This window comes from Bacillus sp. T-10(2022), assembly GCF_056502895.1.
On the sequence record NZ_CP113518.1, the window covers coordinates 2719005 to 2834347 of the forward strand.

General features: G+C 38.2%; 108 protein-coding genes, 1 other RNA gene, 4 pseudogenes and 1 riboswitch (2 of these 114 cut by a window edge). Of the genes and pseudogenes, 79 read left to right on the forward strand and 34 right to left on the reverse strand.

Annotated elements, in window-relative coordinates:
* Nucleotides 1-666, forward strand: partial view of a pyridoxamine kinase gene (locus OSJ91_RS13325; RefSeq protein ID WP_485891782.1) — the 3' portion only. Its footprint begins 183 nt before the window's first position; only the last 666 of its 849 coding nucleotides appear in the window; the start codon falls outside the window, past its left edge; it ends in the stop codon at nucleotides 664-666.
* A 616-nt stretch (nucleotides 667-1282) separates the two neighbouring features.
* Here the strand turns inward: OSJ91_RS13325 and OSJ91_RS13330 are convergent.
* The gene (locus OSJ91_RS13330; RefSeq protein ID WP_485891783.1) at nucleotides 1283-2344 is read right to left on the reverse strand and encodes a DUF3900 domain-containing protein; all 1062 of its coding nucleotides are present in this window, start codon (nucleotides 2342-2344) and stop codon (nucleotides 1283-1285) included.
* A gap of 501 nt (nucleotides 2345-2845) precedes the next feature.
* On the opposite strand from OSJ91_RS13330, the gene bcaP reads away from it, so the two are divergent.
* From bcaP to OSJ91_RS13345, 3 genes and pseudogenes are all read left to right on the forward strand, one after another.
* Nucleotides 2846-4258 (forward strand): branched-chain amino acid transporter BcaP, encoded by a 1413-nt coding sequence (bcaP, locus tag OSJ91_RS13335; protein ID WP_485891784.1) that lies wholly within the window; start codon nucleotides 2846-2848, stop codon nucleotides 4256-4258.
* 201 nt (nucleotides 4259-4459) lie between these two features.
* Nucleotides 4460-4951 (forward strand): annotated as a pseudogene (locus OSJ91_RS13340) (protoglobin domain-containing protein); the annotation flags it as partial.
* A gap of 288 nt (nucleotides 4952-5239) precedes the next feature.
* Nucleotides 5240-5710: pseudogene (locus OSJ91_RS13345) on the forward strand (methyl-accepting chemotaxis protein); the annotation flags it as partial.
* Between the two features lie 334 nt (nucleotides 5711-6044).
* Here OSJ91_RS13345 and tatA read toward each other — a convergent pair.
* Nucleotides 6045-6251 carry a twin-arginine translocase TatA/TatE family subunit gene (tatA, locus tag OSJ91_RS13350; RefSeq protein ID WP_101222064.1) on the reverse strand — a complete coding sequence of 69 codons (207 nt, stop codon included), beginning with the start codon at nucleotides 6249-6251 and terminating at the stop codon, nucleotides 6045-6047.
* Between the two features lie 372 nt (nucleotides 6252-6623).
* Between tatA and ssrS the strand changes: the two genes are divergently transcribed.
* The 7 genes from ssrS to OSJ91_RS13385 all read left to right on the forward strand — a co-directional run bounded on the left by ssrS (nucleotide 6624) and on the right by OSJ91_RS13385 (nucleotide 10526).
* Nucleotides 6624-6811, forward strand: a non-coding RNA gene (gene ssrS / locus OSJ91_RS13355) — 6S RNA.
* A gap of 285 nt (nucleotides 6812-7096) precedes the next feature.
* Complete coding sequence (locus tag OSJ91_RS13360; RefSeq protein ID WP_485891785.1) at nucleotides 7097-8464, forward strand: MFS transporter; 1368 nt, start codon at nucleotides 7097-7099, stop codon at nucleotides 8462-8464.
* 302 nt (nucleotides 8465-8766) lie between these two features.
* Nucleotides 8767-8955 (forward strand): hypothetical protein, encoded by a 189-nt coding sequence (locus OSJ91_RS13365; RefSeq protein ID WP_063233876.1) that lies wholly within the window; start codon nucleotides 8767-8769, stop codon nucleotides 8953-8955.
* A 233-nt stretch (nucleotides 8956-9188) separates the two neighbouring features.
* Nucleotides 9189-9329, forward strand: a complete 141-nt coding sequence (locus tag OSJ91_RS13370) for a hypothetical protein (protein WP_485891786.1) — start codon at nucleotides 9189-9191, stop codon at nucleotides 9327-9329.
* Entirely contained in the window at nucleotides 9329-9760 is a 432-nt protein-coding gene (locus OSJ91_RS13375; RefSeq protein WP_485891895.1) for an MFS transporter, read from the forward strand. Before OSJ91_RS13370 ends, OSJ91_RS13375 begins: the two co-directional genes overlap by 1 nt.
* Nucleotides 9744-10265 carry an MFS transporter gene (locus tag OSJ91_RS13380; RefSeq protein WP_485891896.1) on the forward strand — a complete coding sequence of 174 codons (522 nt, stop codon included), beginning with the start codon at nucleotides 9744-9746 and terminating at the stop codon, nucleotides 10263-10265. The genes OSJ91_RS13375 and OSJ91_RS13380 overlap by 17 nt, the downstream gene beginning before the upstream one ends.
* Complete coding sequence (locus tag OSJ91_RS13385) at nucleotides 10266-10526, forward strand: MFS transporter (protein WP_485891897.1); 261 nt, start codon at nucleotides 10266-10268, stop codon at nucleotides 10524-10526.
* 82 nt (nucleotides 10527-10608) lie between these two features.
* Here the strand turns inward: OSJ91_RS13385 and OSJ91_RS13390 are convergent, their stop codons facing one another.
* Entirely contained in the window at nucleotides 10609-10935 is a 327-nt protein-coding gene (locus OSJ91_RS13390) for a YnfA family protein (RefSeq protein ID WP_101222067.1), read from the reverse strand.
* 284 nt (nucleotides 10936-11219) lie between these two features.
* Between OSJ91_RS13390 and OSJ91_RS13395 the strand changes: the two genes are divergently transcribed.
* A complete protein-coding gene (locus OSJ91_RS13395; RefSeq protein ID WP_485891787.1) occupies nucleotides 11220-12167 on the forward strand; it encodes a DMT family transporter in 948 nt (315 codons plus the stop codon).
* A 361-nt stretch (nucleotides 12168-12528) separates the two neighbouring features.
* On the opposite strand, the gene OSJ91_RS13400 is transcribed toward OSJ91_RS13395, so the two are convergent.
* Nucleotides 12529-13614: an MBL fold metallo-hydrolase gene (locus tag OSJ91_RS13400; protein ID WP_485891788.1), complete on the reverse strand. Its 1086-nt coding sequence runs from the start codon at nucleotides 13612-13614 to the stop codon at nucleotides 12529-12531.
* Nucleotides 13615-13936: 322 nt separating this feature from the next.
* Here OSJ91_RS13400 and OSJ91_RS13405 point away from each other — a divergent pair, with 322 nt between their 5' ends.
* Together OSJ91_RS13405 and OSJ91_RS13410 are read left to right on the forward strand one after the other, a co-directional pair.
* A complete protein-coding gene (locus OSJ91_RS13405) occupies nucleotides 13937-14683 on the forward strand; it encodes a type II toxin-antitoxin system SpoIISA family toxin (protein WP_485891898.1) in 747 nt (248 codons plus the stop codon).
* Entirely contained in the window at nucleotides 14680-14859 is a 180-nt protein-coding gene (locus tag OSJ91_RS13410) for a hypothetical protein (protein WP_076369116.1), read from the forward strand. The genes OSJ91_RS13405 and OSJ91_RS13410 overlap by 4 nt, the downstream gene beginning before the upstream one ends.
* 277 nt (nucleotides 14860-15136) lie before the next feature.
* Here the strand turns inward: OSJ91_RS13410 and OSJ91_RS13415 are convergent, their stop codons facing one another.
* On the reverse strand, nucleotides 15137-16096 hold the full coding sequence (locus OSJ91_RS13415) for a sensor domain-containing diguanylate cyclase (protein ID WP_485891789.1): 960 nt from the start codon (nucleotides 16094-16096) through the stop codon (nucleotides 15137-15139).
* 563 nt (nucleotides 16097-16659) lie between these two features.
* Between OSJ91_RS13415 and OSJ91_RS13420 the strand changes: the two genes are divergently transcribed.
* The gene (locus tag OSJ91_RS13420; RefSeq protein ID WP_413017679.1) at nucleotides 16660-19230 is read left to right on the forward strand and encodes a DEAD/DEAH box helicase; all 2571 of its coding nucleotides are present in this window, start codon (nucleotides 16660-16662) and stop codon (nucleotides 19228-19230) included.
* 76 nt (nucleotides 19231-19306) lie between these two features.
* On the opposite strand, the gene OSJ91_RS13425 is transcribed toward OSJ91_RS13420, so the two are convergent.
* Nucleotides 19307-19516: a YqaE/Pmp3 family membrane protein gene (locus OSJ91_RS13425; protein ID WP_350302867.1), complete on the reverse strand. Its 210-nt coding sequence runs from the start codon at nucleotides 19514-19516 to the stop codon at nucleotides 19307-19309.
* A gap of 287 nt (nucleotides 19517-19803) precedes the next feature.
* Here OSJ91_RS13425 and OSJ91_RS13430 point away from each other — a divergent pair, with 287 nt between their 5' ends.
* Nucleotides 19804-20475, forward strand: a complete 672-nt coding sequence (locus OSJ91_RS13430; protein WP_485891790.1) for a hypothetical protein — start codon at nucleotides 19804-19806, stop codon at nucleotides 20473-20475.
* A 112-nt stretch (nucleotides 20476-20587) separates the two neighbouring features.
* Here OSJ91_RS13430 and OSJ91_RS13435 read toward each other — a convergent pair whose 3' ends face one another.
* Nucleotides 20588-20899, reverse strand: coding sequence for a hypothetical protein (locus OSJ91_RS13435; RefSeq protein WP_350302618.1), 312 nt, complete (start codon nucleotides 20897-20899; stop codon nucleotides 20588-20590).
* A gap of 230 nt (nucleotides 20900-21129) precedes the next feature.
* Entirely contained in the window at nucleotides 21130-21459 is a 330-nt protein-coding gene (locus tag OSJ91_RS13440; RefSeq protein WP_350302619.1) for a four-helix bundle copper-binding protein, read from the reverse strand.
* Nucleotides 21460-21611: 152 nt separating this feature from the next.
* On the opposite strand from OSJ91_RS13440, the gene OSJ91_RS13445 reads away from it, so the two are divergent.
* Both OSJ91_RS13445 and OSJ91_RS13450 read left to right on the forward strand, forming a co-directional pair.
* A complete protein-coding gene (locus tag OSJ91_RS13445) occupies nucleotides 21612-22001 on the forward strand; it encodes a DUF948 domain-containing protein (protein WP_137024467.1) in 390 nt (129 codons plus the stop codon).
* A gap of 92 nt (nucleotides 22002-22093) precedes the next feature.
* Entirely contained in the window at nucleotides 22094-22459 is a 366-nt protein-coding gene (locus tag OSJ91_RS13450) for a DUF948 domain-containing protein (protein ID WP_350302621.1), read from the forward strand.
* 209 nt (nucleotides 22460-22668) lie between these two features.
* Here the strand turns inward: OSJ91_RS13450 and OSJ91_RS13455 are convergent, their stop codons facing one another.
* Nucleotides 22669-22860: a DUF3934 family protein gene (locus OSJ91_RS13455; RefSeq protein ID WP_137016732.1), complete on the reverse strand. Its 192-nt coding sequence runs from the start codon at nucleotides 22858-22860 to the stop codon at nucleotides 22669-22671.
* Between the two features lie 171 nt (nucleotides 22861-23031).
* Nucleotides 23032-24363 carry an oligosaccharide flippase family protein gene (locus OSJ91_RS13460; RefSeq protein WP_350302622.1) on the reverse strand — a complete coding sequence of 444 codons (1332 nt, stop codon included), beginning with the start codon at nucleotides 24361-24363 and terminating at the stop codon, nucleotides 23032-23034.
* Nucleotides 24364-24752: 389 nt separating this feature from the next.
* On the opposite strand from OSJ91_RS13460, the gene OSJ91_RS13465 reads away from it, so the two are divergent.
* Nucleotides 24753-25031 (forward strand): hypothetical protein, encoded by a 279-nt coding sequence (locus OSJ91_RS13465; RefSeq protein ID WP_350302623.1) that lies wholly within the window; start codon nucleotides 24753-24755, stop codon nucleotides 25029-25031.
* Nucleotides 25032-25324: 293 nt separating this feature from the next.
* Here the strand turns inward: OSJ91_RS13465 and OSJ91_RS13470 are convergent, their stop codons facing one another.
* On the reverse strand, nucleotides 25325-26761 hold the full coding sequence (locus tag OSJ91_RS13470; RefSeq protein ID WP_350302624.1) for an amino acid permease: 1437 nt from the start codon (nucleotides 26759-26761) through the stop codon (nucleotides 25325-25327).
* Nucleotides 26762-27130: 369 nt separating this feature from the next.
* A complete protein-coding gene (gene rocF, locus OSJ91_RS13475; protein ID WP_350302625.1) occupies nucleotides 27131-28081 on the reverse strand; it encodes an arginase in 951 nt (316 codons plus the stop codon).
* Nucleotides 28082-28562: 481 nt separating this feature from the next.
* Here rocF and OSJ91_RS13480 point away from each other — a divergent pair, with 481 nt between their 5' ends.
* From OSJ91_RS13480 to OSJ91_RS13525, 10 genes are all read left to right on the forward strand, one after another.
* Nucleotides 28563-30629 (forward strand): helix-turn-helix domain-containing protein, encoded by a 2067-nt coding sequence (locus tag OSJ91_RS13480; protein WP_485891791.1) that lies wholly within the window; start codon nucleotides 28563-28565, stop codon nucleotides 30627-30629.
* Nucleotides 30630-30937: 308 nt separating this feature from the next.
* A complete protein-coding gene (locus OSJ91_RS13485) occupies nucleotides 30938-33121 on the forward strand; it encodes an acetate--CoA ligase family protein (protein ID WP_485891792.1) in 2184 nt (727 codons plus the stop codon).
* Between the two features lie 6 nt (nucleotides 33122-33127).
* On the forward strand, nucleotides 33128-33586 hold the full coding sequence (locus tag OSJ91_RS13490) for a MaoC family dehydratase N-terminal domain-containing protein (RefSeq protein WP_350302628.1): 459 nt from the start codon (nucleotides 33128-33130) through the stop codon (nucleotides 33584-33586).
* Between the two features lie 76 nt (nucleotides 33587-33662).
* Nucleotides 33663-34079, forward strand: a complete 417-nt coding sequence (locus tag OSJ91_RS13495; RefSeq protein WP_350302629.1) for a MaoC/PaaZ C-terminal domain-containing protein — start codon at nucleotides 33663-33665, stop codon at nucleotides 34077-34079.
* A gap of 32 nt (nucleotides 34080-34111) precedes the next feature.
* Complete coding sequence (locus tag OSJ91_RS13500; RefSeq protein ID WP_350302630.1) at nucleotides 34112-35275, forward strand: thiolase C-terminal domain-containing protein; 1164 nt, start codon at nucleotides 34112-34114, stop codon at nucleotides 35273-35275.
* An 11-nt stretch (nucleotides 35276-35286) separates the two neighbouring features.
* Nucleotides 35287-35703, forward strand: coding sequence for a Zn-ribbon domain-containing OB-fold protein (locus OSJ91_RS13505; RefSeq protein WP_485891793.1), 417 nt, complete (start codon nucleotides 35287-35289; stop codon nucleotides 35701-35703).
* A 37-nt stretch (nucleotides 35704-35740) separates the two neighbouring features.
* Nucleotides 35741-36937 (forward strand): acyl-CoA dehydrogenase family protein, encoded by a 1197-nt coding sequence (locus OSJ91_RS13510; protein WP_413017700.1) that lies wholly within the window; start codon nucleotides 35741-35743, stop codon nucleotides 36935-36937.
* Between the two features lie 21 nt (nucleotides 36938-36958).
* On the forward strand, nucleotides 36959-38095 hold the full coding sequence (locus OSJ91_RS13515) for an acyl-CoA dehydrogenase family protein (protein WP_350302633.1): 1137 nt from the start codon (nucleotides 36959-36961) through the stop codon (nucleotides 38093-38095).
* A gap of 55 nt (nucleotides 38096-38150) precedes the next feature.
* Nucleotides 38151-39626 (forward strand): aldehyde dehydrogenase family protein, encoded by a 1476-nt coding sequence (locus OSJ91_RS13520; RefSeq protein WP_350302634.1) that lies wholly within the window; start codon nucleotides 38151-38153, stop codon nucleotides 39624-39626.
* 56 nt (nucleotides 39627-39682) lie between these two features.
* Nucleotides 39683-40960 (forward strand): MFS transporter, encoded by a 1278-nt coding sequence (locus tag OSJ91_RS13525; protein ID WP_413017706.1) that lies wholly within the window; start codon nucleotides 39683-39685, stop codon nucleotides 40958-40960.
* A 95-nt stretch (nucleotides 40961-41055) separates the two neighbouring features.
* On the opposite strand, the gene OSJ91_RS13530 is transcribed toward OSJ91_RS13525, so the two are convergent.
* A complete protein-coding gene (locus tag OSJ91_RS13530; protein ID WP_485891794.1) occupies nucleotides 41056-41691 on the reverse strand; it encodes a hypothetical protein in 636 nt (211 codons plus the stop codon).
* 261 nt (nucleotides 41692-41952) lie between these two features.
* Between OSJ91_RS13530 and OSJ91_RS13535 the strand changes: the two genes are divergently transcribed.
* From OSJ91_RS13535 to OSJ91_RS13580, 10 genes are all read left to right on the forward strand, one after another.
* Nucleotides 41953-42837 carry a hypothetical protein gene (locus tag OSJ91_RS13535; RefSeq protein ID WP_485891795.1) on the forward strand — a complete coding sequence of 295 codons (885 nt, stop codon included), beginning with the start codon at nucleotides 41953-41955 and terminating at the stop codon, nucleotides 42835-42837.
* A gap of 307 nt (nucleotides 42838-43144) precedes the next feature.
* Nucleotides 43145-44764, forward strand: a complete 1620-nt coding sequence (locus tag OSJ91_RS13540; RefSeq protein ID WP_485891796.1) for an amidohydrolase — start codon at nucleotides 43145-43147, stop codon at nucleotides 44762-44764.
* Nucleotides 44765-44869: 105 nt separating this feature from the next.
* Nucleotides 44870-46102, forward strand: coding sequence for an allantoate amidohydrolase (locus OSJ91_RS13545; RefSeq protein WP_485891797.1), 1233 nt, complete (start codon nucleotides 44870-44872; stop codon nucleotides 46100-46102).
* Between the two features lie 136 nt (nucleotides 46103-46238).
* Nucleotides 46239-46439 (forward strand): DUF3311 domain-containing protein, encoded by a 201-nt coding sequence (locus tag OSJ91_RS13550; protein ID WP_485891798.1) that lies wholly within the window; start codon nucleotides 46239-46241, stop codon nucleotides 46437-46439.
* Complete coding sequence (locus tag OSJ91_RS13555; protein ID WP_485891799.1) at nucleotides 46436-47920, forward strand: sodium:solute symporter family protein; 1485 nt, start codon at nucleotides 46436-46438, stop codon at nucleotides 47918-47920. The genes OSJ91_RS13550 and OSJ91_RS13555 overlap by 4 nt, the downstream gene beginning before the upstream one ends.
* A 70-nt stretch (nucleotides 47921-47990) precedes the next feature.
* Nucleotides 47991-48857 (forward strand): carbon-nitrogen hydrolase family protein, encoded by an 867-nt coding sequence (locus OSJ91_RS13560; RefSeq protein ID WP_485891800.1) that lies wholly within the window; start codon nucleotides 47991-47993, stop codon nucleotides 48855-48857.
* Between the two features lie 869 nt (nucleotides 48858-49726).
* Nucleotides 49727-50044: a DUF3870 domain-containing protein gene (locus OSJ91_RS13565; RefSeq protein ID WP_485891801.1), complete on the forward strand. Its 318-nt coding sequence runs from the start codon at nucleotides 49727-49729 to the stop codon at nucleotides 50042-50044.
* Between the two features lie 161 nt (nucleotides 50045-50205).
* Nucleotides 50206-51366, forward strand: a complete 1161-nt coding sequence (locus OSJ91_RS13570; RefSeq protein WP_485891802.1) for a DUF819 family protein — start codon at nucleotides 50206-50208, stop codon at nucleotides 51364-51366.
* A 15-nt stretch (nucleotides 51367-51381) separates the two neighbouring features.
* Nucleotides 51382-52464 carry a dipeptide epimerase gene (locus OSJ91_RS13575; protein WP_485891803.1) on the forward strand — a complete coding sequence of 361 codons (1083 nt, stop codon included), beginning with the start codon at nucleotides 51382-51384 and terminating at the stop codon, nucleotides 52462-52464.
* A 25-nt stretch (nucleotides 52465-52489) separates the two neighbouring features.
* The gene (locus OSJ91_RS13580) at nucleotides 52490-53491 is read left to right on the forward strand and encodes a C40 family peptidase (RefSeq protein ID WP_485891804.1); all 1002 of its coding nucleotides are present in this window, start codon (nucleotides 52490-52492) and stop codon (nucleotides 53489-53491) included.
* Between the two features lie 367 nt (nucleotides 53492-53858).
* Here the strand turns inward: OSJ91_RS13580 and OSJ91_RS13585 are convergent, their stop codons facing one another.
* Complete coding sequence (locus OSJ91_RS13585; RefSeq protein WP_350302645.1) at nucleotides 53859-54233, reverse strand: Na-translocating system protein MpsC family protein; 375 nt, start codon at nucleotides 54231-54233, stop codon at nucleotides 53859-53861.
* A 244-nt stretch (nucleotides 54234-54477) separates the two neighbouring features.
* Nucleotides 54478-54619: riboswitch (cyclic di-AMP (ydaO/yuaA leader) on the forward strand.
* Nucleotides 54620-55236: 617 nt separating this feature from the next.
* Between OSJ91_RS13585 and kdpA the strand changes: the two genes are divergently transcribed.
* From kdpA to OSJ91_RS13610, 5 genes are all read left to right on the forward strand, one after another.
* Nucleotides 55237-56910 carry a potassium-transporting ATPase subunit KdpA gene (gene kdpA, locus OSJ91_RS13590; protein WP_485891805.1) on the forward strand — a complete coding sequence of 558 codons (1674 nt, stop codon included), beginning with the start codon at nucleotides 55237-55239 and terminating at the stop codon, nucleotides 56908-56910.
* Nucleotides 56911-56932: 22 nt separating this feature from the next.
* Nucleotides 56933-58972, forward strand: coding sequence for a potassium-transporting ATPase subunit KdpB (gene kdpB / locus OSJ91_RS13595; RefSeq protein ID WP_485891806.1), 2040 nt, complete (start codon nucleotides 56933-56935; stop codon nucleotides 58970-58972).
* Nucleotides 58973-59001: 29 nt separating this feature from the next.
* Nucleotides 59002-59559, forward strand: a complete 558-nt coding sequence (gene kdpC / locus OSJ91_RS13600) for a potassium-transporting ATPase subunit KdpC (protein WP_485891807.1) — start codon at nucleotides 59002-59004, stop codon at nucleotides 59557-59559.
* A 57-nt stretch (nucleotides 59560-59616) separates the two neighbouring features.
* Nucleotides 59617-61932: a histidine kinase gene (locus tag OSJ91_RS13605; protein WP_485891808.1), complete on the forward strand. Its 2316-nt coding sequence runs from the start codon at nucleotides 59617-59619 to the stop codon at nucleotides 61930-61932.
* A 118-nt stretch (nucleotides 61933-62050) separates the two neighbouring features.
* A complete protein-coding gene (locus tag OSJ91_RS13610; protein WP_350302870.1) occupies nucleotides 62051-63850 on the forward strand; it encodes a S9 family peptidase in 1800 nt (599 codons plus the stop codon).
* Nucleotides 63851-64012: 162 nt separating this feature from the next.
* Here the strand turns inward: OSJ91_RS13610 and OSJ91_RS13615 are convergent.
* Nucleotides 64013-64261 (reverse strand): annotated as a pseudogene (locus OSJ91_RS13615) (SUMF1/EgtB/PvdO family nonheme iron enzyme); the annotation flags it as partial.
* A 292-nt stretch (nucleotides 64262-64553) separates the two neighbouring features.
* Here OSJ91_RS13615 and OSJ91_RS13620 point away from each other — a divergent pair.
* From OSJ91_RS13620 to OSJ91_RS13640, 5 genes are all read left to right on the forward strand, one after another.
* On the forward strand, nucleotides 64554-65351 hold the full coding sequence (locus tag OSJ91_RS13620; RefSeq protein ID WP_485891809.1) for a DUF2935 domain-containing protein: 798 nt from the start codon (nucleotides 64554-64556) through the stop codon (nucleotides 65349-65351).
* A gap of 255 nt (nucleotides 65352-65606) precedes the next feature.
* Nucleotides 65607-66257, forward strand: a complete 651-nt coding sequence (locus OSJ91_RS13625; protein ID WP_350302652.1) for a GntR family transcriptional regulator — start codon at nucleotides 65607-65609, stop codon at nucleotides 66255-66257.
* Between the two features lie 113 nt (nucleotides 66258-66370).
* On the forward strand, nucleotides 66371-67159 hold the full coding sequence (locus OSJ91_RS13630; RefSeq protein WP_485891810.1) for an SDR family NAD(P)-dependent oxidoreductase: 789 nt from the start codon (nucleotides 66371-66373) through the stop codon (nucleotides 67157-67159).
* Nucleotides 67160-67193: 34 nt separating this feature from the next.
* Complete coding sequence (locus OSJ91_RS13635; protein WP_485891811.1) at nucleotides 67194-67946, forward strand: SDR family NAD(P)-dependent oxidoreductase; 753 nt, start codon at nucleotides 67194-67196, stop codon at nucleotides 67944-67946.
* Nucleotides 67947-67998: 52 nt separating this feature from the next.
* Entirely contained in the window at nucleotides 67999-68784 is a 786-nt protein-coding gene (locus tag OSJ91_RS13640) for a glucose 1-dehydrogenase (RefSeq protein WP_485891812.1), read from the forward strand.
* 219 nt (nucleotides 68785-69003) lie between these two features.
* Here the strand turns inward: OSJ91_RS13640 and OSJ91_RS13645 are convergent, their stop codons facing one another.
* Nucleotides 69004-69159 carry a DUF4021 domain-containing protein gene (locus tag OSJ91_RS13645; protein ID WP_082609346.1) on the reverse strand — a complete coding sequence of 52 codons (156 nt, stop codon included), beginning with the start codon at nucleotides 69157-69159 and terminating at the stop codon, nucleotides 69004-69006.
* A 230-nt stretch (nucleotides 69160-69389) separates the two neighbouring features.
* On the opposite strand from OSJ91_RS13645, the gene OSJ91_RS13650 reads away from it, so the two are divergent.
* Nucleotides 69390-70040: a lysozyme family protein gene (locus OSJ91_RS13650; protein ID WP_485891813.1), complete on the forward strand. Its 651-nt coding sequence runs from the start codon at nucleotides 69390-69392 to the stop codon at nucleotides 70038-70040.
* A gap of 73 nt (nucleotides 70041-70113) precedes the next feature.
* Here the strand turns inward: OSJ91_RS13650 and OSJ91_RS13655 are convergent, their stop codons facing one another.
* The 4 genes from OSJ91_RS13655 to OSJ91_RS13670 all read right to left on the reverse strand — a co-directional run bounded on the left by OSJ91_RS13655 (nucleotide 70114) and on the right by OSJ91_RS13670 (nucleotide 72592).
* The gene (locus OSJ91_RS13655) at nucleotides 70114-70665 is read right to left on the reverse strand and encodes a DUF402 domain-containing protein (RefSeq protein WP_485891814.1); all 552 of its coding nucleotides are present in this window, start codon (nucleotides 70663-70665) and stop codon (nucleotides 70114-70116) included.
* Nucleotides 70666-70900: 235 nt separating this feature from the next.
* Complete coding sequence (locus tag OSJ91_RS13660; protein ID WP_402902278.1) at nucleotides 70901-71401, reverse strand: VOC family protein; 501 nt, start codon at nucleotides 71399-71401, stop codon at nucleotides 70901-70903.
* Nucleotides 71402-71648: 247 nt separating this feature from the next.
* The gene (locus OSJ91_RS13665; RefSeq protein ID WP_485891815.1) at nucleotides 71649-72062 is read right to left on the reverse strand and encodes a VOC family protein; all 414 of its coding nucleotides are present in this window, start codon (nucleotides 72060-72062) and stop codon (nucleotides 71649-71651) included.
* Between the two features lie 62 nt (nucleotides 72063-72124).
* Complete coding sequence (locus OSJ91_RS13670; protein WP_485891816.1) at nucleotides 72125-72592, reverse strand: DinB family protein; 468 nt, start codon at nucleotides 72590-72592, stop codon at nucleotides 72125-72127.
* Nucleotides 72593-72735: 143 nt separating this feature from the next.
* On the opposite strand from OSJ91_RS13670, the gene OSJ91_RS13675 reads away from it, so the two are divergent.
* Nucleotides 72736-73044 carry a hypothetical protein gene (locus OSJ91_RS13675; RefSeq protein WP_485891817.1) on the forward strand — a complete coding sequence of 103 codons (309 nt, stop codon included), beginning with the start codon at nucleotides 72736-72738 and terminating at the stop codon, nucleotides 73042-73044.
* A gap of 338 nt (nucleotides 73045-73382) precedes the next feature.
* Nucleotides 73383-73763, forward strand: coding sequence for a VOC family protein (locus tag OSJ91_RS13680; protein WP_309518964.1), 381 nt, complete (start codon nucleotides 73383-73385; stop codon nucleotides 73761-73763).
* Nucleotides 73764-73844: 81 nt separating this feature from the next.
* Here OSJ91_RS13680 and OSJ91_RS13685 read toward each other — a convergent pair whose 3' ends face one another.
* A complete protein-coding gene (locus tag OSJ91_RS13685) occupies nucleotides 73845-74165 on the reverse strand; it encodes a 2Fe-2S iron-sulfur cluster-binding protein (protein WP_350302663.1) in 321 nt (106 codons plus the stop codon).
* A 275-nt stretch (nucleotides 74166-74440) separates the two neighbouring features.
* Between OSJ91_RS13685 and cdaS the strand changes: the two genes are divergently transcribed.
* The 11 genes and pseudogenes from cdaS to OSJ91_RS13740 all read left to right on the forward strand — a co-directional run bounded on the left by cdaS (nucleotide 74441) and on the right by OSJ91_RS13740 (nucleotide 86833).
* A complete protein-coding gene (gene cdaS / locus OSJ91_RS13690) occupies nucleotides 74441-75061 on the forward strand; it encodes a sporulation-specific diadenylate cyclase CdaS (protein WP_350302664.1) in 621 nt (206 codons plus the stop codon).
* Nucleotides 75062-75315: 254 nt separating this feature from the next.
* On the forward strand, nucleotides 75316-76062 hold the full coding sequence (map, locus tag OSJ91_RS13695; RefSeq protein WP_101222117.1) for a type I methionyl aminopeptidase: 747 nt from the start codon (nucleotides 75316-75318) through the stop codon (nucleotides 76060-76062).
* A gap of 244 nt (nucleotides 76063-76306) precedes the next feature.
* Entirely contained in the window at nucleotides 76307-77059 is a 753-nt protein-coding gene (locus OSJ91_RS13700) for a PadR family transcriptional regulator (RefSeq protein WP_350302665.1), read from the forward strand.
* A gap of 116 nt (nucleotides 77060-77175) precedes the next feature.
* Nucleotides 77176-78423, forward strand: coding sequence for a GTPase family protein (locus OSJ91_RS13705; RefSeq protein WP_485891818.1), 1248 nt, complete (start codon nucleotides 77176-77178; stop codon nucleotides 78421-78423).
* A 117-nt stretch (nucleotides 78424-78540) separates the two neighbouring features.
* Nucleotides 78541-79683, forward strand: coding sequence for an acyl-CoA dehydrogenase family protein (locus OSJ91_RS13710; RefSeq protein ID WP_485891819.1), 1143 nt, complete (start codon nucleotides 78541-78543; stop codon nucleotides 79681-79683).
* A 648-nt stretch (nucleotides 79684-80331) separates the two neighbouring features.
* Nucleotides 80332-81006 (forward strand): C40 family peptidase, encoded by a 675-nt coding sequence (locus OSJ91_RS13715; RefSeq protein WP_485891820.1) that lies wholly within the window; start codon nucleotides 80332-80334, stop codon nucleotides 81004-81006.
* 184 nt (nucleotides 81007-81190) lie between these two features.
* The gene (locus tag OSJ91_RS13720; RefSeq protein WP_350302871.1) at nucleotides 81191-81277 is read left to right on the forward strand and encodes a cation transporter; all 87 of its coding nucleotides are present in this window, start codon (nucleotides 81191-81193) and stop codon (nucleotides 81275-81277) included.
* Between the two features lie 363 nt (nucleotides 81278-81640).
* Nucleotides 81641-81973 (forward strand): (2Fe-2S) ferredoxin domain-containing protein, encoded by a 333-nt coding sequence (locus OSJ91_RS13725; protein ID WP_350302669.1) that lies wholly within the window; start codon nucleotides 81641-81643, stop codon nucleotides 81971-81973.
* Between the two features lie 417 nt (nucleotides 81974-82390).
* The gene (locus tag OSJ91_RS13730) at nucleotides 82391-83662 is read left to right on the forward strand and encodes an ATP-binding protein (RefSeq protein ID WP_413017755.1); all 1272 of its coding nucleotides are present in this window, start codon (nucleotides 82391-82393) and stop codon (nucleotides 83660-83662) included.
* Between the two features lie 73 nt (nucleotides 83663-83735).
* Nucleotides 83736-85757, forward strand: coding sequence for an acetoacetate--CoA ligase (locus tag OSJ91_RS13735; protein WP_485891821.1), 2022 nt, complete (start codon nucleotides 83736-83738; stop codon nucleotides 85755-85757).
* Between the two features lie 115 nt (nucleotides 85758-85872).
* Nucleotides 85873-86833 (forward strand): annotated as a pseudogene (locus tag OSJ91_RS13740) (IS1595 family transposase).
* A gap of 115 nt (nucleotides 86834-86948) precedes the next feature.
* Here the strand turns inward: OSJ91_RS13740 and OSJ91_RS13745 are convergent.
* The gene (locus tag OSJ91_RS13745; RefSeq protein WP_485891822.1) at nucleotides 86949-87983 is read right to left on the reverse strand and encodes a serine hydrolase domain-containing protein; all 1035 of its coding nucleotides are present in this window, start codon (nucleotides 87981-87983) and stop codon (nucleotides 86949-86951) included.
* Between the two features lie 517 nt (nucleotides 87984-88500).
* Between OSJ91_RS13745 and OSJ91_RS13750 the strand changes: the two genes are divergently transcribed.
* The 15 genes from OSJ91_RS13750 (at nucleotide 88501) to OSJ91_RS13820 (ending at nucleotide 103985) form a co-directional block, all read left to right on the forward strand.
* Nucleotides 88501-89094 (forward strand): TetR/AcrR family transcriptional regulator, encoded by a 594-nt coding sequence (locus OSJ91_RS13750; RefSeq protein ID WP_413017761.1) that lies wholly within the window; start codon nucleotides 88501-88503, stop codon nucleotides 89092-89094.
* Between the two features lie 108 nt (nucleotides 89095-89202).
* Entirely contained in the window at nucleotides 89203-89526 is a 324-nt protein-coding gene (locus OSJ91_RS13755) for an antibiotic biosynthesis monooxygenase family protein (protein ID WP_413017763.1), read from the forward strand.
* An 87-nt stretch (nucleotides 89527-89613) separates the two neighbouring features.
* Nucleotides 89614-90141 carry an NADPH-dependent FMN reductase gene (locus OSJ91_RS13760; RefSeq protein ID WP_434547793.1) on the forward strand — a complete coding sequence of 176 codons (528 nt, stop codon included), beginning with the start codon at nucleotides 89614-89616 and terminating at the stop codon, nucleotides 90139-90141.
* A 325-nt stretch (nucleotides 90142-90466) separates the two neighbouring features.
* Nucleotides 90467-91459, forward strand: coding sequence for a thiamine pyrophosphate-dependent dehydrogenase E1 component subunit alpha (locus OSJ91_RS13765; RefSeq protein ID WP_241591712.1), 993 nt, complete (start codon nucleotides 90467-90469; stop codon nucleotides 91457-91459).
* A gap of 21 nt (nucleotides 91460-91480) precedes the next feature.
* Nucleotides 91481-92515 (forward strand): alpha-ketoacid dehydrogenase subunit beta, encoded by a 1035-nt coding sequence (locus OSJ91_RS13770; protein WP_485891823.1) that lies wholly within the window; start codon nucleotides 91481-91483, stop codon nucleotides 92513-92515.
* Between the two features lie 105 nt (nucleotides 92516-92620).
* Entirely contained in the window at nucleotides 92621-93844 is a 1224-nt protein-coding gene (locus OSJ91_RS13775; RefSeq protein WP_485891824.1) for a dihydrolipoamide acetyltransferase family protein, read from the forward strand.
* A gap of 17 nt (nucleotides 93845-93861) precedes the next feature.
* Entirely contained in the window at nucleotides 93862-95244 is a 1383-nt protein-coding gene (gene lpdA, locus OSJ91_RS13780) for a dihydrolipoyl dehydrogenase (protein ID WP_485891825.1), read from the forward strand.
* A 19-nt stretch (nucleotides 95245-95263) separates the two neighbouring features.
* Nucleotides 95264-96040: an acetoin reductase gene (locus OSJ91_RS13785; protein ID WP_485891826.1), complete on the forward strand. Its 777-nt coding sequence runs from the start codon at nucleotides 95264-95266 to the stop codon at nucleotides 96038-96040.
* Between the two features lie 205 nt (nucleotides 96041-96245).
* Nucleotides 96246-98132 carry a sigma-54-dependent Fis family transcriptional regulator gene (locus tag OSJ91_RS13790; protein ID WP_350302680.1) on the forward strand — a complete coding sequence of 629 codons (1887 nt, stop codon included), beginning with the start codon at nucleotides 96246-96248 and terminating at the stop codon, nucleotides 98130-98132.
* Nucleotides 98133-98204: 72 nt separating this feature from the next.
* Nucleotides 98205-99182 (forward strand): NAD(P)H-dependent flavin oxidoreductase, encoded by a 978-nt coding sequence (locus OSJ91_RS13795; RefSeq protein ID WP_350302681.1) that lies wholly within the window; start codon nucleotides 98205-98207, stop codon nucleotides 99180-99182.
* Nucleotides 99183-100091: 909 nt separating this feature from the next.
* Nucleotides 100092-100442, forward strand: coding sequence for a hypothetical protein (locus tag OSJ91_RS13800; protein ID WP_485889833.1), 351 nt, complete (start codon nucleotides 100092-100094; stop codon nucleotides 100440-100442).
* Nucleotides 100443-100582: 140 nt separating this feature from the next.
* Nucleotides 100583-101278 carry a response regulator transcription factor gene (locus tag OSJ91_RS13805; RefSeq protein ID WP_485889834.1) on the forward strand — a complete coding sequence of 232 codons (696 nt, stop codon included), beginning with the start codon at nucleotides 100583-100585 and terminating at the stop codon, nucleotides 101276-101278.
* Nucleotides 101279-101281: 3 nt separating this feature from the next.
* Complete coding sequence (locus OSJ91_RS13810; protein WP_485889835.1) at nucleotides 101282-102217, forward strand: sensor histidine kinase; 936 nt, start codon at nucleotides 101282-101284, stop codon at nucleotides 102215-102217.
* Nucleotides 102218-102385: 168 nt separating this feature from the next.
* A complete protein-coding gene (locus OSJ91_RS13815; protein ID WP_485891899.1) occupies nucleotides 102386-103309 on the forward strand; it encodes an ABC transporter ATP-binding protein in 924 nt (307 codons plus the stop codon).
* Nucleotides 103293-103985 carry an ABC transporter permease gene (locus OSJ91_RS13820; RefSeq protein ID WP_485889836.1) on the forward strand — a complete coding sequence of 231 codons (693 nt, stop codon included), beginning with the start codon at nucleotides 103293-103295 and terminating at the stop codon, nucleotides 103983-103985. Before OSJ91_RS13815 ends, OSJ91_RS13820 begins: the two co-directional genes overlap by 17 nt.
* A gap of 724 nt (nucleotides 103986-104709) precedes the next feature.
* On the opposite strand, the gene OSJ91_RS13825 is transcribed toward OSJ91_RS13820, so the two are convergent.
* From OSJ91_RS13825 to OSJ91_RS13850, 6 genes are all read right to left on the reverse strand, one after another.
* A complete protein-coding gene (locus OSJ91_RS13825; RefSeq protein ID WP_328175988.1) occupies nucleotides 104710-105312 on the reverse strand; it encodes a transglutaminase-like domain-containing protein in 603 nt (200 codons plus the stop codon).
* Nucleotides 105313-105478: 166 nt separating this feature from the next.
* Nucleotides 105479-105994 carry an AAA family ATPase gene (locus tag OSJ91_RS13830; RefSeq protein ID WP_323603851.1) on the reverse strand — a complete coding sequence of 172 codons (516 nt, stop codon included), beginning with the start codon at nucleotides 105992-105994 and terminating at the stop codon, nucleotides 105479-105481.
* A 207-nt stretch (nucleotides 105995-106201) separates the two neighbouring features.
* On the reverse strand, nucleotides 106202-106711 hold the full coding sequence (locus tag OSJ91_RS13835; protein WP_350302687.1) for a MepB family protein: 510 nt from the start codon (nucleotides 106709-106711) through the stop codon (nucleotides 106202-106204).
* Nucleotides 106712-106874: 163 nt separating this feature from the next.
* Entirely contained in the window at nucleotides 106875-107264 is a 390-nt protein-coding gene (locus tag OSJ91_RS13840) for a VOC family protein (protein ID WP_485889837.1), read from the reverse strand.
* Nucleotides 107265-107473: 209 nt separating this feature from the next.
* Nucleotides 107474-108337: a metallophosphoesterase gene (locus OSJ91_RS13845; RefSeq protein ID WP_485889838.1), complete on the reverse strand. Its 864-nt coding sequence runs from the start codon at nucleotides 108335-108337 to the stop codon at nucleotides 107474-107476.
* A 247-nt stretch (nucleotides 108338-108584) separates the two neighbouring features.
* Entirely contained in the window at nucleotides 108585-109127 is a 543-nt protein-coding gene (locus tag OSJ91_RS13850; RefSeq protein WP_485889839.1) for a GNAT family N-acetyltransferase, read from the reverse strand.
* A 212-nt stretch (nucleotides 109128-109339) separates the two neighbouring features.
* Here OSJ91_RS13850 and OSJ91_RS13855 point away from each other — a divergent pair, with 212 nt between their 5' ends.
* Nucleotides 109340-109537: a hypothetical protein gene (locus tag OSJ91_RS13855; protein ID WP_413017787.1), complete on the forward strand. Its 198-nt coding sequence runs from the start codon at nucleotides 109340-109342 to the stop codon at nucleotides 109535-109537.
* Between the two features lie 39 nt (nucleotides 109538-109576).
* On the opposite strand, the gene OSJ91_RS13860 is transcribed toward OSJ91_RS13855, so the two are convergent.
* From OSJ91_RS13860 to OSJ91_RS13885, 6 genes are all read right to left on the reverse strand, one after another.
* Nucleotides 109577-111001 (reverse strand): HAMP domain-containing sensor histidine kinase, encoded by a 1425-nt coding sequence (locus OSJ91_RS13860; protein WP_485889840.1) that lies wholly within the window; start codon nucleotides 110999-111001, stop codon nucleotides 109577-109579.
* Complete coding sequence (locus tag OSJ91_RS13865; RefSeq protein WP_061462520.1) at nucleotides 111001-111681, reverse strand: response regulator transcription factor; 681 nt, start codon at nucleotides 111679-111681, stop codon at nucleotides 111001-111003. The genes OSJ91_RS13860 and OSJ91_RS13865 overlap by 1 nt, the downstream gene beginning before the upstream one ends.
* Nucleotides 111682-111769: 88 nt before the next feature.
* Nucleotides 111770-113611: an FtsX-like permease family protein gene (locus OSJ91_RS13870; RefSeq protein WP_485889841.1), complete on the reverse strand. Its 1842-nt coding sequence runs from the start codon at nucleotides 113609-113611 to the stop codon at nucleotides 111770-111772.
* A complete protein-coding gene (locus OSJ91_RS13875; protein ID WP_350302695.1) occupies nucleotides 113583-114362 on the reverse strand; it encodes an ABC transporter ATP-binding protein in 780 nt (259 codons plus the stop codon). Before OSJ91_RS13875 ends, OSJ91_RS13870 begins: the two co-directional genes overlap by 29 nt.
* Before the next feature lie 24 nt (nucleotides 114363-114386).
* Complete coding sequence (locus tag OSJ91_RS13880) at nucleotides 114387-115148, reverse strand: ABC transporter permease (RefSeq protein WP_350302696.1); 762 nt, start codon at nucleotides 115146-115148, stop codon at nucleotides 114387-114389.
* 17 nt (nucleotides 115149-115165) lie between these two features.
* Nucleotides 115166-115343, reverse strand: the 3' portion of a protein-coding gene (locus OSJ91_RS13885; protein WP_413017796.1) for an ABC transporter permease. The gene runs 653 nt beyond the window's last position; the window shows 178 of its 831 coding nt (coding positions 654-831); its start codon lies beyond the right edge, outside the window — the gene reads right to left on this strand; its stop codon occupies nucleotides 115166-115168.

A 115343-nucleotide genomic window follows, 5' to 3' on the forward strand; every position in this document is an offset into this window, starting at 1 on the left:
ATAGAAGAATGGAGCAAGCTTAATGTAACCTTTGATGGAATCTATACCGGCTTCGTTACTGGTGAAGAGCAAATTAATAATATTTTCCATTTTTTAGATAAATTTTATACAAAAGAAACCATTTTACTTGTTGATCCAGTAATGGGGGATATAGGAGAAGTCTATAAACTTTTTACCGATGAATTACTGGTACTTATGAGGGAACTGGTGAAGCGTGCAGATGTCATTACACCAAATGTTACAGAGTGCTGTTTATTAACCGGATTGTCTTATGAAAAGCTGCATAGCTATTCAAACGAAGAGGACTATATTAAAGCGATAGAAGAAGCAGGGAATATGTTGCAGCAAAAAACGGGAGCTCAGGTTATCATCACTGGAATGAATCCACCGTCAGCAGATTCAGAGAAGCAGTTTATCGGAAATATGTATTTGGACGGAAGTAGAACCTTTTATAGTGCGACGCAGTATAACGGCGAAAGCTATTCAGGTACTGGTGATTTATTTGCATCTGTGATTATGGGAAGCATGATGCGTGGAGAGAACCTAGAAAAATCCGTACAGCTCGCAGTGGCATTCCTGACAGAGGCTATCAATGATTCCTCCTTGGAGCAAATTCCTAAAGTAGAAGGAGTTAACTTCGAAAAATATTTACGAATGTTATTATGAATGCTTTAAAAAATGGAAAAAATAGAGTAACAAAAGCTCGGCTTTTTGACTAACCGAGCTTTTTGTATAAATCAAATAGTACTTATATTTTGCCGAGTATTGTAAAAAATCACTTAAATAATAAGGAAACTTTCTATTTACCTCACAACAGCCAGTATTTATGTTCGTTAAAGTTTGAAAATATTTAACTTCCATAGACCTTTACAAAGATGAAGAAAAATTACTTGAAGAAAAAACAATTTTATCTACAATCGAGGAATTAGAAGCTCTATTTCCTGATAAGGATAGATCAGAAATAATAAAGAAAATGCATCAAACAAATTCGAAAATATCTCAGTTTTCGATGAAGCAGATGACTACATGGATTACAGTTCAATGTTTTTATAAAAACATTGCGATCTCGTAACATTTAAAAGTAGGAGAAAAGATGAAAAGTTAGGACTCCATTCTAAACGAGTGGGGTTTTTATAATTTACAGAGAAAAAATAAACGCTTGCTTAAAATGAGAAAAAAATAAAACTACTAACGTAAGTTAGTAGCTAGATATAAGAGTATTAATAGTATTTTAAGGTCGAAAATTGATCACATAACTGCTCACATTTTTGCTCACAAATCATCAACTTTTATTTATGATTTTTTCAATTAGAACTTGCAAATCATCCGGCCTATGAAATTCAATCGGCGAAACGCCTTTATCGAACTCTATTGTATTGGATTCTATCATCAATACATACTTCCCATTAATTTTTCCTAAATGGATGCTTTCGCCAAAATCGGCTAACAGTCCTTTGATGGATGTACTGCCTAGCTTCATTCGCAGTTCGGCTTCAGGTGTATGCTCGACAATCTGGGCTGTGGCTTCGACGACCTGATGGGTTTCAAGACGTTCCTGGATTTCCCGCTTTTCACTCGTTTCCCAGATTTCCAGGTCCTGTTCGAATTTGTGCAGTTCGTCACTGTTATCTTCGAATTGTGCGGATACATGTTCATGGACCATGTGGATGACCTGATTTTTCATGATTTCCGGCATCGATTCGCCATATTCGACGAATTTCAAGAAGTCCTCGAAGTAGCGGGCATGTGAGGCCTGATGGATTTTCAGTTCGCCTTCTTCGACCATTCCTTCTTCGGGCATGTATGGGTATTGAATGGATTTCATATTTTTAGTGGTGATTGCCATTTCAACGTGCCTAATCAAGGTACGTTCATCAGAAATGGAAGCAACTTTCGGCTCGAAATCACATTTTAATAAGAAAACGAATGGTTCATCAAGATATTTCGTTAATTTTGCCGATGCGATTATGAAGACACCGCCACGGACGGCACTTGTATCAATATAAGACCGCGTAAATTGTTCATTTTCCTCTTGGAATTCTTGTTTTGTTTTTGCATATCGAACACGGTTAAAAACATTGTAATTAGGGTTGGAATCAAGTGCATGTCCTTCTTCGACAATAAAAGAACCGATTTTCGTCGGTATTTGTTCAGTTTTTGGATGACGGTCGACTTTCCGTTTGGAAATCTTCATCAATTCCCCATCCAAAAAATCCTTTAGAGGACTTTCTTCGTATTCTTCAGTATCAAGAGTTTGGAAATGTTTAAAACGCTTATCAGCCTGATCGCCTTTGCCTTCGACTTGGATTAAATAAAAAGACAGATAGGTAATCTCAAAATCCATCAATGTCACCTTCTTCAATTATTAAGCATGATTCCCGTACTTTTTTTAAGACTTAATAAGTATAGTGATGTACTTTGATTCCGTCAAACTATTGGTGCATGAATGATTAGAATAATTTTGGTGTATTATTTCATAATAATACATAGAGAAAAATAAATAATGATTCTTTATAGAATTAAAAATATTAGAATTTTTACAAGATAAATTAATGGAATACTTCAGTAGCTCGCTTTATCAATATTAAAATAATGAATTGTTAATTATATATTGTTAATAATGTATAATTCTGTTGGATAATAAAGCTTTCGTTCTGAAAAATATTAAAAAAACAGAATTTTACAATAATAAGTCATTGACGATAATAAGGTTAATACGTATAATTTAAAAGTCAGATAATTCAGGAATTGCAGAAATTTGTCGAAATTTTTCCGATATAAATGGTAAGTGAAATTATTTGTCTATAGTTTTCAGAATAGTTTATAAAATTATGGAGGAGAGAACATGAGTATTTTTAGAAAGAAGTCCATTGAGGACTTGTTGAAAAACGCAGGTTCCGGCGGTAGGGGATTGAAACGGGAACTGGGAGCATGGGATTTAACGATGCTAGGAATTGGAGCGATTATTGGGACAGGCATTTTTGTTCTAACAGGCACTGGTGCAGTAAATGCTGGTCCTGCACTTTCAATATCGTTCGTCATTGCTGGTCTTGCCTGTTTATTCGCTGCACTTTCTTATGCAGAATTTGCAGCTTCCGTGCCGGTATCCGGTTCGACTTATACGTATGCTTATGCAACTTTAGGTGAATTCGCCGCTTGGATAATCGGCTGGGATTTAATCCTTGAATACTTATTGGCTGTCAGTGCCGTATCGGCGGGGTGGTCGGGCTATTTCCAATCATTTTTAAGTGGATTCGGAATTAACTTTCCGAAAGTATTGACGGCAGCACCGGGTTCGGTCGAAGGTATTACGACTTATATGAACTTACCAGCCTTTTTGATAGTCATGGCGATTACCTTTTTGATATCCATAGGTACGAAACAAACGACTAGAATCAATAATATAATGGTCGTTATTAAAGTGTTGGTAGTCTTGTTGTTCATCGTTTCTTCTATATATTATGTGAAACCGGAAAACTGGCAGCCATTCATGCCATTTGGAATCGATGGGGTATTTTCAACTGCCGCATTAATGTTCTTTGCCTTCATCGGCTTTGATGCAGTTGCATCAGCGGCTGAAGAAACAAGAAATCCAGGTAGGAATTTACCACGGGGAATTCTCGGTTCATTATTCATTTGTGTAGTGCTATATATGGCGGTAAGTTTGATCATGACAGGTGTGGTACCGTATGCACAATTCAGTAAGGCTCTTGACCACCCGATTTCTTTGGTCTTGCAAAGCGCAGGACAAAATTGGGTTGCAGGTATCATCGATCTAGGTGCCTTCCTCGGAATGACAACGGTAATCTTGGTTATGTTGTATGGACAAACCCGAATCATGTTTGCGATGTCACGAGATGGGCTGATGCCTAAATCCTTATCAAAACTTCATAAAAAATATAAAACACCATATGCGGCTTCATGGATATTCGGTTTGATAGCGGCCTTATTGGGGGCATTCATACCGCTTGGTGAATTGGCTGAGCTGGTCAACATTGGAACATTGACTGCGTTTACGATGATTTCCATTGCGGTCATCGTGTTACGGAAAACAAGACCTGATATGAAACGTGCTTTTTATTGTCCGGCTGTACCGCTCGTTCCAGGTCTGGCAATCGTTTTTTGCGTATTCTTGATGGTTCAGCTAGGGAGTCATACATGGATAAGGTTTTTGATCTGGATGGCTATCGGAGTAGTCATTTACTTCACTTATTCCCGTAAGCACTCGAATCTTAACCAGCAGGAAAATGAACATTGAAAAAGACACTCTTTGGAGTGTCTTTTTTTATTTGGACATAAATAGTTCATAAGTCTTGTGTTTAAGAAGAAAATTTATCAAAGTGAATTAAGATTAACAGACTTTATGTCGAAATAGTATATATGGGTAGAAAAAATTGGAGGCAATTCAATCATGAAAAGAATATGGAGAAGTAAACAAAAGATAGATTCGATAGACTATATGCAATATAAGGAGCACGTCGGTATCAATATCAGCGAATATCCGAGCGTATTGAATCAAGTGGAAATGATTCATTTGACGATGGGGGATTTGTGCATAATTCGTTCTTTACAGGAAGAAGTGAAGAAACATTTGACCCAAATAGTAGGGAATTTCTATAAAAATCTAGAAAATGAACCCTCATTAATGAAAATCATATCAGACAATAGTTCTGTTGATAGGTTGAAAAAGACACTGCATCGTCATATGTACGAAATGTTTAGCGGGAACATTGATGATACGTATATTAAACAACGTTATATTATCGCACAAGTACATGTGCGAATTGGATTGCAGCCAAAATGGTATATGAGTGCTTTTCAGGATTTATTGCAGTCATTAATCATTCATGTAATTTCCAATATAAAGAATATAGAGCAATATCAAGAAAACATTCTGGCTGTCACTAAAATTTTTAATCTGGAGCAGCAAATAGTTTTAGAGGCATATGAACTTGAAAATGAGAAGATTCGCCAAAATAACTTAGCAGAAAAAGAAACGATCAAACTGCAGGTCAATCATAATGCAGAGGAATTGGCAGCAATCAGTGAAGAGACTAGTTCAGCAACTCAATTAATGGCAAATAAGGTAGTCGAAATTCACGATTTCACTCAAAAGGGCTCAGAGATTGCGATACATGCAGAGGGAAAATCAAAAGAGGGAGTCGAACTGTTACAGGGATTAGAGAAAAGATTGGTAAAAACGCAGGAGCAAATGACGATCATCTCAAAAGATATGGAACAGCTATCCAATACTTCAAAGGAAATTGAACGAATTGTCACAATCATCACTTCAATTGCAGAGCAAACGAATTTGTTGGCATTGAACGCAGCGATTGAAGCGGCAAGAGCTGGTGAAAATGGTAAAGGATTTGCGGTTGTGGCTGGTGAGGTAAGGAAGCTGTCGGAAAATACCAAGGACTCAGTTTCGGAAGTAGTGAAACTGGTTAATGGAATTGCTCATTTTACCAATGTCATGAACACGTCAATTTCCATGGTTAGCGGGGAAATTACTAAAGGAACGAAACAAGGAAAAGAAACTGGCATATTTTTTACTGATATAGCAAAGGCCATGCTTTCTGTTAAAGAGCAGAATATTAAGATCACCAAGGAAATGACAGAGCTGAATGATATATTCGACGAAATTAATGAAGCATTCAATCAAGTGGCCGTTTCCTCGGATCAATTGACTCAAATGACGATGAACTTGTAATGAAGTTCAACATTTTTGTAAGAACGGCTTTATGGGGCTTATTCGTATTTTAATAAACAACTCGATAGAATATTTCTGAATAAACCCCCAAGCGGTTTATAGAATAAGAACATACTTTGAAAAAATGAAAAAATGAAAATCAATTCCAAGGGATGCCGTTAACAGACTGCTCAATAAATCACTTGATATAAAATAAGTTTAATGTTATATTAATAAAGCGATGAGCTAATTTGTGTAAGTCGAAGAACATGCTTTTAGCTAAACGTCGGGATGTGGCCTGACGGTTCTGCGCCACAAACGCATCAAAGACGCCTGCTGCGTGCAGGCGTCTTTTTCATTTTATCGATTCTTTTCTTGCAGCTTGTACGTCATCCTTGAATTCCTCTTGTATTTCTTCTGTTATTCCCTTGGTTGCATCCTTAAACTCCCTAAGCGAAGTGCCGACTGCCCGTCCGATTTGAGGTAGCTTGTTCGGTCCAAAAACAATTAAAGCTAAAAGAAGGATTAAAATTAAACCGGGAAAACCAATGTTTGAAAGCATAACTAGTCACTCCAATCAATTCTATTAGTTAATATTATAGACTCCTTCCATGTATTTGCAAATGTTATTTAGGATATATTATAGAGTTCAGCAACCGATGATTCTTACAAGAAACAAGACAAACACTTTCAATCCCGTCCAATTTTATCTTGCACATTTTATCTAAAAATATTACTTACCCGAGTATGCTATTACTTAATAAGATATCAATGAAAGTGGGGGACGGCAACAGAGATCAGAGTGCAGCAGTTAATTTTGACGTTTGGGCATGAATAATTTGGCTTCACCTGCTTAATGTGTAACATGAAATTTTTTTTATTGTCCGGGAATGATTAAACTTGCATGATTGAAGATATTTCGGTATTATAACTATACAAGCTGCGTTGTTCGTAATGATAATTAAGTTTTAACCTTTAAGCTGTAATAGGGAGTTTTATATCGAAACAGGAATGTTATGCCTCGTCACTGACTTGGACAACAGGATTGCTTCTGCAAACACCCACTTTGAGGAGTGGTGGTTTAAAACTTTCTTACTTGAATACGGCAATGGCGGCTTCCTACTTTACTAATTAGAAACCAGTTCCGATAAGGGACTGGTTTTTTGTTGTTTTTACGCATGTTCAAAACTTGTAATTAACGATAGCATCAGAAAACATATTAAGACTTTATGATAAATATGTGAAAGTTTTTATTGAAATATCAGATAATTAGCATTTATAATAACAATTAGATAACTCAGTTCACTATTTGTATAAAAATATGTGAGTCGAATATTTTTTAAATGATTACGTAAGCGCTATCATTTGGATGGAATTACTGCAGTCACCTAGAGAGGAGAAAATTTTATGGCTAAAATTAATACGACCGAGGTAATTAGCAACAGTAAATTTAACCGCTTTCATTTTGGATTGCTGGCATGGTGTTTTATCATTATCCTTTTTGACGGCTATGACCTTGTCGTTTACGGTACGGTCGTCCCGTTATTGACGGAGGAATGGAACCTTACTTCCGTGGAAGCGGGGGCTATGGGCAGCTACGGTCTATTTGGAATGTTGTTCGGGGCGATCTTCTTTGGTACATTAGCAGATCGGATTGGCAGAAAAAACGTAATCGCGATTACACTCATTTTATTTAGTTTATTTACGCTTTTATGTGGATTTGCGGATACGCCTACGATGTTTTCAACTTTCCGATTTCTAGCGGGATTAGGGCTTGGGGGCATCATGCCGAACGTCATTGCCTTATTGACGGATTATGCACCGAAAACGATGCGGAGCATGGTCGTTTCAATCGTATTATGCGGTTACTCATTCGGAGGGATGCTTGCTCCGATACTGGGTATCCTGGTTATGCCGACACTAGGTTGGGAATCAATATTCTGGTTTGCAGGAATACCATTGTTATTTTTACCCTTCATGATGAAGCGTTTACCAGAGGCTTCGACGCATCTGATCAGAATTAACAAAAAGGAAGAACTGATCAGAATATTATCCAAGGTAAGTCCGGAAAGTAAATTCGACATCAAGGACGAACTTGTGGAAGTGAAAAAAACAGAAGCCAATATGCCGATTGTTGGATTGTTTAAGAATTCCCGTGCTCTAAGCACATTGATGTTCTGGATCGCCTTTTTCATGTGCCTTTTGATGGTATATGGATTGAATACATGGCTTCCAAAGCTAATGATCGAGGCAGGGTATGCGCTGAATTCAAGCTTAGGTTTCTTGATCGTTCTTCAAGGGGGAGCTATCGTAGGCACGCTTATCATCGCTAAACTTTGTGATCGTTATGGATCCAAGAAAATGCTTGTGCCGATGTATGCGCTTGGGGCTGTCAGTCTGACGCTCTTGGGAATGGGCGGAAGCTCTTTTGTCATTTACACATTGGTAGCGATTGCAGGAGCCTGTACCATTGGTGCCCAAAACCTTGTACAAGCCTATGTTTCCCAGTACTATCCACCAAATATTAGATCGACTGCACTAGGGGTGGCATCTGGAATCGGAAGGATTGGAGGTATGCTCGGTCCCATACTCGGCGGATTTTTATTATCCATCTCGCTACCCATCCAATTGAATTTCATAGCCTTCGCCATTCCGGGTCTCATTGCTGCGGTTGCCTTATCATTCGTTCCAGTGAAAATGGCTTATTATAAACATGATCATTCCGAACCAACTGAAGAAATGGCAGTAGAATCCAATAAAATGAACGTCTTGTAAGATTAAATGCATGAAATGCAGTGCTGGGATACCCTCGCTGTCATTTCATGCCTATTTGTTTTATTGGCCTTTTTTGTCATAGTAATGAAATTGCAAATTGACAAGAGATAGCGTAAAGATTTTCCGGGACTTGTTTGGCTTGACCTACTCTTGAGAAAAGTTGCTTAAATGTTCATAATTTCGCAATACGAGTCACTCTTAATATAAAGAATAAATGTTAGAATGATGATATGGATAATTAATTCCTCCTTGAAGTGGAGCGAACTATAAATTAATCTCATCTTTTGTGAGGAGTCATTACTTTGAAAATTTTAAAACATGTAATTTTTTGGTTAAGCATTATAGGGACATTATTCTCTATGATTTATTTCTTTGTAGCGGACATTCCGTTATATGTTAAATTGTTAGGCGGAGCCATCATCCTTTATCTCGGTTATGATCTTATAACGGAATCAAGGAAAAGAAAGCGTAAAGAAGCCTTGGACGCTTAATCTTATATTCATTAAAAGCCCTCTTTAATTAAGAGGGTTTTTTTGTTGATTAAAACGGCTAATCGACTTTGAATATTGACAATATTCTAAAAACTAAGTTAATATATAGTGAACTGAGTTCTATATATGTATAATTAGTATTTGTGATCTGTTGTCATTAAATGTTAGCTCGAACAAAAAAAGAGAAATCCTTAAGACTATGTCAAAAGGAATAGCAGAAAGAGGGGAAGGAAATGCGCACGATCCAAGTGTCTGAAATGATGGATGAACAAAAATTTAACCGTTTTCATTTACAGATTTTATTATGCTGTATCTTTATCATCATCTGTGACGGGTATGATATGTTCATGCTTGGGACAATCCTGCCATCTTGATGGCGGAGTGGAGGGTAACTGCTGTAGAGGCAGGGTTATTCAGCAGCTATGCTTTGTTTGGAATGATGATAGGAGCGTTGGTCTTTGGACCGCTTGCCGATAAATCCGGCAGAAAGAAAGTCATATTGATTTGTACGATCATTTTTTCCGTATTTACATTTACTTCAGGTTTCGCCGATAATCCAACATCTTTTGGAATACAGCGTTTTATTGCAGGACTAGGCTTGGGAGGAGTCATGCCTAATCTAATTGCAATCATTACTGAATATGCCCCTAAAAAACTTAGAAGTACCCTGGTAGCAATAATGTTCAGCGGGCATGCTCTAGGGGGAGTTGTCGCATCACTGGGAGCGATGTATTCCGAACTTTGGTTGGCGGGCAGTGGTTTGGCTAGGTGCTCTCCCATTAATATTCATGCCAATATTATATAAATTGTTGCCAGAGTCAATAAATTTTTTCATGATAAATAATAAAAAAAGCAAATTGGTGGACGTTCTGAATCAAGTGAATGTAGACGGGCAATACACGATGAAAGATCATTATGTCCTTCAGGAGCAACTCAAAAGTGAAATGAAAGGGTTTTCAGTTAAACATTTATTCAAAAATGGGAGGACTTTAAGCACTCTCATGTTCTGGATCGCATTTTTCATGTGTTTGTTCGTAATGTATGGCTTGAGTACATGGCTACCAAAGATCATGGGTGGGGCAGGATATGAATTAGGTTCAAGCCTGACATTCTTAGTCGTGTTGAACCTCGGAGCGGTTTTTGGGGCGATCGTTGGAGGGAAGCTTTCAGACAGATATGGTTCCAAGAGGATTCTGGTTACTTTCTTGGTCATTGGTTTCATTACCCTCACGATGCTGAGCTTCAAGCCAAGCATGATCATGCTTTATATACTGATTGCCATTGCAGGAGGTACGACAACAGGTACATAAATTGTAACGAATGCATATGTATCTCAGTATTATCCGAATGAAATCCGTTCTACAGGAGTCGGCTGGGCATTGGGTATCGGCAGAATTGGCGGAATACTCGCTCCTACTTTCTGTGGGGTTCTGCTAGATATGAAGTTGTCATTGCAAATCAATTTTTTAGCTTTTGCCATACCATGCATCATTGCAGCAATGGCGATTTGGTTCATACAGAATAACTTCAGCAATATGACGGCAAACAGGCAGGAAAAGAAATTGATATAATGTAAATGTTCAAATGAAGACCCCAAACAAAAAGTTGAGATCTTGGTAAAAGAAATAAAGGGCCTTATGCCCTTTATTTCTTTTACTGTCTTGGGCCCCATATAATGACTGAAACCCCGACCAAGCAGATTAAAGCTCCAATCCAATCATATAAATCAGGGGTTTTCTTATCTATGCCCCATCCCCATAAAACTGATAAAACGATGAAAACTCCGCCATATGCAGCATATACACGTCCAAAGGTAGGGAACGTTTGGAAAGTTGCAATGATGCCGTATAACACCAACCCAAAACCTCCGGCTAAACCTAGATAAATGGATTTACCTTCTCTTAACCAAAGCCAAATAAGGTAACCGCCGCCAATTTCAGCTAGACCAGCCATAAGGAATATTACGGTAGTAACTAACATATATGTATACCTCTCTTCCTGGTTGAAATTTTATCATATAAGAAACTGTAAATGACATACTTTACAGAGTTCTTACTTATTGAAAGTTAACTGGAGCATCACCGTTAAGGCATGAAAATGATCTTTAAAAAGTTATTTTTAAAAGGTTGTTTGTGCTGATAGTTGAACAGTTTAGCTTAAAAAATGCCAAATTTATTTTTTGACTCTAACTTGGATTGCAATACAGATGCAAAGGGTACTATACCTAAATAGGAATATAGTAATTTAGTTGAGGAGTTGCAGCCATGAAAACCCGAACATTTGCATACATGTTAGCGCTATTTCATTCAAGTATTGTCGGCCTATCTTTCTTATTCACGAAAATGGCGATTGCAGAATCGAATCCGCTGGATACTTTGGCGTTCCGATTTTCCGTTTCTTTCGTCATCATTTTATTCCTGGTTGCCGTTAAAGTCATTAAGGTGAATTATTCCTGGGAGTCGGTTAAACATCTTGTTCCGTTATCTTTGTTATTCCCAACTCTTTTCTTTGCCTTTCAAACTTTCGGACTTAAGTATTCACAATCCACTGATGCTGGAATTCTGTCTGCCGTCACCCCGATTCTAACATTGATGATAGCTGGATATTTCCTTAAGGAAAAAACATCTTTATATCAAAAACTTTCGATTGTCTTGTCGGTAGTTGGGGTCATATTTATTTTTGTGATGAAAGGGAGTACAATCAATTTTTCCGACATGCTAGGGATGTTGTTGATCCTGCTATCCTGTATTGCAACTGCATGTTATACCACGATGACCCGTTCCCTTGCCAATGACTATACACCAGGTGAAATGACCTTTTTCATGATGGGAACAGGCTTTGTCATTTTTAACGTGGCTGCGCTCTTCACCCACTTAAAACAAGGAACGATGCCGGAATTCTTTACACCATGGTCGAGCATTGAATTCATCAGCTCCATTTTGTATTTGGGAATATTGGCTTCATTGGTCACTTCGTTATTATCCAATACGATCTTATCAAAAATCAAAGCGTCCCAAATGAGTGTGTTTGCAAATCTTTCCACTATAGTAACGATTGCAGCAGGAGCTCTCATACTAAATGAAAAGATTACAATCTACGATATATTGGGTTCGATACTAATCATTTTAGGTGTGGTAGGCACGAATTATTTTGGAGTGAAGAAAGAGCATTCAATAAAAGTGAATCTTGAGTATAATGAAGGGAAAATGTGAATGTATGAAAATGGTCCATCCCATTAGGAATGGACCATTTTGTTAAACTGAAATGAGTTGTCTACAGTTTTTTAATGGCTGTACAATTTAGCCGTTGATTTCCGCTCCAGGCACTCGCTTTCTGCGGTCGGGGAGCCTCCTCGGCTTTCACCTGCGGGGTCTCCCTTGGACGCGCTTTTTCCGCAGGAGTCTCGCACCTTCCTCTCCAATCAACTTAGATATAACATTTAGATAGCAACCATTCCTGAGGAAAGGTATGGTTTTGGGTCAGTTGGTTAGGGAACATTATTTGAAAAGATACGTTTTCCGCACCCTTTTTTTCTACAAACGGAATGGTCCATCCCATTTGGGATGGACCATTTCATTTCCACCATCTTGTTTGAGGGAAATCCGTTGAACCTATCACTACAGGTTCGCCTATTTGAGGTGTGCAGATCTGGACGCCAAGATCATTGGCCGCTTTTGTTACCCGTTCTATCGGATCTGTCCAGTCATGAAAAGACAATGTGAAACCAGCCCAATGAATGGGGAGCATCCGTTTTCCTTGTACATCGATATGTGCTTGAACAGTTTCTTCAGGAATCATATGGATGGTTGACCAGCGTTCATCATATTGGCCGCATTCCATTAATGTCATATCAAAAGGCCCGAGCTTTTCGCCGATTTCTTTAAAATGGCTGCCATATCCACTATCTCCGCTGAAAAATACCTTTTCTTTTTTGCCTTTAATTACCCAAGAACACCAAAGTGTCGTATTGCCATCTCGTAAACTTCTTCCAGAAAAATGCCTTGCAGGCGTACAGACAAATTGCAAATCCATGAATGAAACCTCATCCCACCAATTATGTTCCTGAATCAGATCTTGTTTAACGCCCCATCTTTCTAGGTGTCCGCCGACACCTAGTGGGACAATGAACTGACTGACCTTATCTTTTAATTTCTTTATCGAGTAATAATCCAAATGATCGTAGTGATCATGTGAGAGCAGGACGGCATCGATAGGAGGCAGCATATCCATATCAATAGGCAGCTCCCCGCTAAAACGCTTGTTCCCGAACCATGGAAAGGGAGTGGGTGCTTTGCCAAACATGGGATCCACTAAAATGGTTTTCCCATCTAACTCCAACAGTAATGCAGAATGACCAAACCAGGTGATTTTATTGGAATTCATTGATCCAGGTTCTTTTGTTCCAATTACGATTGGCTGGTCTGGCCTCCTTTTTGGATTAGGTTTTATGAAATCACGTAAAATCGAACCAGTATGCTTAAGACTCATCGCTTGACTGGCTGGAATCTGATTTTGGAATTTACCCTTGGAAAAATTTTCTTTTGTAGTGAAACTTCTCACTTTTTCTTTGTTTGTCCGTCTTCCAAGTGGAGGATAGAGGTTTAGGAAAAGTAATAATATTATAAAAGAAGAAATGAGGATCTTAATAATTTTCATCATGATAGCTTCCTCCCATATTAATCATGCCTTTTTGTTAGAACATATCATATCACAGAATATATAAAGTTATTTACTATGATGTCCCACAAGAAAAATGATTAAAATATACCCTTCTGAAAAAAAGGGCAATGGATGCTGAAACATATGATTCATTTACTGTAAACCCACATTGGGAGGAGTGTTTTTCAGCTAGTGAAAACTTCTGGCAAGTGTTTAAGTTTCCCCCGTCTTAGGCAGGGAATAGAGGTATATATAATGAATAATATAGAGAGCGGGATATGGAATGTAGCAGCTGAAGGGTAGGGTGATAAATCGATTGTTAATGTTTTTCAGAGTCTTTGTATGGGTAGTATTTATTGCTTTATTAGCTTATGTCATACTTTCTTGGAAATATAAGGACAAGGTAAGTAAAAGGATTGAAGCGATTCGAAAAACCTGGTATATCATTTTTATACTGGGAGCATTGATTTATTGGAATTTCTATCCGATGAGCATTTTTAGTGAGTGGAAAAATTTCTTGATTATGGCTATCGTATTCATCCTGATTGATATGTTTGTGTTCTTGAGCATGTATATATCGAAGATTGGCGATAACGAGCTGTCCTATGCAACAAAAGCGGTTGCGGAAAGTGACAAACTTTTAACGGATAATAGGGAAAAGGTCAAAAATATGTTTCATCTCCTAAAGAAAGAAGGAATACCTGAGTATTATCAATCAAATAAGGAATACTTGGCTTATTTGAGCATTCTCCTTCAAGCGTATGCAGCTAAGGAAGGGATGAACGTGAAAATCCTTCCTTTCAAAACGGAACAGGACAAGCAATTGGTGATAAATGGGCATCCGAACTTGAATGGCAGTACCATCCGTGCTACATTGGAAAGAGAAGATACGTATTATAATGATGAAGAAAAAATGGCTTTGCAGCCTGTAAGCATTTTGATGGAACCCTATATCCTTGACGTTAAATCGGAAAGCTTCGTTTCAGAAGTCGATTGTTTATTAATAGCATTATTAATCATGATGTTCGATATGGTCATAAAACAAAAACCAGGTGGTGAGGATAAATGAGCATTTATGATAAAGCCGGCAATGATGTGTCAGTTGCCGTAATTAAACCACAGGTAAAAATACCTGATGTAGGTTTAAGTCCCCACACTAAAAAAGTGATGAAACAGAACGAACGCATTATCCTGAAACAAAAAGAAAAAGCTGCACGCTTCAGCCGGTTGAAAAATGTTTTATAAGAGGGAAGGGATTTTTCCTTTCCTTATGATATTTAATGGAAAACCCGCATATACTATTCAAAATCAAAGTATAGGAAGGGTCTTTCAGAAAATGAACAAAAAACCCGAGAGAGTTAACATCCCGAACCCCTCCGCTTCACCATCCGAAAAACGGATACATAAGGGAAATGCTGATCTGCTCAAGCTTTTGCAAAGGCTGAAAGCTAAACGTTGGATTTTTTTAAGGTAAAAGAAAGCCAGTCTCTAAGGAGAACTGGTTTTTTTATTTTCAAGATAATCACTGCGGGTGGAAGTATTGAATATTCTTACGGCCGGATTTCTTAGCCATATACATGGAACGGTCCGCTTTTTTCAAAAGTGAGTCCATTTCCGTACCATGATGAGGATAAAAGCTTATCCCTATGCTAGCTGATACAAAATGATCAATTCCATTAATGGTAATCGGCATGGTGGATAAACGGTTCAATATTAATTCCGCGTTTTGCTGAGTGCTTTTCATTAAATCCTCACAATGCGCTGTATGTAACAATACAATGAATTCATCACCACCAATTCGAGCCACATGACTGCCTTCGGGAACGGTTTGCAAAAAACATTCGGCTGCCTTTTTAATAACGTCATCACCAGTATCATGACCATAGGAATCATTAAAAATTTTAAAATGATCAAGATCGATGTAAAGAAGGGCCATTTCATCGTTTGATTTATCTTTATGATAATCAAAATAATTATAAATGAAGTTCCGATTATAAAGACCTGACAAAGGATCCCTGATAATCCCTTTTTCAAGATTGATGGTATGACTAATCAAAGCTGCCAAAGACTTAATGAGGATCAGATCATATTCTTTAAATTCATGAGGTTTAATGTCGAATGCACATAATGTTCCAATGATTTCACCCTCATTAATAAGGGGAGCTCCCATAAAACACCCATTCCCTATAAACTTCGTTGCGGGGTGGACACTAGTCAATTCATGTTCCACTAAATTAGGAATAACGAGTGGTTCCAATCCATTCTCAGCAACTAATTTGCAATAAACCATATTATAAGGGAGGATGTCACCTTCACAAATTAACTTTGCATTTCTATTGAAGGATTTGATCATGAAACTATGTATGGGATTCAATATAGAAACGAAGAATGTATTGACCTCAATGGTTTGACCTAATAGAGCTAATACTTCTTTAGCGATGGAATCGAAATTCTTATAATAGTTGATATCTTGCTGAATCATTCTCAGGCTCCTCATTTATTAATAGTCTTTTTAGATTTCCGGATGTAATTCTCATATTGAACGCCTAGGACACAAAAGCGGAATCTCAATACCGTGACAGTTGTCCGAATTTCCACTAAACTTAATTTAGGGGATGGATTCGTTTTATGGATGAATAATGTTATCGAGAAAGTTTAAAAATTGACCTTTACTTTATTTTCGGCTTTTTTTTAATATCATTAAATTTTTATTTGCCTGATTACAAAATAGCTAAACCTATGTATCCATTTCTGGATTACCGGGATGGGCATAAACCATAAAGTCCAAGTCAATGATCAGTCTATTCTTGATGGATTATACTGTAAATGAAATGGTAAGAGTAACTCTCGATGTACATATTTGATAGCTTTTTCATATTTACCTTGGAAGTAAAGCATCTTGGCATTTCTTCACCTTCCATGATAACAGAGCACTTGAATTTAAATAGATAAAACGAATGTACCCGCGCTCATTTTAAACAAAAATTTGGGGAGGATAAAAGGAAGTAATAAAGTACATATTGGATAATTCAAAAGGGGATCATTATGGGAAAATTAGAAAGTATATATCCTATTGCGATTGAGAATACAAAGGAAAAAATAATCCAGGATATGGATTTTTATTTAGAGAATCAAGAGACAATGCCTTCTTATTCAGCATATATATCAGACAGGACGACCTTTATTGAGCAAATTTGGATAAATGTTTGGATAAATAAAGCGTCAAATGATGTGCCCAGAAAGGAAAAAAAGGCGTTTTTAAGCGAAAGGGGTTTTGTAACGGAAGGTTCAGATCATAAGCTGATCAATAGCATGTTCCGGAACGAATTAAAGAAGTATCGCCCGTTTGATGGCTTAACATGGATTAAAAAAACCTTTGCTGACAATCAAGAAGAGTGGGAAAAGAGATATAAAAATGCAAGGGAAAAATTCTTTAGGCGACAAGAAGAACAGCGGCTTGCCAAGCAGCGTTGGAAGATACGCGCGAGGCTTCAAGAAGAGGCCAATACATTTTTCGAAAATAACTCCCTTTTATTATATTTACATGTCAGGTATTATATTGCCGGTATATTGACAAAAGATCTTAAGAATAAGCCTAAATTCCAATATGTCGATCCATACTTACTTGAAGAACAATTGGTGGAAGAGGGGGGCTTTCAAGCTGCCGAATACCTAATGGTCACTGATTTTTTTGAAGAGCTTACAGGCGATATTCACTCGTTAGTCGGTTGGGGAAGGAACCGTTATGAATATGAAAATTACTTCTTCAGGTATGAAAGATTAGTTTCGGATTTCATAATGAAATTAGCCCCTGACAAATACTTGAACCATCTATCTGCTGCACTGCATCATGATTTTTTGGAGTCATATGGGGAAAGGCTGACGGTTGATGCCCTTCAAAGTATACTAAGCGATGAATTGGCCGATTTGTCTCAGTCCTGTTTTGATGAACTTCAGGAAGAATACCTTTCTGATTTACTGAAGCTTGAAGGAATTCCTTTTAATGAAACATTGCACGAAGAAATATACGAAAAAGACGTGGAGAACAGAGAGAGAAGAAAAGCTGAAGTATTGGCAGAGCAAGCCAGGAAGCGGGCAGAAGAGCAAAGGATGATCGATGATATCATCGGTAAGGCGTATACTCCATCATTAGGGAAAAAAGTTCGATATGTTTTGCATATAGGAGAGACAAATACCGGGAAAACGCATAAGGCCCTGGAAAAAATGAAAGAAGCGGAAAGCGGTTTGTATCTAGCTCCCCTTAGACTGCTGGCCCTTGAAGTGTTTGATAAATTAAATGCTGACGGTGTACCTTGCTCATTAAAAACCGGTGAAGAAGAAAAGGCAGTGGTGGGTGCTAAACATGTCTCCAGCACCGTTGAAATGTTTCATGAAAAAGACTACCATGAAGTAATCGTCATAGATGAAGCCCAAATGATTGCCGATAAAGATCGAGGCTTTTCATGGTTTAGGGCAATCACGCAAGCTAATGCGAAAGAAGTACACATAATCGGGAGCAATAATATCAAAATGATGCTTCTGAACCTTCTGAATGAAGCTGATTTGGAACTCCACGAATACAGACGGGAAATACCGCTTGAGGTAGAACAAAAGGAGTTTGGACTGAAGTATACGAAAAAAGGGGATGCGCTTATTTGTTTTTCGAGAAGGCAGGTACTCGAAACCGCTTCCCGGCTAAAAGAGAGTGGACATAATGTCAGCATGATATACGGAAGCATGCCTCCTGAAAATAGGAAACGGCAAATAGAGCTATTCAATCGCGGTGAAACATCAGTTGTCGTTGCCACCGATGCAATTGGAATGGGATTGAACTTGCCAATACGCCGTATCGTCTTTCTTGAAAATGAAAAATTCGACGGGACACGAAGAAGAAGGTTGACTTCTCAAGAAATCAAACAAATCGCAGGCCGAGCGGGTAGAAAGGGTATTTATGACACTGGAAAGGTAGCATTTACAGCAGATATCAAAATCATGAATAAGTTGCTCGAACAAGTAGATGAGCCAGTTCAAACCTTCACAATTGCCCCAACCTCTGCTGTATTTGAACGTTTTCAAAAATATTACCGGAACCTAGGGACATTTTTCGAAATGTGGGAGAGGTTTGAGCCCCCTAAAGGCACGAAAAAGGCATCGCTATCCGAAGAAAGGGAGCTTTACGAACTAATACGGGATACTGAAATCGAAGCGCGTTTTTCTTTAATGGATTTATATGGTTTCCTGCATATTCCTTTTTCGGCAAAAGAACCAAGTCTTATCAGACAGTGGCTGGAAACGGTCGAAGCTATTGCCGAGAACAGTGACCTTCCTGAACCGGTCATCAAGACAAGGAATCTGGAGGAATTGGAGTTATCTTATAAAGCGATAGGTCTTCATCTATTATTTTTATATCGGATGGGTAAACGGACCGAAGCTGTTTATTGGGAGCGTATCCGTGAAGAAATCAGTGATGGCGTTCATGATCAGTTAAAAGACGAAATGTTGAATTATCAAAAAAAATGCAAGCGCTGTGGAAAAAGGCTGCCGGATGACTCGCGTTTTCAAATATGTGACGCTTGTTATCATAGAGGGCTTAGGAAGACGCACAGATTCAATTAAACGAATTCTTTCGATAGTAATAACCCGAATAAAATGCGCCTTGGTGCTTCATTCGGGTTATTAGTGGTTGTCTAAATCACTTAGTCGTTTGTTTCGATTTAGAAATAATTGCTGTTTGCTGCTTCATTCGTTTATCAGCTTTCTTATCATGCACCACTAAGAGTGCATGAATTAAACCAGGGACATAAAAAAATAGTGTGAGGACCAAATTAAGCACAGACTGAACGGGTTTACCGGCTAATAATACGGCTAATGGAGGGAAAATAATCGCAATTAAATAAAGAATGGTGAACACTCTCCAATATATTGATTTTTATCTACTATTACGGTTTGACTTTTATTCTAAAACAAATGCTTGTTTTACTGATGATACCTCTTGCTATCGCCTTGATAAATATATGCTTGAAAGCCGGATTCATACCAACTGAGCCTTCCTCAAAGAAGCAGTCTTTTACCCCTCATAATGGCAGGAGAGGGCTATGGCTAATGATCGTTTTTCCCTGCAGCGGTCAATGTACCGCCACTTTTTGTGTTAGAATAATCAGAATACTAACTGATGAAGGCGGGAGATTTATGAAAAAAAAGATAGGCTGTTTGCATGCTCACTATACAAATATAGAATACATAGAAGCCGCATTCTCGAAATACGATATTGAATGGCTTCATTTTGTTGATCCGGGATTGATGCATCGGGTGTCATCTGATGCAACTTTTAACAATTCGGATGCTCAAAAAAGGGTAAAAGAACAGGTCGAATGGATTGCCGAATGTAAAGTGGATGCCATTCTGATAACTTGTACAAACTACATCGCCTTTTTAAACGAAGAACAACTATCCTTACCTATGCCTATCATTAAAATCGATGAACCATATTTTGAGCAAATTTGCCAATTACAGCAACCGCAAATGATTTTATTCACGAACCCAGCAACTGTTGAAGGAACAGTCAAACGATTAAAAGCCCATGCTGAAAAATATGGGGCTGTGGATTATGAAGTTATCATTATCGATAATGCCTTTGAATTGATTATGCAGGGATTGGGAGAGAGATATAACCAGGAAATCATGAACTGCCTATACCAGTTTAATAACGAAGAAAGACCGCTGTCGGTGGCTCAATTATCAATGGTCGAAGCAACTATGAGATATGAGCTTGAGACAGGAAAGACAGTTTTAAATCCATTGCATGCATTAGTGGATTACATGATCGATCAACTGGAACTAAGGCCATTGAAAGTTGAATAAAGGATTTCTGGTATCACATATAACGTAAATTCAAAAATATGTGTTTGTATATAATAGGAAAGAAAAATTCCCTGCATGATCAGGTTAAATCCCGATGCAGGGATTTTTTTTATTATGCCTTTGTACGGATTTGTTCACGGATGTTTTCAAGCTCTTCAAGGGATAGATCCGTCAGGGAATTTTTTATTTCTTCTTCGACCCGTTTTCGATCAAGCTCCCTATATTCGCTCCACCAATCCCGAAGCCCTTCGGTGTTTTCGAGAAGATACTCTATATCAATTTCTTCTTGCTCATCATCTGATAAATATCGCATGACCGCACCTAATAATCGATTGAGTTTGTCTATTTCGCTTTCCTTATCAGGTGAAGCCGGGGTATCTTTCACTTCTAAATCATCTTTAGCAGGAACATTCCGAGGTGTCATAATATCCTCCTGTTTTTAATACTAGTGTGCCTAAAAAAAGGGGTTTCAATATATGCTTTTGGTATTTTAAAAATTTTATCTTTTAAAATATTTATTGCCATTAAAAAATTTCAACATATACCTCGCTAGAATATATTTAATATATCATCATCCCTTAATAGATTTAATAGAAGAATGGGTAGGTAAGAGGGAAGATTAATCAAAGGAATAGCTTATTGCTATTCCCTACATCAAGCGACTAATTTTCTGCATTCTTCTGCGCATCTCAAGCATGCCTCAGCACATTTTTGACAATGTTCATGATCGTGTTTTTTACATTCGTTTCCGCAGCTTTCACAAATCTTGGCACACACTTCAGCCAACTCTGAAATAAACGGTGTTCCTCTTGCTATCGCCTGTTCTAAATAAGAGCAAATATCCGCACATTCCCGATCCAAGCGAATGCATTCCACCATCATGTTTACATGATCTTCTTTTAAGCATGCGTCGTAGCAATGATTACACGCGGACATACAATCATTTAAAGTTTGGATAACAGATGAATAATTCTCATGTGGCATGAACAAATTCCCTCCTAAATATGGTCTCTCCCTTACTATTAACCTTTAAACTTCTAGGAAAAAGGTTCTTTAAAACCGACCGGACAGAGTGATGTACTTTAGGGAATGATTGGAAGGGACAGTGCATAAATTTAAATGAAGGGAGTGGATATATGAAAATGTTTATTAAATTAAGTGTGGCCAGTGTCTCCGGAGCTGTCGTGTATTTGATATATAATGTCAACCAAACGCTGCGTAAAGGAATGGGAACACTTGAAGAAACAAATAAAACACTGGAAGAGGTAAGGAATGCAGTACATGGATTGACGCAAGAGTCCAAACAATTGATCCACTCTGCCAATCAAATTACTGCGGATGTAAAAGGGAAGATGGAAAATGTCGATCCATTGCTAGAATCCGCTCAAGATGTTGGGGAAATGATTCATAATGTAACCAATTCCATGAAAGAAGCCAGTTTGGAAGGCCGCCACAAGGAATTATCCGCTCCGACAGCTCCTTTGATTCGAACTGAAGCTGAGGGGGTTCAAATCAAAATCAAGTAGTACCATTTAACTTTAAAAACAGGCACCCCGGGATCCACTAACATATTTGAAGCAATTGATTCTACTATTTAATTTAGAGGGGGAGCTTTATCTTGATTATTGAATATAGTGTAGCTGCGATCGCCTTAGCCTTCATTTGGTTGGTCGTATTTTTAATCAGTACCCTTCAAAAGGGAATGGTCACGATAGGAGAAGCCAATCAAACCTTGGCTGAAGTGAGAAATGCCATCCACGATCTATCCGGCGAATCGAAACAACTATTGCAAACTGCAAATGAAATCACCGACGATGTAAAAACTAAAATGAAAACGGTTGAACCATTATTGGATTCTGCCCAGGATGTTGGTGAAGCGATACATTCAGTTACAGACTCTGTTAAAAAAGCCACTAACGGTTTTCGTACAGAGTTTTCCCCGAAAAAAATCAATGCCATCAAACCCAAAAGCCAATTTAGATAAAAAGAAAATATTAAAAATGCGAAAGACACTACCGGGAATTGGAGTGTCTTTTTTGATGGTATGTAAATGAGCCGTACTTCTTAAGCTTCATATGGATATCGTGCGTGGTTTATATCTATAACACCCATTTATCTCATACAGATCTCTTAACACCCTGTATGAGAATATGGAACAAACATAAAATTTTTTGTGGGTTTTAGGACAAGCACTTATTTATCTGTCTTGTCGCCTGCAGCATGACCGGATGCTTTTGAGTCATTGGAATGTTTGACGCCTTTACTTACATATGGTTTGGCGCTTTTTTTCTTATTGGCACTTGTTTTCCAACGATTCCAGCCCTTCTTGCCCGTTCCTGTGCCGGTACCTTTACCCGTTCCGCTCTTAGCCTTAGCTTTACTCATGAAATCACTCCATTACTATTGTATGGTTAGTTTAAACCATTTTACTTGATTATTACCCAAGTATGTTGAAATATACAGTAACGAAGGTGATATGTACAGGGAAAGGCTCAATTTTTTAAAACTAAATCTTTATATACCAATAACAGCAAGAGATTTTGCTTTGGTTTTGCCTCACTTTATCGATATCGATCTTGATTTCGTCAGTAAGATGCTTATGCCGATTTTTTTGCAAATGGTCAAGTAGTGCATGAAAGTTAATAATACAGCGCCTGTATTCATTCCTAAAATGATTCCTCCCATATTAAGAGAAGCCTGAGACCCTAGGATATACATCATTAAAAACGCAACAATATGGGACCATACGGTATGGATGAAAGCATCCTTCACTAAACCAAGGCCGATGAGATAGGCTTGCATGGGAATGACAAAAAAATGAAAAAGGAAATAAGGACATAATAACTTTAAATAGTATGCGGCAGATGTTGAAGAAAAAAAGAGGGAGGTCAAAGGTTCCGCAAAGAAATATATGAAGATCACAGCCGGAACTCCATACAGTACGGTGAAAGACATCGATTTTTGCAATAAAACCCTCAATTTTTCCTTATCCTGCCTCTTGTAAGCATTCGAAACATTCGGAATGAGCATGATCATTAAGGAATGTGCGATAAAGGCTGGGAAGAAGCCGATCGTCATCGCTACTCCAGTGAGCATTCCAAAATGCTCTGTAGCCACTACCGCACCGAATCCTGCAGATAGAAGGGCGGTGTGGATCAAAAAAGGTTGGATCGCATTTGTTATCGCATGAAAGATCCTTAACCCCATGGTGGGCAGCGAAACCGCCAATAACTTTTGCCGGGCATGTTTACCGGTTGTCCGTGAGTTTGTACCGCGCCTCATGATTCGCATTTGAAGAACCAAAAGGTTGATCAAGTATAGAAAAACGAGGAACTCACTGCCAATCAAAACAAAAAAGGCCATCAACAATGACTTTTCCTGGTTAAAATGAAATAAGTCAAAGATGAGGAAAAGCAAGCCGAATTGAATGATATCCTTTAAAAAGTTGGAAAAGGCAATTTTCCCCATTTGCTGAACACCCATGAAATAGCCTCTTGCAATCGACGAAAAGGCAACTATTGGGATCAATGTGATGAGCAGCCATTTAATATAGGGATGGTATTTGTCCATTATGGATGAGAAGGAAAGTATGAAAGGCATGACTACACACATTACCAATACGACGACTGCAGCCATTTTAAGTGCATGAATGATAAGATTATAATGCATTGCCTGTTTATTTTCCGCAACGAATTTTGAAATAGAAATATGTAATTCAAGGCTGGCGATCACATATATCAAAAAGAAAATTGGCAATATCGACATATAAAGCCCCATGCCCTCTTCGTGTAATTCCCTGGCTAGGAGCATGTTCACTAAAAATTCGATACATTCACCAAAAAACGCTGCAACAATCAAAATGAGCGTTCCTTTATAAAAAGACTTCATGTTGGTCCACTCCTAACAAGGTGTTTGTATAAAGATATGAGACATGCCATGGAATATTCATGAGGAACTGCATATCCTGGCGATACAAAATGCGGTTATGCCTAGGGCAATCCTTATTAATCGCTGTTGAAAGATAAAAAATTAAATCATGGTAAAGGTGGGAAAGTGGATGAAATCGATTGGTTACACTCATTTCTAATGGGGGATCCTTACCCAAACAATCTTCATCAAAAGGCTTCATACGGGTGATATTCCAAACAAGGGCAATTTTTTATGTCATTTTCCTCTTCAAAAGTGTCATATGAATCATGAATATATGAATGGGACATGAATTTCGCTTTGAAATTCATGCTTTATTTTGCTATCCTTTAGCAGAGGGGATGATCAATATGAAATTCACATCTATTAGTCAATCAAATATAGATGAATTGTGCATTGCGTTTGAAAGTTGTCTTACGAAACATGACATTGCATTTAAATATGTAGATATGAAGGAAGATAACGGAATCATATCGTTTATTTTTTGTGATGACCCGGAAAATGCGAGATCGGTCGACATGGAAAGTGAACGCTTCATTGGATTGGATACCGATTACATAGCCAAGGAAATTTTAGAGCCAATCCTGCCTAAATTAAAAGAATTTGCACAATATAAAATCATCGATTAAGATGATTTTTTTGTTTTGATATTTGTTTTTATTGCCTAGATGGAGCTGAAAATTTAGCTTCCTATTATATGCGTAATTTTACAGGGAATAGTTTGGGGAACTAAAAAGCTGGAAGGGAAAAGGAAGGTTTCTTACAGTGGATTACCATTACCTAGCTATTTAAGGAAATGGTGATTAAATAAAAGAAATACCCTGGGTGTGATAACATCCAGGGTATTTCTTCTTTGAAAAGCAATCTTAATGGATTGTAAAGATTGCTTTTCACCACTTACTCTACTCCGCGGAATTCTGGATCAAATGACCATTTTTTTACCGGCATTTAATTCAACTTCCTGCTTGGGAGTTTCTATTTTCTTGATTTTCTTCACTCTAAAGTGATAAACCGCATAACATCCAAGGAAGAATGCTCCCCCGCAATAAAGGGCCATTCGCTGCTCAGGAACAAATGCTAAACTGATCATGACGATGCAGTTTGTTATTAATGCAAGTATGGGGATGAATGGGTATAGCGGAACTTTAAATTTCAGATCTTCTATCTTTCCGCCTTGGCGGGTATAGGATCTTCTAAAAGCAAGAAGACTAGCCGATATGGCAATCCAGCCAATTTGTGCACCTAACCCTGCAAGGGAGAGAAGAAAGACAAATATTGTGTCTGCAGCTACTACACTTGAAAGTAATGATAAACCGGCAATCGCCAGGGTGATGAGCAGGGCATTGAGCGGAATCCCTCTCTTATTCACCAAACCGAGCTTCGGACTTGCCATACCTTCCCTTGAAAGCGAGTAGAGCATACGTGTCGCAGCATAAAGACCGGAGTTCGCCACTGACAATAGTGCTGTAAGAATGATGAAGTTCATGATGTCAGCTGCATACGGAACTCCGATACTATCAAGTACAACAACGAATGGACTTTCTGAGATACCGGCTTTTTCCCTTGGGATCATCGCCGAAAGTACAGTGACAGAAAGAACAAAGAAGAAAAGGGTTCTCCAAACGGTTTGTTTGATGGATTTTGGTATGACCTTTTCCGGGTTTTCACTTTCTCCAGCGGCTATTCCGATTAATTCAGTGCCCTGGAAGGAAAAGTTTACTGTAATCATTGTGATTAGCAGGGCCGATATCCCATTGGGGAAAAGACCCTCAGCGAAAAAGTTAGAGAAAAATGGAGCTTCTTGTCCACCTTTCATATCAATCATACCAAACATAGCAGCACCGCCAACGATGATGAAAAGAATGATGGCCAATACTTTTATGCTGGAAAAAACAAACTCCGATTCGCCAAATGCCTTTGCTGATAAGGCGTTCAGTGAAAAGATGAGAAAAGCAAAGATTGCGCACCACATCCAAACGGGTGATTCAGGAAACCATCTTTGCATTAGCTGTCCTGCTGCCAGAAACTCTAAGGCAACTGTAACGGCCCAACCTAACCAGTATAGCCATCCGATGGCAAATCCGGTTCCAGGACCGATGAACTTAGTCGCATATGTCTGAAACGAACCGGATACAGGCATGGCAACTGATAGTTCACCAAGGCAAAGCATCGTTAAATACATGATGAAGCCGCCGACTATGTAAGAGAGGATAGCACCGAAGGCTCCTGCTTCATGAATGGTATAGCCTGAACCGATGAAAAAGCCCGTACCAATACATCCCCCTATTGAAATCATAAATAAATGTCTTGCTTTCATGCTCCGTTTTAATTCATTTGGTTGATTTTCTGCTGTTTTCATTGAAAAACTCCTTTACCTGATGGGTGCAAACGGTTTCATTTATGTTGGGACGTTATTAGGGAATTTGTGTTTTTACAAGTCTAATAGCTTTGATTCTGATTCTTAGATGATGTCGAATTCCCTCCGAAAAGAGATTACTTCTGCATTAAAGAAGCATGAGTCAATGAACATAGGTACCTATGCAGAATTAATTTCGAAAGCGCCGCTTAATAAAGAAAGAGAAGCCAAGCGTCAGGAAACTAGGGATGTAAATTGATTCATGTCGATCATCCGCTAATGGGAAGAAGCTCATAAAAGAAGTATGGGCTTTTCCCATGGAGCATCACTTTAACGAACTCTCTATATTTCTATCAAAAACATAGAGTCCGATTATTTAACATGAGCCAATAAATCAGGAGAGATATGATCTTCCGCTCCATATAGTAATTTTTCCCCAAGCAATGAGCCCATTAATGCGACAGCAACTTCAGCCGTTTTATTATGCTCGTCCAATATTGGGTTTATCTCAACAAACTCTGCTGATGTAATGATATTAGCTTCAGCTAGCATTTCCATGGCAAGATGGCTTTCACGGTAACTAATGCCTCCCATTACAGGCGTTCCGACCCCTGGTGCATCATCTGGATCAAGACCATCAAGATCAAGTGATAAATGGACAAGGTCCGTACGTTCTTTCAGGTAGGCAATCGATTCTTCCATCACTTTTGTCATACCCATTCTATCAATCTCATGCATAGTATAGACTTTAATTCCTTTTTCCCTGATTAACTCTTTTTCACCTTGGTCTAAAGAACGGGCACCAATGATGACAATATTCTCTGGTTTGACTTTTGGAGAATATCCGCCAATTTTAGTCAGTGCAGGGTGGCCAAGGCCCAAACTTACTGCTAAGGACATACCATGTATGTTTCCTGATGGTGATGTTTCGGCAGTATTTAAATCTCCATGTGCATCATACCATATTACTCCTAAGTTTTCAGTATGCTTCGCTAAACCGGCTAATGTCCCGATAGCAATGCTGTGATCTCCCCCTAAAACTAAAGGAAAACGATTTGCTTGGATGACTTCATCCACTTTTTGACTCAATTTTTCATTACCTTCTGCTACGTCCTGCAGATTCTTCAAATTTGTGTCACTATCACTTTGTGCTCTTTCCTGTATTTCTACTTTAATATCACCTTCATCACGGACAGTATAGCCAATGTTTTCAAGTCTTTCACTCAATCCTGCATATCTGATGGCACTAGGCCCCATATCCACTCCTCTTCTAGTTTGACCAAGATCCATTGGCACACCAATGATTGAAATTTCCTTTTTCATATGTAATTCCTCCTTCGATTTTTCTACCCTAGTATAAGGGTAAAAGGAGTGATGACTCAACTCGACATTTTTTTGAATATTTATACGATTGAGAAAAGGGTGAAAGTCCTGGGGTAAAATTCCTATTATTGATTTTTTATGAACATAATATATTACCTTAAGGGGTATTAGTGACAATGGATGAATCCTTGTAAAAACTGCAATTGTTGAGATTTTTATCCCAGGAATGGAAGTGATAGCGCTACCAATCAGAATCTTTCGCTAAGGATGATTCAGAAGATATTGAATATAATTTACTAGATACATTTATTCAGGAAATGGGGCAGTTACACCTATAATGCATGGAAGGATTTTTCATTTTTATATGGAATATATAAAAAAAAACTAAAAATATTTAGTTGCATTTAAAATATCATGACTTTTTTTCATCTAAAACACTGAGTACTTTGTATTTAGACGCAGTTTGAACTAGGAGGTATTCATGTTGAATAGCAATGAGAGACAGAGTGGAAAAATGGAATCGAACCAAAAAAATGAGAGCCTTAAGTATTTATCGTACCGCTGGTCAAGCAAAATTAATAATTTTTTGGTTCTTTGCATATATGAGCAAAACAATCAATATCATGATTTCAATAATAAATTCAAAACACACAAATTAAAAAATTCAAAGGGGTTTCTAACCTTTAAAGATGGATTGAACAATAAAAGTTTTGTTATTTGGGAACAAGCATATAAAGAGAATGAAGAGCTATTTGCCAAGCTGAGGTTAACGGCGAGAAACGAAACATTGTCACATATTGCCCAACATGTCGTATTCTATCTATTAAGTGAATATGAAAGGGTTTCTACAAAAAAACATGCTGTTTTAAAAGATAAACATTTAATGGAAGATTCAATTTACCAAATGGAAAAAAAATTAAAAAATGAAACTTTTTTGGCTGAGAGATCGGTTTGGGAGGAATTTTACAGCTGGTTTAGACTGCTAGTAAAAGAATGGGTCCTTGAAGAAATAGCCTTATCAATAGGTGTTAATGAAATGGAAAGACTTGATGATCAAGCATTAAATAAGTTATTTTACGATCATCTCACAAAACATTTTACTGAAAACACTGGATTTTTATCGAGAGTAACAGATATCGTTAATGAATATATTAAAGAGTGGATCGATAAAATCATGATTGAATTTAATATTGAAAACAATACCATCGAAAAGATAGAAAACCTGCTATGTTTTAAGAGGGATTTTCAAACATCAGATTTATTATTATCCACAATGAGGGATTTCGCTTTCAACTTTACCGTCCAAGATCATTTGCTTGTTATGAATAGTGCTCCATATCAGTCGGTTAGAGATGCAATTTATAAAAAAAATTTCGAAATCATTGGAAACATTCCTTGGCCTGCAACACCAATATTAAAGGGGAATACAGAAGGTTTCATACAAATAATCCCTTTTGGTAACGATCATAAAACCTATGGGCAGACGAATGTGAAAGAAGCTTGGAACCGAGTCCACTCTTTATCTGATGTGGATGTAGATGTTTTTGATGCTCTTTGCAGCCTTTTCCTGTCAAAGGCTGCTCATAATGAGGAAACAGTGGAAATTTATTTAAATGACCTCCTTTCAATTCGAGGATTAAAGCCAAAACTTGGTGGGTTTGGGCGTCGGGGTGGTTACGAGGCCAAACAGCGTGCTCAAATTTTGAAATCGCTTACAAATATACAAAGCATATGGATTAACATTAACAAAGCTACCATCTATGATAAAGGTAAGCCTGTTCAGACAAAGCTACAAGGGAGGACGTTTATCTTTAAAGATCGTAATGGCGTGGAATATGATATATCAGAAGAAGCATGCAGGAAAAAGATAACGTTCACGATCGATAAGGTTTTCGCCAAATATCTTAATGGTTCTGCAAGACAAGTTGCCTTACTTTCAATAAAAGCACTTCAATATAATCCATATAGGCAAATTCGGGAAAAACGGCTTACAAGATATTTAAGCTGGCGTTGGAGGACCCAAGCAAGAAAAGGAGACTTTTTACAACCGAATAAAACCAGTACCCTATTGGAATCGATCGGTGAAAAATTAAATGAACGAACACCATCGCGTACTAGGGAACGTTTCGAGAAAGCTTTGGATGTTCTACTAGATGACGGCGTAATTGCATCATGGCATTATGAAAAGTGGGATGAATCCATAGCCGATTATAAAGGATGGGCCAGTATTTGGCTGAATTCGATGATATTAATAGAACCGCCTGATATCATAAAAGAGCAATATCGCTCCATAGAAAAAAAACAAAGATCTCACACTGACAATCGTCTTGCAAAGCAAGACCCAGCTAACCTGAAGAACAGTAATCATATTGGTGAGCAAATAAGAATCACAAGAAAAAAACTTAGCCTCTCCTTATATCAATTAGCAGAAGAGCTGGAGATATCAGCCCCATATGTCAGTAACATTGAGAGAGGGATGAAAATTCCATCCTCTAAAATTCAAACGAAAATGAAGAAATGGCTGGAAAAACAGAAACATATTAATTGATCATGAACAAATTAACCCTATTCCTTTATCAGGAAGAGGGTTGTTTGTGTTGCCATATACATAAAAAGCAAAGGCGTTTATCTTGTTCCAATGTCGGGGCTATCAATGTAAGAAGTCGGGGTCATCCAGAACACATATTTTTCATACTATTCTTTTGACCCTGCTGTATAAGAGAATTTTCATCTATTAAAAATAATTAACTGCCTAATGTTTTAAATGAATTTAACAAACTATGATTTTTCAGGATATTAACGCCCTCCATGTAAGATTAGTTCAAAGATATCTTTTTAATGTAGGAGGGAAGATTCATGATAGAAAACCAACATTTAAACAATTCCCATGAAACTCTTGAGCCGTTATTCAATCCAAGATCCATCGCAATCCTAGGTGCCTCCAAGAGTGAATACAAAATCGGGAATTTACAGGTCAAAGCTCTTTTGGAGGGTCATTTTAAGGGAGAGATTTACCCGATCAATCGCAATGCAAAAGAGATTGAAGGGATAAAGTGCTATGAATCATTGTCAGATGTTCCGTATGAAATTGATTTAGCCATTTTTTGCCTTGGGGCGGAGCAAGTGCAGCAAGGTTTAGAGGAATGTGCTCAAAAGAAAGTGAAGGCAGCCATCATTTTTGCTGCTGGTTTTTCGGAAACAGGAAAAGAAGGCATTAAGCAACAGGAATTGCTAACCGATATTGCAAGAAAGAATGGAATACGGATAGTGGGCCCCAACTGTGTTGGATTAGTGAATTTGTCGAATGGTTTGATTGGCACTTTTTCCCCTGCCATTCTATCAGTGCCCTTTAATGACCAAAGAGGGGTAGGATATGTCTCCCAAAGCGGTGCATTTGGTGTTTTGACCTATATGGCAGCAGCTCAGAATGGATTGAGCTTCAACTACTTCGTGAGTGTAGGAAATGAAATGGAAACTGAATTCTCGGATGTAATTGAATATATGATCCATGATTCCAAAACAAGTGTGATAAGCGGCTACTTGGAAGGAGCAAAAAATCCGGATAAATTACGAAGCCTGGCAAAAGAGGCATTGGATAGTAATAAACCCATAATTGTAATGAAAACCGGGAGGAGTTTGGCCGGAAGCAGAGCTGCTGCTTCTCATACAGGATCACTTGCGGGATCGGATAAAGTATATGATGCCTTTTTTAAACAAGCTGGCATCGTAAGGGCCGACGATTATGAGGATATCATATCTTTTTCAAAGCTATTCCTATCAAAGAAGCTTCCAAATGGACGCAATACGGTAATCATCACTAGTTCTGGCGGGAGGGGGATAAATGAAGCGGATCGCTGTGAATCATACGGACTTACCATCAACCCACTCAGCTTAAAGACAACAACAGAAATCAAACGTAATATACCTGCATATGCAAGCGCTTCCAACCCTGTGGATTTAACAGCGGCCGCCTCTGTTTCCAATCCTGAGTTATTCCTTGCGCCATTGCGGGCACTTGTGGAAGATCCGGATGTCGATAACATCATTTTTACGGAATTTCCTTTTAATTGGACTGCCGAGCACCCTTTGCTTCAAGAGTTTATTGAAATTTGCAGAAGCTCAGATAAATTTGTATTCATTACAACTTTTCCATTAGATGGCATGACACTCCCGCCTGCTACCGCTGAGCTCGTGAAAAATGGCATACCAGTCATTCCAGGAAACCTTAATCCGATAAGAGGGTTGGCGAAACTAGTTGAATACAGTGAATTTTATCGAAAAAATCTTGAATCTCAAGTTTCTGATAGTACAAAGAAAATAGAGAAACAAAGCTTACAGGACATGCTGAAGCCCGGTGCTACATTAAGTGAATCAGAAGCCAGTCTGGTTTTGGAACGATACGGGATTGCTGCCACGAAGCGTTTTATAACTGAAAATGAAAACGATGCAGTACAATTCGCTAACAGTATCGGTTATCCGGTTGTGTTAAAGGTCGATTCGCCGGATATCCCACATAAGACGGAAGCGGATGCGATTCGATTGAATGTAAGGACTGAACTTGAGGTCAGGAAAGCTTTCACAGATATTAAGCGCAATGCACTAAATTATAAACCTGAGGCTACAATGAACGGCGTTTCCGTTCAGGAAATGTTACCTGATGGAGTGGAAATCATTGTTGGAGCAAGTGATGATCCCGTATTTGGACCGGTTATCATGTTTGGTCTTGGGGGAATATTTGTTGAGATTTACAAAGATATTTCGTTTAGAATTGCTCCGCTGTCAAGACAAGATGCACTTGAAATGATTGAAGAAATCAAGGGGAAGGACATTTTAACGGGAGCACGCGGGAAAGCACCAGTTGATATCGAAGCCATCATTGATGTGTTATTAAAGGTTTCCGCGCTAGTTACAGATTATAAAGATTCCATCGACGAATTGGATATTAATCCTTTGCTGGTATATGAAAACGGTATCAAGGCAGCTGATGCCATGATTGTTGTAAAAAATAATGTGAAAGATAATACCGTTATTAGGGGGTAGAGAGCAATGGAACTCGATCATTTGAATGGTTTAACTGGAGCTGAATTTATATTTGAAGTCGAAAAGAGGCATATCCGTCAATTTGCTGAGGCGATTGGTGATTTTAATCCCTTATATATGGATGAAGAATTTGCTGCGAAAACTTCATATGGTGGCATTATAGCACCGCCAACCTTCCCGATTGCCATTGGTCAGGATAGCGGCGAAAGCCTTGACTTGGGCCTGGAACAAAGGAGAATGCTGCATGGTGAACAGGAGTTTATTTATTCCCGCCCCATTAGACCAGGGGATAGGTTGTACTGTCAGATGAAAGTTGCAAATGTATACGAACGGGAAGGAAGAAAAGGAACGATGCAGTTCTTGGTACTTGATACAGAAATGAAAGATGAGTCAGGTGAAATGGTGGTCATAAGCCGAACAAATATCATTTATCGGCCCATCAAGAGTGATCATGCTCCTGTTTGAAAAAACATGCTCATAGTTCATGGCATTAAAGTATCAATATCAAATTCTAGCAAACTGCAAACAGGAGGAATCAGGGATGTTGAAATATGAAAATTTACATGAAGGGCAAAGACTTGAATCTTTCATCAAGCCACCTGTAACCAAGGTTCAACTTGTTAAATACGCCGGTGCTTCAGGAGATTTCAATCCATTGCATACAGATGATGCATTTGCTCAAGAAATTGGCATGAATGGTGTGATTGCTCATGGAATGCTGGTAATGGGGTTTCTTGGTGAATATGTAATGAAACTGGCTGGTGATCATGCTGTACCAGCAAACTTTAAAATGAGATTTGGTGCTGTAACCGTACCAGGAGATCGACTCACGTGTTCTGCTTTTGTGAAAAGTTTATATGAAGAAAGAGGTCAACGCTTTGTAAGGCTGGACCTTATTGCTGAAAAGGAACCAGAGCAAATTGTGGGTTCAGGTGAAGTCGTTTTACAGATTAAATAAAGTTATCAAGTTATCAAATAGGAGGGTTTATTATGGAAAGCATTAAAAATCGCTATGCCATTGTCGGTGTAGGGGAAAGTGAGCGTTCTAAGAATTCCGGTACAACCCCGTTACATTTGGCGTTGGACGCTGCTCGAGCTGCATTGAATGATGCTGGGCTTCAAGCGAAAGAAATTGATGGGTTCATGAGCTATTCGGAAAACGATTCTTGTACATCTCATCAATTAGCAACATATTTAGGGGTCCGTCCCAAATATGTTAAGGATATTTTGGGCGGGGGAAGCAGTACCGAAATGCTGATAGCTGACGCTGTTGGATTAATCGAATCAGGTCAATTGAATACGGTGTTGATTTATCGTTCCATGAATGGACGCTCAGGGGTAAGGATGGGTGGAGGCGGATGGGATGTGAATATGCTTCAAACAGCCATAGAAGGCGGAAGCTTCATCATTCCTTACGGTGCTGGCAGTCCTGCTCAGTGGTTCGGACTTTTTGCGACGCGACATATGCATGAAACCGGGCTGACAGAGGAACATCTAGGGCATGTCTGTTTAGCTTTTTACGAACATGCTCAAAGGAATCCTAAAGCTTACTTTTATGGTAAACCACTAACGATGGAGGAATATCTTAAAACGCCCTATTTAAGCTATCCATTTAAAAAACATGATTTCTGCCTGGAGTCCGATGAAGCAAATGCAATCATTGTCACTTCAGCAGAACGAGCTGAAGGATGCAAGTCCAGACCGGTATACATCATGGGTTTATCTGCTAGGCAGTGTGTGTCCCATGCACATTATTGGAATGATTTAACCGAAGTGGCTGCTGACTATGTCGCGCCTGAGGTATATAAAATGGCTGGAGTAAAACCTGAAGATATTGACGTTGCATCTATATATGACTGTTATAGCTGGGTTGTACTTCGGCAGCTGGAGGCTTATGGATTTGCTCCGCGTGGAGAGGTCGGTAACTTTGTAGCCGAAGGAAACTTGCGGATCGGTGGGAAATTACCTTCGAATACCGCAGGAGGAATGTTATCGGAAGGATATACACATGGAATGAATAACGTATTGGAAATCGTTCGTCAAGTTCGCCATGAATACAAAGGAACCGTTCGTCAAGTTGAAAATTGTGAAATTGGAATCTGTACTGGCTGGGCTGGACCTGATATGGCCGGTGCCATGATTTTAAGAAATTAGGAGGGGACAAAATGGGATACCAAAAACCTATTCCGCTAAAAACACAGGATAATAGTCCATATTGGGATGGCGCAGATCGTCATGAACTGATTCTTCAAAAATGCAATAGCTGTCATCAATATTCCCACCCTCCCGGTCCGAGCTGTGCAAAATGTGGCAGTACTGAACTTAGCTGGGAAAGCCAAGGCAGCGATATTAACGGTAAAGTCTATTCATATATCGTTTCCTATCGACCCTTTTTACCTGGATTCCAGGATGATTTACCGCTCGTAATTGCCATAGTCGAATTAGAAATGTTGCCCCAGGTCAAGTTAATCGGAAATATTTTGCAATGTTCACCAGAGGATATTGAAGTGGGTATGCCAGTAAAGATGGTTTGGATGGAAATTGCGGATGAACGGTCACTGCCGCAATGGATTCAGTTATAGAAGTGTAATTTGCAAGCATTAAAGGAGGAAAGTATCTATGGATTTTTCGTTTACAACCAAGGAAGAAGAATTCCGTCTTGAATTGAGGGCGTGGCTTGAAGGAAATTTACCTGAAGGTTGGCTTGAAGGAATCAGTAATGTTTCAAAAGATGAAGGTGAGTATGCCGTTTTCCTCAGGAATTGGCAAAGGAAATTATATGAAGGTGGCTGGGCAGCGATTGCCTGGCCCAAAAAATACGGCGGACGAGAAGCGACGTTGATGGAGGAAATAGTTTATCAACAGGAAATGGTTAGAGTAAAGGCTCCGGCGCTTGTGAATTATGTAGGCATCCATATGGTGGGACCCACTCTAATGCAGATTGGAACGGACGAACAAAAAGCAAAATATATCCAAAAAATTCTCACAGGAGAGGAAGTATGGTGTCAAGGATATTCCGAACCGAATGCTGGATCTGATTTATCCGCCATTCAAACAAGTGCCGTAAAGGATGGAGATCGGTGGATCATTAATGGTCAGAAGGTTTGGACAAGCTTTGGACACTTAGCTGATCGATGCTTTTTACTGGCTCGGACGAATCGTTTTGATAAAAAGCATAAAGGGATAACGGTTTTCCTATTGGATATGAATCAGCCGGGGGTGGAAACAAGGCCCATCATTCAAATGGATGGTCAGCATGATTTTAATGAAGTCTATCTGAATGATGCGATTGCATACGATGCTGAAATAGTTGGGGAGGTAGATGAAGGCTGGAAAGTTACGATTGCATTGCTTATGCATGAAAGAACGGGAATCGGAGCGCAAGTTTTTACATTGGAGCAACAATTTAATGAACTTGTAGGGTTAGCTAAAGAATTGAAAGAAGATGATAAGCCATTGTTGGGCAATCCGCTTGTTCGTCATACAATGGTAGATTTATATACTCGCTCCCGGGGTTCACTTTTGAACTATTATCGTAATCTAACTAAGACATTAAAAAACGGTCATCCTGGTGCAGAAGGTTCAATGGATAAATTGATGGTAAGTGAACTTACCAAGGAGCTGTTGTCCCAATCTATTTCATTACAAGGACATAAGGGCGTTCTATGGAAAGAAGATGCAATCTCCTCCAACTCATATTGGCAGGATAATTATCTTTATTCTTTTGGACAAACAATTGGAGGTGGAACGAGCGAAATTCAAAAGAACACTATTGGGGAAAGAATTCTAGGTTTACCAAAAGATATGGGACGTTAAGATGAAACGGGGGGAATAAAGGTGGATTTTTCTTTAAATCAAGAACAAGAAATGTTTCGCGGATATGTCCGGAAATATTTAGATGGTGCCGGGCAAACAAAAACGGCCCGTGCATACATAGAGGGTGAAACTGGATCTCTAAGGGCCTTATTATCGGGGCTTGCCGAATTAGGATGTACAAGCATCAATATATCGGAAGACTACGGGGGAATGGGCTTGGGTCCCCTTGATTTAATACCTGTACTTGAAGAAACCGGCCGTTCTTTATTGCCGGGTTTATACTTAGAAACGAATGCACTAGCTGTGCCATTATTAGAGAAATTCGGTACGGAAGAACAAAAAGGTAGGTATTTAGCAGAAATTGCGGCCGGTACAAAAACATTCTCACTAGCTTGGTTAGAACCAGGTGGAAGTTACGGTCCTTTTGGGATTAACTTGGAGGCAAGATCCCTAAACGGTCAGTTGATATTAAGTGGAGTGAAAACAATGGTTCCCGATGCTGAGTTGGCTGATCATTATATAGTGTTAGTCCGCACAGGCAAAGGTAACCGAAATGAAGGGATTACATTAGTTATCGTCGATCGAAATGAAACGAATTTGACGCTTGAAAGCCAGAAAAACATTGATGAAACCCGACAATTGTCAGCATTGGCTTTCAATGATGTTGAAATTCCCATGGGTCAGGTACTTGGGGCAATGCATCAAGGATGGGATGCCCTCCAAGAAGGATTACTCTCTTTCAATGCAGCTCTCTCCGCAGTAATTGTCGGGTGTATGGAGAAAGTGGTAGAAATGGCAGCAGAGTATGCGAAGATTCGTGAACAATTTGGTCAGCCCATAGGAAGATTCCAAGCGATTAAACATAGAATCGTCGATATGAAAATGGATCTCGAAACAGCTAGATCTTTAGCTTATTATGCTAACTGGGCTTTGGAAAGCGGGGCAGAAGATCGTGTTCAAGCCATTTCCTGCGCACGAATATTTGCCACGAAAGCATTCGTACGAATTTCGTCAGACAATATTCAGATTCATGGTGGAATTGGGTTTACAGAAGAAATTGATTGTCACCTTTTTGTTAAGCGTGCAAGGTTCTATGAGAATTATTTGGGAAGTACTGAACAATATTACAAACAGGCCGCTACGGCATTAGGTTGGTAGAAAAGCAGAAAGGGCTACTCTCATGTATTACTAATCCGAAGGGTGGAGATGAACGTTGGAAATTTCATATAAAGTGAAAGAGTACCAGAATATGATTAATGGCGATCTGGTTCCAGCTTCTTCCGGGAAGCGGATTGAGAGCCACGATCCGTCAACAGGCAGGGTTTGGGCAACCATTCCTTGCAGTATGGCCCAGGATGCCGAAGCGGCGGTAGAAGCAGCCCGAAGTGCTTTTGCCGATTGGTCCTCGAGGCCAGCTATGGATCGGGCAGCTTACCTGAGGAAAATAGGTGACTTAGTCATAAAGCATGGTAAAGAGCTAGCTGAGTTGGAATCAAGAGACAATGGTTGGGTGATCAGGGAAACGAGCCACGGCCTCATTCCCAGCTTAGCAAGCCTTTGGTATGATGCAGCAGGTGCAACAATTATTGGAAGTAAGGGTGATACTGTCCAATTGGGACCTTCAAGTGTAGGTTATTCATTGAGGGAACCTTTAGGGGTAGTAGTAGGAATCCTTCCATGGAACTCACCGCTTTTCACTTTTACCATTAAAGCGGCTTATGCGATTGCAGCAGGAAATGCTGTCATTATCAAACCATCTGAATTGGCTTCTATCGCTTCACTACGATATGGAGACCTGATTAATGAAATCCTCCCGCCAGGAATCCTGAATGTCGTATCAGGAACTGGAGCGGAAGTGGGGGATACTCTAGTAAGCCATCCAGATGTGAACAAAATCAGCCTGACCGGTTCTGGAGGAACGGCAAGGGCAATAGCACAATCGACCGCACGAAATCCTAAGCCCATGATTTTGGAACTTGGCGGGAAATCGCCAAACATAGTCTTTGCGGATGCAAACCTTGAAAAAGCAGCACAAGGGGTGACAAACTATGGGATATTTAGCGGCAACGCAGGCCAACTATGTGTAGGCGGATCGAGGATTCTAATTCAAAGGTCCATATTCGATGAAATGATCATTAGGATGAAAGAAGTGATAGAACAACAAATTCAACTGGGTGATCCAATGAATCCAGCCACTTCAATGGGACCGATCGCTAACGCTGTTCAATATGAAAAAGTCCTCTCATATATAGAATTAGGCCAAAAGGAAGGAGGGGAAATCATCATCGGTGGCCGTCATGGAGGTGTTAGCCTATTACCTGATGAACCCAATTTAGCTGATGGCTATTGGGTTGAGCCAACACTGATCAAGGTCAATAGTAATTCTCTCCGTATCTGTCAAGAAGAAATCTTCGGTCCGGTAGCGACCGTTATCCCCTTTGATACGGAAGAGGAAGCCCTCACCATAGCTAATGACAGTGATTTTGGTTTAGGAGCTGGAATATGGACCTCGAATTTGGATCGGGCACACCGGATGGTCCGCAAACTGGAATCGGGTAATGTGTGGGTGAACTTGTTTCGCAGGGTGGGACCTGAACTCCCATTCGGAGGCCAAAAAAGCAGTGGATTTGGAACGGATACCATTCTTGAATATACCCGTGAAAAGACCGTTTATATGGAAATAGGATGAGTTCTTATGAGATTAGCAGGGAATTCACTGTAAATAGTGGACTGGGGGTTCTGTAAATGGCACAAGATTCTAAAGGCATTTTTTATGGATGGTATGTTGTGTTGTGTGGCTTTTTCATAATGTTCGCAGGTTTCTCGATAATAAATTCCCTGCATAGTTTGTTCATGGTCCCGGTTACAGAGGATTTAGGAATAAGCAGAACCACTTTTTCCATTGCACTTTCCATTGCTGGCCTTGGAGTGGCTGTTGCTTCTCCGATCATGGGTAAATTACTCGCAAAAGGGAATATGAAATTGATCATGTCAATTTGCGTAGTAATGGCCGGAGCAGGATTCATGTCATACTCGCTTGCCAACTCAGCTGTATATTTTAGTATCATAGGCTTTGTAATTGGCATCTGTGTTGCAGGCTTTTCCAATATTCCCATATCAATTATGTTAACCAATTGGTTTTATGAGAAAAAAGGAAAGGCCATGGGTTTGGCATTTGCGGGATCGGGAATTGGGGCAGCAGTACTCAGTCCGATCATTACAAATTTAATCTCAAATTATGGTTGGAGAACGGCCTACGTAATAGCAGGGATACTGATAATTGTCTTAACATTACCCTTGGTTCTTCTATTTGCAAAGAAAAGTCCCGCAGAAAAGGGCCTTGTTCCATTGGGCTCTGACAAAATGGAAATGGCCGAAACTAATGTGGAATCTGAACAGAATGGCTTAACGATGGGGGAAGCAAAGAAGACAGCAATGTTTTGGATTTTCGTACTTGGAATCGTTTGTTTTGCATTAGTCGCTGGCGGGGTGCAAATGCATATCCCGGCATACTTGATCGATATAGGGCATCCAGCCATCTTTGCTGGCACCATTTTTGGAATACTATCTTTGGCAAATACGGTTGGAAAATTGATTTTAGGAGCTGTTTTGGATAAGTACGGTACGGCAGGAGGCGCCATTTATGTAGGCGCTTGCATGACGATTGCTATGGCAGCGCTATTGTTAGCTAAGACACAGGCATTCGCATTCTTATTCGCCATCGCCTTTGGCTTTAGCATTGTGATATCCACTCTAGGGCCTCCCTTCATGACAAATGATATCTTTGGAAAGAAGGACTTCGGCTCCATCTTTGGCATAGTGCAAGTTTTTTTTGTGGCGGCAGGCTCATTGGGTGTGATCGTTTCGGGTGTAATCTATGATTTGACAGAAAGCTATCGTGCAGCTTGGATCTTCTTTCTTTGCTTATTCATCTTCAGCATGGTTTGTGTACTAGCGGCAAATGGCATGAAAAAAAAGACGATCAGAAGAATCAAAAATATTTCCGACCAAAAAATTGGATAGTTTGCCAGAGATAAAAAACAAATGGAAGGGGGTATTTTCCGTAAATAAAACCGGGTAAAGAGCGGCAGGCTAGATTGCTGCTCTTTACCTTACTGTTAAAATTTCCCACTCCATTCTTCATCTTCAAGTGGCACACCATTGGTACTGATATATTCTACAATCATATTTCCATGTTTAAGAACTCTATCTTTTTTTAGTGAATTGATAATTTCGGTAAAGCGGTCTTCATCTGCGTCCTGTTTCTTACGTGAAAGGGTAATCCGTATGGTTGGGGAAACATCGTAATCTTTATAGCTGGCTAGTTTATTCGGATCAATTTTCAATTCTTTCCCGACACCCTCATCAAACATCAAGAGTAATTGATTATAATCGCCTATTTCTTCTTGAATCTCCTCCCAATCTTCATTCTCTGTAATATCTCCCAGTTCCTTGGATATCAACACTTCACCCAGTTCTTTTTCAACATAAGGCCTGATTTCTTTTTCTGCATCATCTTGCCATTTATCAGATAGGAATGTATCCTCCATTTCCCCTGTTTCATCATTAAAGAAAACTAGAAAATGAGTCCCATATTTTTCATGTTTCACTTTAGCTGCGTATTCAAAATAGCCCCAATTCCCCATGTTATCGTATAAGACATCATATATTTCGGTTTCTTCATCAAAAGTTTTCTCTAAATATCGTTCAGCTTGATCCCGGACTTTCTTTTCTTCATCAGGATCTGCTTTCATACTGTGTGTGAATCAAAACATAAGGATCATCACACCGGCCAAGATGATTAAAAAAACACCTAGTAAAGTCAGTAGAACCTTTTTTGTTTTGCTCAAGGAACACCCTCCTGTTATCTCCGCTACTTCTCAATAATTCCCATATTATTCTAACATTTTTACCGCTTATTTTACTATGCGAAATCTAAATTACCTGACCTCCAAAATATCGGGATACTTTGTTACAATATATAAATGGTTAGTACCCTAAAGGGAGAGATCAACTTGGAAACCTATCAAAGAAAAATGAATCATAATCGGGATGAATACAGAAAGTTGCGGTGGAAACAGCATCGTCTACAAGTTACAGGGTTATTCAATGCCGTTTTTTCGAAAAAAGCGTTCGTTGATAAAGTGGCTATCATTGGTGCAGGCAATTGCGATGATTTGGATTTAGAATATTTGGCAACTAAATGCAACTCTATATATTTATTTGATATTGATATGGAAAGTATGGAAAAGGGTACGGCGAATTTGCCTGAACGGACCCGGGAGAAAATTCAACTTGTTGCAATCGATGTAACAGGCCTCGATAAAGTGGATTTTGATCACCACCTATCTTCCATGCTGAATCGTGGTGAAACGGCAAAGGGAATTATTCAATATTTAAAGGATACCGAGAATCGGTTAGGTCAGCTTTCTGAAAATGTTTTTGCTAATTATTATAATGAATTTGATATCATGGCAACTTCCGCCATTTATACGCAACTATTTTATAATTGGGCCGAGGAACTGCTTTCTGATCATGCAAACCTCTATCAGAAAAAAGACGCAGAAGAGCTGAAAAATGGAATTCTAGATCTAAGGGATGAAATCGTTCGTACAATGAATCACTCTATATCTAAATGTACCAAGCAAAATGGATTCTGTATTACATGGTCTGATATCTTAAAAATCGAACCTGAGTATATGGATACCATTAATGAAGGGCTGAATGCCATCTTTGCCTTGGCCTCGAACGTGGGATATGGGGCAGCATTGATAGGGATGAAAACGTTTATTGAAAAAGTGGATAAAAGCGAATTAAGCCTTCGCTACTGGACATGGGATTTTAATGCAAACAAACAGTATTTGACCATTGGTATTATCGGGAGATTGAATGGGTTGTAAATTGAAAAATGGAAGGATAGATAAGCATATCAGCAGCTATCTATCCTTTTTTTGATCGGTTATAGTCCCTTATCCTTTAGGCGTGATAAAAAGGGGGCTTGGCCAGGAAACCATAGGAAATAAGACATAATTATATAAAAGGTATAAAAAAACGATGAAATTTTTGACTATTTGTCTAATGATTTCACTAACTGGTGTGGATATAATGAATCTGTTAAAAACAGAATATTCCGATAAGTGATAGTGGAAGGCAGTAAATGATGATGAAGTGGTAATGAGTATGACCAATAAGGAAGGGGTGTGTTGTTTGAAAGCGGATATTGTATTCATAAACGGCGAGGTCATAACCGTAAATCAAAAAAGTGAAGTCGCAGAAGCCCTGGCAATTAAAGGTGATCGTATCTCGGCAGTCGGAACGAATCAGGAAATCAAGGTATTTATTGGTGATGAAACAAATGTGATTGATTTGCAGGGAAAGTCATTACTTCCTGGGTTTATAGATTCTCATATTCATCTAATATTGTACGGTGTCAATCAATTGGCAGTAAGTTGTAAAGCTGAACATATCAAATCTGTAGAAGATTTGTTAATCGATCTGAAGGAGAAAGCTTTGACGATCCCTAAAGGTGAATGGATTCGTGCCTGGGGCTTCAATGAGACTGCTGTGAAAGAAAAACGTTATCCTACAATAGCAGAATTGGATGCTATTTCAACAGACCATCCCATTATCGTAACCCGTACATGCAGCCATATTAGTGTGGTGAATAGCAGGGCCTTAGAGATTGCCGGAATAGATGAGAACTCAGAGAATCCAACTGGAGGGATCATTGAAAAGGATAGGGAGGGGAGAATTACAGGCAAACTCATTGAAACGGCAAATATGATAATGGCCGATAGAGCAAGTTATTCTGAGAGTGAACTGTTGAAAGCAGTGAAAATAGCATCTGAGCATTTCATCGCAGCAGGAATAACAAGCATTCATGAAGCAGGTGCTCATGGTCCTGAAAGTTTCCGTTTAATGCAGCAGGCCATAAAAAATAAGGATATTCGTGTCCGTATCTATGCGATGGTCGGTTCATTGAATAATTCTCATGAATTTGTAAATAAAATGATGGATTCGGGAGTGATAACCGGAACTGGGGACGAAAGATTCAAAATCGGACCAGCCAAATTGTTTACGGATGGCAGCAGTACCGGTCCGACAATTGCTACCCGTGAGCCCTATTCGAGTGATCCAGGTTATTCTGGAATTCTTTATTATAAAGAAGAGGAAATCTATCAAGTATTAGGTCAAGCACATAAAAAAGGCTATCAGATCACAGTCCATGCCCAAGGGGACAAAGCGATAGAGATGTATTTAAATTGCGTGGAAAAGGCTTTGAATGAATCGCCAAGAAAAGATCATAGACATAGGATCGAGCATGCCGGAATATCTTCTCCAGATTTACAAATGAGGATGAAAGAACTTGAAATCATCCCAATCCCCAACCCCCCATTTCCTTATGAATTCGGTGATATATATATTGAACATTACGGCAATAGGGTCAACCACATGTACGCCGCCCGTGATTTTATTGATAATGGGATCTTGGCCGCAGGCGGTTCCGATGCTCCGGTTACTGATCACGACCCTTTATTAGGCATACACGTTGCTGTTAATAGAACAAGCAGGTCAGGTACGAAAATAGGTACAGTTCAATCTATAAGCGTTTTGGAAGCCATTAAACTATACACATGGAATGGCGCGTTTGCGAGTTTCGATGAAGATGTCAAAGGCAGCCTGGAGGCTGGTAAGCTGGCCGATCTAGTAGTTTTGAATGATAGTATATTGAAAGTGGATTCCCAAAATATCAAGGATTTGAAAGTTGAATCAACGATTCTGAATGGGGAGATTCTTTATCATAGGGAAACATTGGTAGAAATATAATCTAGTGTAACTACTCTAAAACATCAAGAGCTTCACTTTCATTTTTTTGGCTTAAGCGAACGTAAGTGGGATTTAGCAAGTTATTAAAAAAGGGGGATATTCGCTATGAAAAAGCAAAAATTATTAATTAATGGTGAGAGGCTGAGTCGTACGCTAGAGAAATTTGCTGATTTTGGACGAACAGAAAACAACGGAGTCACACGGCTATCCCTTTCCGAAGAAGATCGATTAGTCCGTGATTACTTTTGCGCTTGCTGTAAAGAATTGGGTATGACCATTAAGGTTGATGATATGGGGAATATTTACGCTACTTTGGCGGGACTTGAAAATAAACCTCCTATTGTAATGGGATCACATATGGATACCGTAAAAAAGGGCGGTCGGTTTGATGGTATCTTGGGTGTAGCTGCAGGCTTGGAAGTCGTGCGGACTCTGGTGGAAAATAATATCCAACCTAAAATTCCGGTAATGATCGTCAATTTTACGAACGAAGAGGGAGCCAGGTTTGAACCTTCCATGATGTCGTCGGGAGTTCTTTCAGGTAAATTCGAAAAATCCATCATGCTGCAAAAGACGGATAGTGAAGGAACCACTTTCAAGAGTGCTTTGAATGCCATTGGATATGCAGGGGATAAAGAGTCTCGTTTAAAAGAAGCGACTGCATTTCTAGAGTTGCATATTGAACAAGGGCCCATTCTTGAACGTGAATCACTCACGATCGGGGTCGTTGAATGTGTCCTTGGTATGGTGTGCTATGAGATAGAAGTTACAGGCGAATCCGATCATGCAGGAACCACCCCAATGAATATGAGAAAAGATGCTTTCTTCACTGCGAATAGCTTGATTATGGAGGCTCGTCAGAAGCTAGGCATGCTTGATGACGATTTGGTTTTTACGATGGGAAGGGTAAATGTGTTTCCCAATATCCATACGGTGATCCCTAATAAAGTGGTTTTTTCGCTAGAAGCGAGACATAAGGATTCCAAAGTCATCGAAAAGGTGGAGGAAGTCATTAAAAGCCTTATAACTACAGGTTCAGAAGACGGCTGCGACATCCAAGCGAAAAAATTGTGGGACAGGGATACCGTTTGGTTCGACAAATCCATTTGCAATTTGCTAGAGCAATCGACCAATTCATTAGACCTACCTTATAAAAGAATGGTAAGCGGTGCAGGACATGATGCACAGTTTATAGCTAGTTATATACCGACTGCCATGGTTTTCGTCCCAAGCATCAACGGTAAAAGCCATTGTGAAGAGGAACTTACTACTTGGGAAGATTGTGAAAAAGGCGTCAATGTAATATTGGAAACAGTCCTTGCCATCCAGTCATCTTAAGACGAATATATGGTTGGTTGAATGCAGCTAATGATATTAACAAAAGGGTGCTATCAAACCATCAGTTTAGTATTAAAGTCAGCTTGACTGATGGTGATGCATCCGTGTAAGGAACCTAAAAGGGGGAGGGTATAATTTGGATGCTATTAAGCTGTTACTTTTTGTTCCATTTATAGGGTTTTTAGGTTTTTTGCCATACGTAAATAAAATAGAACCGTACATATTGGGGATGCCTTTTTTGTTATTTTGGGTTGCATTTTGGATGGTGATGGCATCGATTATCTTAATGATTGTCTATAAGTTCGATCCTGATAATAAAGGGAGCGATTCTGAATGAATATCTCATTACTCATCATTTCCATCTTCTTGGTTCTAGCACTATATTTAGGGATAAAAGCAAGAAAAGGGAAGGATATGGACATGGAGCAATTTGCCGTAGGAGGCAGGGGCTTCGGTACATTCTTCATTTTTCTGCTGATAGCAGGTGAAATTTATACAACTTTTACATTCCTGGGCGGAAGTGGGTGGGCTTACTCGAAAGGTGCCGCTGCTTATTATGTTCCCGCCTATATATTCTTAGCTTACGTCCTATCATATTGGCTCGTCCCTAAAATATGGAGATATTCAAAACGTCATTCCATTATCTCTCAGCCAGAGTATTTTGCGTCTAAATATAAAAGCAGGTCAATGGGAATGATCGTTGCTGTATTGGGAAGCTTAGCCCTCGTGCCGTACATAGTCATTCAGCTCAAAGGATTAGGTATCATTGTTTCCGAAGCATCTTACGGAGCCATTTCACCAGTTGCTGCAAGTGTGATCGGTGCTGTGGTTGTAACTACCTATGTAATGATTTCAGGCATTCATGGTTCGGCATGGACAGCCATACTGAAAGATTTCATGATTTTGGTGGTTGTTATCTTTTTAGGGATTTACATTCCAGTTCATTACTTCGGAGGCATACAGCCAATGTTCGAGACCGTGCAGGCTGCTAAACCGGAAATGTTGGTTTTGGCAGATCAGGGATTGAGTCAGTCCTGGTTTGTGTCCACCGTTTTGCTCAATGCACTAGGATTTTATTTGCTGCCACAAACATTCATGGTCGTTTTATCGTCCAATGGGGAAAGGACCCTTCGCAAAAATGCGATTGCGTTACCGTTATACACATTGTTATTGCTTTTCGTTTTTTTCATTGGGTTTACAGCCATCATGGAAATCCCGGGTTTGCAAGGAGCTGATGGGGATCTCTCACTTTTAAGGCTGGCGATTCAAACATTCGATCCATGGGTGATAGGGGTTATCGGAGCTGCAGGTTTATTGACGGCGCTTGTACCGGCTTCAGTCATGCTAATGGCTGCATCGGTAGGTCTGACAAATAGCTTTTTTAAAGTTTTGGTCCCTGCTGCGACTGAAACACATCAATTGATTGTCTCAAGGATCATTATTATTGGTATCTCAATCATTGCTTTAATTGTAACTGTTACAGGCGGCGAGGCTTTAGCCATCTTGAATATCATGTCATACAGTTTAATTACGCAACTGGCACCTTCCTTGTTTTGCAGTTTGCCAAAAACCAATATAATCAATAAGTATGGTGCGATGGCAGGTATATTGGCAGGTGTCCTGATTGTTTTATATTCGACAATTGCAGATGTGAAGGTTGCTACATTCCTGCCAAATACCCCGCATGTAATTAATGATATCAGTACAGGCGTCATAGCTTTGTTGATTAATATACTAGTAACATTCATTGTAAGTGGACTGACTAAACATATCTCCATGCAACAGACCGAAATGAATGATCTGGATAAGATATCCTGATTTCTTTAAAACAAGGCTAATGGAAGTACTGACTGGAAGAACGGATAAAGCATGATTTGGGAGGACTTTTGTGAAAATTAAAATAACGGCTTGTCAATTTCGTCTAGAAAAGGTGTCAACTTTCAATGAATTTCAGGAACAAGTAGAAGACTTGATCAGCCAAGTTCCCGAAGACTCGGATTATATCATTTTTCCTGAACTGTTGACCATCGGGTTATCAGCGGCCTTGGGAGAACAGGATGCTTCGTCCGTTACCAGGATTGATGAATATACCAATCAATACAAAGATCTTTTCAAGTCACTTTCAAGAAAAAGAAAACAGGTCATCATTGCCGGCACGCATCTGGAACGACGCGGAAAAGAATACTTCAATATTGCATATATTTTTGATAAAGACGGATCAGTCGTAGAGCATAAAAAAACTCATATCTTTCCTGCTGAAGCGAATTGGCATACTTCTGAAGGTGATGAACTGAAAGTTTATTCGATCGGTCCGGTTAAGATAGGAATAGCGGTATGTTATGAAGCGGAGATACCTGAAATTTCAAGGATATTATCAGTGAACGGGGCGGATATCATTTTTTGCCCATCATACACATTTACAGAGGCTGGTTTTTGGCGAGTTCGCCATTGCGCTCATGCGCGTGCAATCGAGAATCAGGTATATTTTGTTCATTGCCCCACTGTTGGTGAACCAGGGTCACCCCTGCCGAACGGGTATGGGAGCGCCAGTATTCTTAGCCCCTGTGACAGCGCTTGGCCAGCAAATGGAATAATAGCCGAGGCGGTAATGAATGAACATACGATCATAACCGGTACAGTCGATATGGACGAGCTTTATGAGAATCGAAAAAGTGGTGCAGCAACCACTTTCAAGGATCGCAATCGCCGAAAAGAGTTGTATGCGAAATATAAGCCGTATGAAGGGCTGAAATGATCTGTTGGATCCCGAACCATAGTCCGAATAAAGTGCGAGACAGGTCGAATTAATTCATGACGGCCGAATAAAGTGCGGGGTAGGTCGAATAAATTTCATGAACGGCCGAATAAAGTGCGGGGTAGGTCGAATAAATTCATGAACGGCCGAATAAAGTGCGGGGTAGGTCGAATAAATTCATGAACGGCCGAATAAAGTGCGGGGTAGGTCGAATAAATTCATGAACGGCCGAATAAAGTTCGGGATAGGTCGAATAAATTCATGAACGGCTGAATAAAGTGCGGGGTAGGTCGAATTAATTCATGACGGCCGAATAAAGTGCGAGGTAGGTCGAATTAATTCATGACGGCCGAATAAAGTGCGGGGTAGGTCGAATAAATTCGTGAACGGCCGAATAAAGTGCGGGGTAGGTCGAATAAATTCATGAACGGCCGAATAAAGTGCGGGATAGGTCGAATTAATTCATGAACGGCCGAATAAAGTGCGGGGTAGGTCGAATTAATTCATGACGGCCGAATAAAGTGCGAGGTAGGTCGAATTAATTCATGAACGGCCGAATAAAGTGCGGGGTAGGTCGAATAAATTCATGAACGGTCGAATAAAGTGCGGGGTAGGTCGAAAAAGGACCCCTGAACATTAACAATACCTAGTATCTTTCGTGATTTTTCCCGTTAGATGGGCGTATTAGTTATAGAACTTATCTATTCTCTTGCCGAAGGAATCGAGAATTGACTTAATATACAAAATATATTGTCAAATGCTTGCTGTATATATTAAAATATATTTAACCATTTCATATTGTAATAATATAGATAGTCACCCTATTTATACCTGTTATGATGTCTGTAATGGCAGGAGGCACAACAATCATGTTTGAACAGAAAACAGTATATATAGTTGGCGAATCGAAGGCACCGTCCAATAATCCAATTACACAGCAATTCAACTGCTTTTTTATCGGGTTCGTCATTGATCGTGATACGCATGAAATAGTGGATGCGGAATGCTCGACCACGATATCGATTACATCACGCTTCATTCAATCCATGTTAGTTGGTAAATCCATTCTTCGGCCCGATGAATTGGAGACAGAAATTGAGCAACGGTATTTTGGTTCATCTCAGAAAGCACTGACCGTCGCCCTAAGAAATGCCAGCATCAAATATCAGCAACTTTATAAGTTATAGCTGCTTCTTTTGTCAGTCGCAATTGAAATCCAGCTGTTAAAGAGTGTGTACGTGCTCTTTGGCAGCTGGATTTTTCTATTTAGCTCCATGCAATAATTAATAGATGAGTGTGAATAAAATGGAAATTACCTTTTGTTATAAAATTTAAGGAGGTATGGAATATGATTCAAGATGGTGTGATGTTTGTCTGTTTTTTATTGGCATTTACTGCAGTGATTGCCGTAGCGGAAAAAAAGATAGGAGGGAAGTTCTTCAAGTATGTTCCTGGGATTGTCCTTATTTATATTGGAGCGGCTCTGATGAAAACATTCGGGGTCTTTTCAGATAGTGAGTCAGTTGAAAGTGCATATACCACCATACGGGGGCTCCTGCTGCCTGCCATGTTGATGCTTATGCTTTTGCAATGCGATATGCGGAAAATTATCAGGCTTGGACCAAAGATGCTGTTAACTTTTTTTGCGGCTTCATTCAGCATTATTGGAGGGTTCACTCTTACTTACGTTTTAATGAATGGCTTCTATGCGGAAGGAACTTGGAAGGCATTCTCGGCTTTAAGCGCAAGCTGGACAGGGGGCTCTGCCAATATGGTGATCTTGCAAGGCATACTCGATGTGCCGGAAAATATTTTTGGTTATGCGTTGATCATGGATACAGTCAATTATTCCATTTGGGTCATGTTCTTGTTTTGGCTGGTGCCTCTTGCTGGAAAATTCAATATTTGGACTAAAGCGGATACATCTTACATTGATCAAATGACTTCCGAGCTTGAAGCGGGGGAAACCGCCAAGACGGAATTTGGATTTGTGGAATTGATTGGTTTCTTGGCGCTGGCTTTAATTATTTCAGCAGGGGCAACCAAAATCGGGGAAAGACTGCCAGTTCTGGGGGCCGCTGTGAATGGGACCACTTGGACGATCATCATCGCTTCAACCGTAGGTTTAATTCTGGCTGTCACAAAGGTTGGACGTATTGCCGGTTCCATGGAAATTTCCAAAGTCATGCTTTATATAGTCATTGGATTAATTGCTTCCCATGCCGATTTTTCACAGTTGTTTCAAGCACCTGTGTATATTTTATCCGGATTTATGATTCTATTCTTTCATGGATTGATCATGGTCATTTTGGCCAAGATCTTTAAGTTGGATCTATTTACAATGGGAGTTGCCTCATTGGCCAATATAGGGGGTGTGGCATCAGCCCCTATATTGGCAGGTTCTTTCAACCGGGCGCTAATACCGGTCGGGATATTGATGGCTGTTCTTGGCAGTCTTCTGGGCACCTATTTTGGAATTCTTACATCATATATACTCTCAAGCTTTTAAGGAAGGGTTGTTCATATGAAGATTGAAAGATTACAAGTATCAGTGGAAACCTTGCCACTTGTCAAGCCATTCAAGACTGCATTACGTACAGCAATGGAAATTGAAAATATCATGGTTTCCGTAAAGTTGGAGGATGGAACGGAAGGCTTGGGGGCCGCAGCCCCTACGGTTGCCATCACAGGTGACTCTACAAAAGGAATCATGACGGTCATTGAGGAAGTGATCACACCACATCTAATTGGCCGTGACATCGAGAATATAAATGCATTGTCTCAACTGATCCAACAATCCTGTGTAGGTAACACAAGTGCAAAAGCTGCTGTTGAAATCGCTTTGTACGACGCAGTCAGCAAACGATGGCAGCTCCCTTTATATCAATATCTTGGCGGTAAATCGAATGTCCTTAAAAATGATATGACAATCAGCGTTGGTGAACCCGAAGAAATGGCAAAGGCGGCATTGTCTCTCATTGATTGCGGATTTACTACGATGAAGATAAAACTGGGGAAAGATTGGGAGAGTGATGTGGAGCGGGTTGCCTGCATTCGTGCTGCTGTTGGCAACCAGGTTATGATCAGGATTGATGCAAATCAAGGGTGGACAACAAAACAAGCGATTTCCATCATTCATGAACTCGAGGAAAGAAAGCTGAATGTTGATTTGGTGGAACAGCCCGTCAAAGCCCATGATATCGAAGGATTGAAAGAAATAAAGAGGTCTGTCCAAGTGCCGATCATGGCCGATGAAAGTTTGTTTTCCCCTCGTGACGCCATGAAACTCCTGAATGAACATGCTGTCGATCTCCTTAATATTAAATTAATGAAAACAGGTGGAATTAGACGTGCTCTCCAAATTGCCGATATGGCAGAAGCAGCCGGGGTGGAATGCATGATTGGGAGTATGATGGAATCATCCGTGAGTGTAGCGGCCGCGGCTCATCTGGCAACCGCCCATCCAAATATAACGAAGATTGATTTAGATGCCCCATTATGGATTAAGAATGAGCCATTTGAAGGTATTCAATTTATGAAAGATCAACTGCTAATTTCCGATAAACCTGGACTGGGAGTCAAGAGGAAATCCTCTTATACTCAATAAAAACAAATTTGAAAGGGTGATTATTTTGAAAAGGTTAACCGTTTTTGTGCTATCTTTATTTGCTATTGGTATTTTAGTATTCAGTCCCAATGAAGCTAGTTCAAGAGAGAAGCAGAGAAATGCCTATGTTGATGTAAGCGTGGCCACTCTTTGGACTGAGCCGGGATTATTAAGGGAAATCGATGCTCCTTCTGCATCGAATCCCGTTGATTTGAATGCATGGATCGGCTCGATGAAATATGAAGACAAGCTGTGGCTTGTAGGTAACCTGGAAACACAAGCTTTATATGGTTCTAAAGTGACGATTCTTGAAGGTCGGGGTGAATGGGTGAAAGTAGCCGTTGCCAATCAACCGACGCCCCGCAATGATATTGGTTATCCAGGATGGATGCCAAAGGCACAATTAAAAGACGGAAATTCTTTTGAGAAGCAATTTAAACGAGGATTTGCCCTTGTAAATGCCCCAAAGACTTGGCTTTATTCGGATTCGAAACTTCGGTCCGAATTCATGGAGGTCAGCTTCGATACCCGCCTTCCGTTATTGCAGGTGAAAAAAGATAAAGTGAAGGTGATGACACCGAGTAATGGAGCGAAATGGATAGAAAAGCAGGACGTATCAGTCTATCAAAATGACAATCAAATACCTGCTCCAACCGGAAAGGACATCGTTAAAACAGGAAAAGGATTTTTAGGGCTACCTTACCTATGGGCTGGAATGTCCGGTTTTGGATTTGACTGTTCTGGATTTACGTATACCATGTATCATGCTAATGGAATAACGATCCCAAGGGACTCTTCCGTTCAGGCGCAACATGGCAAAAAGGTGGAACAAGAAAATCTTCAACCAGGTGACTTACTATTTTTTGCCTATGATAAAGGGAAAGGAAGGGTCCATCATGTCGGAATGTATATTGGTGACGGCAAAATGATCCATTCGCCTAACAGCTCAACACATGTAAGGATAGATGAAATAAAAACATCGGGATACGGAGAGGAATATGCCGGAGCAAGAAGATATATCGATTGATGCTCAATAATATAAACTCCGATAAAAATAGTATCTGGTGAGTTATGGAAATAGATTATTGTTTTGATAGTAAAAGTTACAGGAGAATCCGAGGTGATGATTCTGACAATAATCGAAAAAAAGGAATTTTATTGATATAATAATTTTGGTGATTTAATTTGAAAAGGAGATTATTCAACCGCTTTTATTTATTTTCTAGCAGGTGGTTTAATTGGAGAATGTATGATGATAAAGATGGTTAAAAGAAAAGTTAACCATAAAAAACATCAGTAGGGGAAAATAATGATTGTTCCCCACTGATGTTTCTAAATGTAAGTTTTGCTAAAAACTATTTTAATATAATATTTAAGTGGAAGAATTGTAACTTTTATTTGATGGTTTCAAAAAGACGTTCCAAATCCTTATCCATAATGAAAACTTCGATTCTTTCGCCTGTTTTAGTGCTAATATCACTGTGGGATGAAAGTACTTTACAACCGGTAAGATCTTCAACTATTTTTTCATAATCCTTAGTGTACATTTCACGAAGTAGTGAACGCATTTTTTTCACAAGTTTTTTGCCTGAATTGTGACTCACAAGGTGCTTTTCCTCTACAGTAAGGACACCCTTGAAACGGGTTATCAACATATCATTGATTATATATGTTTTAGTTTCCTGAGGTCCTCTTCCAATCAATTCACGCTGGAATTTAATGAATGCTTCGCTTATTTCAGCTTCGATCCTTTTCTTTGTAATTGACATAATGCCTCCAGTTAATCTGACGAATTTATGGGATTTATCATAATGCCACGTCTAAGTTCCTGTCAATGAAATTTTGTAAAACTTTAGAAAAAAGTGAAAAAGTTAGGAAATAGAAGAAATATATTATTCTTGCTGATAAATTGGGTGAATATCGTCTTAATTAATCAAATATGGAGGTTTTTAATGGTTTTTATTAGTTTACAAACCTTGAATGAGGAGCGTACAATAATCCTCATGAAAAACAATTAGATACCGGCCAAATCTCAAGTGATTGAGAACGGAGGACCCACTATTTTTGGGGTTAATTCTGCATTTGCAGAAGGGATGAGATACTCTTTCGCCATCCTACCCGTCAGCTAACTTCGTCGGCTAAAGCGAAGGAGGTCATAAGACCACCTTGATTCAGGAGGCTTTTTTGTTATGCTATAGCAAATTGGCAATCTGACATTTCCGTAGGTCTTTTTTATTATGCCTATAATTGAAAAGGTTTCTTGGAAGACGGATCGTGGAGTAGGCGCTAATGCTTGCTGGGCGTTAAGTAGACCAATGATTACTTTTTCTCCAACAAAATGTTTGTTTCTGTATATCTTTCTTTTTCTGATGCGTCATGGTTCATGACGCTGTAGGAAGGAGATTGCATTTGTGCAGCGCTGCAAACTGGGGGAAAAGTAACATTGGTCTATTTTTTTTATGCCTTAAAGCACGTCTTTCTGAGCAAAAGAACAGTTTAATGAAACGTATCTTAAAGGAGGTGAAGGAGAAGGAGAAAATAGGCTTTATAATGCGGGAGGAGAGAAGAAAAAAATGGATAGTATAGCAATTTCATTAATGGCTATACCGTTAGTATTCTTTTTAGGATTCATTCATTTTTGTAATAAAGTCATTGCAAAGGGAGCGTAGGGAGATGTTCTTATTGATAATCGTCGGGGCGGTAACGTTGTATTTAATACATGCCCTCATATATCCGGAAAAATACTAAGGGTGACTTACGGAGGAGAAGTAAATGGATCTATTGCAAATCGTTGTGGTATTGGCAATTGCGGTTGTATTGGCGATACCAATGGCTAAATATTTAACGGATGTTTATTCCCTTGAATTAACGAAACAAGATCGCGTGTTTGGAAGGATGGAAAGGTTTATCTTTAAGCTATCCGGCATTAAAACGGGAGATATGAAATGGCAGCAGTACGCCAAGGCACTGCTGATAAGTAATTTAGTGATGTTCATAATCTCTTATATTATCATTCGCTTCCAAGGGGAGTTACCTGGCAACCCCAGTAAGATTGACAACATGGAGCCATTGTTGGCACTGAATACAGCTGCAAGCTTTCTTACGAATACCAATTTACAGCATTATAGTGGAGAATCGGGACTTTCTTATTTATCTCAAATGGCAGTGATCATATTCTTGATGTTCACGACCCCGGCCACCGGCATTGCTTTATGTATAGCTTTTTTTAGGGGCTTAACAAGCCACCGGAGTCTAGGAAACTTCTATGTGGATGTAATCCGAACGATTACCCGGGTTCTGCTTCCCTTATCGATATTGATTGGTTTAGTCCTAGTATCCCAAGGCGTACCGCAAACATTTAGCCCAACGGCAGTTGCGACAACATTGGAAGGAGACACCCAAAATATAGCAAGGGGACCTGTAGCGGCACTAGAATCCATAAAGCACATAGGCACAAATGGGGGAGGTTTCTTTGGGGTCAACTCAGCCCATCCATTTGAAAATCCTAATGGTTTCACGAATGTCTTAGAAATATTATCCATGTTTCTTATACCTTCTGCCCTTCCGTTGACTTTTGGATATATGGCGAGGAATAAGAAGCTAGGCTGGATCCTATTTTTGGCGATGGCATTCATGTTATTACTCTTCTTAAGCATTACGTATATTAATGAGAAAAATGGTAATCCAGCTTTGGAGCAAATTGGCCTCTCGCAAACGGAGGGGAGCATGGAGGGGAAAGAGGTGCGCTTCGGGGTGGCTCAGAGTGCATTATTCACCAGTATAACTACAGCTGCAACTACAGGATCGGTAAATAATATGCATGATACCTTAACACCGCTGGGAAGTATAGCTCCACTTGCAATGATGATGGTGAACTGTGTATTTGGCGGCGATGGTGTGGGTACGGTCAATATTCTCATGTACTCAATATTGGCTGTATTTCTTGCCGGACTTATGGTGGGACGTACACCTGAGTTTTTGGGTAAGAAAATTGAAGGCCGGGAGATGAAGTTAATAGCTATAGCGATTCTGATCCACCCATTGATCATATTAGTTCCATCTGCCATCGCTTTAGCGACACAAATGGGTTCAGCAGCTATATCAAACCCGGGCTTTCATGGTATTACTCAAGTAGTTTATGAGTTTACCTCTTCAGCAGCAAATAATGGTTCGGGTTTTGAAGGATTAGGAGACAATACACCTTTTTGGAATGTTTCCACTGGTTTAGTCATGTTATTCGGACGTTATTTTTCAATGATTGCCATGATTGCAGTCGCAGGATCATTACTGGTAAAGAAGCGTGTTCCTGAGACTATCGGAACATTCAAAACGGATAATGGTACGTTCTTTGTCATTCTTTTAGCTTCAGTTTTGATTATTGGAGCTTTGACTTTCTTTCCAATAATTGCACTTGGTCCAGTTGCTGAGTGGCTTACGATAAGATAAATGTTGAAAAGGGGCATTTCAAATGAGCATAGAGCAAATAGCGAATGTAAATAAGAATATTGTTTACGAGGCTGGTAAAGATGCACTCAAAAAAATGAATCCAAGAGTTATGTCACGCAATCCAGTCATGTTTGTAGTAGAAGTGGGGTTTGCCATTACGCTTCTTCTATCAATATTTCCTGCGCTTCTTGGCGGAGTGTCTGATAGGGGGTATAACGTTGCAGTAACCATCATTTTATTCGTAACGATCATTTTTTCTAATTTCGCCGAAGCTCTAGCAGAGGGACGTGGAAAAGCACAAGCCAATAGTCTCAAAAAGACAAAGCAGGATGCTAAAGCTAGGTTGATTCAAAAAGATGGTTCCGTAATGATAGTCGATGCCTTGCAATTACGCAAAGGCGATATGGTTTTAGTGAAGGCAAACGATATAATACCGTCGGATGGAGAAATCATTGAAGGAGTGGCCGCTATCGATGAATCAGCGATCACGGGTGAATCGGCATCCGTAATAAAAGAACCTGGGGGAGATTTCAGTTCGGTAACAGGAGGTACAAAAGTCATCAGTGATTTTATCAAAGTTAAAGTCGGTGCAGACCCTGGTGAATCCTTCCTTGATCGCATGATCAATTTGGTCGAAGGAGCAAAAAGGCAAAAAACACCGAATGAAATCGCACTTGGTACATTACTGATTAGCTTAACCATCATCTTTTTACTTGTATGTACCACTCTGGTACCGATTGCGTCATATATTCAAGTTACCCTTCCAACCGCTACCCTGGTAGCTTTGCTGGTTTGCCTGATCCCCACAACAATCGGGGGCTTACTCTCGGCGATAGGAATAGCAGGTATGGATAGGGTAACTCAATTCAATGTAATTGCAAAGTCTGGAAAATCGGTGGAAGCCGCAGGTGATATCAATACGATCATCCTTGATAAAACAGGAACAATAACACATGGTAACCGGATGGCATCTGCCTTAATACCGGCTATCGGCATTAGTCAGGAAGAGCTTAACCAATATGCCGTATACGCATCTTTACATGATGAAACCCCTGAGGGCCGGTCTGTTTTGGAATTAGCCAAAAAAAATGGATTACCTGAAAAATGGCTGGATAAAAACGGTACTGAAGGTGTTGAATTTACGGCGGAAACCAGAATGAGCGGAACGGACTTTCCTGACGGGAAAAGGGTCAGAAAGGGTGCAGTTGATACGATAATGAAATATATAGTGCATCAGGGAGGGAAAGTGCCTATCGGTTTGAAAGACACTTGTGATGAAGTGGCCAAAAAAGGCGGCACTCCATTGGTTGTCACAGAGGGAAGCCGTATACTCGGCACAATATATTTGAAAGATACAGTGAAGCCAGGCATGAAGGAACGTTTTGACGAATTAAGAAAAATGGGTATTAAAACCATAATGTGCACAGGAGATAACCCGTTAACAGCTGAAACAATCGCCAAAGAAGCAGGTGTCGATGATTTTATCGCCGAGGCTAAGCCAGAAGATAAAATCTCTGTCATCAAGCGGGAACAAGAGGATGGCAAGCTTGTTGCCATGACTGGAGACGGTACAAACGATGCGCCAGCATTGGCGCAGGCAGATGTGGGATTGGCGATGAATACAGGGACAAACGCGGCGAAGGAAGCCGCTAATATGGTGGATTTAGATTCAGATCCCACCAAAATCATTGAAGTGGTAGCCATTGGCAAACAGCTGCTCATGACCCGGGGGGCATTGACAACCTTTAGCATCGCTAATGATGTAGCTAAATATTTTGCGATAATCCCAGCCATGTTCATGCTGGCGATACCTCAAATGAAAGCCCTGAACATTATGGGATTGGCGACACCCCAAAGTTCCATATTATCAGCTTTAATATTTAACGCCATCATCATTCCATTGCTTATCCCTTTGGCTATGAAAGGTGTTAAATATCTTCCTATGAGCGCAACAAGATTATTGACCAGGAATTTGTTCTTGTATGGATTAGGAGGAGTGTTAGTCCCCTTCTTGGGAATTAAATTAATTGATTTGCTTCTTGTTGTCTTAAAAGTGGCTTGAAAATATAAATTATGGGTGGGTGGAAATCCATGTTGAAAAATATCAGATTGGTTTTGGTGCTTCTAATCATTTGTGGGATGGCATATCCGATTTTGATGACGGGAATGGCACAGTTGATGATGCCCGCAAAAGCAGAGGGCAGTTTAATTAAAAATGAATCTGGTGAATGGATCGGTTCGGAAATGATCGGTCAATCTTTTAAAGATCCTGGGTATTTTCATGGCCGTGTTTCTTCTATTGAATATGATGCGGCTGGTTCAGGTACGCCGAACTTTGCTTCTTCAAATGAGGGATTCATAAATCGGACAAAAAAAGACATTTCAAAGTTTTTAAAAGAAAACCCTGCTATCGATAAGGCGGATATACCATCTGACTTAATGACGAATTCGGGTTCAGGACTTGATCCCAATATTTCCCCTAATGGTGCGAAGGTACAGGTTCCTCGTATTGCTCTCGAAAGGGGATTATCTGAAAAAACAGTATACCTTCTAGTGGAAAAACATACGAGCAGCCGATCAATTGGGATTTTTGGTGAACCCCGAATTAATGTTTTGGAGTTGAATATGGCATTGGATGAATTGAAATAACTATGTTCTGGAGAGTTTAGTAGACTCTCCTTTTAATATAATAATTGGAGGGCTAATATGTCGGAACAATTTCGAAGGAAAACACCAGATGAAATTCTAGAGTCGATTTCCAATATCAAAAGGGGAAGGCTCAAAATTATACTTGGTGCGGTAAGCGGTTCAGGCAAGACCTACCAAATGCTGCTTGAAGGAAATGAATTAAAGAAACGTGGGATTGATGTAGTTGTCGGTGTGGTCAACAAGTCCTGTAGTCCTGGAACACTTAAACAATTAGGCAGTCTTGAACTTATTCCCACTATAGAATGGGAGCAAAATGGACACATAGAACAGGATATTGATTTAGATAAGATTTATAAACGGAATCCCGAAGTTGTTTTAATTGATCGATTGGCACATGAAAACCATATAAATGCAAAAAACGCCACCCGTTTGGATGATGTTAAGGAACTGATTAATCATGAAATCAGTGTCATTACGACCATAAATATTTATGAGTTGAAAGGAGTGAAGAAAGTCGCAGAGCAATTACTGAATCTTTCACTTCACGTAGAGGTTACGCTTCCAGAAGATACATTGACAAAGGCTGATGAAGTACGTTTATTGGACGTCACACCTGAAGCCATATTAAAACGTCTGCAAAAAGGGGAAATAAGTGAAAAAGACAAAGGTCCATTACAGTTTTACAACAATGGTAATCTAGCCACTCTTAGGGAATTGTCACTTCGGTTTTTAGCGGAAGAAGTGGAAGAGGACCTGATTGAACAAAGGGAACAAGAAGGGCTATTGGGGCCTTCTGGTGCTACGGAACGAATATTGGTCTGTGTACAATATCATTGGAATGGCTCCATATTAATAAGAAGAGGAGATCAAATTGCCAAGCGGTTGGGCGGTGAATTTTTAATCGCCAGCTTTATCCCACTATCAAAAAAACTATCAAAAGAGGAAGAAATCTTTAAAAGCTCCATGCAAAAACTGGTCAATAAATTAAATGGGAGTTTTTTTGAGATTATAATGACTGGAGACGAAATAGCAGAAGAAATAGTCGGATTTTCCATGCAGCATCAAATAACACGAATTATCTTGGGTCAATCAAAAAAGCCAGTGTGGGAAGAAGTGGTCAACGGTTCAATAGTCAATAAAATAATGAGAAAGTCAAAAAGCATCGATGTATATATTATGGCAGACCGTGTAAAAGCATTTGGCGAGAGGATCATCCCCGCAATCAAGACGGAAAAAAAGAAGAAAAATCCTTATCGCAGACTCTCCCCTGATGAAATGCACGATAAAGTGGAACGGGTGAAAAAAGGGACATTTAAGATTTATCTCGGAGCTGCTCCTGGTGTTGGTAAAACCTATACAATGCTAAGGGAAGCAAATCAATTGAAGGAAAACGAAATTGATGTAGTGATTGGACTATTGGAGACCCACGGTCGAAAAGAGACAATTGCCCAAGTGGGAAATTTGGAAATCCTGCCTAAAAAACTAATTCGATATAAAAACGTATTATTGGAGGAAATGGATCTAGATACCGTTATCATTCGGAATCCTGAAGTGGTCTTAATAGATGAATTAGCACATACGAACGTACCGGGAAACAAAAATCAAAAAAGATATCAAGATGTAATGACCATTTTGGACGCTGGAATATCGGTTATTTCCACGATGAATATTCAACATATAGAAAGCTTGAAAGATAGTGTAAAGCAAATTACAGGTGTTTCTGTAAGAGAAACAGTACCTGACAACATTCTCCAATTATCGGATGAACTTGAGTTGATCGATATTTCACCAAATGCGCTTAGAAAAAGGATGGAGGAAGGTAATATATATGCCATGGATAAAGTGGAACAGTCCCTTGGCCATTTCTTCAAGACAAAGAATCTTATAGCGTTGAGAGAACTTGCGCTCCGTGAATTGGCGGATGATGTGGATGACAGATTAGAATCAATGAAACGTAAGGAAGGAGTAAGGGGGCCATGGAGAAAAGATGAAGTGATATTTGTCTGTGTCAATCTTAGAGAGGATTCTGAGCGTTTAATTAGAAGGGGGTTCCGTATAGCCTACCGACTTAAAGCGGAGTGGTATGTTATTTTCGTCAAACATCAATATGAAATGCAATCTGATGAAAAGTTGATACTTGATAAACTGTTAAGCCTTACACATCGCTTAGGAGGCATTTTTGAAATATATACAACCAGGGATAGACGATCTGTGTTCAAGGAGATCAAGAAACAATTACAGACAAAAAAAGCAACACAAGTCATTTTAGGACAATCAGCAAGAACGAGATGGCAAGAAATTATGGGTGGATCTATTGTAGCTCGTCTTCTACGAGAAGTCAGACATCTTGATGTTTTGATCGTAGCTGATTAATTCATTTATCAGGCAGCAATTTTTTGCGGGAGTTTATTTACCTGTAGTTACAAGGAAAAATATGGTATAATTATTTACGGATATTTCTTAATATTATAAAAGTAAGGGGTTGCCAATGATGATCACTTTTCCAAAACCTGATGTTGAGCAATTTTTACGAACTTTTTCCATTGCTGATTTTGCCGTAAGTCCAGATGAAAAACATCTGGTTTTCAGCACCAATTTGAGCGGCAAGTATAATTTATGGGGAATGGATTTGCCAAACTCCTTTCCTTATCCGCTTACAACCATTGATCAAAGCTGCCAAGCACTGATATATGATAAGAAAAGCCGGTTCATAATTGCTGGTTTCGACCAAGACGGTAATGAAAATACCCAGTTTTACGGTGTTCCTTTGAATGGCGGGACAATGAAGGAAATCGTTCATCATGAAAATACACGTAATTTCATGCCGAAATTATCCAATGACAGTAAAAAGCTTTATTACACGACATCCAGAGGAAATGCTTCCTTTCTAAATGCCTATTGTTTAGATTTAGAATCAGGACAGGAAAAGCTGGTATTGGAGGGGAAGGATGCAGCGACCTATTTATTTGGCTTCAGCCCTGATGAAGAAACCTTACTTTACTATAAACACTTTTCCAATACAAATACGCTTCTATATGCAAAACAAGGGAACGAAGATATCCTGCTCACTCCGCCCACTGAGAAACAGCATACAGTGAATGATGGTGTTTTTGTTTCGGATTCGATGATATATTTATTGACTGATTATGATTCGGACTTTACCTATTTGGCTTCATACAACCTTGAAACAAACAAATTCTGTAAAGTTAAAGAATTGGAGAATGAGAGTTTTACTGCCATTAATTATAGTAAAGAGAATCAACTTTTATATATAACCAGTCAAAAGGGTGTAGAGGATCAATTATATGAATTCAATCTGCAAAATGAAAATTGGAGAAACATCCCCGTACCATGCAGCGTCATTAATAAGCTTGAGGTTGCTGCATCAGGCACGCTTTACTTATTTGGCATGGGCGCAACAAAGCCTCATAATATCTATAAAAATACAGGTGATGAGTGGGTATCATTAACTAAATATACTGTTCCTGGCGTCGATTCTGATGAATTGGTTGAACCCGACATCATTACATACACTTCCTTTGATGGCCTGGAGATCGAGTCGTTATTTTTTAGGGCAAAAAAGGAAAATGACAATGGTGAAGTCATTTTTTGGCCTCATGGAGGACCTCAAGCGGCAGAACGGAAGTCCTTCAGAGCTTCATTTCAATTTTTCCTGAATCACGGTTACAGTATTTTTGCGCCAAACTTCCGCGGTTCTACTGGTTATGGCTTGGAATTCACGAAAATGGTAGAGGGAGATTGGGGAAATGGGCCACGACTTGATAATGTAGCCGGCCTTGATTGGCTAATAGACCAAGGATATGCACAAAAAGGTAATATCTTATTGATGGGCGGAAGCTTCGGAGGGTATATGGCACTTCTGCTGCACGGACGACATGCAGATTATTTTAAGGCAGTTGTCGATATTTTCGGTCCATCCAACCTCTTCTCATTTATCAATTCCGTTCCAGAAGACTGGAAGCCAATCATGGATCAGTGGGTAGGAAATCCGGAAAAAGATAAAGAAAAACTAATCGAGTATTCACCTATCACCTATTTAGAATCGATGATAAAGCCAATGCTTGTCATTCAAGGAGCAAACGATCCCCGTGTCGTCAAAGAGGAATCAGATCAAATCGTTCAAGCCTTGAAGGATAAAGGAAGAGATGTCGATTATATGCTTCTAGAAGATGAAGGACATGGATTTTCCAAAAAAGAAAATGAAATTGCCGTCTACCAAAAAATACTTTCATTCTTAAAGCGATTCACAGCAGTAACAGAGAAGGTATAATCAAGCATCTAAATACTTCATTTATTTAAATTAGAAACCCTGCAACTCACGTTCAAAGTGATGAAGCAGGGTTTTTCTTGTTGTAAAACTGGATGTTTATTTTGTTCAGCGGTTTGGGGTGTATGTAAATAGGGGATTTAAAATTCAGAATTCCCCATTTTTAGAATAACACTCTCCCAGTCCAGCTTTCTGTGAAAGTAGATTACAAAAAGAAATTGCATCATTCCAAGAAATATTCACAACAGGTTTTAGATTCCGATCAAAAAAATTAGGTGATTTATTTGTAATGGCATAGTAGAAATCCACAGTAACAGGATAACGGGCAAGTAGGAACGGTCTTATTTCAGCTTTCCATTCGCTTTTAATTCTATCGTCCCTTAATTTTATTTCTCCTCCTGGAATTTTCTCCATTGGATAGTCAATGTAACTTATTAATTCTTTTGACAATCTACCTGCCTCCTACCGACTTTAATTTGAAAATTTCACTACTTTCAGAACGATTAAATCAATATAAATATAAGGTTGGTTTAAATTTGTATTAAGCAACTCCAATACCACATTAATTTGTTGGTGTGAGAGCAATCTGCTGGTATAGGATCAAGTTAAGGCTTCATTACGCCTTATATAATTTATATTAATATGTTTGTAGGTTTAGGAATATTATAAGTGAGTTTCTTATACTTTAAATTATGGGGGAGAGAAAATGAACGAGTTTTTGGAGAAAACAGCAAGATTCGAACATCGGTTTTGGCTGCAAATCTTAGGAGACCATGCGAGGTTCATCCATGAGTCTTTAGCTCCGGTTGAAGTGGAAAACATTGAAATTGCCTCTGAATTCATTCAAGTTTTTGATGCTCTCCTTGGTAAAGCCAATTCGGAAGAGATTTCGCAACTTACTGCCATCGCAGAAGAAGAGACATTAAGATTTCGGGAGTTTAAGTTAAGCCTGATTAAAGAACACCTGGTAGGTAAAATAAAAATACATCTTTCACCCTCATTCCTTAATCATATGGTGAACGAATTAGAAGAATATTTAAGATTATTGAAATACTTCAATTCAGATCAAATGCCGCCGCTTTTTCATGAACTTCATCATCATTTAGTTTGGCTGTTAGATGCAGCAGGACATGCAGGTGCAATATCATCCAATATGGATGAAGTTGAAAAAAGATTAAAAGAGAAAAGTGACCAATATAAAAAACATTTTAATGATTTTTATTTTAAAGCTGTTGAAATGGCTGGATTTTTACGAACCAATCTGTCAACATTCCCAGCATTGGAAAAAATGAATGCGGACGTCACATTGGAAATTAAATTCTTCCAGCACTTCCTGCTTGAATTGGAGGAGCTTGACCTTAGTGCGCAGGCTCTTGGAACGCTTTCGCCATTAATGGCAGATCATATGTGGCGTGAAGAATGTTATTATTTAACGAAACTCGCTGAATCGACAGACACGGAAAAGCCAAACTGCGATCCAGCGAAACCGAGGCTAGTTGATTAGAAAGTACACATGGAGCCCTTTATATTAAAGGGGCTCTAGATCTGTTGCATTTTAACCCTAAAATCAGTAGGGTATGTATAACTCTTCGAACCAAGCGATTGGACATTAAGTCTTTTTGAGCTTTTCCATATAGGAAAATATGTTTTTCTTGGCTGGTTAGCATTAAGGATGTAATTTTTAAAGGAAGTTAATTCCTATCCTTATGTTATACTAAAACAACCACAATTAATTATAGAAGTATAGGAGTGCTGAAAGATGTTTGGAAATACTTCCAATTTAACAGATGGCATTTATTTTGGAGAATCGTTACCACAACAAATCGCTAAACATATTTTAAAAAAAATCATTGAAGGTGAAATAGAAGCTGGAGAGAAAATCGTCGAAGAAGACATTTCCAAAGAATTGAATACTAGCCGTGCACCAGTACGCGAAGCCCTTTATCTACTGCAGGTTGACGGTATTGTTGAGAGAATTCCGAGGCGGGGAACGATCGTCAAGCCATTTTCACAAAGGGAAATCATTGAATATAATGATGCTACGATCGGACTGATCCAGATGGGCATTGAATTTTCCCAAGGGAATTGGCACGCAGAAAATAAGCAATCATTACGAAAGCATTTGGAAAGCGCAACAGATGAGTGTGAAAAAGGTAATGTTATCGAGTATCAAAAAAGGGCTACACAGATATTTCGATATATTTTTTCAATCGCAAATAATAAAGCATTATCAAGATTTTTTGAAGAAGCCAGTCATATCCTCATGGTTTTTGCCCAAAGTCAATGGAATACAGAAACGATGGAAAGCTTCCATTTTAAATTAAAGATGTCCATTGAGGCCATTCTAGAAGATGATTTAGTTAAAGCAAAAAATGAAATTCATGAAGCCCTGAATCGTGGAGTGATGTAGAGTCTTTGACTCTAAAACCAAATTGTCGACAATCGACAAAAAGAATGTTATTATGTAATCGTATTCAAGCAAGAATATTATCACCAAGATCAAAGGGAGAAAGGGAGAATAATATGCAAGCATTTGATTTTACAGAAAAAGTAGCAATTGTTACCGGCGGCGGCGGGGGTATCGGCCGGGCAGCGTCTATTACACTTTCAGAAAATGGTGCCAAAGTGGTTGTTGTAGACCTTTCCGAAGAGGCTGGCATGCTAACGGTAAATAAAATCAAAGAAAAAGGCGGCGAAGCGAAATTCGTTAAAGCTGATGTTACAAGGGAAGACGATATAAAAAATTATGTTCAAAAAACGATAGATTTCTATGGGAAAATCGATATTTTCTTGAATAATGCAGGTTGGGAAGGCAAAATAATGCCGCTTATCGACTATCCTGCTGAGGTTTTCGATCAATTAATGTCAATAAATGTACGCGGTGTTTTCTTGGGCATGAAACATGTATTGCCCCATATGATTGAACAAAAAAGCGGGGCGGTCGTGAATACAGCTTCTGGAGCTGGTTTACTGGCAACGCCAAACATGGTGGCGTATGGCGCTAGTAAACATGCGGTTCTAGGAATGACGAAAACAGCTGGTGTCGAAGTTGCTCCACATGGTGTCCGGGTGAATGCCGTCTGTCCAGGTGTCGTCAACACGGCTATGATGCGGTCGATTGAAAGCGGATTTGGTCAAGGAGATTCCGCGGCAGCTGAAACGGCTAGAAAACAGTTGGAAGCAACGACTCCGGATGGCAGGTATGCTGAGCCGCAGGAAATTGCAAATCTAATGATGTACTTAGTATCCGATCTTTCCAGCCACATTACGGGTCAAGAACTTGTAATCGACGGAGGGGCCATTTTAATCTAATAAGCAACGAACTTTGTTATAGGGGGACGAATACATGAGTTTACTAGGAAAGGTCATAATAATTACAGGAGCGGGCAGCGGAATTGGGAAGGAAACGGCATATAAATTAGCTGACCAGGGAGCTATCGTCGTAGCTGCAGATTATAATGATATTGCCGCTAAAGAAACGGCAGAATCTATTCAACAAAAGGGAGGCACGGCATCTTTTGTGAAAGTGGATGTAGCTAAAGCGGAAGAAGTGGAAGCGATGGTCGAAGCTGCAATTGCCAATCATGGCACCATCAATGGCATTTTCAACAACGCTGGAATTGGACTAGTAAAACCATTTTTGGAGATGGATCCAGAATCATACCACAGAGTAGTTGATGTTGACCAACACGGTGTTTATTATGGCATGTATTATGCAGCAAGGAAGATGGTCGAGCTTGGTGTAACAGGCGCAACGATCGTTAATACAGCCTCAATATATGGGACGATGGTTTCTATTGGCAGCTTTAATTACCATGCTGCAAAAGCAGCAGTCATCGCGATGACTAAATCCGGTGCAATTGAACTTGCGCAATATGGGATTCGCGTTGTCGGTGTTGCACCAGGTTTTATCGAAACGCCGATCATTGGTGAAGATCCAGAGTTCCTGGACAGTTTGGCACAACTTCATATGAGGAAAAAATTGATTCAGCCAGAAAAAGTTGCTGAAGTTGTAACGTTCTTGTTCTCTGAAAAAGCGGATGCCATTAATGGACAAGTCATTCCTGTTGATGATGGATTCTTAAGCTTTAAGGGCTAATCAATATAATCAAATACAATTTCGAGATAACTTAAAAAGGGAGTTTTGACATATGAGCAAACGATTCGATGGCAAAGTTGTAATCATTACTGGGGCAGGGTCAGGTTTAGGACAAGCAGCCGCATTGGAAATGGCTAAAGAAGGGGCAAAACTTTCATTAGTTGATTTAAACGATGCATCTTTGGAATCGACAAAAAAATTAATCTTGGAAATTGCACCACAATCGGAAGTGCTCCTCGTCACTGCAGATGTATCGGATGAAGAAGCAGTAAAGAAGTATGTAGACCAAACAGTCAGCAAATATGGCAGAGTCGATGGATTCTATAATAATGCGGGTATCGAAGGTAAACAGGCCCCTATGGCTGAATACGATAGCAACGTTTTCAACAAAGTAACGGACATCAATATCAATGGTGTATTCTATGGTATGAAATACATTCTGCCAATCATGAAGGAACAAGGCTCAGGGGCAGTCGTGAACGTGGCTTCTGTAGGCGGGATTCGTGCTGTGCTTAACCAAGCTGCATACGTTGCAAGTAAACATGCTGTAGCAGGCTTAACAAAGACTGCTGCCATAGAATATGGTCAATATGGTATCAGCATAAATGCCATTGCACCAGGAGTAATCTTAACAGCGATGGTAGAGGGATCATTCAGGCAAATAGGCGGAGAGAATTGGGAAGAAGCAATGGCGGATTTCGTCAGTGTGAATCCTAAGAAACGCTTCGGTAAACCTGAAGAAGTCGGCCGTTTAGTCGCCTTCCTGTTATCAGGGGAATCAGAGTTCATCAACGGTGTAGTCATTCCGATTGATGGCGGACAATCTTCACAATACTAATTGAGCAAGGGAGTGACAGTAGGTCACTCCCTTTTTAATCGTATCCTTTTAGTTAATGACCAAATGAGTTTAAATTTGGACAAAACGAAGACTTTCTCGGTTTTCGTTTTTTTGCATATTCAAAAATCAGTTCATATGAAACTATATACGAACTTTTAGAATATGAACACATAGAAAAACGCCATATAAAGGATTTGCAAATTTTCAAGGAACCCATCGTTACTTTTCTTTATCGTGTAGCTTATCTTCATATTCAGTTTCCAGCATACCATACAGACCATTCATTTCTTGTTCATCTGGATCTGCCCCAAACTCGTTTCTATATTTTTTCTTTTTATCATCAAGGATTTCTTCTTTTTCATTCTTCTTGTCCATACATATCACCTCCAACCAGTAGGGTGTCTCATAGTCAGATAAAATATGCACTGTGTGACTTTGTTCCTTTTAAGATTTTTGCGGTTAAGTTTAGAATTGAAGAAAATATATTAATTTCAATTACTGATAATCTCATTTGCAGAACATTTAATTGGGTATTCTAAATAGTTATTAGTCTTACTATTTGTTAAGATATAAATATATTAACTTATAGATATCGGAGAGAGAATGTGAAGAAGAAGAAACGTAAGAAATCAAAGAAAGTTTTTACCATTTTTATCCTGGTTTTTGCATTTTTGCTCATTAAGGAGATTATGCAAACCCCCTATTCCGAAAATGTTACCACATCAGTAAATACGCTTGATTCTTTTGCGAACGTGAAAAAGTATAGTTCACTTCTGCGAGACGAGTTGGCTAAATACGGACTTGAGGAGCATACTTCGACATTGATTGCTTTGATGCAGCAGGAAAGCCGAGGACGGGGCGGTGACCCAATGCAGGCATCTGAGTCAGCGGGCCTTGATCCAAATACAATCACAGATCCAACGGAAAGCATTAAGTATGGAGTGAAACATTTTAAAAGGATCAATGAATATGGCAATGAAAAAGGCGTGGATTTTGCCACGATCCTTCAAGCATATAACATGGGAATTGGTTATATTGATTTCATTGCGAATGAAGGGGGTAAGCATAATGAAGAGCTTGCAAAGAAGTTCTCCATGCTTCAGGTCGAAAAAAACCCCACGCTCTATGATTGCGGCGGTGACAAAGATAATTTTCGATACCCATATTGCTACGGTGACTACTCATACAGTGCGAAGGTATCTAAGAACATTGAGGATCTTGCCGACAGTATATCGGCTCAAGCTGATGGTGAGTGATGGAGAACAAAAAGCCTACTGAATGTAGTAGGCTTTTTTTCATGTTGTCGAGTTTAAAGAATCAAAGCCAATGTCATTTGTTGTTCAGCAATGAAAGGAGGTCTTTATGTTTAAAGAGCTTCTCGGATTCTGAAATGGTTTGTGAAAGAAGAATATCAATGGAATCAAGTAAAGAGATTAGAACTTGTTTAACATAACCACTCTCAAATTGCTCTAATGGCACAGGTAACTCTTCCTCGTCTAAAATAAAATGTGCCCCACCCGGAAGCACCAAGATATCAATGATCAAATCCTCAAAGGATACCAACTTATCCGCCATATATGTATTTCTTACAATATTAAAATAGGATCCTAAATAGTTTCCGTCGTTATCTCTCCAAATGTATAAATTATAAGGACGGTCTTTCCAATAATAAGCAATCGTATAACTGCCTATAGGAATGGTTAATTTTATATGACCCGCTTTCATCGTGAACGAATCCATGATTTCATGAAAAAGCACGACATGTTGATTTTTTGCTTTTAACAGCAAACAGATATGTTCTACTACTATGGAGTCGTAGCGGATTTTTCTTTCTATGATTTCATCGCCATGTTGTAGTGCTGTTATAAATATATTGTCCATTGTTTCTATTTCTCCCTTAAAAACCATCTAGATCATTTATGATATTATACTTAAGAAAGTTTATCCTTACTAATAGGGAAATCGCCAGGAAAATCCGGATTAAAACTTTTAGGAAATTTAGATATCAAAACCTAATTTCATACCTGCAATACCGAAAAACTAGGCTTTAGTTACTTCAAAATCGTATACTTTTCAGGAATGAATACAACTTACTTGATAGATGTTTCTTAGGGACCTATCCTATATACGCCTGCTTTAAAGTTTTAATGTCGATTTTCTTCATTTGGAGCAGCGCTTTCATTACTCTTTCCGATTTTTCAGGGGCGGAGTCGTTTACCATCTCGGTTAGATTTTCAGGGACAATTTGCCATGACACACCAAATCGATCTTTCAGCCAACCGCACACTTGCGCCTTTTCATCTCCGCCTTCGGATAGTTTTTCCCAATAATAATCCACATCTTCTTGGTCCTCGCAATTGATGATAAATGATATTGCCTCGGTGAATTTGAATTGCGGACCGCCATTTAATGCTACGAATGCTTGTCCGTCCAGTTCAAACTCCACGGTCATCACTGATCCCTCTGGCTTCCCGTGGATTTGATTTCCTGCATTTCCATAGCGAGTGATTCTTCCGATCTTAGAATTTTCGAATATGGAAGTGTAGAAATTCGCCGCCTCTTCAGCTTGTGTATCAAACCACAAGTTGGTTGTAATTTTTTGAATTTTATTTTTCATGATTTTTCTCCTTTATTGTTTTTCATGTTAGCCAGGAAAACGGTACCCTATTACTATATACCATTTATCATGACCCAAGAAAATTATGTAAGGGTTAGTGTAACGTTTTGTGTATTCTAACCCATCATTTAACTAATCCCCTTAATCCTATGCGAGTTACAATATCCTTGCCTCACGGTGATTGAAACACACAAAAGGATATAGAAACTTCTCACCAGTGAAAAGTCCTATATCCAAATTTCGTTTCTCAGCTCTCGGAGTTAAATTGCCATTGGATCCCGAATTTATCGGTTAACTGACCGTAAATTTTACTCCAGAATGTTTCTTGGAGCTCTAGCCCAACCTTGCCGCCTTCACTTAATTTGTTAAAAATCGATTTAATTTCATCTAAATCATTACTGACATATGCCAGGCTGATATTGTTTCCTTCTACAAAAGGCATACCAGGAAAAGTATCTGAAAACATGATATTGCTTCCACTAATATTTAGCCTTGTATGCATGACTAGATCTTTCGCTTCTTCTGGAAGGGGAAATTCCGGATTAGGCGGTGTTTCCCCAAAGGTCATGATATTTGGTTGTTCCGTTCCAAAAACCTCTGCGTAGAACTCTACTGCTTCTCGACAATTCCCATTAAAATTAAGATATGCATCAACTGACATTTATCTCACTCCTATTTTCTTATTTCTTATTCATTGCTCCAAATTTATTACATGATGAATTATTACCTTACGAAAAATTCCGGTGGTTCAATTCCGAGTGTTCTGAGATAGATATACCCCTGTCCCCTATGGTGGATCTCATTTTCCAAGGCATATTGAAGTCTATCAAAGTGGCTTTGTGAGGGACCGAAAAAAGGATCCTTTTCAACCACTCCAAGCGTTTCCTCGGTCATTTCCTCCCAGAGTTTCCTTGTATCATCCCTTACTACTTCGCATGCTGATACAAGTTCTTCTTTGGTAGAAATTCCGGCAAACGAATCTGGAAACTCCCAAACACCCAGTGCAATTCCACGCATATATGCAGTCTCAATGTTCATGATTTCTTTAACCATCTCTGCGAAAGGGCGAAGCTTCCCGGCCGGTGTATAATGAAACAATTCTTCTTCAGGGAAAGCTTCAAGCACCCGCAACGTCAAGCTCCTGTTGCCTTCCAATATATTTAAGAAACCCTCTTTCGATAGAACCACCATTTCACTCTCCTTTGAGAAATACTCTGTATAGAAGTTCTGTGAAAAATCGAAAAGTCCTGCAAATTTCTGTATATAAAGATTGCAAAGCTTTTTATATCTTCCGGTGTAGACTTATAATTAACACTTCCTTAAATAGAACAAAATTGATTAAAAATGATTTAAAAGGCATTGCGAAACTAATGTATCAGGATGTTTCAAAAGATACTTGGGATCAAGAGAACCTAACAAAGAGAAATTCAGATTTCACTTTTGAAAGAATTCGCTATATAGATGCCTATACGAAAAGATTATGTACTACCCAAATGGGCAGTGAACTTTTAAAGAATCATTTTGATAATTTTGTGATAAAAATAGGTGCCTATATTGGAGAAATTATAAAAAGGAATATAAATCAAGATTTTAAATGGTATGAATATGATTCTGTATATCATTTTTCTGCACTTGATGGGTGAATAGGGGCATTAAAACAGAAACCGTTCTTTCCTCCAAAAAGAGTGATAGAGTTATGGTTCCATTAACTGTGGTAGCGCAATATCTGGAAGAGAAGTCGACATATACAGATTTTTTGGAATATGTAGAAGAAACAACTAAGCAAATTCGTAAGAGATAACTGCTTTTCTAAGCAATTGTATAGGTTTCAAAAACCTCCCTAAAAATTCAATTTTGGTAAATATTGATTAAATCTTGCATTTATAATACGATTTAATCAGCTATATATTTCCAACCAACAGGATGCTTATACATAAATGATTCAATTAAAAACAAAATCATCAGAAAGGGAGAGAAGCAAATGATTAATAAAGTCGGTCAAATTATGTTATATGTAAATAACCAAGACGAGTCATTGAAATTTTGGACGGAAAAATTCGGTTTTAGCGTAATTTCTGAAGAAGATAATGGCCAAGGGCTAAGATGGATTGAAATAGCCCCAACAAAGGAAGCAGAAACGAGTATCATCCTGCATAATAAGGAATTCATTGCTAAAATGCAGCCTGAATTAAATCTTAATACACCTTCGTTAATGTTTTACTCGGATAATCTTGATGAATTATATAAAGACTTTTCAGAGAAGAATATCAAAGTGGGAGAGCTTGTAAATATGCCATCTGGAAGAGTTTTCAATTTTGCTGATAATGAAGATAATTACTTTGCGGTCATGGAAAAGAAGTAATTCTTTTGGCTAAAGATTAAAAAAACATCAAAACAATTGTTTTGATGTTTTTTGATTAAACTGCGACACTTATGAAACTATTCAGTCAGCAGGCCTTGGCCCAGCAGGAATTCCAGAGTTTTCTACCGTCTTGATCGGCCGAACGGTAATGTCTCCATTCACGTAAATTTGACAAGATAAACGTAAATGATCTTCCATTCCTTTTTCCTCAAAGATTTTTTTTTCTTTATGTGTCACCTCCAAAAAATCACCTGCCAATATTTCAACTCTGCAAGTTGTACATTTGGCCTTCCCGCCGCATCGGTGGAGAATATTTATACCGTTATCTTCCAATGCCAATACTAATTTTTTTCCCATTTCTACTTCAAACGTTCCTTGGTCAAATACTGTTACATTAGGCATCTAATACCACCTCTTATTATAGGATATCTATCAACAGGTCATTAATATATCTATTCTCTTACCTTGTCCATATGACATAAAAAAATGTGAAGTCACTACTGATTTCATAGTAAAGATGAATAATTAATTATCGTGAAGACAAACTTTAAGTACATTCATAATTATAAATTTAACAAAGCATATATAGAGCTAGGAAAAATAAGAAGGGTCTTTTAGAGGTAAATTAAGATTTATTGAAAAAAAGAGAGTGAATAATAAAGGGGAGGTGCATGCCTGTGAATAATGGCAATTGTGATTTTTCACCAATGAAACAAATGTTAAAAGAGGATTTACGACAAGTAATATCAGCATTACAGGATAACTTAGAAGCAATGGGGGATGAAAATTATTGTCTTCTTGGGAATTTCGAGAAAATAAAAGATAAATTTATATACATCGATATGAAAGCAGCTACATTTTATTTGAACTGTTATTTGTCACCGTTTACGGACAAATATCCCGAGTTATCAACTTGCGTACAAAATTTGTCGAATTTGAGACATGGCGGCTTGATTGTGATTCAACGGGGAGACCCTATTGATTCATTGATTCAACCCGGTATTTCAATAGGAGCGGAGTTAACCCATTCTTTATTGGAATCAATTTTTTTCCCTGGAAATCCACTGCATGATGGTGCCGTTTTGGTTAATAAAAATCAGATTGTTTCCGCAGCAAATGTCCTTCCGCTTTCAGACAGATCAACAGGGGGAAAAAAACTTGGAACACGCCACCGCTCTGCATTAGGTTTATCTGAACGAAGTGATGCCCTGGTATTGGTAGTATCAGAAGAAACAGGAAGAGTTTCATTTGCGTTAGATGGAAATCTGTACCCGATTAATACACATGGACCTATATAAAATTTTTGAGACAATTAAGTCCAATCGTGATTATAAATACCAGGTAATTCTCACCTGGTATATTCAATTGTGTAAAAAACGTAAACACTGGCTTCCATTTTTTATTTTTCTCGGAATTACAGGTACAAAAAAGGTCATGAATTAATCAACCCGGTGATTTTTACCGGGTTTTTGGTTGCTTTTTATATAAAAAAAGGCATATGATAAATAAGGAGTCTCAATTAGAAAAGTTATAAAACGAAAGAGGATTTTAAATGATAACCATTAAAAGTGAACGAGAAATAAATTTGATGCATGAAGCGGGCAAACTTCTTGCTGCGACGCATAGAGAAATTGCAAAAATGATAAAACCGGGCATCACGACTTGGGAAATCGAAGAATTTGTCGATAAGTACTTGGCTGAGCATGGTGCTACACCTGAACAAAAGGGCTATAACGGCTACAAATATGCAACGTGTGCGTCAGTGAATGATGTAATTTGTCACGGCTTTCCGCAAAAGAAAGCCCTAAAAGAGGGAGACATCGTAACGATTGATATGGTGGTGAACCTTAACGGCGGTTTGGCGGATTCCGCTTGGACATATGCGGTCGGTGAAGTTTCCGATGAGGCTCAGCGTTTAATGGATGTAACCAAGAATGCTTTATACAGGGGCATCGAAGTTGCACGTGCAGGAAATCGTCTCGGGGATATCGGGCATGCAATCCAGTCATATGCAGAAGGTGAGAAGTTTTCTGTAGTCCGCGATTTTACAGGTCACGGAATCGGTAAAACCATGCACGAGGACCCAACCGTCCTACATTATGGTAAGCCAGGTAAAGGTGCCCGTCTAAAAGAAGGTATGGTCATCACGATCGAGCCAATGCTGAATGCAGGAACATGGCATATGAAAATGGACCAAGACGGCTGGACGGCGAGAACGGCAGATGGAAAGCTTTCCGCGCAATATGAACATACCCTTGTCATTACAAAAGGTGAACCGATCATTTTAACGGAACAGTAAACCAAAAGAAGAAACGGCCTTATCATGGGCCGTTTCTTCTTTTTATTTTCAAACTATTTCATAATAAACCTCGACAGAATATTCAGAATCTAATCCATCCCACAATAGATCGAATCCAAAAAATTAGCACTAGGCAGTTAGGCATTAAAAACTTTACTATTATGTGGCAGCACAGGATAATAAGGGGAAGGAAGAAATATTTAATGATGTGTTATATAAACAGTATATAAAGGGGGTTTTGACAGTGAAGAAAGGGGAGAAACTGTCTGCAACGGTTGAAACTGTTGGTTTGAGCCAGCGGGAATTTTTAACGATTTTCTTACTTCACTCTTTGAGGTTAAAAGCGAATTATCCAAGGGCGATTCATCAGGACCTGAAAAATACGTTCACTGGAAAAGTGCATAGCTATGACTATTTATGTAAAATATCCAATACGCTAGTCGAATCCAATCATTTATCCTTATATACGAATAAGGGAAGAAATTATTATCAAATAACGGAGAAAGGCAAAGAGCTTTACATATGGTACCAAGAAAATTTCCTGGAACGGTTTTCCGAAGTGAAAAAGGTCATTGATCGCTTCATGTTCGATTTAAGGGGATCTGGTGAAAACCCACCGGTTGTTAATGAGCTTCCTGAAGAATACAGGTCGTATTTCTCGAAAATAATATCGGTGAAGGATCTTGTCCGTTATGTAACCTTAAAAGCCGCTTTCACTAAGAAGCCCATATACATGGGGGAAATTGGCGATCTGCTTAAAAATCAGTTCGGTTGGATCGCTTCTAACGGTTATTTATATGATTTATCTCATGAAATGGAAGAGAACGGGCTACTTGTCGGCAGGTGGGAAAGTGAAAAACGAACTAAACGCTATTTACGAATCACCGACGAAGGACAGCATCATTACAAACAGATTGCGGATTCTGCCGCCTTTCAAGTCCAGGAAGTCCAAAAATACATGGCCAGTGTCATTATGTTCTTAAAAGAAAAGAGTTAAATGAATAAAAGAAATGGGCCCCTTAATTTTGCAAGGAGAATGAAGTTACATGCTTAAATTGAATCGTTCAAGGGTAAATGTTACTTAAAACACTTCTTAACAAGGGGGAATGAGTGATGGTGGAAAAACACGATGAAATGGGAAGCATATTCAGTTTCATTAAAGGCCAGGTAGATAAGCTGCCCATTTCACAATCGAAAAAGAACAAAATGCTCGACCAGCTCTTAAAGCTTAAAACGATGACAGTTGATGCAAGGGAACCGCGAATTGCTCTTGTCGGTAGGCGTGGTTCCGGAAAATCATCACTGATCAATGCGATGTTTGGTCAGGAACGGCAATATGTCAGTTCCGTTAAGTCCGGAACGGGAAAGGGAAAATGGCTATGGTACCCGAGTGATGCCGAGCCCAAAATTCGTTTGCTGGACTCCCGGGGGCTTGGTGAGAGTGAAGCTCCTACGGAACAGTTCGAAGAAGAAACACCATTGGATGAATTGATAAAAGCGGTAACAGAAGAACAGCCTGATGTGTTTCTTTTCTTGATTAAAGCAAAAGAAACGGATTCACGGATTGAAGAAGATTTACAAGAATTGAATAAGCTGCGCAAGATCGTTAAAGAGAATCACCATTATGATGTACCAGTCATATGTGTGGTCACCCAAGTGGATGAATTAGATCCGCCACATTATAAACAAACGCCTTTTGATGCCAATCCTAAGAAAAAACAGAATATTGATGAAGCCATCGCTTTGATGTCAAAAAGATTTAAAGAGAGTGAAATACCACTTTTGAACATCATTCCTACTTGTTCATATATTGATTTTGATGATAGTGGAAATATTGAATATGATATGCGTTGGAACATAGATTTGCTGTCTGATTACTTAATTGAGGCCTTACCCAGTGAAGCGAAGCTGAAGACAGCCAAAGCGATGCAGAGCCAATTCGTAAAGAAGAAATTCGCACGGACGATAGTGGGAACGTTTACGGCAATCGCAGGTTTAATCGGTGCAGAGCCAATACCTTTTGCCGATTTTCCCATTTTGACCGGCATTCAAGGTTTGATGATTGTGGTGATTGGTTTTATCGCGGATAAAGAAATCAATACAAAAACGGCAAGTGAATTCATTGCAGCATTAGGGATCAATGTCGGAATCGGTCTCCTTGTCAGGGAAGGCGTCAGGGCTGCAGTCCGTTTCATCCCAGGAGCCGGCCTAGTCGTTTCGGGTGCGGTAGCGGGCGCAGTCACATATGGGATCGGGCAAGCAGCCATAGCTTACTTTCTCGAAAACAAAAATATTGATCAGGCTAAGGAAGCTTACAAGAACGCGAACAAAGAATATAAAAATGAAGACATCGACTCTTAATGGGCAGTTTCGAACCATAAACTACACTATGGTGATATGATAAAGTGGAGTTAGCAGTTCTGTTTCTGCTGCTGGATGGTTCAGGATTTTTGTTTACTACAGGGAGGGATGATCTTCATGTCGTTTTTTCAATCACAGAAGCAAAAAGAATATATCCAAAAATTAGAGGAAGCGATTCAGTCCTTTTCCGGCCGATCTGAGGCACTTGATGATTCTAAGGGATTTCCTTTTGAAAACATTCAGGAGTTAAAGGAATTCGGATATCCCCAATTAACGTTAGCAAAAGAGGATGGGGGGTACGGCGGTTCCTTATATGATTTTCTTCTATGCCAAGAAAAAATAGCTCAATATTGCGGCCCAACAGCCTTAGGAATAGGCTGGCATGTCGGAACCGTCCTCTCCTTAACGGAGAAGAGACCGTGGGAAAAAGATGTCATGAAAGAGTTGTTTGATGAAGTGTCTAAAGGTGCTCTAATCAATACGGCTGCAACTGAGGCTGGAACGGGGAGCCCGACGCGCGGAGGCCGACCGGAAACGATCGCTATCAAAAAGGGTAAACAATGGAATTTGAATGGCAGAAAGACTTTTACTACACTCTCTCCCATCCTTGATATTTTTCTTGTAACGGCATGGGTACCCGAGGATGAGTGTTTAGGCACTTTTTTAGTTCATCGTGATGTAACGGGTGTAAGTATAGAAGAAACTTGGGATATGATCTCCATGCAGGGGACAGGAAGTCATGATTTGGTGTTAACTGATGTCAGCCTGCCTGAAAAGAATTATGTCATGAAAAGCAATCCTGGTGAAAAAAGAAAACCTGAAGCGTGGCTATTACATATACCGGCTTGCTACTTGGGAATTGCAGTGGCTGCCAGAAATTATGCAGTCGAATTTGCGAAAACCTATTCTCCCAATAGCTTACCAGGACCAATCAGGGACCTTCCGAATGTTCAACGTACAATTGGGGAGATGGAACTGGAATTGGGGGAAGCACACCATTTCCTCTACTCTGTCGCAGAAAAATGGGTGCGGCAGCCTGAAGATCATGATGAATTATCGAAGCAATTGGGTGCTGTTAAGTTATCGGTCGTCAACAAATCGATTTCAATCGTCGATAAAGCGATGAGAGTCGTTGGAGCTAAAAGTTTACAACGAAACAATCCCCTGCAACGCTACTATAGGGATGTACGCGCAGGTCTCCATAATCCTCCGATGGATGATGCGACTATAACGATGCTCGCAAAATCCGCTCTTTATTAAGTTCGTATTCGAATATGGCACTGAAATGACTTCGTCGTTTTCAGTGTTTTTTTCTGTTCTTTTTCTAACGTTATTTTGTATTTGCGTTTCAAGTGCAGTTTTTTAGGAGGGGGCTAGTAGCTATTAGGTGTAGTCTTTTTTTTCGTACACATGTACGACTTCTAGAGTGTGGGGGAAATTAGAACTAAGCATTTATAAAGTAAGGGAGGAAAATCCAGGTATTCACAAACTTAAGAACAAACATCTGAACGAGTTAAATGGATACAAATGCAAAATAAAAAGAGTCAGGAAAAAATACTATTCACACCTAATCAATGGGTAGGTGCCCTGCCACCCAAATATTAGTTAAAAGTAACCATAGGATAATTTTAAATATAATGTCCAGTATATTTGTTGGAGATATTCAAATTGCTTATTGTATGGATTATTTTCATAAGATATCCACAAATTTAAAGTTCTGTAATTAATTTTTAAATCTTCTATAGACATATCAATTTCCGGAAGATGTTTGGGGTATTATAGATATTTTGTAACTTCTGCACTAATCCTGCATAATTTTGTAATGATAATGTAAATTAAGGAAAATATGTGTGTCACTTAAGGATGATAAAATTATAAAAAAGAGATTTTATCGGGGGAAAATAGTAAATGAAAAAAATTATAGCTTCAGTTGTAGTGACTGGATTGTTACTTTCAAATCCTTTGGTTAGTAATGCTGCATTAGGAGATCGTACGTTAAAAAGTGGAATGACTCATACAGAAGTAAAACAATTACAAGGGGTTTTAAAGAATAAAGGGTACTTCACTAATAAAAACACTACTACATATTTTGGAACAATCACTAAAAGTTCGGTAGTGAAATTTCAAAAAAGTAAGGGCTTGAAAGCTGACGGTATTGTAGGTCCGAATACATATAAGGCTTTGGGGGTTAGGAAAAACACTGCTCAAAAGTCAAACGGTAATTCATCTACTAATCTGGTAAATAACGCTAAAAAATATTTGGGTGTATCCTATGTATGGGGAGGGAGTACACCAAAAGGTTTTGATTGCAGCGGATTTTTAAAATATGTTTACGAAAAAAGTACCGATGTGAATTTGCCTAGAACTGTTGCGGAAATATATAAGAAGGGGAATAAGGTTTCTTCGCCAAAAGTTGGGAATCTTGTTTTTTTTGAAACCTATAAAACTGGCGCCTCTCATGCGGGCATTTATATTGGAGGGAACCAATTCATTCATAGTTCCTCCTCAAAAGGTGTAAGTATTACTTCGATGAATAATAGCTATTGGTCAGAAAGATATTTAGGTGCAAAATCATATAATTGATAGAGTGACTTTTAACTTTTAAGACATTAAACCCAGTTCTTTTTCAAAGGACTGGCTTTTTTTCATTAATCTACAAATAGGTTATTATATCGAGAAAGTCCTATGATGATGATAAACCACCAACCCATGCAACTAAAATAACTCCTATTAATGGAAAGTCTCTGAATCGGTGCTTGGCTTTTTTATGTCTAGTGGGCATTGCATTAAAGCGATTAAAGGTAGAGTAGAGAAATTACCTGGAGTTAACGCTGTGAAAGCAAACTTGGATTGAGGGACCGTTGAAGTGGAATTTAAACCAGACATGTACAATAACATTTAATAAAGAACGTGCGAATTGAAGCACGATTTCTTTTAGAACAACATATACTTTACCAGGGTATGGTTTATCATAACCGTGGTCGTTAATTCTTTCCTAACATCCTTTGGAAAAAGGAATGGCGTTTATACTCTGAAATTCGACCTACCTGAATACTCTTTAAAGAGCTGCATAACAGATCGAATTTGGTTCCTTACAACGGCGTTCCCGATTTTTTTACTGACTTACAAAGTGTGGGGAGAATTTAAATTTCATGATAAAGTCAATAGCTATCCATTTGTTATAGAGGTCAAAAAAAAAGAAAAAAGGGGAATTTATATGAGCTTAGATGGGGTTAGCAAACATCTATTAATTTGCAACGGGAAAACATGCACGAAAAATGGAGCAGAAGAAGTAACAGAGACTATTAGGGCGGAATTGAAAAACCTAGAACTACAAAAGGAGATTCACACAACAAAAACATTATGCAACGGCCAATGCAAGCATGGGCCGATCGCTGTTCTATATCCACAAGGAACCTGGTATAAAGAAATGAATAAAACAAAAAGTAAAGAACTTATTCGTCAATTGAAAGAAAATGACAATGTTCATCTAGGCTCTGAACTTTATTACCATGATGGGAAAACATTCAAGAACCATGAGAGTGGATGAACTGTAACATCTTACTTCTATATCTAAAAAGGGTTTCTTTACAGGGTCTTTCTGGAAGAAAAAAATTGCGATATTCAATGGACTGATCATTTTTACCAATCAGTCCATATTTCCAAAATAGGGTTTACTTCTCCCCATTAATACTAATTGAAAATTGTTCTCTTAGAAAAAATTGAAGTTTTGAAAGGGCATTAACGTCTATGTCGAAAATTCAATAAGGGGGAACAATACCCGCTCGTAAAAGTACACTTTTATGAACGGGTATTTTTTTATAACATTACCTCAAATTCTTACCTGGATGGCGGAAGAGAAACTTTTAATCCCTCATGTTAATTTCACTAGCTTATCATTCTCTATCTTGTTATGATTGATATACCTGTCTAAATCTTCGAAAAATATCGAAAGTTCGGTGTAAAAATGAATCTTATGACAAAAGATTTACTGATTAACTTTTTAATTATCCTTTTTCCGATCTTTTTATTGCAAATGAGCTATCTAGTGAAGTACGTATACCGTTTAGATGCATTAAAAGGATCCTTCCTATCGATTTTCCCTATTCTTTCACTTGTTCTATGCATGTTATTTCCCGTTGTTATAGAAGAGGATTTTGTTTGGGACCTTAGATGGATCCCTTTTCTATTAGGCGGTTTATATGGAGGCTACCGGTTAGGAATCATATTGATAGTCATCACTCTTGTTATCCGCTATTTATCAGGGGGTGATAATGGATTTTATATATCATGCATCACATTTCCACTAATGGGAATTTCCCTGTTTTTTATATCTAAGTACTACCTAAAAATGTCTGTCAGTAAAAAAATCCTTATTGGTATATCATTAATATTCATTGTCCATATTCTCACGCAGTTTATTTCAACAGTCGTATTTGAACTTACTATCGGCATAAGTCTATGGAAACAATACTTCACGATCCAAGTCATTGGAATCGTTGTTGTAATCTTACTATGGGAGGTCATCCTCACTAATTTTCAGGTTCTCGAAAAATTAGTGAAAGCGGAAAAATTGCAGATCGTTAGTCATCTTGCTGCAAGCATATCTCATGAAGTCAGAAATCCCCTTACAGTTACCAGGGGATATATTCAAATGTTAAGCGAAGACGTGTCTTCCCATACAAAGGTCAAATATGCAAATATTGCACTGAAGGAATTGGATCGGGCCACGGATGTCATTAATGATTATTTGACGTTTGCTGCCATAAGCCCTGAAAACACGGAGCGATTAAGGGTATCCGAAGAAATTCAGCATGTCGTGAACAGCATAAAACCCTTGGCTAGCAATAATGGAACAGAATTGAAATTATCCTTATTCGAAGATGGAGCTTATTATATCATGGGGGAAAGGAAGAAATTCCAGCAGTGCTTGTTCAATATCTTAAAGAATGGGATAGAATCGATGGACCATGCTGGCGAAATTTACATAGATTTACTTCGTGCTGCCTCCACCATCCAAATTAAGATCCAAGATCAGGGAATTGGTATGACACAGGAACAGATATACCGTTTAGGTGAGCCTTACTTCACGACAAAAAATAAAGGGACGGGATTAGGCATGATGGTTTCATATAGCGTTATCAAAAGCATGGAAGGAACGGTACATGTGTCAAGTGTACAAGGGAAAGGGACATGTTTCTCTATTAACCTGCCCATACATAAATACGAGCCTATTTAGTTTAGTGTAAATTGACGGTTTTACACTCATAGATTACAATTTAAGTAAACTACCAATATTATGAAATGATTCAATGACGCATTTGATACCTAAGGGAGATGATTGTATGAAATCGCTTACAGATGGACAAATCATTTGGGAACCGACAAAGGAACAAATCGAGCAAACGGTATTGACTCAATATGTGAAATGGTTAAAAGAAAAGAAAGGTATAACATTTCATGATTATCATGAATTATGGAAATGGTCGGTAGATGAACTGGAGGAATTTTGGGCTTCAATTTGGGATTATTGTGATGTAAAAGCAGCCAGGAAATATGACAGGGTTTTAGCGGAGCAATCAATGCCAGGTGCGAAATGGTTCGAGGGGGCAAGGCTTAATTATGCTGAAAATGCATTATGGAATGAGCAAGAAGAGAAAACGGCGATTTTTTTTCGTTCCGAACACATCAGGCAGCAGGAAGTCAGCTGGAAAGAGCTGAAAGAAAAAGTAGCTTCTGTCGCCCATTCATTAAGGAAACTTGGTGTGAAATCCGGTGACCATGTTGTTGCCTATATGCCAAACATACCTGAAGCTGTCATAGCTTTCTTGGCAACAGCAAGCATAGGTGCCATTTGGTCCAGTTGTTCACCTGACTTTGGGGCAAGAAGCGTCATAGATCGTTTCAAACAGATTGAACCAGTTGTATTACTGGCGGTTGATGGATATCAGTACAATGGAAATGTATATGATAAAACATCAGTCGTCTCCCAGCTTAAACAGGAATTGGTCACTGTAAAGCATACCGTGCTGGTTCCTTACATAGAAAAAAAGATTTTGGATGTGAATCTGGCAGATACGGTTCCTTGGGATGACCTTTTAAAAGAAAAGGCAGAATTATCTTTTGAAAATGTTCCGTTCGATCATCCGCTTTGGATTCTCTATTCATCCGGTACAACCGGAATGCCAAAACCAATTGTACAAGGGCATGGCGGTATATTATTGGAGCATTTAAAATCAACAAGAATCCATCAAGGCATGACTTCCGAGGATACTGTATTCTGGTTTACGACTACAGGCTGGATGATGTGGAATCTCCTTATGGGCGGTTTGCTTAATGAAGGGACCATCGTCCTTTATGATGGCAGTCCTTCTTTTCCGAATATGGATGCCCTTTGGGAATTGGCTGAAGATACAGGCATGACCTTCTTTGGAACAAGTGCACCATTCCTTACGAATTCCATGAAGTTAGGAAACAAGCCAATGGGAAAATATGATTTATCAAAATTGAAGGCTCTTTTTTCAACTGGGGCTCCATTGTCTGGCGACGGTTATAAATGGGTGTATGAGAATGTCAAGAAGGATATCTGGCTCAGTTCATCCAGTGGCGGAACCGATGTTTGTGCCGGGTTTGTAGGTGGCGTTCCAACATTGCCCGTAAGAATCGGAGAGATACAAGGAAGGGCATTGGGTGTTTGTGCACAAGCTTTTGATGAGCATGGTCAAACATTGATTAATGTAGTCGGTGAATTGGTCATTACCAAACCGATGCCATCCATGCCGCTATACTTCTGGAATGATCATGACGGGACAAGATACTACGAGAGTTATTTCGATTCGTATCCTGGCATATGGAAACATGGTGATTGGATAAAGATTGACGACAAGGGCAGCTGTATCATTTATGGTCGTTCCGACTCGACGATCAACCGTTCTGGTGTACGGATGGGAACTAGCGATATCTACCGGGTCGTCGAAGCGATCGACGAGGTGATGGAAAGCCTTGTCATTGATAGGGAAGTGCTTGGCCGCGGATCCTCACTGCTGCTGTTTCTTGTCCTTAAGCCCGGTAATAGCCTGGATACAGCATTGACGGCAAAAATCAAGGAACAAATCAGAGGGCAAGTGTCCCCTCGCTTTATCCCTGACCAAATCCATGTCGTTGAACAAATTCCTAAAACGTTGAACGGAAAGAAAATGGAAGTCCCGATACGTAAAGTGTTATTAGGTTTCGAGTTTGATAAAGTAGTCAATGCAGACTCCATGGGAAATCCAGAATCGCTACAGTTCTTTAAAGAATTAGCTCTCGAGTTGAATGAGAAAAAAATATTCTAGCAATCAGGCGGAGCAAAATGCTCCGTCTTTTTTTAGACTGTTTAGTTTAGATTGTTATTTTTTCCACCTACTAACTGAACATTGATATAATCCGTTTTATAGGAGGCGTTTAGTGATGTGGGAAAATGTATACGAAGGTTTCAGCGAACTGCTAAGTCACAGCAAATGGCTTTATTTGAGGCCATAAAACAAGCTTTGTTTCCAGAGAATCTGATAGAATTGAAAAATTGTTCAGATCTATACGTGAAGCTCGATTGCTTCAAGTATAGGTTGCGTTCATTTTGGAAGTACACTGTAAAACGCAATGGGAGATTTCGTTCAAGGCAACGCTATTTATGTAAGGACTGCAATAAATCCTTCAATAATATGACTAATACTACATTTTCAGTCTCTAAATATCCAGAAAAATGGGTCAAAAATATTGAGTTTATGATTGAGGGTGTTACTTTACGCAAGATAGCTAAAAATACATATTTCCACTGCATTCTATTGGAGACATAAAATCTTGAAAGCAATCTTCAAACAATTAGAAGGTTTTGTCGAGAGTGATTAAACATTTTTTCGTGAGTCTTTAAAAGGCCGCTGCATGATCAATCATAGAAAAATGAAAAAAGAAGAGAAAAGGATAAAAAAAGAGGAATTTCTAATCTAAAGATTGCCGTAGTAGTAGCTCAAGACCGCAATGGAAATATGGTTGCACGTAAAGCCTGTACTGGCGGGTTAAAGCTGAAGAAATTGAAGCAGTTATAGGTGATTCTATTCACCCACCTGCTTTGTATGCACTGGTACCGCAACAAACTATAAAAAATTTGCTTAGGTAAAAGCCTTGCTGCACGAGACGATTAATGAACGTGAGAAGCAACGTGTAAAAAAAGCTTTATTTCATATACAGCACGTTAATAACTTTCACAACAGACTAGAGGGTTGGATGGAGAGTTTTTAAGGAGTCGGAACATATTATCTTAATTACCTTTACTGGTTTTCGCTGTCTAGAAATAGGGAAACGAGTTGAACAAATGCTTATTTCAGCTTGTCATAAATCTAAATATTATACTGTTGAGACGTTCAGAAGTTAACCAGCTTTGGGGGTTCGGTGTACTAAAAAACGCTCAGAGTATTTTTCCTCTAAGCGTGATAATACAAGTTATCCGGTTACTCCATTAAAGCCCTCATTTTTTGAAAAGCAAATATTTAAAAATAAGCATTGTAGACTTTACCAATAATACCTTTTAATTGATGAACACCTAGATCGGTATTTATCATAATGACTAATCCCGTTTCTAAATAAGGATAAGCTACCATCATACATTGAAAACCAACGCCCCAACCAAGAGATGAAATCTCAATTCCCTTTTCGTTTTTATCTAGGAAAATTCCTAGCCCAGTCCACTCTTTACAACCTTGGGAATTTATAACTTCAATTGCTTTACTTACTGAAAGCTTAAGCTTACTTTCACCATTTAAAGAATTCATTAATTCAATGACCAAAAGAGCTAAATCTGTAGGCGTTGTCCATAACCCAGAAGCTGCTGGATATGGATATATTGGATATTTTCCATTTACTAATTCTCCACTTTTGTTATGACCGCAAGAGAAATATTTTTTGGTTGCTTCTGATGTTGGAAGTTCAAATGTGCTATTTTCCATATTTAATGGTTGAAAAATATGTTCAATCATTACTTCCTTAAAAAGTTTTCCAGTAACGTCTTCTATCAAAAGCTGTATAATGCAAAAACCTGCGTCTGAATATTGAAAGGTGCTCCCAGGCTCATACTTAATTTCAATAGGAGCTTTACAATAGGGTGTTCTTCCTTCTAAAAGCTCGACCATTGTGGGGTTACCTAACCTCGAATCGAGTTCAATAAAACTTCCTTCGGGGTCAATTACACCAGATTGGTGACTAAGTAAATTTCTTAAGGTAACTTTTTTATTTTTATTTAGTTCATTATGAGGAACCTTCCACGATGAAAGTTTTTCATTTACATTCTCATCTAAATCAAGAATACTTTGTTCCGTCAATTTCATCACTAGAATTGAGGTTAAAAATTTACTGATTGAACAAGCATTAAATATAGAATTACTTTCCACTCTTTTATCTGTTTCTGCTTCAAGAAAACCATAGCATTCTGTACTTCTTATGTAACCACCATCAATTTCTGCAATGCTTAATCCAGAAACATTATAATCTTCCATGAGCTTTTGAATGTTGATATTTTGTGTTTTCATACTAACAACCCCCAAATTAACTCCTATGTACAAACGTTTAAAATAAAACTCATTTAAACTGCCCGTTTGTTGAATAAGAACCACTTATATTTTACCATAAAATTCATGTGGTTAGTTTTTATCCTGAGAGCAACAATCTTTTAGAAAACAGCCTTTTTTATATAATTCTCTTGAATAATCTTGGTGATAATTCTAAAAGCGAGTAACTTGTCCATTTCTGGATATTGGTCTGGATTTTCGAACGTGATGCCAATCGGTCTCCCGTTATAATGGCCATCTATGACATGAAAGGCAACTCCTATGTTTGTGTAGGTAACTTTCGTATACAAGCAAGAAAATTGCTAACTAATAAAGCAATAAATGGTTGCCCCTTTTCCCGTTCTATCATTGGATCGGCCCACCATCTTAAAAAGAATATGTATTTCTGGAAATATTTTCTTGACATTTTTAAAACAGCTGAATAGAATAAAATACATAGTCAGTAAGTACTGACAGTCCATTCAGAGGAAGTGAGAGCATGAGCAGCAGTAATAAGCTAAGTACCGATGATAAGCTGCTGTTGGCGGCAATCGATCTAATCGCAGAGAAGGGGTACAATGGTGTTACTACTCAGGAAATTGCTGGTGCCGCAGGTTTGAGTGAAAAAACACTGTTTCGTCGGTTTGGAAGCAAGCTAAATCTTCTAGAAACAGCATTTGATCGATATCATTATGCCGAAGAGATGACAAGACTTTTTAATGAAGAGCAAATCGTGTGGGATTTACATTCAGACTTACAACTGATCAGTCGAACGTATCATGAAATCATGAATCGTAACCGGAAAATGATTATGATAAGTATCAAGGAGGAAGGCAATTTACCTGGGTTTCGAGAAAAAACACAAAAGCACCCTCGACAGTTACTGGAAATTTTGACAAACTATTTTAACACGATGTATGAAAAAGGAAAGCTTATCAACACAGACCCAGAGCTTCAGGCGTTGTCGTTCATGATGATGAATTTTGGTGCCTTTATGAACAATCTGGATGGTGATGGAAACTATCCAACCGTGTCCCTGGAGGCATTTATAATGGGGAGTGTACAAACATTTACTAGGGCTTTAACGCCCTAGTTTTTCATTAAAAAATGACAGTCAGCACTGACGCACTTTGAGAATAAAAGGAAATGGCGATTATTAATGAATTGAAAAAAATATGTTAAATGACAGGAGATTATGAATATGAAATCAAGTAATACAATAGTATGGATTAATGTATTTACAGCTAAACCAAGCAAACTAGATGAATTGGTTGCTATCCAAGCTGAAGAACTACTCAATTTTAAGAAGGGATCACAAGGTGTTCCTGGTTGGATCAGTAGCCGTTGGCATCGTTCTGTGGATAATAATAAGGCAATTATGGTAACTACCTTTGAGAGTATTGATTTTCATGAAAATTGGTTAGAAAAAAGTGAATTTAGAGAACATCTTAACAAAATAAACCATCTCATTGAAGATACAGAAGGTGGGTACTACACGTTAGTGGAAGAGATTGAAAATATGTAAATCCATCAAATCATGAGGTTATATTCTTAAACAATTAATTTGCCAGTCAGTTTTTACGAGGAGGAGAAAACATTGGAAAAATTAAAGATGGGAATTATCTTAGGAAGCACACGAATAGGACGCGTAAGTCCACAAGTTGGAAATTGGGTTAAAGAAATAGCTGATGAACGAGAAGATGCAAATTATGAAATCGTCGATATCGCAGATTTTAACTTGCCATTTGTTGGAGAAGGCACTGGTAAAGAACGTGGATTATTAGCTTGGTCAGAAAAACTTTCTAGCTTGGATGGTTTTGTGTTTATCGTACAAGAATACAATCACAGTATTACAGGGGCATTAAAAAACGCACTTGATTCCGCACGTGATGAATGGAACAACAAAGCTGCGGGCATCGTGAGCTATGGTTCAACTGGCGGAGCCCGAGCAGCCGAACATTTGCGCGGCATCTTAGGGGAATTACTAGTTGCGGACGTTCGGGTAAATCCAACATTATCGCTTTTTACAGATTTTGAAAACTTCAAAACGTTTAAACCAGCTGATTTACACCGTGGTAATGTCCATGCAATGTTAGATCAAACGATTGCATGGAGCGGTGCCTTAAAAAGATTACGATAAGCTTGATAGTTTACTAGCTATGTCCTTCCCCTCCAACTTTTTAACAATATTCATGTTAGCAAGCACTAACACCTAAGCAAATGGTGCATAAAGAGCATATTCCTTAGACAGGCTGCATTCACATTCAAACCATCCTTTCACTTCAGTGATAAGTGATATGAATAGTATAGTTTAAAAAAACGAGACAAAACGAGACAACAATCTCATTTTGTCTCGTTTTGTTTCGGCTGAAAATAGATACATTCCCAATTTTACCGCCCCACATTTTGGCACGGCAATTGCAATATATAAAATTGACTCATTATTAATGATTGGGGGCTGAAAAATGGAAACGGTACAATCGAATGAAATAAAGTTATCTCAGGACAAGGCTTATTGGATGTACAAAAAAATGCTGGAGATCAGAAAATTCGAAGACCAGGTTCATGAATCTTTTGCAAAGGGGATTTTACCAGGGTTTGTCCATTTGTATGCAGGGGAAGAAGCGGTTGCTGTCGGAGTATGTGCTCACCTATCCGAAAAGGACAGCATCACAAGCACCCACAGGGGGCATGGGCATTGTATTGCAAAAGAATGCGACCTTAACGGGATGATGGCTGAAATCTATGGGAAGGTGACAGGGCTTTGCAAAGGGAAAGGCGGTTCCATGCATATTGCCGATTTGGATAAAGGGATGTTAGGTGCGAACGGAATAGTCGGTGGTGGCTTTCCGCTCGCATGTGGGGCAGCATTAACTGCCAAATATAAAAAGACCGATCATGTTAGTGTTTGTTTTTTTGGTGATGGTGCCAACAATCATGGAACATTCCATGAAGGGATAAATCTGGCGGCAATCTGGAAGCTGCCCGTTATATTCATCGCTGAAAATAATGGGTATGGGGAAGCCACGCCTTTTAACTATGCTTCAAGCTGTAAAACGATAGCCGATCGGGCGATAAGCTACAATATCCCGGGTGTCCGGGTTGATGGGAAAGATGTATTGGCTGTGTATAAGGCTGCTGAAGAAGCCGTTCAGAGGGCTCGCAGAGGAGAAGGCCCATCATTGATCGAATGCGTTACTTATCGTAATTATGGCCACTTCGAGGGAGATGCACAGAAGTATAAAAAAGAACAAGACAAAAAGGAGCATAAACAAGAGAAAGATGCGATTGCCCTATTTAGGAATTACTTGCTGAATCAGAATCTGCTGGCGGAAAAAGAACTGATTTCTCTTGAGAATGCCGTTGAGGAATCTATTAAACAAGCAGTCAAGTTCAGTGAAGATAGCCCGTATCCAGAGGCATCCGATTTATTAAACGATGTTTATGTATCCTATTAAACTATAAAAGGAGGAATTGAGATGAGTAGAAAAATCAGTATGTCACAAGCAATAAATGAAGCAATGGCCATGGCAATGAGAAAAGACGAAAATGTCATCCTTATGGGAGAAGATGTAGCCGGCGGTGCAGAAGTCGATCATTTGCAGGATGACGAAGCATGGGGTGGTGTTTTAGGTGTCACAAAAGGATTGGTTCAAGAGTTTGGCCGGGATAGAATCCTCGATACACCCATTGCGGAAGCAGGATATATGGGAGCGGCCATGGCAGCCGCTTCGACAGGCTTACGACCGATTGCCGAGTTAATGTTCAACGATTTCATTGGCAGCTGTTTGGATGAAGTATTGAATCAAGGTGCGAAGTTCCGCTATATGTTTGGCGGAAAAGCACAGGTTCCCGTGACGATCCGTACGATGCATGGTGCAGGGTTCAGGGCTGCAGCTCAGCATTCACAAAGCCTCTATGCTTTGTTCACCAGCATTCCTGGATTGAAGGTCGTCGTTCCCTCATCCCCCTATGACGCAAAAGGGCTCTTACTTTCAGCCATTGAAGATAATGACCCTGTCATCTTTTTTGAAGATAAAACGCTATATAACATGGTAGGGGAGGTTCCGGAAGGCTACTATACAATCCCAATCGGCAAAGCTGAAATTAAAAGGAAAGGCTCGGATTTGACGGTCGTTGCCATCGGTAAACAAGTTCACACCGCGATGGAGGCTGCTGAAAAACTCACAGCTAAAGGCATTGAAGTTGAGCTTGTCGACCCGCGGAGCTTGTCACCACTGGATGAAGAATCGATACTCTCCTCTGTGGCAAAAACAAATCGTTTGATTGTGATCGATGAAGCGAACCCAAGATGCAGCGTCGCTACGGATATTGCCGCACTGGTGGCGGATAAAGGATTTGACACGCTCGATGCACCAATTAAGAGGATTACGGCACCACATACACCTGTTCCTTTTTCTCCACCGCTAGAAGATATTTACCTTCCAACATCGGAAAAAGTGATACAAGTCGTTTCAGAATTATTGGGGGAACCTTCCATTCTTGAGGTGTAATTAAATCAATATGATGCATGCTCCAGCTTTTTCGCATAGAACTGCAAAAGTTGGAGCAACAAAACCAAAGAGCCACAGAAATCAATCTGAAGGGAGAAATAAGATATGGCTGTCGAAGTGGTAATGCCGAAATTGGGCATGGCAATGAAAGAAGGCACTGTTTCGTTATGGAGTAAGGCTGTTGGGGACCCAGTCGAAAAAGGTGAAGCAATTGCCAGCATCAATTCAGAGAAAATAGAAATGGAAATTGAATCTCCAGCTGAAGGTACGATTCTGAATATAGCTGTTCAAGAAGGACAAGGAGTACCTCCAGGAACCGTTATCTGTCATATCGGTAATCCGAATGAAAAAATAAAGATCGATGAACCTGTTGCAAAAGAAACACAGTCGAAAATTGCTGTACAAGAAAAGCCGAAAACAAAAGACTCACCCATTTTGCCAATGGGAGATCGATTGATGATCACCCCGGTTGCGCGAAAAATGGCACAGGCAGCGAATCTTGACATCGAGAAGATACAAGGTACGGGGCCAGGCGGAAGAATCACAAAAGAAGATGTACAGAAAGTAATTGAGAAAAGGGATTCCATGCCGGTAAATACAGAAAAAAGCATAGTTTCCCCACCCCAACCTGCTTTAGATAATCCGCAGCAGATTCCTGTTACGGGCATGAGGAACATCATCGCTAAACGTATGAAGGAGAGCTTGCAAAGCAGTGCCCAATTAACTATAACGATGAAAGTGGATGTCACTGATCTAGTCATTTTGCAAAAACAGGCTGCTGAAGCACTACAAAAACATGAATCAACTAAATTGACTATAACGGACTTTATTGCCAAGGCTGTCGTGATTTCACTTAAAGAGCATCCTAAAATGAATAGTGCTTATATTGAAGATAACATCATTTTGTATGAGCATATCCATCTTGGATTAGCGGTGGCCTTGGAGAATGGACTCGTTGTTCCCGTAATAAGAAATGCCGAAAATTATACCTTAAGGCAGTTATCGAATAAGGGGAAGGAATTGGCTCGATGTGCACGTGACTCTCAATTGCCTATTGAAGACATGCAAGGGTCCACTTTTACAATCAGTAACCTCGGGGCATTTGGAGTTGAGCACTTTACACCGATTCTCAATACACCGGAAACGGGGATACTCGGAATTGGATCTGCTTACGATACCCCGCTTTATATTGGCGAAGAACTGGAGAGGAGAACGATCCTGCCACTCAGTTTAACTTTTGATCACCGTGTACTCGACGGGGCACCCGCTGCTGCCTTTTTACAAACACTAAAACGGTATTTAGAAGAGCCGATCACCGTGATTTTATAGAATAGGAGGGAAAGGTCTTGAATCGTATAGCTATTATAGGCGGAGGTCCTGCAGGGTATGTAGCGGCAATCACTGCTGCCCAGCAGGATAAGGAGATCATATTGGTAGTCGATGGGCCAATGGGGGGCACCTGTTTAAATGAAGGCTGCATGCCAACGAAGTCATTATTGAAAAGTGCCGATACATATGACTTGGTGAAAAATGCCGGGCAAATGGGAATTCGCCTTCCCCCCAATTCGATAGAAGTCGATTGGGATACCGTACAGGAACGAAAGAGAGATGTCATAGCTAAGCTAGTGAACGGCATTAGATATTTAATGAGTAAGAATAAAATAAAGGTCATTCAGGGAAGGGCTTCCATCCTTTCAAGCAATCTACTGCGGATCGAGAACGGAAATAAAAATGAAGTAATTGAAGCAAGTAAGATTATCATTTCAACGGGGTCAGAACCGATTCCACTACCTTTTGCACCGTTTGATGGTGAATGGATCATCCACAGTGGCCATGCCATGTCACTTCCTGCCATTCCCGATTCGCTGCTAATTGTCGGAGGCGGTGTCATCGGATGTGAATTTGCCAGTATTTATAGCAGGTTGGGCACCAAGGTCACCGTTATCGAAATGGGGGAAAAGCTGCTTCCAGGGGAAGATGATGATATCACAAGCATTCTCCATGACGAATTGAAAAACCATGGCGTTACAGTCCATACCTCCACATCAGTCAAAAACATCAATTCAACCAGTAAAACGGTATATTTAGAGAATAGCGAAGGCAAATTGGAAGAAATGATTGCTGATTACGTACTCGTATCAATAGGAAGAAAACCAAGAGTGAACGGAATAGGCTTAGAGGAAAACGATATTGATTTTTCCCGACTTGGCATTTCAGTGGATGATCGAATGCAAACAAGCAATCCATCGATTTATGCCTGCGGTGATGTGATAGGAGGCATACAACTTGCCCATGTTGCTTTTCATGAAGGGCGAGTGGCAGCTCTGAATGCCTGCGGTCAATTTGCACAAGTGAATTACCGGGCAATACCTCGCTGCATTTATACCTCCCCGGAGATTGCCAGTGTAGGCTTGACCGAAAAAGAAGCGCGTAGAAAATATGGAGACATTAAAGTTGGTGAATTCGCTTTTTCGGCAAACGGGAAAGCTGTCCTTTCCAATAAACCGGTAGGAAAGGTCAAAGTCCTAGTGAACCCACAATATAATGAAATTCTAGGTTTTTCTATTGTTGGTCAGCACGCAACAGAATTGATTGGTCAAGGAACGGTCATGCTGCATGCAGAAATAACGGCAGATATGATGGAAGATTTAGTAGCGGCACATCCAACCTTGTCGGAATCCATACATGAAGCTCTTTTAAATGTTGTAGGTCAAGCTGTGCATTGCTAAAGCTGAAGGGGGAATTTGTATGGCTAGCGGTCAACGGACGGCGGTAGTCACTGGTGCAGGTCGTGGTATCGGACGTGCCATTGCATTAAGATTAGCTCAAGATGGATTGAATGTGGTCATTAATGACGTCAATCTGGATACGGCTGAATCGGTCGTGAATGAGATTAGGGAACTTGGACGTGAAAGCTTTGCCGTTAAAGCGGATGTAAGCAATAGACGGGAAGTATTCGAGATGGTGAAGCAAGTTGTGGAACGTTTTGGACAACTGGATGTTATGGTTTCAAATGCAGGAATTGCACAAATAAAGCCTCTGTTGGAAGTAACTCAAGAGGATCTGGAACAGATTTTCAATATAAATGTAAATGGTGTCCTCTTTTGTCTGCAAGCCGCGGCTGAACAAATGAAAAAGCAAGGAGGCGGGAAAATCATAAGTGCTGCCAGCATCGCCAGTTATAAAGGTTTTAGCTTACTAGGTACATACTCGGCCACGAAATTTGCCGTAAGAGGAATTACACAAGCGGCAGCACAGGAATTGGCCCAGTTTGGCATTACGGTGAATGCATATTGTCCAGGAATTGTCGGGACGCAAATGTGGGATTTAATCGATGAAAAAATGGGTCAATATATGAATCTTGCTAAAGGGGAAACATTTAAAAAGTTTACAGATTCCATAACCTTAGGACGCTCCGAAACCCCAGAAGATGTGGCGAAATTCGTCTCTTACCTCGCTTCACCGGATTCGGATTATATGACAGGGCAATCCATCATGATTGATGGAGGAGTTATTTTCTCATAAACTATATTTTTCAATGGAGAAGCATCATGTGAATGATCACATGATGCTTTTTTTTGCAAACTTAATCTATATATTGTAAGCGAATACATAATCTACTATAATTAAAAAGACCTCGATTAACATCCTAATTAATACTCCTTGGTATTTTTCCTCTAGATTGACTGGTCAAATGAAGGTATAAACCAAATGATTAGAGGAGGATTATATGCTATCCACTAGTTGTTATCTACGTACATGGGAACGCTTTGTCAGTGAAGGTGTTCTCGATTCAAATCGTCTGAACAAGCGAATAATGGAATCCTGGCATCGCTGCAAAAAAGATCAAGTCAATCCATACCTTAATAAAGGCAACCACATTTTGACGAATGAATTATTGGACATTCAAAGAGAAAGAAACTCCTTTCTATTAGAAGTGGCATCACCCCAATTATCCAGGATGAATCAATCGATAAAAGAATCGGGAATGATGGCCTTATTGGTCGATCCGGATGGATATGTCCTTTCACTTTCCGGAAACGAGAAAATCCTCGATGAGGCAGGCAAAATAAATTTTGTGGAAGGTGTATGCTGGACGGAGGGTGAGGTCGGAACGAACGCAATTGGAACAGCGTTGAAAACGGGTGAAGCCGTAATGATCCAAGGTACCGAGCACTATTCAATTGCCTCACACAAATGGAGTTGCTCTGCGATGCCCATTTTAAATGAAGACGGTAAGATATTGGGAGTTTTGGATATATCATGTCCAGTAGAATATTTCCATCCATCCATGCTGGGTATGGTAGCCAATCTGGCGTATACGATCGAACAGGAAATGGGGGTGCGTTCCTATAAAAAGGAGCTGGCACTGACCCAGCACTCGATAGAACTTGCAGAGACCTATCCAGATCTGCCTTTTATCGTCTGTAATCATAAAGAAATGATAATCTCCGCCAGTAAACAGGTTCGCAAAAAAATTCCTCAATCCATTGGTATGGCATTGGCCGATCTGTTAAATCATGGTTATCGAATCATAAAGGAAAATCCGCTTCTATCCAAAGAGGATAATAGGATTTCCGGTAAGTGTTTATTCTTATCAGAGAATTATGGTCATGAAACCAATAGGCTTTTTCCTGCTTCAATGCCTTCAGAAAGGTTTGCCTTCAAAGGAGAAAGAGGGATTAGCGAGTCCTTTAGTAACACATTACATAAAGTGAAGCTCGTTGCACCAACAGAAGCAAATGTGTATATATCCGGTGAAACAGGGGTCGGGAAAGAGCTTATTGCCAAGGCTATTCATGAAAATGGCATGCGCAAAAAAGGACCGTTCGTCACGATAAATTGTGGAGCCATACCTAAAGATTTAATGGAAAGTGAATTATTCGGGTATGTTGATGGCGCTTTTACTGGGGCTAAACGGCAAGGGCACAAAGGGAAGTTCGAGCAGGCAAATGGAGGTACCATTTTTCTCGATGAAATCGGTGAAATCCCATCAGCGATGCAGGTTGCCTTACTGCGAGTTCTTCAGGAAAGAAAAATCGTTCCGATCGGAGGGACAAAAAGCATTTCATTGGATATTCGCATTATCACTGCAACACACCGTAATCTTGAAGAGCTTGTCAATGAAGGGTCCTTTCGTAAGGATTTATACTATCGGTTGAACGTTTACCCGATTCATGTAACTCCATTAAGGGAAAGGATTGAAGACATTCCTTATCTAGTCAACTACTTGTGTTCGAAGAATAATTGGAATATTCCATTAACAGAAGAATTATTGAATCGTTTAAAGGAGTACAATTGGCCAGGCAATATTAGAGAGCTGCAGAATGTCCTTCAGCGATTGACCATCTCACTTGCAGAAGGACCTCTGGATTATGTTAAAGTGTTGAATTCCATGCATTCTCACCCCTTCACACGGCATGATGATTTCCCTGCATGGGAGGAACCGGGAAAAATGGGCATCAAGGGAAATGAACTGACGATCCGTGAAAAAATTCAACGGGATCTAATGATAGAGGCATTACAAAAATCAAGAGGAAATGTCACTGCTGCAGCAAAGCTGATGGATATACCAAGAAGTACATTTTACAAGCGGCTCCATAAGTATGGTATATAGACATGCGTGTGTAATTATGTTTAAGAAAAGCAGACTTATAGAAATTCTTGAAAAATGAAAGGGGTATGGCAAATGAAAACGAGAATTACTGAATTATTGGGGATTGAATATCCGATTATATGCGGCGGGATGTTTCAAGTTGGCCGAGCCCCGCTCGCAGCCGCTGTTTCAGAAGCGGGGGGACTTGGCATCATCACTTCGAAAACACAGGTGACACCAGAAGGTCTCCGTGATGAAATTCGCAAAGTGAAAACTTTGACCAAGAAACCCTTTGCTGTAAACCTGAACCTGTTCCCAAGTCAAACGGCAACCCCGAATGATGAGTTCATCGATATTTTAATTGACGAAGATGTAAAAATTGTTGAAACGAGTGGCCGAAGCCCAGAAAGTTTAATGCCCAGACTTAAAGAGCACGGCTTTACCGTGATACATAAGGTAGCGAACGTCAAAAACGCAATATCGGCAGAGAAATTAGGGGTCGATGCCATTATTATTGTAGGGAATGAAACAGGCGGCCATCCCGGCATGGGTGATGTAGGAACGCTTGTCATGCTCCCTAGAGCGGTTGACTCTGTTACTATACCAGTAATAGCAGGCGGGGGATTTTCGGATGGCAGAGGACTTATCAGTGCCTTGTCACTCGGTGCTGAAGGTATCGTCATGGGGACTCGCTTTATGGCAACGCAAGAAGCGCCGATTCATGATAACGTGAAGCAGTGGATGGTATCGGCCAATGAAACGGATACCGTTGTCATCCAACGGAATATAGGCAGTCCGTCGCGTGTAGCATTAAATGCCGTCAGTAAAGAAGTGGACAAACTTGAAAATGAAGGTGCCACTTTAGAGGAATTGATTCCGCTAATTACGGGACAAAGAAGCAAGAAAGTATACTTTGAAGGAAATTTAGACGGAGGCATCTGGTCATGCGGTCAATCCGTAGGACTGATAAAAGAAATATTGACCGTCAATGAACTAATAAAACAAATCGTCCAAGAAGCAAAAACCTCGTTCGAATTCATCCAAAGCCGTATCGAATCCGTTCGAACATAAATAACCTAACAGGAACATGAGATCAATTGTGATTTCGTGTTCCTTTTTTTATCTATTAGACATAAGGTTCCATAGGTGGTCAAGAATAGGTTTTTTCAAAAGTGCATTATCGTTATTTATAACAGAAAGTTGAAGTAAGGCTGATTTATTCGCAACGCGAAAAGCCAATTCAAGAAAGAAAAAAAGGTATATAATTCATCAATTACTTGCTAACCAACTTTCAGCAACTTCTTAATAAAGATATTCACATGTAAAAAAACAAAGAAATAGGTAATCAACATTTCGTGATCAGTGTTTACATAATATTATTATTCCGCTTAATCAGACTACCTTAGATCTTTACTGGTATTTCTCAATGATTTTTAGAAACTTATTAAATACTTTTATATAGAATGTAAAAATCGACTTTTACGATTTACTTATAAATGAATTGCACTCATGATACCCAAGAACTGATTGCTGAAGGTAGGCAGTGTTTCTAAACAAATTGGTTTAAAAGGTTTACCTTAAAACTCTTAGCTGCTACCTACTGATTCTCAGCATGTTGTTGCACTTACGAAAGCGGTCAAAGCTTGAACATCATTAAGCTTTAAACATTTATTATAGGTTATTCACGCTATAAGTTAAGTGAAAATGTCTTATAGGAGATGATGTGCAGAAGATCTATCATCATTCTTAGGAAGAAAGCGGAACTTTCATGATAAAAACTTTTGAATTGCCAATCAGGATAATTATATTTATATAATTTTTCAGAAGTGTTAACCCGTGATTTTTCTCATTTTGCCATTTAATTTATATATCAGAATAACAAAATTGATAAATCAAGTCAGTTAAGCAGGATTAATTCAGATTACTACAGAATTATTAGATAACGCTTTTTTAAATATGTCTTTAGGAAAGGATAAGCAAATGAAGAAAAGGATTAGTGGGGCATTTACTATAGCTGCATTATTAATAATAGGCGGGGCAATCATTTATTACTTCATTTCTTCTTCATACACAACTACAGTAGATTTATACGAATTCCCTGTACCTAGAAATGCTGAATTGGTTCAGATAAATGAACAAGGGAATAGATATGAATGGTCAAGGGCTTCTGAAGAAAATGGCATACCATATGGATATGACTTAGCCCTTAAAGCGAATGGATGGAAAAGGGGGAAAAGTGAAGGAGCTTCCGTTTTTTACACGAAGGGAAATAATAAAATTGATTTAATTACTTCAACAAAGCAATTAGAGATTCTTAGAGTGAATGACTAAGTATGATAAATAATAAGTGAATTAAAGTATAGTAATTGAATAATCGAACCAATAACTATTTTGTGTGCTTTTAAAAATTTATAGTGAGTATATTGATATAAGGTACATATACAATTCAACACTCAGAAGGATGTGGAAGTATGCAGAAGAGTATTCTGCTTATTGAGGATGATGTAGAAATTAGTCAATTAATAGCAAGCGCCCTATTGCAGGAGAATTATACAGTACATGCCGCATTTGACGGGGAAGAGGCTCTGGCTCTCTTTCATGATAAAGAACCTGACTTACTACTCCTTGATTTAATGATTCCTAAATTGACTGGTATGGATTTATTGAAAAAAATAAGAGAAACGAGCATGGTTCCTATATTAATTATTTCTGCAAAAGGAAGTGATTTCGACAAAGCGCTTGGGCTTGGATTTGGCGCCGATGATTATATAAGCAAGCCATTTTCGATGATTGAATTAACAGCTAGAGTTCATGCTGCCATTCGCAGGGCAACGCAATATCTTCCATCCGAAAGCAACTCCACCCAAAATATTCTTCATTATGAAGAGCTCACCCTTGACTTAAATTCATTTACTGTAAATGTTAGAGGGAGAACTGTCCAACTGACATCAAAGGAGTTTCACATATTAAAGTTGTTTATGACCAATCAAAGCAGAGTATTTACAAAGGAACAAATATACCACTTTATTTGGGAAGATGATTATTACGGGAATGAAAATGTCATTAACGTACATATAAGGAGACTTCGTGAAAAAATTGAAAAGGACCCATCCAACCCACAATATATTAGAACGATATGGGGGATTGGTTATAAATTAGGTGTGTAGCTCATGGTAATCATTCTTTGTGCAATGATTATTTTTTTAGTAATCATAAATGTCTTCCAGTATTTGTCCCGAAGAAAACTTAAGCAAAACCTTTATGAAATAAGTGGAAAATTAAGCGATATCATCAAATATGAAACATCTGAAAAAATATTGTTGCCGACCGATCAGCAAGCCATTCAGCAATTACTCATTCAAATAAACAGGCTATTGGATTTCAATCAAAAGGTTATTGCGGATTATGTAAAAACAAAAGATAGCTTAAGAAAATTAATATCCAATATGTCTCATGATTTAAAAACACCACTTACGGTTATTTTAGGTTATGTAGAAAAATTGAAACTGAATGAAATGATAACTGAAGAGGAAAAGAAGGTATTAATGGTAAGGCTGCATGAAAAAGTTTTGAACTTAACTGGTTTACTTAATCAGTTTTTTGATCTGGTAAAAATAGAATCAGATGATTATGTGATTCCTTTAAGTAAACTTTCACTCAATGAGGTTTGCAGAAAAAATGTATTGGAGTTTTATGATTTACTGCTCGCAAAAGGACTTCAGGTAGAAGTTGATATTCCAGATCAGCATCTTTACATCTTAGGTAATGAGGACGCCTTAAATCGTATATTTAATAACCTTATTTCAAATTCAATTCGATATGGCAGTGACGGAGGGGTCTTCGGATTAACACTTCGAGAGGGTGATGGAGCTGTTTCTGTAGAGATTTGGGATAGAGGTAAAGGTATTGCAGAAATCCATCAAGATCGGGTGTTTGATCGGTTATATACATTAGATGATGCCAGAAATCCCAAATTTCAAGGGAGCGGGTTGGGTCTAAGTATATCAAAACGCTTAACGGAAGAGATGAAGGGTACCATCCATTTATATAGTAAACCTTATGAAAAAACGAGCTTTACTTGTATTTTTAAACAAATTACATATTAAAACTTCTTTAAGAGATGTTCTAACGGAACAGCTCTTTTTTAGCTTCGGGATTGATATGAGCTCTAACGTCATTTTTCTAAACTTAAGGAACATGTAAGGATTGAGAAAGAAAAAAGATACTTTCTTTGACTAAGATAGAAGTAGATAGCAATAAGGGAGGCAAAGATGATGGATTATGTTGTTAAAACAAATAGCTTAACAAAAAAGGTAAAAGGGAAATTGCTCGTATCTAATGTGAATCTTCATATAAAAAAGGGTGAAATTTATGGTTTCCTTGGTCAAAATGGTGCAGGGAAAACGACAATCATGAAAATGCTGACAGGAATAATAAGTCCAACCACAGGAGAGATTGAATTGTTTGGCCAGAAGTTAACGAAAACCGAGAAGTCTGGCTTGAAACGGGTCGGAAGTATTATTGAGTATCCCATCTTTTTTGAACATTTAACTGCGATGGAAAATCTTCAGCTTCATTGTGAATACTTAGGCTTTTATGATAAAAAGGCAATTACACAAGCGTTGGAGATGGTTCATTTAACTGGGATTGAAGATAAAATTGTGAGCGATTTTTCGCTTGGGATGAAGCAGCGACTGGGAATTGTAAGAGCAATAATTACTAAGCCTGAACTGATTATATTAGATGAACCTACAAACGGCCTTGATCCAATTGGTATAAAAGATATAAGAGATCTAATTCGAATGTTAAATAAGGAATATGGAATTACTTTCCTTCTATCCAGTCACATCTTAGGGGAAATTGAACAAGTAGCTGACAGAATTGGTGTCATTAAGGATGGAAAGCTCGTGAACGAAGTGACTTTAGCAGATATTAGTAAGCAAAGAACAGACTATATTGAAATTGTCACAAAAGATGTGGAGAAATCAATCTATTTACTTGAGTATGAACTCCAAATTTCCAATATGAAAATTGTGCAGGACAATAGGATTCGAATATATGATCTCACTTTGCCGCAAACTGAAATATCCAAAAAACTAATTATGCATGATGTAGATATCGAGGAAATACAAAAGCATACAAGTACTTTAGAAGATTATTTTTATCAACAAATTCATGGAGGTGGAAAAGTTGGTTAAATTAATGGAGTTGGAGTGGAGAAAGTTAAAGCAAAAAATGATCCTTAGTGAGCTGATCATATATTGGGGTATATTGATGTTTTTGCCCATGTTTTTTATTAAAATGGTCAGTGCGGAATTCGGTCAAAGTTATTCAACCATCAACCAGCTTATGATGTCAATGCAGCTGGGTTTTGTCCTTTTCGGAGCTTCTCTTATTAATCAGGTTGTAATCGATGAATATAAAAATAAAACAATATCTCTTTCATTCGGATATCCGATAAGTCGAAAAAAATTGGTTATGGCGAAGGTTCTTTTTATATCACTTTTTGTTTTCCTTTGTACGTTAGTATCCTTTTTGTTGTCTGGCATGACAACTTATTTACTTGATCAGGCATTTCATATCATTAACGGGCAACCGACTGCTGAAGATATTACCACATATTTTAGTAAGATGATTGTTCATTCTTTAATGGTTACGCTTATTAGTTTAATACCACTCTTTTTCTTTGGTATTTGGAAAAGAGAAACGATACCGACAGTTCTTTGTGCAATATTTCTAATGCAATTTCAAAATTTCTCTTTTCTACTGAATGTCAATCTTAATATTAATATTGTGAACATAGTGCTATGTATATTAGGAGTAGTTAGTGTTTATCTCTCGATTAAAATGGTGGACAGAGTGGGGGACATTTAGTTTTGCCAATTCGTTACAAATTGATTAGAGCCCGGTATTATTCGGAATCATAGATTGCTGGAATATATATTAGTTAAGTGATTAAGAATGAGAATAAAGGAATGACTGGTTTTTTTGTTGAAAGTGGATTTTAAAGCAACATTTTAAAGGATAATACATATTAATAATCATTAATCATTAATATGTATTATCCAATATTATTTTTTAATCACACAAAGTAAGTATTGAAATAAATCTTAAATCCAATAAAATCTTTGTGCCAATGTTTAACTTTAACTAATTGATCAAACATTTTTACTAAATAAATGTAACTGTAATTAGATAAAAAGATTATAGATAAATAATAGCCATGATTAAATATTAAAATTTTCATTCCGTCTCACTAAGTTAAGTATTCTTAAGATATGAGACGAAATTAACATTAAAAATACGACTTCCTATAATATATATTATGTAAACTAGAATAAAAATTATACGAAATGTTCACAGTTTCATATTCCCCTTTTGTACGGAGACACAAAGATAAGTACATTGGGGACATGAATTTGAGTACATAGAGTTATTAATCCACTCAAAACCGCACCAATTCAATCTCTAAACTGTTTTGAGATACAAAATCGAGTACATTATAAACAATATATTTTTAATCTTCTTGATTATTTTATAAAAAAGATTGATTATTTTTGTGATCCTTAATCAACTAACGCACCCGTTAGTGAAATAACTATAAACTCTCTGGTAAATGATGTTTATACATTTCTAATGTATCAGTATGTTCTTCTAACACAGCTATCGTTTTGGGATGTGGCTTTACATAAATAACTGAATAGTCCTTTTCATCAAATTCTTCATGAATAGGAAAAGCTAATTTTTCTTCATCAATTGAAAATTGGGCATCAATTCCCTTTTTATTTCCACGAGCATCTAATCTTATCCATTTATTAAGTGATTTTAAAAAAACAGCGTTTAAAGCGTGAATACAATACCCTTTTTCTGGTGTATCAAACAACATCAACCTTTGATAGCAGAAACCGGTTGGTATTCCTTGTGATCGTAATAAAGAAGCTAATAGATTTGATTTTGCATAGCAAATTCCCTCTTTATAGGCTAATACATCTGATGCATTACAAGTAACACGTTTCCCTTGAATATCCCAAGAATGAGATATTTCATCACGAACAAATTCAAAAGCTACTTTTGCTTTTTCAATTTCTGTTTGAGAAGGGTTGAAAAGTTCATCCACTTTTGCTCCAATTATAGGATTAGAATAATTAACTTCATTTAATTCAAGTAAATAATCATCCAATTTTTCAGACTCACAAATCATATTTATTACCCCCACTCCCTCCGTTTGTATAAATATGTATATACTAGTATTATTATACAGTAAGAGAAGATGAATTTATAGGTGTACTGTTGAACTAAACTGTCCCGTTAGTTGCATAAAGAAAAAGCTGCCTTAAGACAGCTCAAATCTTCAGCTAAAGCACATGTTAGTTGAAGTAATTTTTAATTTCTTTCTTATTTGTCACAACTAATATCTTATTATCGTATATCCCAAATTTATTATAGAAATTTGGTTTCCCTACTTCTTCAAAGTATCTATTCCACTTAAACATTTTAAAAAATATATTTAATGTGGGTTTATAGTTTGACCTTTCTAATCCAATCTTTTGTAAGATAAATCTTTTTATTATTCGATAGATTCTCACTGAATAATTTGTATCTAAGAAAATAATTAATTCCGCATTACGAAAACTATTAGACACCCATTCTTCATTATGAACCCCCTCTACGATCCATGTTTCAGAATGAATAATAGTATTAAAATGTTCTTCTCTTTCTTCTTCAGTTCTTCTAATATCTCCTGATTCATACCTTTTCCAAATAACATTATCCAATTCATAAAGTGGGATATTTAACTTAGAGGATAACTCTCTTGCTAAGGTTGTTTTTCCACTACCAACTGAACCAATAATATGTATTTTATTTGGAATATTTTTTTTCAATTTTGACCACCACCGTTATTAGAGTTCTCTATATCAAATTTATTCTATTTATTTATTGGAATGTCCTCTTCCAACTTCAACTATCCTGCCCCGTTAGTGCCATAAGAAAAGAGCTGCATTAAAGACAGCTCTAATCTTCAGTTAAGCACCCATTAGTTCATTAAGAAAAGCGAAAATTCTTCAAGAATCGCGCCCGATTGCAGAGGATTAAAAAGAATAGAGTTCTAATATTTTTTCTAAGGGTAATTTATTCGGATTACACATGTCAACAAAATAGGGTAACTGCCATTTTTGAGTTTTCATCGCTTGATTACTACTCGGACTATCCCAGCTAGGATAAACTCTTATTGCCATTTTGCCCTTTGTTGAAGTAGACCTAAGAATGTTCTGTTTTAAAAGAATTTCTTTTGGGAAAATAAATTGACCAAACTCATTTTCATTTTTAAAGGTAGTTATAACTAATAAATCAGGGGCTTCCTCATATAAGTAGGGTTGATTTTTATTATTTTCGTCTTTTTCCCAAAATGCAACAAACTGCCCTACTTTGGTAGGGGTTATATTCGCAACTCTGAATCGAACTGTTTTAGAAGATAATTGAAATGTACCAGCACCATACTTAGAATTTTGCTTCTCTTCTTGAACTGACTTTACAGTTAAGTGATTCGACTCATAAATCATTTTATTTACATAAGTTAATGCTGTAAAAAAATTATTCATTTCTTCACTCCTAAATTTCAAACAAAATTGCCCAATTGTTGAATAAAGATCAAACAGTACTCTTCAACTATCCTGCCCCCTTAGTTCCATAAGAAAAGCTGCCTTAAAGACAGCTCCGATCTTCAGCTAACGCACCTGTTAGTTCATTAAGAAAAGATGGTAGTTAGGATTCAATAGTTGCCATTGATGTAATTCGTATATAATATCCATCTGGGTCAATTAATCTAAAATCCTCTAATCCCCACGATCTTTTTGTTAACTTAGTCTGTATAGAGTACCCTTTTTCAACTACTTTGTTATAAATATCGTTTATATCTTCAACTTCTAATACTATTTCAACCCCTAATCCTGTTTGTTGACTACTATTAGAAACTTTAAGAGGATGGCTTTCAGGTAAATTTTTCATTTCTCCCAACCCTAATGTAACACTTCCTTTTTTAACTGGAACGTAAGTATGTATAATCTCATTTGGTGCATTAAATTCTAGTATATCTCTATAAAATCCCACTGATTTTTCTATACTTTCAACAAATAATTCAAGTCTTAAATTCACTTGTACATCTCTCCTTTTAAGAATTATTACATAAATAATTCTTGTTTCTTATTCAACTATCCTGCCCTAGTTCCATAATAAAAAGTTGCCTTAAAGACAGCTCCGATCTTCAGCTAACGCACCCGTTAGTTCATTAAGAAAAGCGTTTCTTATTAAAGAATCGCGCCCTTTACTTGAATAAGACTTAATCTTTTCTACTTATCAAATTACTATTGGTTCTTTACACTTTTCAATGCAACAACAACTATTTCTGGACGATTAAAAACCCTTAAAGGAATAATACTATTTCCAAGTCCTCTATTAACAATCATCGTTGTCTTATCTACATCGTGCATTCCTGAAGAGTATTCTGGGAACAACCCTTGATTTGGAGCAACTAAACCTCCAACAAAAGGAATTCTAACCTGTCCGCCGTGAGCGTGACCTGAGAAAACAACATCAAATTCATATTGTGTATAAAGTGAAAATAATTCAGGCCTATGGGATAATAGAATTTTAAAATTCACTCCTTCTTCTAGTCCTTTGATTGCATTCTTAATATCTTCTTCAGCTATAGCTCGTTCTACATAGGACTCATTAACTTTTGCTGGATCATCAATTCCAATAATTTGAATTTCATCTTTTCCAATGGTTATTTCTTCTACTGTGTTTCGCATTACATGTACTCCTGAATCTTTTAATTTATCTTCTAATGAATTGAATTTCCCAGACCACCATTCGTGATTTCCAGTTACATAATAAACTGGAGCGATTTGAACCAATTTTTCCATCAACGTCAGACTGGTTTTCTCATTGTATCTGTCTGAGTCTATTAAATCTCCCGTAAATACAATTAAATCTGGCTTTACTTTTTTCACTTTTTTCACTAATTCGCTGTGGTTATTTTCAAAAGACTTACTGTGTAGGTCAGACAATTGAACAATTTTATACCCATTAAAATTTTGTGGAACCTTATCCGAACTAAATTTATATGGAGTTGTCACAATAGAATTGTTTTGAAAATAGAAAAAACAAGTCAATAAAACCAATCCAAGTAATAAGTATAACAATCTCTTTTTAATTTTTTTATTCAAAACTTGCCACCTCATGTTTTATTAAACTGTCAGTTAGCTTACGTACATTTCTTCACAATCTTCTCTATACTCTAACATAAATATCCAATTGCGTTTGAGATTCTTGCTACATTAAATGGCCCAATTGTTGAAAAAATCAATATGCACTCTTGAACTATCCTGCCCTGTTAGTTGCATAAAGAGAGAGCTGCCCTAAAGGACAGCTCCGATCTTCAGCTAAAGCACCCGTTAGTTCATTAAGATATTATTACTTATTCCAATCCTTAACTAACATACCGTAAACAATATGGTCAACATAATGGTCATACAACCATTCTGCTTGTCTGATACAACCTTCATTAACAAAACCTAATCTTTCAGGAATTCCTCTACTTTTCTTATTCTCCACAGCAACCCTAATTTCAACTTTATCTAGTTTCAATTCTTTAAATGCATAATCAGTCAATGCCTTAGCTACTCTTGTCATAATTCCATTTCCTTGATATTCTTCTCCGAGCCAATAACCAATATATGCAGTTTTATTTGACCAATTTATTTGGTTATAACCTGCTATACCAACAATTTGTCCCTTATACATAATAAGTGTATTGACACTCTTGTTTTCAGCAAAACCTTTTAAACAAATATTAATGAACCCTTTTGTATCTTCAAGTTTTGTTGTATTATCCAGCCAAGGAAGCCATACTCGTAGATATTCTCTGGATTGATTTGTTATTTCAAAAACTCTTTCTGCATCCTTTAATTCTAATAGTTTCAATGATAACTCCTCATCAATCTTATGTAAGAACATACTCATCCCCCTGATTTTTTTATTGGTTTATTTTGTATATTACCATATATGATTAATAGATAAATTACTTGTTTATTATGGAGCTAACCTGCCCCGTTAGTTGAACAAGCAAAAATCCACACTAGAGTCATTAAATGAATTAATAACACAATGCTACAATAACACAAGTGTGTAATGTAAATTTTGAGTACACTCATAGTAGACAATTAAAAATGCTATTTTTTTCTTCATTTGTATTTTCTGTAGTTGCTTCTGCAGGAAACGATTCAATAGACGTTTCTAATAAATCAGTGCTAAATAATTTTCTTAAGAAAAAATACGCAGAAGAAGGAAAAACATTTAATGGGGGAGGGATTGAGGCTCCAGGGGAATTGCCTGGTGTAGTTACAGTGTACAACGCAGTTAAATAAACAAAAAATGAACTATGATAATCATAGTTCATTTTTTGTTTATTTAATGGAAGATATGGTGAATTCAATACATGCTCCCTGAGGTTTATTATTTCTAGCCTGAATTTCACCACCATGTTTTATAACCAACTCTTTTACAATATATAATCCCAATCCATGGTGAAGTTGGTCGTTCCTTGAAGGATCTCCTTGATAGAATTTACTAAATAAGAAAGGCAAATCTTTGGCTTCAAAACCTTTTCCTGTATCGGAAATAGAAAAAGACATCATATCTTTCTCTATTTGAACCTGAATATCAATACTTCCATTCATTGGGGTAAAACGAATACTATTAGAAATTAAATTAGTAAGAATTTGATGCAATCGTTTTGGATCTAATGCAAATTCGGAATTTCCCTCTCCAGACTTTCTATTCAAGCTGTAAGTGAACTTTATTTCTTCATCATCTGCCCATTTTTTAAATTCCTCTAGCATTTCTGGTAACATTTCTATAGGAATAACACTTTCAATCTCAAGCGTAAAATCTGGATTATCTACCTCAGACACTCTTTTCATTTCCTCTGTCAAATGCAATACTCTTTGGGTATTATTTTTTATTGTTTGCAAATATTGTGGCAAACGTTTCTGTCCATTTAATGATGGATCCATTAAGACCTCTACATGGGATAATATAATTGTTAGAGGTGTTCTTAAATCATGGGCAATCGAGGCAACCATATCTCGACGCTCTTGCTCTAATTTCCATTGAAGATAAAGTGACGTTTTCAACTCTTCTTTCATACTGTTAAAAGAGTCAATTAATACACCTATTTCATTTTCACTCTCATATTTAATCTCAAAATCCAAATCTTGATTTTTAATTTTCTGAGAAGCAGCACTCAATTCTTTGATCGGCTTATTTAATTCTTTTCCTAAACGTCTCGCAAATATGTATGAGTAAAGTGTTAAAAATAAAAAAGGAATCAATAATATTATAAGAAATATGTATTTTATATAATAATCAATAGATGATGCTAACACATATCGTACAGCTAGAACGCCTACCATTTGATTTTTGTCGAGGATAGGAAGATATTTTGTTATGACCTTTCCTTTTTGATCAGATCTATTAACTTTTTCATATATACTTTTGTTATTTTCTATTAATTGATCATCTAATGTACCATATATTTTATTTCCTTGAAGATTTATAACCTGATATGTAATTCCTTCCATAGGAATAACTTTTTCTAGATTTTTCTGAAAAGCTACTTCTACGATCTTTTCCCCTTTTAACTCGACAAACTTTTCTATACTAGGAACTTTTTTCTCGTAATAATTAGCAGGTTGGACTGACTTTTCATTATAAACGGAGAGAAAATAATATACTGAAACTAAGGTACCAATTGTACTTATGAGGCTTAAAAAAATTACTGAAGCAAAGGTTAAGATAAACTGATTTTTTAAAGATAGCCTTTTAATCATCAGCGTTTTTCCAATTTATATCCTACTCCCCACACTGTTTTAATGTGATAAGTTGACATCCCTGAAGTTAGTTTAGCTCTTAAATTGTTAATATGAACTATGATAGTATTTAAGTCACCCATTGCATCAATACCCCAAATTTTCTCATAAATCTGTTCTTTAGAAAATATCTGTCCTAAGTTTACGGTTAAGAGTTCTAATATCTTAAACTCTTTACTTGTTAAGTCTATCTTCTTACCATCCAATAAAACGTCATGTTGTGAATAATTAATAGTTAAATTGCCTAAAAGGCGTTGATTTTGAGTGCTAACTCGATCCCTCTGTTCACGTCTTAAGTGCGCCTCGACGCGGGCAATAAGTTCTTTCACTTGGAAAGGCTTTGTTATATAATCATCTCCCCCTAAAGTTAATCCCTTTACTTTATCCATCTCTGAGTGCTTCGCGCTTAGAAACAGAATAGGACAATGAATTTGTTCCCTAATGACTTTACAGAGATCAAAGCCATCCATCTGAGGCATCATAACATCTAATATTATTAAATCTACCTTCGCCTTTAACTGATCTAATGCTTGTTCTCCATTATAAGCTTTAAGAACTCTATAACCTCGATCTTCAAAGATATCAGAGATTATATCTACAATCTCCAGCTCATCATCGACCACAAGAATACTTTCTTGCATAAGTATATACCTCCCCGTCCCCCTAATATTTGAATTATCTAGGAGAGATAAATTAGTTAGTACTCTCCTAGACAAAAATACCTTCTTTTCATAGCACCTTTTTAGAATAAAAATAACTAGAAATAAGATAGATAATAAATTGAGACACTCCGAATATTAAAAATATTACTATTATAGAATAAACTGTAATTCCTTCCAATATATTTTGCAAGGCATTAGTAGCTATAAATAAATTTAATCCCCCTAAAGATAAAGGAACAAAGAATATGACTGAAATTTGAATGTACAAAGTCCTTTTAACTTCTTTATCTGTAAGACCAACTTTTCGTAATGAGTGAAATACTTTTTTATCATCATTCATATCTTCATACAGTTTAAACCAAAGCAGACTAGCTAAAGCAAGAAACAAAACTAAGCATATAAACAGTCCTGTAAGTCTCAGTATTGAAGATAATTGCACTGTATTTTCATAATCGAGAAGTCGAACATTATGAAGATTATCTGATTTTAACAAGGCTGTATCTGATAATTTCTTAAAAAGGTTATAACTTTTTGCATCCTCTTTAAAATCTAGTTTATAAAGTGACAATTTCTTTTCAGAAATCGTTGTTCTATATATTTCACTAAAAGTATTTTTCGGTACAGAGATAATACCCTCAATTCCATCTATGGGATTAAGAACTCTTTTACCGTTCATATCTTTAACTTTTAGATCTCTCTCCCTTTTTTCAGATTTTAATTTTACGATTCCATTAGTGATATCATTCTTTTTTTTATTATTAAAAATATAATTGTTATTTTTTAATGCATCTTCATTTTTTATAAAAGATGGGTCATTCTGTATTATTAAAAATTCCTTTTTCCCACTCTTTGAAGAAATTTTTAGTCCTTCCCATTTCTTCGTTTGTAAATCCTTTATTCCTTGTCTCTTCAATTCATTTATACTATCTTCTATTTTGTTTTCCTTCCCCTTTGATGCAACAAATAATGCTCCTTGAGGGTGAGTGCTTTGCATTCTTTGATTGTTCTTTTCTATATATAACTGAATAGAACCTATTGATATCATAATTGCAGATAATAGAATAGATACGATAAAGATAATTTTTGAATTATAATATAATTTTTTTCTTAAACTTATAAGAGTTAACATCTTTATCCCATTTAACTGTCGTTTTTCTTTATTATTTAAGTAAGATATTACACCTACTAAACCATTTGAACAGAATAGGTATGTGCCTACTAGCACTAAGGCTAATAAGGGTAAAAAAGTAAATAATAGTATAGGTAAAGATGCGTAAGAGATAAATATATAAGAGGCTAAAAGAAAACAGATAGATAAAATGAATTTAACCCTAGAGAATTGAGCTGAAGGTTTAGGTTTTCTTTCTTCTTGAAATAACTCTAGAACTGCAATTCGTTTAATCTTTAAGTAACTTCGACACGAAACAAGTAAAAATACTATTCCAAATAAAATAACCGTAACAAAAACAGCCACGGGAGAAAAAGTATAAATGAACGATTGATTCAAAAATAGAATATCACTCATAAAATTAAAGAAAACCTTTGATAACAGCATTCCCAATAAAATACCCACTAAAATAGAAAACGTACCAACTACGGCGTTCTCTAAAACGATCACGTTAAACAATTGCCTTCTAGAGGCTCCAAATGTTTTCCAAATACCCATTTCTTTTTTTCTTTCTCTAAGGAAATGCTCATATGAATATGTAATAAAGAAACAAGAAAATAGCAAAATAATAATTTCACATACAATTAATAACTGTTCTGTTCCTGAAATCTTTGGATATAAAAGAAAGGCTGCGTACATATAAAAAATTGCTACAGAAAGAATGCTACTAAGTATGTATACTGTATAATGAGAAAGATTACGGGTTATATTCTTAGTTATATATTTCCACATTGACATCATTATCCTCCACTTCCTTAGCGATAAAAGATAAGATTCTTTGATTGAACTTAGACGTATCTTCTAATTTAGAACGCTTCATCTCATGGACAATTTGGCCATCCTTTAAAAAAATGACCCTGTTACAAAAGCTAGCAGCCACCGAATCATGAGTTACCATTAAAATAGTTGTTTTGTACTTATCATTTAACATTTTTAAAGTATGTAGAACATTTTGAGCAGATTTAGAATCTAAATTCCCTGTAGGTTCATCAGCAAATAATAAAGCAGGATTGTTAATAAGAGCACGAATGATAGCAGCTCTTTGCTGCTGCCCCCCAGAGACTTCATAAGGATATTTAGTTAAAAATTTTGTCACTTCCAATTCTTTAGCAAATGTTTGAAGTTTATTCTGTACACCTTTCTTATCTCCTTTTTTTAAAGCAGCAGGTAATAAAATATTTTCTTCAATAGTCAAATGATCTAACAAGTTGTAATTTTGAAAGATGAAACCAATATGCTCACGTCGGTAAATACCTAATTGTTCTTCTTTCATACCTGTAAGAGTAGTTCCCCCGACCTTGATATCCCCATCTGAGGGGATATCAAGGGAAGAAAGCACATTTAATAAGGTAGACTTTCCACTTCCCGAAGGACCCATAATTGCTACAAAATCGCCTTCTTCAATATCTAAACTTATATTCTTTAAGACAGGGTGCGTTCTGTACTTAGTTTTATAAACTTTTGTAATTTCTCGTGCTTCCAATATAGCCATTTTAATTCTTCCTCCTATCTTTATTTAAGAAGTAAATTCTTTTTTACTCCAGATCCATACACAAGCACCAAAACCAACTAACATAATAATGAGTGCAAAAATATATAAAGAATTGCTAGTGGTACTCAGAGTATGAAAGATACTTTGAACTGATAATAAGAAAAATGAAAGTTGACTAGAAACATACAAACAACCTACATATAACCCAATTAATAAGAAAAAGCTAATAACCGCATTTGAAATAATTACACTAATTAAACTAGCAAGAGCTAAACAGCACATTTGAATGATGAAAAAGAGACCATACACTTGTACTGTATATAATATAGCTTCTATAGCATTCTTCTGTTGACCATAAAAAGTAAAATCATTATCTGGTTTTAAGAAGATAAAACCAAACGCTATACCAATCCCTAGAATAATTAATAAATGTACTAGTACCATTAAGGCAAGAGAGAACCATTTTGAAATTAGAAATGATTTTCTTTTAAAAGGTCTAATTAAAAAAAGACGATATGCCCCTGAATTATATTCTACATTAAGGCTATTTAGAAAAAAAACAGGCATAAAAATCAATGTAAGTAAGAATGAAGATTCTTTTAATAAAAACCATGGAAAATTCCAAGTATTTAGAGGTACTTGCTGATCGTTATTATAAATTCCAACTCCATAGTATCTTAAAAACCATGCTTGAAGAAGTACAATTACAGTAAAGATTCCAATCATCCACTTACTTTTTTTTTGACTCCAAAGTCTCTCCCATTCGCTTATAAATAATGCTTTCAATTAAAACCCTCCCTAATTCAAATAAAATAATCTCTTTTCACAAATGTCCAATAAGCAATTAAACCAAATAGAGCAATGTATACCGTTTGAACTAAAATGATATAGGAATTTAGATTGTTAGTTGATGAAAGTAAAAATGCTATTCCCGTGTGCTGAATTTTCACAATAGACATGTACATAAGGTGAATCACTGTG

Excerpts from the sequence above, each read along its gene's own strand:
- OSJ91_RS13330 (WP_485891783.1), bottom strand. The coding sequence starts at position 2,344 with ATGGATTTTGAGATTACCTATCTGTCTTTTTATTTAATCCAAGTCGAA.
- bcaP (WP_485891784.1), top strand. The coding sequence starts at position 2,846 with ATGAGTATTTTTAGAAAGAAGTCCATTGAGGACTTGTTGAAAAACGCA.
- tatA (WP_101222064.1), bottom strand. The coding sequence starts at position 6,251 with ATGCTTTCAAACATTGGTTTTCCCGGTTTAATTTTAATCCTTCTTTTA.
- OSJ91_RS13360 (WP_485891785.1), top strand. The coding sequence starts at position 7,097 with ATGGCTAAAATTAATACGACCGAGGTAATTAGCAACAGTAAATTTAAC.
- OSJ91_RS13370 (WP_485891786.1), top strand. The coding sequence starts at position 9,189 with ATGCGCACGATCCAAGTGTCTGAAATGATGGATGAACAAAAATTTAAC.
- OSJ91_RS13375 (WP_485891895.1), top strand. The coding sequence starts at position 9,329 with ATGGCGGAGTGGAGGGTAACTGCTGTAGAGGCAGGGTTATTCAGCAGC.
- OSJ91_RS13380 (WP_485891896.1), top strand. The coding sequence starts at position 9,744 with ATGCCAATATTATATAAATTGTTGCCAGAGTCAATAAATTTTTTCATG.
- OSJ91_RS13390 (WP_101222067.1), bottom strand. The coding sequence starts at position 10,935 with ATGTTAGTTACTACCGTAATATTCCTTATGGCTGGTCTAGCTGAAATT.
- OSJ91_RS13395 (WP_485891787.1), top strand. The coding sequence starts at position 11,220 with ATGAAAACCCGAACATTTGCATACATGTTAGCGCTATTTCATTCAAGT.
- OSJ91_RS13400 (WP_485891788.1), bottom strand. The coding sequence starts at position 13,614 with ATGATGAAAATTATTAAGATCCTCATTTCTTCTTTTATAATATTATTA.
- OSJ91_RS13405 (WP_485891898.1), top strand. The coding sequence starts at position 13,937 with ATGTTTTTCAGAGTCTTTGTATGGGTAGTATTTATTGCTTTATTAGCT.
- OSJ91_RS13410 (WP_076369116.1), top strand. The coding sequence starts at position 14,680 with ATGAGCATTTATGATAAAGCCGGCAATGATGTGTCAGTTGCCGTAATT.
- OSJ91_RS13415 (WP_485891789.1), bottom strand. The coding sequence starts at position 16,096 with ATGATTCAGCAAGATATCAACTATTATAAGAATTTCGATTCCATCGCT.
- OSJ91_RS13420 (WP_413017679.1), top strand. The coding sequence starts at position 16,660 with ATGGGAAAATTAGAAAGTATATATCCTATTGCGATTGAGAATACAAAG.
- OSJ91_RS13430 (WP_485891790.1), top strand. The coding sequence starts at position 19,804 with ATGAAAAAAAAGATAGGCTGTTTGCATGCTCACTATACAAATATAGAA.
- OSJ91_RS13435 (WP_350302618.1), bottom strand. The coding sequence starts at position 20,899 with ATGACACCTCGGAATGTTCCTGCTAAAGATGATTTAGAAGTGAAAGAT.
- OSJ91_RS13440 (WP_350302619.1), bottom strand. The coding sequence starts at position 21,459 with ATGCCACATGAGAATTATTCATCTGTTATCCAAACTTTAAATGATTGT.
- OSJ91_RS13445 (WP_137024467.1), top strand. The coding sequence starts at position 21,612 with ATGAAAATGTTTATTAAATTAAGTGTGGCCAGTGTCTCCGGAGCTGTC.
- OSJ91_RS13455 (WP_137016732.1), bottom strand. The coding sequence starts at position 22,860 with ATGAGTAAAGCTAAGGCTAAGAGCGGAACGGGTAAAGGTACCGGCACA.
- OSJ91_RS13460 (WP_350302622.1), bottom strand. The coding sequence starts at position 24,363 with ATGAAGTCTTTTTATAAAGGAACGCTCATTTTGATTGTTGCAGCGTTT.
- OSJ91_RS13465 (WP_350302623.1), top strand. The coding sequence starts at position 24,753 with ATGAAATTCACATCTATTAGTCAATCAAATATAGATGAATTGTGCATT.
- OSJ91_RS13470 (WP_350302624.1), bottom strand. The coding sequence starts at position 26,761 with ATGAAAACAGCAGAAAATCAACCAAATGAATTAAAACGGAGCATGAAA.
- rocF (WP_350302625.1), bottom strand. The coding sequence starts at position 28,081 with ATGAAAAAGGAAATTTCAATCATTGGTGTGCCAATGGATCTTGGTCAA.
- OSJ91_RS13480 (WP_485891791.1), top strand. The coding sequence starts at position 28,563 with ATGTTGAATAGCAATGAGAGACAGAGTGGAAAAATGGAATCGAACCAA.
- OSJ91_RS13485 (WP_485891792.1), top strand. The coding sequence starts at position 30,938 with ATGATAGAAAACCAACATTTAAACAATTCCCATGAAACTCTTGAGCCG.
- OSJ91_RS13490 (WP_350302628.1), top strand. The coding sequence starts at position 33,128 with ATGGAACTCGATCATTTGAATGGTTTAACTGGAGCTGAATTTATATTT.
- OSJ91_RS13495 (WP_350302629.1), top strand. The coding sequence starts at position 33,663 with ATGTTGAAATATGAAAATTTACATGAAGGGCAAAGACTTGAATCTTTC.
- OSJ91_RS13500 (WP_350302630.1), top strand. The coding sequence starts at position 34,112 with ATGGAAAGCATTAAAAATCGCTATGCCATTGTCGGTGTAGGGGAAAGT.
- OSJ91_RS13505 (WP_485891793.1), top strand. The coding sequence starts at position 35,287 with ATGGGATACCAAAAACCTATTCCGCTAAAAACACAGGATAATAGTCCA.
- OSJ91_RS13510 (WP_413017700.1), top strand. The coding sequence starts at position 35,741 with ATGGATTTTTCGTTTACAACCAAGGAAGAAGAATTCCGTCTTGAATTG.
- OSJ91_RS13525 (WP_413017706.1), top strand. The coding sequence starts at position 39,683 with ATGGCACAAGATTCTAAAGGCATTTTTTATGGATGGTATGTTGTGTTG.
- OSJ91_RS13530 (WP_485891794.1), bottom strand. The coding sequence starts at position 41,691 with ATGAAAGCAGATCCTGATGAAGAAAAGAAAGTCCGGGATCAAGCTGAA.
- OSJ91_RS13545 (WP_485891797.1), top strand. The coding sequence starts at position 44,870 with ATGAAAAAGCAAAAATTATTAATTAATGGTGAGAGGCTGAGTCGTACG.
- OSJ91_RS13555 (WP_485891799.1), top strand. The coding sequence starts at position 46,436 with ATGAATATCTCATTACTCATCATTTCCATCTTCTTGGTTCTAGCACTA.
- OSJ91_RS13565 (WP_485891801.1), top strand. The coding sequence starts at position 49,727 with ATGTTTGAACAGAAAACAGTATATATAGTTGGCGAATCGAAGGCACCG.
- OSJ91_RS13570 (WP_485891802.1), top strand. The coding sequence starts at position 50,206 with ATGATTCAAGATGGTGTGATGTTTGTCTGTTTTTTATTGGCATTTACT.
- OSJ91_RS13575 (WP_485891803.1), top strand. The coding sequence starts at position 51,382 with ATGAAGATTGAAAGATTACAAGTATCAGTGGAAACCTTGCCACTTGTC.
- OSJ91_RS13585 (WP_350302645.1), bottom strand. The coding sequence starts at position 54,233 with ATGTCAATTACAAAGAAAAGGATCGAAGCTGAAATAAGCGAAGCATTC.
- kdpA (WP_485891805.1), top strand. The coding sequence starts at position 55,237 with ATGGATCTATTGCAAATCGTTGTGGTATTGGCAATTGCGGTTGTATTG.
- kdpB (WP_485891806.1), top strand. The coding sequence starts at position 56,933 with ATGAGCATAGAGCAAATAGCGAATGTAAATAAGAATATTGTTTACGAG.
- kdpC (WP_485891807.1), top strand. The coding sequence starts at position 59,002 with ATGTTGAAAAATATCAGATTGGTTTTGGTGCTTCTAATCATTTGTGGG.
- OSJ91_RS13605 (WP_485891808.1), top strand. The coding sequence starts at position 59,617 with ATGTCGGAACAATTTCGAAGGAAAACACCAGATGAAATTCTAGAGTCG.
- OSJ91_RS13610 (WP_350302870.1), top strand. The coding sequence starts at position 62,051 with ATGATCACTTTTCCAAAACCTGATGTTGAGCAATTTTTACGAACTTTT.
- OSJ91_RS13620 (WP_485891809.1), top strand. The coding sequence starts at position 64,554 with ATGAACGAGTTTTTGGAGAAAACAGCAAGATTCGAACATCGGTTTTGG.
- OSJ91_RS13625 (WP_350302652.1), top strand. The coding sequence starts at position 65,607 with ATGTTTGGAAATACTTCCAATTTAACAGATGGCATTTATTTTGGAGAA.
- OSJ91_RS13630 (WP_485891810.1), top strand. The coding sequence starts at position 66,371 with ATGCAAGCATTTGATTTTACAGAAAAAGTAGCAATTGTTACCGGCGGC.
- OSJ91_RS13635 (WP_485891811.1), top strand. The coding sequence starts at position 67,194 with ATGAGTTTACTAGGAAAGGTCATAATAATTACAGGAGCGGGCAGCGGA.
- OSJ91_RS13640 (WP_485891812.1), top strand. The coding sequence starts at position 67,999 with ATGAGCAAACGATTCGATGGCAAAGTTGTAATCATTACTGGGGCAGGG.
- OSJ91_RS13645 (WP_082609346.1), bottom strand. The coding sequence starts at position 69,159 with ATGGACAAGAAGAATGAAAAAGAAGAAATCCTTGATGATAAAAAGAAA.
- OSJ91_RS13655 (WP_485891814.1), bottom strand. The coding sequence starts at position 70,665 with ATGGACAATATATTTATAACAGCACTACAACATGGCGATGAAATCATA.
- OSJ91_RS13660 (WP_402902278.1), bottom strand. The coding sequence starts at position 71,401 with ATGAAAAATAAAATTCAAAAAATTACAACCAACTTGTGGTTTGATACA.
- OSJ91_RS13665 (WP_485891815.1), bottom strand. The coding sequence starts at position 72,062 with ATGTCAGTTGATGCATATCTTAATTTTAATGGGAATTGTCGAGAAGCA.
- OSJ91_RS13670 (WP_485891816.1), bottom strand. The coding sequence starts at position 72,592 with ATGGTGGTTCTATCGAAAGAGGGTTTCTTAAATATATTGGAAGGCAAC.
- OSJ91_RS13680 (WP_309518964.1), top strand. The coding sequence starts at position 73,383 with ATGATTAATAAAGTCGGTCAAATTATGTTATATGTAAATAACCAAGAC.
- OSJ91_RS13685 (WP_350302663.1), bottom strand. The coding sequence starts at position 74,165 with ATGCCTAATGTAACAGTATTTGACCAAGGAACGTTTGAAGTAGAAATG.
- map (WP_101222117.1), top strand. The coding sequence starts at position 75,316 with ATGATAACCATTAAAAGTGAACGAGAAATAAATTTGATGCATGAAGCG.
- OSJ91_RS13705 (WP_485891818.1), top strand. The coding sequence starts at position 77,176 with ATGGTGGAAAAACACGATGAAATGGGAAGCATATTCAGTTTCATTAAA.
- OSJ91_RS13710 (WP_485891819.1), top strand. The coding sequence starts at position 78,541 with ATGTCGTTTTTTCAATCACAGAAGCAAAAAGAATATATCCAAAAATTA.
- OSJ91_RS13715 (WP_485891820.1), top strand. The coding sequence starts at position 80,332 with ATGAAAAAAATTATAGCTTCAGTTGTAGTGACTGGATTGTTACTTTCA.
- OSJ91_RS13720 (WP_350302871.1), top strand. The coding sequence starts at position 81,191 with ATGTCTAGTGGGCATTGCATTAAAGCGATTAAAGGTAGAGTAGAGAAA.
- OSJ91_RS13725 (WP_350302669.1), top strand. The coding sequence starts at position 81,641 with ATGAGCTTAGATGGGGTTAGCAAACATCTATTAATTTGCAACGGGAAA.
- OSJ91_RS13730 (WP_413017755.1), top strand. The coding sequence starts at position 82,391 with ATGAATCTTATGACAAAAGATTTACTGATTAACTTTTTAATTATCCTT.
- OSJ91_RS13735 (WP_485891821.1), top strand. The coding sequence starts at position 83,736 with ATGACGCATTTGATACCTAAGGGAGATGATTGTATGAAATCGCTTACA.
- OSJ91_RS13745 (WP_485891822.1), bottom strand. The coding sequence starts at position 87,983 with ATGAAAACACAAAATATCAACATTCAAAAGCTCATGGAAGATTATAAT.
- OSJ91_RS13750 (WP_413017761.1), top strand. The coding sequence starts at position 88,501 with ATGAGCAGCAGTAATAAGCTAAGTACCGATGATAAGCTGCTGTTGGCG.
- OSJ91_RS13755 (WP_413017763.1), top strand. The coding sequence starts at position 89,203 with ATGAAATCAAGTAATACAATAGTATGGATTAATGTATTTACAGCTAAA.
- OSJ91_RS13760 (WP_434547793.1), top strand. The coding sequence starts at position 89,614 with ATGGGAATTATCTTAGGAAGCACACGAATAGGACGCGTAAGTCCACAA.
- OSJ91_RS13765 (WP_241591712.1), top strand. The coding sequence starts at position 90,467 with ATGGAAACGGTACAATCGAATGAAATAAAGTTATCTCAGGACAAGGCT.
- OSJ91_RS13770 (WP_485891823.1), top strand. The coding sequence starts at position 91,481 with ATGAGTAGAAAAATCAGTATGTCACAAGCAATAAATGAAGCAATGGCC.
- OSJ91_RS13775 (WP_485891824.1), top strand. The coding sequence starts at position 92,621 with ATGGCTGTCGAAGTGGTAATGCCGAAATTGGGCATGGCAATGAAAGAA.
- OSJ91_RS13785 (WP_485891826.1), top strand. The coding sequence starts at position 95,264 with ATGGCTAGCGGTCAACGGACGGCGGTAGTCACTGGTGCAGGTCGTGGT.
- OSJ91_RS13790 (WP_350302680.1), top strand. The coding sequence starts at position 96,246 with ATGCTATCCACTAGTTGTTATCTACGTACATGGGAACGCTTTGTCAGT.
- OSJ91_RS13795 (WP_350302681.1), top strand. The coding sequence starts at position 98,205 with ATGAAAACGAGAATTACTGAATTATTGGGGATTGAATATCCGATTATA.
- OSJ91_RS13800 (WP_485889833.1), top strand. The coding sequence starts at position 100,092 with ATGAAGAAAAGGATTAGTGGGGCATTTACTATAGCTGCATTATTAATA.
- OSJ91_RS13805 (WP_485889834.1), top strand. The coding sequence starts at position 100,583 with ATGCAGAAGAGTATTCTGCTTATTGAGGATGATGTAGAAATTAGTCAA.
- OSJ91_RS13810 (WP_485889835.1), top strand. The coding sequence starts at position 101,282 with ATGGTAATCATTCTTTGTGCAATGATTATTTTTTTAGTAATCATAAAT.
- OSJ91_RS13815 (WP_485891899.1), top strand. The coding sequence starts at position 102,386 with ATGGATTATGTTGTTAAAACAAATAGCTTAACAAAAAAGGTAAAAGGG.
- OSJ91_RS13825 (WP_328175988.1), bottom strand. The coding sequence starts at position 105,312 with ATGATTTGTGAGTCTGAAAAATTGGATGATTATTTACTTGAATTAAAT.
- OSJ91_RS13835 (WP_350302687.1), bottom strand. The coding sequence starts at position 106,711 with ATGAATAATTTTTTTACAGCATTAACTTATGTAAATAAAATGATTTAT.
- OSJ91_RS13850 (WP_485889839.1), bottom strand. The coding sequence starts at position 109,127 with ATGTTCTTACATAAGATTGATGAGGAGTTATCATTGAAACTATTAGAA.
- OSJ91_RS13855 (WP_413017787.1), top strand. The coding sequence starts at position 109,340 with ATGCTATTTTTTTCTTCATTTGTATTTTCTGTAGTTGCTTCTGCAGGA.
- OSJ91_RS13860 (WP_485889840.1), bottom strand. The coding sequence starts at position 111,001 with ATGATTAAAAGGCTATCTTTAAAAAATCAGTTTATCTTAACCTTTGCT.
- OSJ91_RS13865 (WP_061462520.1), bottom strand. The coding sequence starts at position 111,681 with ATGCAAGAAAGTATTCTTGTGGTCGATGATGAGCTGGAGATTGTAGAT.
- OSJ91_RS13870 (WP_485889841.1), bottom strand. The coding sequence starts at position 113,611 with ATGATGTCAATGTGGAAATATATAACTAAGAATATAACCCGTAATCTT.
- OSJ91_RS13875 (WP_350302695.1), bottom strand. The coding sequence starts at position 114,362 with ATGGCTATATTGGAAGCACGAGAAATTACAAAAGTTTATAAAACTAAG.